Annotated in this window: 76 protein-coding genes, 2 tRNA genes and 2 pseudogenes (2 of these 80 only partly in view); 51 read left to right on the forward strand and 29 right to left on the reverse strand. The window is 38.4% G+C overall.

What is annotated here, in order from left to right:
* The 3 genes from ACFSR8_RS02920 to ACFSR8_RS02930 form a co-directional block, all read right to left on the reverse strand.
* Window positions 1–278: the 5' portion of an AsmA-like C-terminal region-containing protein gene (locus tag ACFSR8_RS02920; protein WP_380288853.1), read on the reverse strand. It extends 2,401 nt beyond the left edge of the window; 278 of the gene's 2,679 nt are visible here — the first part of the coding sequence; its start codon is at window positions 276–278; the stop codon falls past the left edge of the window.
* Between the two features lie 88 nt (window positions 279–366).
* Window positions 367–1,071 (reverse strand): queuosine precursor transporter, encoded by a 705-nt coding sequence (locus ACFSR8_RS02925; RefSeq protein ID WP_380288855.1) that lies wholly within the window; start codon window positions 1,069–1,071, stop codon window positions 367–369.
* A 58-nt stretch (window positions 1,072–1,129) separates the two neighbouring features.
* Window positions 1,130–1,423, reverse strand: coding sequence for a GIY-YIG nuclease family protein (locus tag ACFSR8_RS02930; RefSeq protein WP_380288857.1), 294 nt, complete (start codon window positions 1,421–1,423; stop codon window positions 1,130–1,132).
* Window positions 1,424–1,622: 199 nt separating this feature from the next.
* On the opposite strand from ACFSR8_RS02930, the gene folK reads away from it, so the two are divergent.
* Complete coding sequence (folK, locus tag ACFSR8_RS02935) at window positions 1,623–2,762, forward strand: 2-amino-4-hydroxy-6-hydroxymethyldihydropteridine diphosphokinase (RefSeq protein ID WP_380288859.1); 1,140 nt, start codon at window positions 1,623–1,625, stop codon at window positions 2,760–2,762.
* 192 nt (window positions 2,763–2,954) lie between these two features.
* The gene (locus tag ACFSR8_RS02940; RefSeq protein ID WP_380288861.1) at window positions 2,955–3,881 is read left to right on the forward strand and encodes a hypothetical protein; all 927 of its coding nucleotides are present in this window, start codon (window positions 2,955–2,957) and stop codon (window positions 3,879–3,881) included.
* A 108-nt stretch (window positions 3,882–3,989) separates the two neighbouring features.
* Here ACFSR8_RS02940 and ACFSR8_RS02945 read toward each other — a convergent pair.
* The 3 genes and pseudogenes from ACFSR8_RS02945 to ACFSR8_RS02955 form a co-directional block, all read right to left on the reverse strand.
* A pseudogene (locus ACFSR8_RS02945) lies at window positions 3,990–4,457 on the reverse strand (class I SAM-dependent methyltransferase); the annotation flags it as partial.
* A gap of 18 nt (window positions 4,458–4,475) precedes the next feature.
* Complete coding sequence (locus ACFSR8_RS02950; protein WP_380288863.1) at window positions 4,476–4,652, reverse strand: hypothetical protein; 177 nt, start codon at window positions 4,650–4,652, stop codon at window positions 4,476–4,478.
* On the reverse strand, window positions 4,653–5,189 hold the full coding sequence (locus ACFSR8_RS02955; RefSeq protein WP_380288865.1) for an RNA methyltransferase: 537 nt from the start codon (window positions 5,187–5,189) through the stop codon (window positions 4,653–4,655).
* A 221-nt stretch (window positions 5,190–5,410) separates the two neighbouring features.
* Between ACFSR8_RS02955 and mutS the strand changes: the two genes are divergently transcribed.
* The 3 genes from mutS to ACFSR8_RS02970 all read left to right on the forward strand — a co-directional run bounded on the left by mutS (window position 5,411) and on the right by ACFSR8_RS02970 (window position 8,332).
* A complete protein-coding gene (gene mutS, locus ACFSR8_RS02960; RefSeq protein WP_380288867.1) occupies window positions 5,411–8,044 on the forward strand; it encodes a DNA mismatch repair protein MutS in 2,634 nt (877 codons plus the stop codon).
* Between the two features lie 94 nt (window positions 8,045–8,138).
* Window positions 8,139–8,210, forward strand: a tRNA-Gly gene (locus tag ACFSR8_RS02965).
* 37 nt (window positions 8,211–8,247) lie between these two features.
* Window positions 8,248–8,332, forward strand: a tRNA-Leu gene (locus ACFSR8_RS02970).
* 138 nt (window positions 8,333–8,470) lie between these two features.
* Here the strand turns inward: ACFSR8_RS02970 and ACFSR8_RS02975 are convergent.
* Window positions 8,471–9,136, reverse strand: a complete 666-nt coding sequence (locus ACFSR8_RS02975; protein ID WP_380288869.1) for an AraC family transcriptional regulator — start codon at window positions 9,134–9,136, stop codon at window positions 8,471–8,473.
* A gap of 679 nt (window positions 9,137–9,815) precedes the next feature.
* Window positions 9,816–10,703 (reverse strand): AraC family transcriptional regulator, encoded by an 888-nt coding sequence (locus tag ACFSR8_RS02980; RefSeq protein WP_380288871.1) that lies wholly within the window; start codon window positions 10,701–10,703, stop codon window positions 9,816–9,818.
* Window positions 10,704–11,143: 440 nt separating this feature from the next.
* On the opposite strand from ACFSR8_RS02980, the gene ACFSR8_RS02985 reads away from it, so the two are divergent.
* The 16 genes from ACFSR8_RS02985 (at window position 11,144) to ACFSR8_RS03060 (ending at window position 43,178) form a co-directional block, all read left to right on the forward strand.
* Window positions 11,144–12,559 (forward strand): hypothetical protein, encoded by a 1,416-nt coding sequence (locus tag ACFSR8_RS02985; protein WP_380288873.1) that lies wholly within the window; start codon window positions 11,144–11,146, stop codon window positions 12,557–12,559.
* A 163-nt stretch (window positions 12,560–12,722) separates the two neighbouring features.
* Window positions 12,723–15,779, forward strand: coding sequence for a SusC/RagA family TonB-linked outer membrane protein (locus ACFSR8_RS02990; protein ID WP_380288875.1), 3,057 nt, complete (start codon window positions 12,723–12,725; stop codon window positions 15,777–15,779).
* A gap of 4 nt (window positions 15,780–15,783) precedes the next feature.
* Window positions 15,784–17,364, forward strand: coding sequence for a RagB/SusD family nutrient uptake outer membrane protein (locus ACFSR8_RS02995; RefSeq protein WP_380288877.1), 1,581 nt, complete (start codon window positions 15,784–15,786; stop codon window positions 17,362–17,364).
* Window positions 17,365–17,404: 40 nt separating this feature from the next.
* Complete coding sequence (locus ACFSR8_RS03000) at window positions 17,405–19,018, forward strand: glycoside hydrolase (RefSeq protein ID WP_380289382.1); 1,614 nt, start codon at window positions 17,405–17,407, stop codon at window positions 19,016–19,018.
* 109 nt (window positions 19,019–19,127) lie between these two features.
* Entirely contained in the window at window positions 19,128–20,552 is a 1,425-nt protein-coding gene (locus ACFSR8_RS03005; RefSeq protein ID WP_380288879.1) for a hypothetical protein, read from the forward strand.
* A 116-nt stretch (window positions 20,553–20,668) separates the two neighbouring features.
* Window positions 20,669–22,255 (forward strand): glycoside hydrolase, encoded by a 1,587-nt coding sequence (locus ACFSR8_RS03010; protein WP_380288881.1) that lies wholly within the window; start codon window positions 20,669–20,671, stop codon window positions 22,253–22,255.
* A 20-nt stretch (window positions 22,256–22,275) separates the two neighbouring features.
* Window positions 22,276–23,904, forward strand: coding sequence for a sulfatase (locus ACFSR8_RS03015; RefSeq protein ID WP_380288883.1), 1,629 nt, complete (start codon window positions 22,276–22,278; stop codon window positions 23,902–23,904).
* A gap of 45 nt (window positions 23,905–23,949) precedes the next feature.
* On the forward strand, window positions 23,950–25,353 hold the full coding sequence (locus ACFSR8_RS03020; protein ID WP_380288885.1) for a sugar porter family MFS transporter: 1,404 nt from the start codon (window positions 23,950–23,952) through the stop codon (window positions 25,351–25,353).
* A gap of 5 nt (window positions 25,354–25,358) precedes the next feature.
* Window positions 25,359–26,123: an SGNH/GDSL hydrolase family protein gene (locus ACFSR8_RS03025; RefSeq protein ID WP_380288887.1), complete on the forward strand. Its 765-nt coding sequence runs from the start codon at window positions 25,359–25,361 to the stop codon at window positions 26,121–26,123.
* An 8-nt stretch (window positions 26,124–26,131) separates the two neighbouring features.
* The gene (locus tag ACFSR8_RS03030) at window positions 26,132–28,972 is read left to right on the forward strand and encodes a sugar-binding domain-containing protein (protein WP_380288889.1); all 2,841 of its coding nucleotides are present in this window, start codon (window positions 26,132–26,134) and stop codon (window positions 28,970–28,972) included.
* 33 nt (window positions 28,973–29,005) lie between these two features.
* The gene (locus ACFSR8_RS03035; RefSeq protein ID WP_380288891.1) at window positions 29,006–32,308 is read left to right on the forward strand and encodes a DUF5107 domain-containing protein; all 3,303 of its coding nucleotides are present in this window, start codon (window positions 29,006–29,008) and stop codon (window positions 32,306–32,308) included.
* 11 nt (window positions 32,309–32,319) lie between these two features.
* Entirely contained in the window at window positions 32,320–33,828 is a 1,509-nt protein-coding gene (locus ACFSR8_RS03040; RefSeq protein WP_380288893.1) for a sulfatase family protein, read from the forward strand.
* A gap of 9 nt (window positions 33,829–33,837) precedes the next feature.
* On the forward strand, window positions 33,838–35,718 hold the full coding sequence (locus tag ACFSR8_RS03045; RefSeq protein ID WP_380288895.1) for a sulfatase family protein: 1,881 nt from the start codon (window positions 33,838–33,840) through the stop codon (window positions 35,716–35,718).
* A 24-nt stretch (window positions 35,719–35,742) separates the two neighbouring features.
* Entirely contained in the window at window positions 35,743–38,535 is a 2,793-nt protein-coding gene (locus tag ACFSR8_RS03050) for a sugar-binding domain-containing protein (protein WP_380288897.1), read from the forward strand.
* 3 nt (window positions 38,536–38,538) lie between these two features.
* Window positions 38,539–41,763 (forward strand): glycoside hydrolase family 2 TIM barrel-domain containing protein, encoded by a 3,225-nt coding sequence (locus ACFSR8_RS03055; RefSeq protein WP_380288899.1) that lies wholly within the window; start codon window positions 38,539–38,541, stop codon window positions 41,761–41,763.
* A gap of 44 nt (window positions 41,764–41,807) precedes the next feature.
* Complete coding sequence (locus tag ACFSR8_RS03060) at window positions 41,808–43,178, forward strand: sulfatase-like hydrolase/transferase (RefSeq protein WP_380288901.1); 1,371 nt, start codon at window positions 41,808–41,810, stop codon at window positions 43,176–43,178.
* Here the strand turns inward: ACFSR8_RS03060 and ACFSR8_RS03065 are convergent.
* On the reverse strand, window positions 43,175–44,017 hold the full coding sequence (locus ACFSR8_RS03065; protein WP_380288903.1) for an AraC family transcriptional regulator: 843 nt from the start codon (window positions 44,015–44,017) through the stop codon (window positions 43,175–43,177). The two genes, ACFSR8_RS03060 and ACFSR8_RS03065, sit on opposite strands and share 4 nt — an antisense overlap.
* A 160-nt stretch (window positions 44,018–44,177) precedes the next feature.
* Between ACFSR8_RS03065 and ACFSR8_RS03070 the strand changes: the two genes are divergently transcribed.
* From ACFSR8_RS03070 to ACFSR8_RS03115, 10 genes are all read left to right on the forward strand, one after another.
* A complete protein-coding gene (locus tag ACFSR8_RS03070; RefSeq protein ID WP_380288905.1) occupies window positions 44,178–45,134 on the forward strand; it encodes a dihydrodipicolinate synthase family protein in 957 nt (318 codons plus the stop codon).
* A gap of 72 nt (window positions 45,135–45,206) precedes the next feature.
* Window positions 45,207–46,739, forward strand: coding sequence for an aldehyde dehydrogenase (NADP(+)) (locus ACFSR8_RS03075; RefSeq protein WP_380288907.1), 1,533 nt, complete (start codon window positions 45,207–45,209; stop codon window positions 46,737–46,739).
* 14 nt (window positions 46,740–46,753) lie between these two features.
* The gene (locus tag ACFSR8_RS03080) at window positions 46,754–48,514 is read left to right on the forward strand and encodes a DUF885 domain-containing protein (protein WP_380288909.1); all 1,761 of its coding nucleotides are present in this window, start codon (window positions 46,754–46,756) and stop codon (window positions 48,512–48,514) included.
* The gene (locus tag ACFSR8_RS03085; RefSeq protein WP_380288911.1) at window positions 48,507–49,517 is read left to right on the forward strand and encodes a 4-hydroxyproline epimerase; all 1,011 of its coding nucleotides are present in this window, start codon (window positions 48,507–48,509) and stop codon (window positions 49,515–49,517) included. Before ACFSR8_RS03080 ends, ACFSR8_RS03085 begins: the two co-directional genes overlap by 8 nt.
* Window positions 49,518–49,527: 10 nt before the next feature.
* The gene (locus tag ACFSR8_RS03090) at window positions 49,528–51,792 is read left to right on the forward strand and encodes a S9 family peptidase (RefSeq protein ID WP_380288913.1); all 2,265 of its coding nucleotides are present in this window, start codon (window positions 49,528–49,530) and stop codon (window positions 51,790–51,792) included.
* Complete coding sequence (locus ACFSR8_RS03095; protein WP_380288915.1) at window positions 51,793–53,040, forward strand: NAD(P)/FAD-dependent oxidoreductase; 1,248 nt, start codon at window positions 51,793–51,795, stop codon at window positions 53,038–53,040.
* Window positions 53,041–53,396: 356 nt separating this feature from the next.
* Window positions 53,397–56,489 (forward strand): T9SS type A sorting domain-containing protein, encoded by a 3,093-nt coding sequence (locus ACFSR8_RS03100; RefSeq protein ID WP_380288917.1) that lies wholly within the window; start codon window positions 53,397–53,399, stop codon window positions 56,487–56,489.
* Window positions 56,490–56,501: 12 nt separating this feature from the next.
* Entirely contained in the window at window positions 56,502–57,209 is a 708-nt protein-coding gene (locus ACFSR8_RS03105; RefSeq protein WP_380288919.1) for a hypothetical protein, read from the forward strand.
* Window positions 57,210–57,242: 33 nt separating this feature from the next.
* Entirely contained in the window at window positions 57,243–58,118 is an 876-nt protein-coding gene (locus ACFSR8_RS03110) for a glycoside hydrolase family 16 protein (RefSeq protein WP_380288921.1), read from the forward strand.
* Between the two features lie 223 nt (window positions 58,119–58,341).
* Entirely contained in the window at window positions 58,342–59,184 is an 843-nt protein-coding gene (locus ACFSR8_RS03115) for a T9SS type A sorting domain-containing protein (protein ID WP_380288923.1), read from the forward strand.
* Between the two features lie 694 nt (window positions 59,185–59,878).
* On the opposite strand, the gene ACFSR8_RS03120 is transcribed toward ACFSR8_RS03115, so the two are convergent.
* Together ACFSR8_RS03120 and ACFSR8_RS03125 are read right to left on the reverse strand one after the other, a co-directional pair.
* On the reverse strand, window positions 59,879–60,250 hold the full coding sequence (locus ACFSR8_RS03120) for a hypothetical protein (protein ID WP_380288925.1): 372 nt from the start codon (window positions 60,248–60,250) through the stop codon (window positions 59,879–59,881).
* A 91-nt stretch (window positions 60,251–60,341) separates the two neighbouring features.
* The gene (locus ACFSR8_RS03125; RefSeq protein ID WP_380288927.1) at window positions 60,342–61,577 is read right to left on the reverse strand and encodes a 3-deoxy-D-manno-octulosonic acid transferase; all 1,236 of its coding nucleotides are present in this window, start codon (window positions 61,575–61,577) and stop codon (window positions 60,342–60,344) included.
* 150 nt (window positions 61,578–61,727) lie between these two features.
* On the opposite strand from ACFSR8_RS03125, the gene ACFSR8_RS03130 reads away from it, so the two are divergent.
* From ACFSR8_RS03130 to ACFSR8_RS03155, 6 genes are all read left to right on the forward strand, one after another.
* Complete coding sequence (locus tag ACFSR8_RS03130) at window positions 61,728–62,885, forward strand: DegT/DnrJ/EryC1/StrS family aminotransferase (protein ID WP_380288929.1); 1,158 nt, start codon at window positions 61,728–61,730, stop codon at window positions 62,883–62,885.
* Window positions 62,878–63,903: a UDP-glucose 4-epimerase GalE gene (galE, locus tag ACFSR8_RS03135; RefSeq protein ID WP_380288931.1), complete on the forward strand. Its 1,026-nt coding sequence runs from the start codon at window positions 62,878–62,880 to the stop codon at window positions 63,901–63,903. The genes ACFSR8_RS03130 and galE overlap by 8 nt, the downstream gene beginning before the upstream one ends.
* Before the next feature lie 217 nt (window positions 63,904–64,120).
* Window positions 64,121–65,647: a helix-turn-helix domain-containing protein gene (locus tag ACFSR8_RS03140; RefSeq protein ID WP_380288933.1), complete on the forward strand. Its 1,527-nt coding sequence runs from the start codon at window positions 64,121–64,123 to the stop codon at window positions 65,645–65,647.
* 240 nt (window positions 65,648–65,887) lie between these two features.
* Window positions 65,888–69,013 (forward strand): SusC/RagA family TonB-linked outer membrane protein, encoded by a 3,126-nt coding sequence (locus ACFSR8_RS03145; protein WP_380288935.1) that lies wholly within the window; start codon window positions 65,888–65,890, stop codon window positions 69,011–69,013.
* Window positions 69,014–69,024: 11 nt separating this feature from the next.
* Window positions 69,025–70,506, forward strand: a complete 1,482-nt coding sequence (locus tag ACFSR8_RS03150; RefSeq protein WP_380288937.1) for a RagB/SusD family nutrient uptake outer membrane protein — start codon at window positions 69,025–69,027, stop codon at window positions 70,504–70,506.
* A gap of 18 nt (window positions 70,507–70,524) precedes the next feature.
* Entirely contained in the window at window positions 70,525–71,265 is a 741-nt protein-coding gene (locus ACFSR8_RS03155; protein ID WP_380288939.1) for a hypothetical protein, read from the forward strand.
* 217 nt (window positions 71,266–71,482) lie between these two features.
* Here ACFSR8_RS03155 and lspA read toward each other — a convergent pair whose 3' ends face one another.
* Genes lspA through ACFSR8_RS03170 form a run of 3 tightly spaced genes read right to left on the reverse strand, consistent with a single transcriptional unit; the run spans window position 71,483 to window position 73,864 of the window.
* Window positions 71,483–71,992, reverse strand: a complete 510-nt coding sequence (gene lspA / locus ACFSR8_RS03160) for a signal peptidase II (RefSeq protein WP_380288941.1) — start codon at window positions 71,990–71,992, stop codon at window positions 71,483–71,485.
* Window positions 71,993–72,886: an ACP S-malonyltransferase gene (gene fabD, locus ACFSR8_RS03165; protein ID WP_380288943.1), complete on the reverse strand. Its 894-nt coding sequence runs from the start codon at window positions 72,884–72,886 to the stop codon at window positions 71,993–71,995.
* 45 nt (window positions 72,887–72,931) lie between these two features.
* A complete protein-coding gene (locus tag ACFSR8_RS03170) occupies window positions 72,932–73,864 on the reverse strand; it encodes a dihydrofolate reductase (protein ID WP_380288945.1) in 933 nt (310 codons plus the stop codon).
* 281 nt (window positions 73,865–74,145) lie between these two features.
* Between ACFSR8_RS03170 and ACFSR8_RS03175 the strand changes: the two genes are divergently transcribed.
* Window positions 74,146–74,442: an isoamylase early set domain-containing protein gene (locus ACFSR8_RS03175; RefSeq protein WP_380288947.1), complete on the forward strand. Its 297-nt coding sequence runs from the start codon at window positions 74,146–74,148 to the stop codon at window positions 74,440–74,442.
* A gap of 236 nt (window positions 74,443–74,678) precedes the next feature.
* Here ACFSR8_RS03175 and ACFSR8_RS03180 read toward each other — a convergent pair whose 3' ends face one another.
* The 7 genes from ACFSR8_RS03180 to ACFSR8_RS03210 all read right to left on the reverse strand — a co-directional run bounded on the left by ACFSR8_RS03180 (window position 74,679) and on the right by ACFSR8_RS03210 (window position 81,762).
* Window positions 74,679–75,887 (reverse strand): acyltransferase family protein, encoded by a 1,209-nt coding sequence (locus ACFSR8_RS03180; RefSeq protein WP_380288949.1) that lies wholly within the window; start codon window positions 75,885–75,887, stop codon window positions 74,679–74,681.
* Window positions 75,888–75,993: 106 nt separating this feature from the next.
* On the reverse strand, window positions 75,994–76,818 hold the full coding sequence (locus ACFSR8_RS03185) for a thymidylate synthase (protein ID WP_380288951.1): 825 nt from the start codon (window positions 76,816–76,818) through the stop codon (window positions 75,994–75,996).
* Between the two features lie 214 nt (window positions 76,819–77,032).
* Complete coding sequence (locus tag ACFSR8_RS03190) at window positions 77,033–77,368, reverse strand: hypothetical protein (RefSeq protein ID WP_380288953.1); 336 nt, start codon at window positions 77,366–77,368, stop codon at window positions 77,033–77,035.
* 311 nt (window positions 77,369–77,679) lie between these two features.
* A complete protein-coding gene (locus ACFSR8_RS03195; RefSeq protein WP_380288955.1) occupies window positions 77,680–79,209 on the reverse strand; it encodes a NupC/NupG family nucleoside CNT transporter in 1,530 nt (509 codons plus the stop codon).
* 15 nt (window positions 79,210–79,224) lie between these two features.
* Window positions 79,225–79,842 (reverse strand): bifunctional nuclease family protein, encoded by a 618-nt coding sequence (locus ACFSR8_RS03200; protein WP_380288957.1) that lies wholly within the window; start codon window positions 79,840–79,842, stop codon window positions 79,225–79,227.
* 124 nt (window positions 79,843–79,966) lie between these two features.
* Window positions 79,967–80,926: an electron transfer flavoprotein subunit alpha/FixB family protein gene (locus ACFSR8_RS03205; protein WP_380288959.1), complete on the reverse strand. Its 960-nt coding sequence runs from the start codon at window positions 80,924–80,926 to the stop codon at window positions 79,967–79,969.
* An 89-nt stretch (window positions 80,927–81,015) separates the two neighbouring features.
* A complete protein-coding gene (locus tag ACFSR8_RS03210) occupies window positions 81,016–81,762 on the reverse strand; it encodes an electron transfer flavoprotein subunit beta/FixA family protein (RefSeq protein WP_380288961.1) in 747 nt (248 codons plus the stop codon).
* Between the two features lie 156 nt (window positions 81,763–81,918).
* Between ACFSR8_RS03210 and ACFSR8_RS03215 the strand changes: the two genes are divergently transcribed.
* The gene (locus ACFSR8_RS03215) at window positions 81,919–82,896 is read left to right on the forward strand and encodes a pyruvate dehydrogenase complex E1 component subunit beta (protein WP_380288963.1); all 978 of its coding nucleotides are present in this window, start codon (window positions 81,919–81,921) and stop codon (window positions 82,894–82,896) included.
* 160 nt (window positions 82,897–83,056) lie between these two features.
* Window positions 83,057–85,564, forward strand: a complete 2,508-nt coding sequence (locus ACFSR8_RS03220; protein ID WP_380288965.1) for a DUF5686 and carboxypeptidase-like regulatory domain-containing protein — start codon at window positions 83,057–83,059, stop codon at window positions 85,562–85,564.
* 227 nt (window positions 85,565–85,791) lie between these two features.
* Here ACFSR8_RS03220 and ACFSR8_RS03230 read toward each other — a convergent pair.
* Window positions 85,792–88,518: pseudogene (locus tag ACFSR8_RS03230) on the reverse strand (class I SAM-dependent DNA methyltransferase).
* A gap of 221 nt (window positions 88,519–88,739) precedes the next feature.
* Here ACFSR8_RS03230 and ACFSR8_RS03235 point away from each other — a divergent pair.
* Window positions 88,740–90,275, forward strand: coding sequence for an NADP-dependent isocitrate dehydrogenase (locus ACFSR8_RS03235; RefSeq protein WP_380288967.1), 1,536 nt, complete (start codon window positions 88,740–88,742; stop codon window positions 90,273–90,275).
* A gap of 264 nt (window positions 90,276–90,539) precedes the next feature.
* Here ACFSR8_RS03235 and ACFSR8_RS03240 read toward each other — a convergent pair whose 3' ends face one another.
* Window positions 90,540–91,433, reverse strand: coding sequence for a LysR family transcriptional regulator (locus tag ACFSR8_RS03240; RefSeq protein ID WP_380288969.1), 894 nt, complete (start codon window positions 91,431–91,433; stop codon window positions 90,540–90,542).
* 83 nt (window positions 91,434–91,516) lie between these two features.
* Here ACFSR8_RS03240 and hutH point away from each other — a divergent pair, with 83 nt between their 5' ends.
* The 6 genes from hutH to ACFSR8_RS03270 all read left to right on the forward strand — a co-directional run bounded on the left by hutH (window position 91,517) and on the right by ACFSR8_RS03270 (window position 100,431).
* Window positions 91,517–93,007, forward strand: coding sequence for a histidine ammonia-lyase (gene hutH, locus ACFSR8_RS03245; protein WP_380288971.1), 1,491 nt, complete (start codon window positions 91,517–91,519; stop codon window positions 93,005–93,007).
* 7 nt (window positions 93,008–93,014) lie between these two features.
* Window positions 93,015–95,012, forward strand: coding sequence for a urocanate hydratase (locus ACFSR8_RS03250; protein WP_380288973.1), 1,998 nt, complete (start codon window positions 93,015–93,017; stop codon window positions 95,010–95,012).
* A complete protein-coding gene (hutI, locus tag ACFSR8_RS03255; protein ID WP_380288975.1) occupies window positions 95,012–96,250 on the forward strand; it encodes an imidazolonepropionase in 1,239 nt (412 codons plus the stop codon). Before ACFSR8_RS03250 ends, hutI begins: the two co-directional genes overlap by 1 nt.
* Window positions 96,251–96,252: 2 nt before the next feature.
* Window positions 96,253–97,218 carry a formimidoylglutamase gene (hutG, locus tag ACFSR8_RS03260; protein ID WP_380288977.1) on the forward strand — a complete coding sequence of 322 codons (966 nt, stop codon included), beginning with the start codon at window positions 96,253–96,255 and terminating at the stop codon, window positions 97,216–97,218.
* A gap of 178 nt (window positions 97,219–97,396) precedes the next feature.
* Window positions 97,397–97,927, forward strand: a complete 531-nt coding sequence (locus tag ACFSR8_RS03265) for an inorganic diphosphatase (RefSeq protein ID WP_380288979.1) — start codon at window positions 97,397–97,399, stop codon at window positions 97,925–97,927.
* A 134-nt stretch (window positions 97,928–98,061) separates the two neighbouring features.
* Window positions 98,062–100,431, forward strand: a complete 2,370-nt coding sequence (locus tag ACFSR8_RS03270; RefSeq protein WP_380288981.1) for a sodium-translocating pyrophosphatase — start codon at window positions 98,062–98,064, stop codon at window positions 100,429–100,431.
* A gap of 120 nt (window positions 100,432–100,551) precedes the next feature.
* On the opposite strand, the gene ACFSR8_RS03275 is transcribed toward ACFSR8_RS03270, so the two are convergent.
* The 3 genes from ACFSR8_RS03275 to ACFSR8_RS03285 form a co-directional block, all read right to left on the reverse strand.
* Window positions 100,552–102,603: a protein-disulfide reductase DsbD family protein gene (locus ACFSR8_RS03275; protein ID WP_380288984.1), complete on the reverse strand. Its 2,052-nt coding sequence runs from the start codon at window positions 102,601–102,603 to the stop codon at window positions 100,552–100,554.
* Between the two features lie 136 nt (window positions 102,604–102,739).
* Window positions 102,740–103,354 (reverse strand): deoxynucleoside kinase, encoded by a 615-nt coding sequence (locus tag ACFSR8_RS03280; RefSeq protein ID WP_186560456.1) that lies wholly within the window; start codon window positions 103,352–103,354, stop codon window positions 102,740–102,742.
* Between the two features lie 3 nt (window positions 103,355–103,357).
* Window positions 103,358–104,050, reverse strand: coding sequence for a hypothetical protein (locus ACFSR8_RS03285; RefSeq protein ID WP_380288986.1), 693 nt, complete (start codon window positions 104,048–104,050; stop codon window positions 103,358–103,360).
* 244 nt (window positions 104,051–104,294) lie between these two features.
* Between ACFSR8_RS03285 and ACFSR8_RS03290 the strand changes: the two genes are divergently transcribed.
* From ACFSR8_RS03290 to ACFSR8_RS03300, 3 genes are all read left to right on the forward strand, one after another.
* Window positions 104,295–105,155, forward strand: coding sequence for a GLPGLI family protein (locus tag ACFSR8_RS03290; protein ID WP_380288988.1), 861 nt, complete (start codon window positions 104,295–104,297; stop codon window positions 105,153–105,155).
* Between the two features lie 305 nt (window positions 105,156–105,460).
* Window positions 105,461–106,321, forward strand: a complete 861-nt coding sequence (locus ACFSR8_RS03295) for a GLPGLI family protein (protein WP_380288990.1) — start codon at window positions 105,461–105,463, stop codon at window positions 106,319–106,321.
* Between the two features lie 24 nt (window positions 106,322–106,345).
* Entirely contained in the window at window positions 106,346–109,051 is a 2,706-nt protein-coding gene (locus tag ACFSR8_RS03300) for a carboxypeptidase regulatory-like domain-containing protein (RefSeq protein WP_380288992.1), read from the forward strand.
* A 104-nt stretch (window positions 109,052–109,155) separates the two neighbouring features.
* Here the strand turns inward: ACFSR8_RS03300 and ACFSR8_RS03305 are convergent, their stop codons facing one another.
* The 3 genes from ACFSR8_RS03305 to metK all read right to left on the reverse strand — a co-directional run bounded on the left by ACFSR8_RS03305 (window position 109,156) and on the right by metK (window position 113,517).
* Window positions 109,156–110,130, reverse strand: a complete 975-nt coding sequence (locus ACFSR8_RS03305; protein WP_380288994.1) for a toxin-antitoxin system YwqK family antitoxin — start codon at window positions 110,128–110,130, stop codon at window positions 109,156–109,158.
* Window positions 110,131–110,300: 170 nt separating this feature from the next.
* On the reverse strand, window positions 110,301–112,094 hold the full coding sequence (locus tag ACFSR8_RS03310; protein WP_380288996.1) for a carboxypeptidase-like regulatory domain-containing protein: 1,794 nt from the start codon (window positions 112,092–112,094) through the stop codon (window positions 110,301–110,303).
* A 169-nt stretch (window positions 112,095–112,263) separates the two neighbouring features.
* The gene (gene metK / locus ACFSR8_RS03315; protein ID WP_380288998.1) at window positions 112,264–113,517 is read right to left on the reverse strand and encodes a methionine adenosyltransferase; all 1,254 of its coding nucleotides are present in this window, start codon (window positions 113,515–113,517) and stop codon (window positions 112,264–112,266) included.
* 601 nt (window positions 113,518–114,118) lie between these two features.
* On the opposite strand from metK, the gene ilvD reads away from it, so the two are divergent.
* Window positions 114,119–115,343, forward strand: partial view of a dihydroxy-acid dehydratase gene (gene ilvD, locus ACFSR8_RS03320; protein ID WP_380289000.1) — the 5' portion only. The gene runs 461 nt beyond the window's last position; 1,225 of the gene's 1,686 nt are visible here — the first part of the coding sequence; its start codon is at window positions 114,119–114,121; its stop codon lies beyond the right edge, outside the window.

Here is a 115,343-nt window from a genome sequence, read left to right on the forward strand (position 1 = left end):
GACATTGTAAACGAAATATCCTTGGCCGTGGCAAAGGTTTCATCTTTAAAGGGCTCAAAATTGGTTATCACCAAATCACTTACCCCAACATGGGCTTGGGGGAAACTTTTGATTAAACTTAAACTCACATCACTAAATTCTACTTTGGCATTAACGTTTTCATTAATAAAACGTTTTACTATATCCTTGATTTGACCTTGAAACGCAAAAGGAATGGCGATTAAAAGCGCTACGATTATCAAAAGGGTAATCCCGATGATCTTAAAAGCTTTCTTCAAAATGGAGCATTTAGAAATTTAACGTACACAAATATATACGCAAAAACGGAGCTAAAAGATTGAAAACAGTGAATATATTGTTAAATAACTAGAGCAAATTGATTTCCTCGTTCACTTTTAAATTGAAGCGTTTTCTAAAAAAATACACGCCCAGATACAGCAGTGGTGTATCTAAAATGGCGACAAAAACCTTGAATAGAAATCCGCTAACCAACAAACCTTTAAAATTTGCCCAGTCGATAATACCAAAGGAGCATAGCAAAAACACAATGGTAAAGGTGTCTACAAATTGTGAAAACCAAGTAGAAAAGTTGTTGCGTAACCAAAGGTGTTTGCCTTTAGTGAGGCGTTTCCAAAAGTGGTAAATTTGGATATCCACAAACTGTGCAAACAAATAGGTGAGCATACTGGCGAAAACCGCTATGGTTGAGTTCCCGAAAACAGTTCTAAACATCTCGTTATCCACCGGCGCCCATGGTGTTGCAGGAACACTATCGGCAACGTAAATGATTAGAAGTGAAAATAACGATGCAAAAATCCCAACTACTACCACATCATTCGCGCGCTTTTTACCATAAATTTCACTGATTAAATCCGTGATCAAAAAAGTGATGGGGTAAGGTAAAATACCCACTGAAATCTCAAATAATTTACTTCCAAAAGCCTCAATATCAAACGGATACCAATAAAAAAACTTTTGAAATATTAAGTTGGAAACTACTAATGAGGTGATGAACAATCCGCCCAATAAAAGGTAAATGCGTTGGGCTAGGAGTTTGTCTTTTAGGGTCATATTATAACGTTATGTCAGTTCGAGTGCCACGCCCATGCGTGGCGTATCGAGAACCTTGTTATTTTCTAAACTTCTTTTTAGCTAAGTTAGGAAGCTTTTCAAATTCTCCATTAATTAGAGCCTCCTTTTTTGCTCTTGACCATTTTTTGATTTGTTTTTCACTTGAAATGGCGACTTCAGGATTTGTGAATTCGGCATAAAAAACTAAATGGACAGGTCTTCTATTGTAAGTGTAACTTTCAATGTGTCTTCCTGTTTGATGCTCAATTATTCTTTTTTCTAATGTTGAAGTAATGCCTGTATAGTATGTGTTGTCCGAGCATTTTAAAATATATACGCAATAGATTTTCATGTAGTTAAAATAAAGTTTCTCGATACAATTCCGACGAAAAAGTCGGAATCACTCGAAGTGACAGTTGTCGTTAAAAAACCGTAAGTCAGTTCGAGTGATTTTGAGGTACGAGAAATTGTATCGAGAACTATTTTTAAAGACAAATCAGTGCCAATAATATAACCAAATTCCATTTACTTTTTATTATTTTGCTTTCCGCATGATAAAGCCAATAACATACCATATTGCACTAGGAAGCAACAAGGGCGACAAATTTAAAAACCTGCAACGGGCTGTTGATGCCATCTTTGAGCGTATCGGGACTATCAAGTTGATTTCTAAAGTTTATAAGTCACCAGCTTTTGGATTTGAAGGCGATGATTTTTTAAACTGCTGTTTGGTGCTGGAAAGTGATTTGAAGTCCAAAAAAGTACTGAACCATCTTCTTAAAATTGAAACAGAATTAGGCAGAACTAGAAGCAAAACCAAAGGCTACGAAGCCCGAACCATCGATTTGGATATTGTATTCGCTGGTGAAGCTATTATTGACACCAAAACCCTTCAGCTACCGCACCCTGAAATGCAAAAGCGGAAATTTGTGCTAATGCCCTTAAATGATATTGCATCTAAAGTTGTACACCCAAAATTGTATAAAGAAGTGTCTGTTTTATTGGAAGAATGTGAAGACAATTCGGTATTGGAACCCATCAATATTTGGTTAAAAAACCCAAGTAAGCAGTTCAATTTTTCAAACTATAATTATGTTGCTATCGAAGGTAATATTGGTGCTGGGAAAACAAGTTTGGCCACAAAAATTGCCCAAGATTTTAATGCGAAATTGGTTTTGGAGCGGTTTGCCGACAATCCGTTTTTGCCCAAGTTTTATGAGGATGCCAACCGATATGCTTTTCCTTTAGAAATGTCTTTTTTGGCGGATCGCTATCAACAAATATCGGATGATTTGTCACAACTCGATTTGTTCAAAAATTTTAAAGTGAGCGATTATTACGTGGTGAAATCCCTGATTTTCTCAAAAATCACTCTTAATGATGACGAATTTCAGTTGTACCGAAGACTGTTCAATTTGATGTATAGGGACGTGCCAAAACCCGATTTATACATTTATTTGTATCAAAACACTGCCCGTTTACAGGAAAACATCAAAAAACGTGGACGCGACTATGAGCAAAACATTGCCGATGATTATTTAGAAAATATCAACGCAGGCTATCTAAAATTCTTAAAAACACAAACTGATTTTGAAGTCAAAATTATTGATGTTTCAGAAAGGGATTTTGTTGGTAATCGCGCTGATTATTTGTTGGTGCTGAATGAAATATTTTTAAACTCTTTACGGTAACAAAAAAATCTACTTCGAGCGTAATTTGTAAACAATAAATCGACTAATAATTCAGTTATTTATTTAAAGGAATTTACCGAACTTTCGTGATTTCAATTAAAACTTAGTCTTAAACCGCTAAAAACAGGCAGGATAGTTCAGGATGGATTATGTTCTTTTCAGTCTTAATTTTACCAAAAATTCTAAAAAATTATGAAAAACTCAAAGACTATTTACAAGATATTAACAATTACGTCATTAATTGTTTTTGTAGCCTTCTTTTCTTGTTCAACTGATGAGATAGATCTCACCAAACCGATAAAAGCGATTGAGAACGATCCAGATCCAGATCCAGATCCAGATTCTGGTCTATTGGTAGCAGAGGATGAAGATATAGGTGCTTACACCACTTGTAACCCAGATGGGGAAAATGCAACTCGAACATCAAATGATTTGCCAAACCCAGTAAATGTAGGAACCATTGATGACCGAAGTTGTTATGCTAATTACAAAGAGAGTATTGTTGATGGTATTACATGGGGAGTTTACAATATAACTGACGGTTCTAATAAATTTGAAACTACATTACAGCCTAGAATAGAGCGCTCATTGCCAATTGCTAACTCTAATGTTGGGTCATTTGTAAAATTTACAGGTGATTTTAGAATTCTTGAAGTGGGTGATGCAGGTTCACAAAGTCAAAATGGAACTTACATAGCACAGGCCAAAGGGCAACATACCGGTGGAGGTGGTTCTCCAGACCCTGCTATTTGTTTGTATTTAGCTAAGCCCAAATATGGTACAGGTGTTAACGCAAACATACAAGTGGCGTTTGATATTTATGCAGAGCGTATCCTTGAGCGTGGAGGATCAGGAAGCGGAAGAGAGGTTGTTTATCTAACAACAGTAGATAAAAATGCAATAACTTCTTTTGTGCTGGAGGTCGGTTTTAAAGAAGATCCAAGCGATAGTACTAAGAAAATACATTATTGCAATGCCATAATAGGTGGTCAATCATTTAATTGGGATATTCCTGATCCAGAAAGAGGGACTCAATCGAAAATTAGATACGGTGCATACCGAGTTAAAGGCGGAAGAGCGCAAATTAGATGGGCGAATACGACACATCAAAAAGTTTAAAACTAATTTTGAACTTAAGAATAGAAAAGTATTCAGTATATTGAAGAAAAGGCTACCTGAGAAAGGTAGCCTTGTTTGTTTAGGGACAATATACGAGTATGTAAAGCTTTAGAATAATTGATATACTGTGGTGGTAATTTGACTTTTAGCGGGGCCTTCTAAATAACATGTGGTTAGGTGTTTCGCATCCTTAATTTTTAAATTAAATGGAGGGCTTAATAAATCTACTCCACTATTATGTTTTACACGGTTGACCTGTCCAGAAATAATATCTTTATTTGGAATAAAAATACCTGTAGGGATATGTTCAGTCAGGATAATATATTTGTAATCTTTGGTTTTTTTTAGGATACTTTTAATTTCAGTATTCGATAAATGCTGTAATACTTGTCTCAAAATAATACAGTCAGCATTCGGGAGCTCATCCTTTGCTATATCTAAGCAATGAAATTCTAAATAATCATTTTTAAAAAGCGTCTTATTTCTTTCAATCAGGGTGTCAACAATATCAATAGCAATATACTTTTTGGTGTATTTTACAAGTTGTTTTCCAATATTAAAATCGCCACAGCCTAAATCGCAAACCGTTAAAGGTTATGGAAATGATTTTAAAAAAGAGGTAACGTTATCTAAATAAGGTTTTGTGATTTTTGTGTCGTGAGAACCCCAACCGGAATAAAAATCATGGCCTTTGCCGCCCCAAAAGTGCTTCTCGTAAATTTGGGTCATTACGTCTTTGGTAGGCCAAGGTGTTTTTGCTTTTTTAGACATTTATTTAAGCCGTTGCAGTTTGCTAAATACTTCCCAAACAACCACGCCACAGCTTACCGAAATGTTTAACGAATGTTTGGTGCCGTATTGCGGAATCTCAATCACCACATCGCTAGCCGAAACCACATCCTGCGCTACACCTTTTACTTCATTGCCAAAAATAAGTGCGTACTTGGTGTTGTTTTCAACTTTGAACTCGTTTAACATGACGGCATTTTTGGCCTGCTCTATGGCGCAGATTTTAACGTTATCCGTTTTTAATCTTTCAATCAAATCTAAAGTGCTTTCAACATATTCCCAATCCACAGTTTCGGTACTTCCCAAAGCAGTTTTGTGGATGTCCTTGTGGGGTGGCTTTGCCGTGATACCACAGAGATAAATCTTTTCAATTAAAAATGCGTCGCTCGTCCTAAAAACCGACCCGATGTTATTCAGGCTTCTAACATTGTCCAGAACAATACTGATAGGTGTTTTTTTTGCCGATTTAAAATCGTCAATACTTAATCTGTCCAGTTCGTTATTTTTTAGTTTTCGCATTTTTTAAATTCTTTGTCACGCTTAGCGCTCCCGATAGTTATCGGGACGAAGCGCCTTGCAAATTTCAAATCTTTTATTTTGTTCTTAAAGACAAAAGCATTGTTGAAATCTCCCTTCAATTGTAGATAACTTGTGGTTTTTCAACTTCAAAAAACATGAAATTAATAGTACATTGCATGCTACAATTTTCACAAAAGTAAGACTAAAAAACCATTTATCCATTGGCTAAAAAAGCGAAAAAGGAAACTCCGTTAATGAAACAGTACAATGCCATCAAGGCTAAGTATCCGGATGCTTTGCTGTTGTTTCGTGTGGGCGATTTTTATGAAACCTTTGGGGAAGATGCTGTGAAGGCGGCAGGTATTTTGGGTATCATTTTGACAAAACGAGGTGCTGGCAGTACCAGTGAAACCGAGTTGGCCGGGTTTCCGCATCATTCCTTAAATACGTATTTGCCCAAGTTGGTAAAAGCCGGCGAGCGTGTTGCCATTTGCGATCAATTGGAGGATCCCAAGCAAACCAAAACTATCGTAAAAAGAGGTGTTACGGAATTGGTAACTCCAGGGGTTGCTTTGAACGATGAGGTTCTGGTCAGCAAGTCTAACAATTTCTTATGCTCGGTATATTTCGATACTTCGACAAGCTCAGTAACCAAACAGCGTATAGGAGTGTCGTTTTTGGATATTTCAACGGGCGAGTTTTTGACCTCCCAAGGGAATGCTGAATATATCGACAAATTACTTCAAAATTTTAGTCCAAGTGAGGTATTGGTGTCCAAACAAAAACGAACACTTTTCAACGAGAGTTTTGGCGATGATTTCCATACCTTTTATTTGGAAGATTGGGTGTATCAAACCGATTATGCCTACGAAACCTTAACCAAGCATTTTGATACCAAAACTTTAAAGGGGTTTGGCGTTGAAGATTTGTACGAAGGCATTATAGCGTCGGGTTCTATTTTACATTATTTAGGCGAAACCCAGCATCATAAATTACAGCATATCACATCGATTGCGCGAATAGCAGAAGATGATTATGTGTGGATGGATAAATTCACCATTCGAAATTTAGAACTATACAACTCTACCAATAATAATGCGGTAACCCTTTTAAATGTCATTGATAAAACCATCTCGCCAATGGGTGGTCGGTTATTAAAACGTTGGTTAGCATTGCCGCTTAAAACTATTGAAAAAATCAAGCAACGCCACGAGGTGGTGGATTTTCTCACTAAAAATGATGAGGTACTTCAAAAGATTCAAAACCGCATCAAACATATTGGGGATTTAGAGCGTCTTATTTCTAAAACTGCAACAGGGAAGGTAAACCCACGCGAGGTGATTCAGCTTAAAAATTCCCTGGAAGCCATTGTACCCATTAAAAGTATTGCTTCAAATGCTAAGAATGAGTCTTTGTGTATTATTGGCGATAATTTGCAGAGCTGTGAAGTGTTACGTGAAAAAATTAAAGCGACTTTAAATGAAGAAGCGCCCGTAAATGTTTTAAAGGGTAATACCATAGCTTCAGGGTTTTCAACAGAATTGGATGAACTTAGAAACTTGTCCAAATCAGGGAAAGATTATCTGGATAATATGTTGGAGCGCGAAAGTGAGCGTACCGGAATTACTTCTCTGAAAATTGCTTCTAACAACGTATTTGGGTATTATATTGAAGTACGAAATACGCATAAGGACAAAGTGCCCGAGGAGTGGATAAGAAAACAGACTTTAGTAAGTGCCGAACGCTATATAACGGAAGAACTCAAAGAATATGAGGCTAAAATATTGGGTGCGGAAGAGCGTATTTTGGCTATTGAACAGCAATTGTTTGCCGAATTGGTGAACTGGATGAATCAGTACATCAAAGCAGTGCAACAAAATGCGTATTTGATAGGTCAGTTAGATTGTTTATGCGGGTTTGCCCAATTGGCAAAGGACAATCATTATGTATATCCGAAAATAGATGATTCTTTTGATTTGGATATTAAAAATGGTCGCCATCCTGTAATTGAAAAGCAATTGCCTATTGGCGAAACTTATATAGCTAATGATGTTTATTTGGATAGAACATCTCAGCAAATTATAATGATTACTGGACCTAATATGTCCGGTAAATCGGCCATTTTAAGGCAAACCGCTTTAATCGTTTTATTGGCGCAAATCGGAAGTTTTGTACCTGCTAAAGAAGCAAAAATCGGACTTGTAGATAAAATATTTACGAGAGTTGGTGCAAGTGACAATATTTCGATGGGCGAATCCACGTTCATGGTAGAAATGAATGAAACAGCTTCTATTTTGAATAATATTTCTGATAGAAGTTTAGTGTTGTTGGATGAAATTGGAAGGGGTACGAGCACTTATGATGGTATTTCCATTGCATGGGCCATTAGCGAATATTTGCATGAACATCCTTCAAAGCCAAAAACATTGTTTGCTACGCATTACCACGAGCTCAATGAAATGTGTGAAACTTTTGGGCGGATTAAAAATTTCAATGTTTCTGTAAAAGAGTTAAAGGACAATGTTTTGTTCTTAAGAAAACTGGTTGAAGGCGGTAGCGCCCATAGTTTTGGAATTCATGTGGCTAAAATGGCGGGAATGCCACAACAAGTTTTGCGAAGAGCCAATAAAATTCTTGAAAAACTTGAAAAATCTCATTCCAGTGAGGAGCTCACCGATAAGGTAAAAACCCTGCATGACGATATGCAATTGAGCTTTTTTAATTTGGATGATCCCTTATTGGAAAATATTAAAGATGAAATTCTACACACGGATATTGACACATTAACTCCTGTGGAAGCGCTTATGAAACTGAACGAGATTAAGCGCATGTTGGTGAAGAAAAAACACGCCTAAAAAAGTTGGATTTATTTTCTAAAAGACTTTGGATTTACTAGAAATAGTTTAAATTTGCATCCGCAATCTCAAGATTGTACGTTCATTAAATAATGCGAAAGTAGCTCAGGGGTAGAGCATCACCTTGCCAAGGTGAGGGTCGCGGGTTCAAATCCCGTCTTTCGCTCAATAACTTCTTGTATTAAGTTCAAAAATATGAAGTTGCTGAAGTGGTGGAATTGGTAGACACGTTGGACTTAAAATCCAATGGCCATTATGGCCGTGCGGGTTCAAGTCCCGCCTTCAGTACTATTGCCCTTGATAATCATTTGATTTTCAAGGGTTTTTTTTGTCCAATATCATTTTTGAATGATTGCTGTATTGTTATGTTCATATTCAATGTACTGCTGTTAAACCAAAATGGATGACCTTTTGGAAAATGAGGTTTTACTTTCGCTTGCTCTGTCTATAATTTCTCGGTGATTTGCCCATGAAGTTTTTAAAGATTCTTGAAAAATAAAAGGGATCTTCAAACCCAACCTTGAAACTTATTTCCTTGATGCTTAAATCCGTATAGTTCAAATACTCGCAGGCCTTTTGTATCTTTTTTAAGTTGAAGAAAACCAATACGGAGTACCCTGTCTTGTTTTTGAATTTGCTTTGTAATGAGGCTTTGGAGTAATTAAACTTAAAAGCAATTTCATCAATTGAGTGCTTTTTGTTCAAGTTGTTGTCTAAAAATTCGATAGCGGAATTAACGATGGTATTTTCGGAGGCTTTGTTTAAGCTAGACTCAAAGTCATGGTAAACAAAATGGCTGATAAAATTTAGGCTCAATAAGTTGGCATACTCCAAATGATTTTCTAGAGAATTGCTATTAAAAAGAGAGAATATTTTATCGAATACGTTAATTCTTTCTCTAGAAAAGGGGATGTTTTTGTAATTGTCAAGATGTGTCTGGGTGTATCTTTGATAAAGTTCATCGGCTAATGGCCCATTGAAGCTAAACCAATAAATACTCCAGGGATCATGTTTATCGGCTTTATATTCGTGCCTTGTGCCCTTCGGAATTATGAAGAACTGATTGGGGTTTATTTTCCGCTCTTGTCTCATTAATACAGATTTCTCCTTTTCCCTTGGTGCAATAAATAAAAATGTAATGTTCGCAACTTTTTTCCCGGAGAAGATAATGGAGATGTGCTCTTGGGTAGAATCCTAAATCACTGAACTAAAAGTTTCGAGTAATTTGGTTTTCCTCAGAAATATTAATGATGGATTTCGGTAAGGCAACCATTTTTTGACCTAAAAATTTTCTTTTAAAGCTGCGTGTCCTTGCTTATTTTTTTAAGAACAGTGTTTTAAAATCTACATTAAATTTTTACTAGATTTAGTGATGTCCCGTCAATTTAGGGTATTAAGGATAAAACAAATCAGATTGTTTAACGGCTCCAGCTTCAACTTTACATATTCGATAAGTTAACGTGAGTTCGATGTATGACTATTTGATAATCAATTATTTAGAGGTATTTGTTGTTGTAAGTATGTCATTCCGAACGAGGAACGAGGAGGAATCTCATCATTATGAGATATCTCGTCGCTCATCCTTCGCTCTGTCGATATGCCAAAGCGCGGTTTTCAATATTTTAATAATAATTTATTTGTAGATATTTAAATCGAACTCACGTTAAGTTATAATTAATTACAACGATGGACAGCCATATTCTATTTGTAATTAACTTATTTCGGAAATAGTATTTGCCAGCTACCCTTTTGTGGTCCGCAAATCACCCATTTATTTCTGTAAACTTTTTTTATACTGTCGAGGCGATTTGCCCATAAAGTTTTTAAATATTCTTGAAAAATACAACGGGTCGTCTATACCCACATTAAAGCTGATTTCCTTTATGCTCATATCGGTATAGTTTAAAAGTTCGCATGCCTTCTGTACTTTTTTTAGGTTAAAAAAAACCAACAAGGGATACCCGGTTTTGGTTTTAAATTTGGTGTGCAAGTAGGATTTTGAATAGTTAAACCGGGACGCGATTTCGTCCAATGTAAATTTTTTGTCCAAGTTATCCGTTAAATACTCAATAATTGAGTTTACCGTTGTAATATCAGCGTTTCTTTTAACCGTAGTTTCAAAGTCGTGGTAAACAAAATAACTTATAAAGTTAAGGCTGAGAATGTTGGCGTACTCGATGTAATCTTCCAAATAATTACTGCGAAAAAGCGCAAAGATCTTTTCAAAAGAGTTGATTCTTTCTTTGGAAAAAGGGATGTTTTTATAATTTGAAGTATGCGTTTGTGCAAACCTATTGTAAAGCTTGTCCGCTAATTGCCCGTTGAAGTGAAACCAATAAATGCTCCACGGGTCTTCTTCGTCAGCACGGTATTCATGTTTTTTGTTTTTTGGTATAATAAAAAATTGATTTGGGTTTATTTCTGTTCTTTCATTGCCAAGATAAATTTCACCTTTGCCTTTGGTACAATAAATAAAGATATGCTGGTTGGCCCCTTTTTTTCTGAAACGGTAATGATGGTGGGCTCGAGGATAGTAGCCCAGATCGCTGACGTAGAAATTTTGGGTGATGTCGTTATTTTTAGAAAAACTTATGATCGATTTGGGTAAGGCTATCATTTTCTGCCCTAAAAATCCTTCTTTTAAACTTATATTGTCCATTTTATTTTCGAAACAATTGTTTTGTCTCGTGCTAGCTGTTTCTGATAACCACTTTCAAATGTTTGGCAACAGTGGAAATTCAAAACAGGCTGTATTAATATTCACTAGAGCGGACTTTGTTTTCTTGTTCAAAATCTATACTTAAGTTGTAATAAGGTTGTCCATTATAGATAATGTTTAAATGTACAGAATAAATATTTAAAAAGCAATATTGTCCATATATACGGCTTTTGTGTCTATTATTTTTTTTAAGCTAAATGATAATTTTGTAAATAAACGCAGGTGTATTTAAATTTGTGCTATAAAAATTGGTTTGAAATAGCGAATAGTTTGCGTCCAGGCGAAAATCTCTAAATTTTTTATAATACGATATTGTCCTTGTTTATCACATTAAAAAAGAATTAACCTAATTTTCAACTAAACATAATAAACATTAAAAAATGAAAACAATTAAAAAGAAGTTGCTGGTCATCACAGGTATGCTGGTCATCCTATCGGGATGTAGTGACGATGACTCGTCTGTAAACGTGGATTCTACTCCAGAATTCCAAACGTTGATTCAGGAAATCTCATCCTTACCTGGAGAAATTTTCCTCTTCGAAGGTATCGTAACCGACCCCGCAGGTATCAAAACTGTTAACTTTAAATATGATAAGTGGTTTTTGGATAAGACCATAAGAAAGGATTCCTTGCCAGAAACATATACTATATCCTATATGTTCAAGGTTCCCGATGACGAAGTGGATTTCAGTACACACACCATACCTGTCACCATCACCAATGCTGGTGATGTCGCCACAACTAGAGATGTAGTTGTAACCTTAGACAAGGATATTGCAGCTCCTACAATTACTGTTAATAGTCCTGTGGACGGCGCTACCGTATTAATTGGCGCGGGTAATGAAATTAATTTTGATATCGACTTGGCCGATAGGGAATTGGCCGAATTCAAGATTGAAAGTGATTTATTAAATGAAACGCTTGCAATTTCAGGAGCATCTTACAACTATACCAACGTTTTGGATGTTGCTAATCCAGGAAACTATACATTTAATATTACAGCAACGGATGTAACGGGTAACGAGGCAACGACTACCGTTTCGGTAAGTGTTGTTACAGATTTGCAGTTTAATGCTATGTTTTTAACCGACGAAACTAGTGATGCGGCTTTAAACCAAGATATTTTCGGAATTCCATTTAGTACGGAGGGGAGTCAGGCCACGGGTGAAGACGGTTATGTGTTCACTGGTCGTTACTATTCAACTGCTGCGAACTCAGAGGTTAGGTTTGTTCCACAACAAGGATCTTTTGAGCCTTTTACCTTTGGTGCTGATCCTAATACGCCAGGAAAGTTGTTGTTGGGCCAAAATGCAAGTGTATCCCCAATAGTTCTTCCGGGAACAGGGTATTACGAAATTACAATGGATGTGCGAGACCTTAGTTATACTGTTACATCATACACACCTAGTGATCCGGCTTTTGATCAGGTTTATATTTTAGGTAGGGGCATTTTTATTGACGCTGTAACTTCTACTTGTACTAACAACAATGACGGTAGCACACAATGTTGGCACTTCAACTCTGGTAAACCATTTACAAAAGATTCAAATAATAACTATTTGTGGACTATCGATGTTACCTTACAGGATCAACCAAATGATAACGGGGCTAATGGTTTCATTTTGAATGCGAATACTTCTGGGTGGGCACCGTTTTGGAGAACAAATCCCGACGATCGATCTCAAACAGTGCCTGGCGGTGGCTCAAATTATGTCTTTGATGACAGTGCATTGAATAAAGACTACACGTTTATATTCGACACACATTTAAATAGAATTATAGCCAAGGAAAGATAATGTACAGTTTAAAGAATGCCTAGGTGCCTAGGCATTCTTTAATATCCTATTTGAAACTGGAAAAGGTTAAATGAAGCCGTCATGGCGGATTTTAACAACATTACCTACTGAATTTTCACTAAAGTAAATTTTATAACAAACCAACATTAAAAAAGCAAATTAAATGAAACAAATAGCTTTAATTGCAATAAGTATCTTGTGCTTCGGTTTTACCATAACGGCCCAAAATACTGTTGAAGGAACTATTAAGGATGATCAAGGGCAGCCTTTGCCTGGGGTTAACATCTTAGAAAAAAATACAACCAATGGATTTGTTTCCGATTTTGACGGAAATTATACCATGTCCGTTGGTGATAATGCCATCTTGGTTTTTAGCTACGTCGGCTTTAAAACTCAAGAGGTGGCGGTAAATAACAGAAGTAGAATTAATGTTACACTTGAAACAGACAATGCGCAGCTTGATGAAGTTGTAGTGATTGGATACGGTGCCGTAAAAAGAGATAACATTGCAACGTCTATGGCCTCAGTGAAAGGCGAGGATATAGCCACCCAAGTAGCAAGTAACCCCGCCGAAGCGCTACAGGGTAGGGCTGCTGGTGTTCAGGTGTTATCATCGGGTGGAAATCCGGGAGCTTCTCCGCAAATTCTTATTCGTGGTATAACAACATTTAATGGAACAACCAACCCCCTAATTGTTATAGATGGAGTATTGCAGCCTGACGGTACTTCATTAAACGCTATCAATGCTCAGGATATCCAAAGCATGGATATTTTAAAGGATGCTGCGGCTTCTGCAATTTATGGGTCTAGAGCTTCAAATGGTGTTATTTTGATTACGACTAAACGAGGTAAAGCAGGGAAAACTGTTGTTAATTTTGATTTTAACTATGGTGTCCAAAATTGGGACAAAATTGATTTAGCAAATGCAGATGAATATATTCAAGTTCTGAACTCACGCTATCAAAATGATGGTTTAGCAGGAGATAACCCTTTACTTTCTGCCTATGATGGGGTTACGGATACCGATTGGTGGGAAGAGGTTGTAGAGGACTATGCACCTGTCATAAATGCTAATGTCCGAGCTTCAGGTGGTAGCGAAGGTCTTAAGTATGCGGCAAGTGTTAGTTTTTTTGATCAGCAATCCAACTTTTCTAAAGGATGGTACCAAAGAGTTACCGGTCGATTTAATGTGGATTTTAAAATATCCGACAGGGTTACATTAAAGCAGGATTTAAGTCCAAGGGTTGAGCGTTGGGAAAACACTCCAGGGCTTTTAAATTCAGTTCTGAGAATAGATCCATTAACCCCAGTTTTTATTCCTCAAAGTGAGCGCGTGGGGCTTAGGAATAATGAATTTAGCATACATAGTTTGCCCATTAATTTGGTTGGTCACCCCATAAATGCTGCTGTTAGGCATTTTGACGAATCCAAGTTTTTTGCGATGTTCTCTAACACGCAGTTGAATGTTAAAATCACACCAAGTTTAACCTTTAACTCCCAGGCCAGTGTTAATTGGACGTCTAATACTAGGGAGCAGTTTGAGCCTGAATACTTTTTAGGACCCAACCGTCAGTTGGAAATAAATAATTACACAGAAAGAAAGACCACTTCTTTCGATTATGTTATTAATAACACCATCACTTTTGATAAGACTATTTTGGATAAGCACTATTTTAATGTTATGGGCGGTATTTTATGGGATTCCACAAATAGAGATTGGATTGAAGGTTTTGCAGATGGTTTACCGAGCAACACCAAGCCTGAGCTTAGAGAGTTGAGGGCGGCCCAAGGTGAAACGGTAAGAGTAGATAGTGACAAAATAGTGCAAAATCTTTGGTCTGGGATATTTAGGGTCATTTATAGTTTTGATAACAGATTCACGCTAAACTCCTCGGTAAGGGTAGATCAATCCTCAAGATTTCCAAAGAATAATAGAACAGCAATATTCCCAAGTGCTTCTTTAGCATGGGATGTGGACTCTGAAAATTGGTTCAAGAGCGAAACTATAAACAACCTGCGCTTTAAAGTTGGAGTTGGGGAAGTAGGTAATCAAGTTATTCCCGCCACTGGTCGCTTTTTTTCAATAGGCTCGGATAGTTATGTGTTGGGTGGTCAACGCGTACTTTCAAATTTCTTAAGCCAATTTGGTAACGAAGATTTAAAGTGGGAAACGGTAAGGGATAAGAACATTGGCGTTGAGTTAGGGCTGTTTAATAATACCATAACATTTTCTGCGGAATACTATGAAAAAACTTCAGTAGATTTATTGTTTCCCGTAGAATTGCCTAATTATACTGGTGTACCAGGTAATGTTTGGCAGAACGTAGGTAGTTTCGAGTCTAAAGGTATCGATATTGCCCTGGGATATAATAAAACTTGGAATGATTTTACCTTAGGTCTTAATTTAACCTTATCCACAAATGAAACCAAAGCTGTTGAGTTGGCCCCAGGAAACGAAGTCCTTTTAGGATTGAGAAGGGAAGCTTTAGGAAATCAATATGGAAAGCAAACAGTGTTAGGAGATCCTGTAGGTTTGTTTAAAGGCTACCAGACCGACGGTATTTTTCAAAACCAGACAGAGTTGAATGCGCATACCTCTGAGGATGGAACCATTATCCAGCCTAATGCCCAAGTTGGGGATTTGCGCTTTGTAGATCAAGATGGAGACGGAAGATTAACCGTTGATGGCGACTATGTGACCACCGGAAACCCATTTCCGGATTTTTTTGGCGGTTTTAATATTAATATGGGCTATAAAAGATTCGACTTGTCCATGCAGTGGTATGGTACTTATGGTAATGATGTTTATAACGCTGGTCTGGAATATAATCGTGCGGGTACCCAAAATCTTAATGTCCTTGCAGGAACCATCAACGAGGTGTGGATGCCATCCAATACCGGGGCTAGATTTCCAAGGTTAACCGATCAGGATCCAAATGGCAACTATAAGAGCCCTTCTGATTTATTTATTGAAGATGGATCCTATTTAAGATTGCGTAATATCCAGTTAGGATATAACTTTAATCTTAAAGGGTTTCAAAAATGCAGATTATATGTGTCAGGACAGAACTTAATAACCATTACAGATTACAGTGGGTTTGATCCTGAAGTCTCTGGGCAGGCTACGGGTGACAATAATATTATTAACCAATTTGGGGTAGATTTTGGCAGAAGCCCGGTAGCCAAAATGTATTTATTAGGACTAAATTTAACTTTATAAGATTATGAAAAAGATTGTTTTATTTTTATTAGTTATTGCAACTGTGTTTGTTACGAGTTGTGATAAAGAAGAGTTTTTAGATCAGCCTTTATATGGCAGACAGACATTGGAAGATTTCTTTGCTAATGCAGACAACTCAGAGTTTGTTGTCAATGGTATTTACAGAAAAGTAAATGGTGAAAGTTGGTGGCAGGTAAATTTCCAGCGCCAAATTAATGAAATGGCCTCGGACGATAACTGGGCAGGTAACACACTGCAACCTAGGCCAGATATTACCGGGATTGCGCAGTATAATGTGTTTCCGGGTTCAACCTATTTTAACTCTTTTTGGGAAAGCCATTATATAGGAATTACAAGGGCTAATTTAGCATTAGATCAGATACCAAACTCTGATATTGATGAAGATATAAAAACGCAATACATAGGCGAAGCAAGGTTTTTACGTGCGTTTTTCTATTTTGATTTGGTTAGAAACTTTGGTGGGGTGCCAATTGTGGCTTCTTATCAAGAAATATTAGACCCTTCTATAAATGATAAGACCCGTGCGTCCGTGGCGGAGGTGTATGCTTTTATAGAAGAAGACCTGATGGTTGCCGTCAATAATTTGCCAAGAAAAAGCGAATATGCCTCAGTTGATTTAGGTAGGGCAACTAAAGGGGCGGCGCAATCATTGCTAGCTAAAGTGTATTTGTATCAAGAAAAATGGGGGCAAGCACAATCTATGGCTAAAACGGTGATGGATTCGGGAGAATACAGTTTAGAGGCGGATTTTGCAGATATTTATAGAGTGGGTAATGCACATGGTGTTGAATCCATTTTCGCAATAGAGTTTATTAATAACCCAACGTTTAGGGAAGTTGGAGCCCAATACGCCATTACAAATGGTAGTCGTGGCGACCGGGGCTGGGGCTGGGGCTCGCCAACAAGTGATTTGGAAAACGCCTTTTTAAGTGAAGGTGATAACATCAGGTTAAGATCTACAATCATTAAACATGGAGACCCTGTTTTTGGTGATCCCGCGGTTACTGAATTTGATGGCAAGCCCACTGAAAATAAATCTGGACGCACCAATAGAAAATACTATGTTCCCGTGGGAGAAAGACCTGAGCCTTATCAACGTGGGCAGATTCCTGGGCAGTATATACATATAAGATTGGCCGATGTTATTCTGTTCCATGCAGAGGCAGCGTACTTTAACGGGGATGAAACTTCAGCTAAAAATTCCTTGAAACTGATTAGGGATAGAGTAGGTCTAAGCACCAATATGTCATTGTCTGGTTCGGCCCTGAGAGATGCAATCTGGAAGGAAAGACGTTTGGAAATGGCGTTGGAGCAGCACAGGCTGTACGATATTAGAAGGCAAAAAATTAATGGTGTCCCAAGGATAGCGTTAATACTAGGGCCAAACGGATCCTTTGTAAAATACAATACTGAAGTAAGTACGGATCCATTTGAAACAACAAACCTATTGGAGCCACAGGATAGTGGTAGGTTATTCGATCCAAACATTCACATGGTATGGCCTGTTCCGCCTGAAGAGATTCAATTGTCTAGAGGTAATATTACTCAAAATCCTGGGTACTAAATTTTGTTAAGGTTTTTTAAAATTAAAGATCATTTTGAAAGTGTATAGGTTTATTTTAGTTTTTGCAAGTATTGCGATTCTTATGGGCTGTAGCTCTGATAGTGCTACAGATCCTAACGACCCAAAGTTTGATACGCCAGAAGAAGGCGTTACACTTGACTTCAATAGCACCTTTCAAGTGATTGATCATTTTGGGGCTTCGGGTGGTTTTCAAGGCCAATGGGTCGGGAAATGGCCCGATGCTACCAGAAACAGGGCGGCCGAATGGCTTTTTAGTACAGAAGCAGACCCTCAAGGGAACCCAAAAGGAATAGGGCTTTCGTTATGGAGAACCATGATAGGAGAAGGATCGGCAGATCAAGCTAATAGTGGTTTTAAAGCTTCGAATTGGTTTCGTGAAATGGAATGTTATATGGCACCTGATGGTAGTTTCGACTGGACGAAGCAGGCAGGAGAACAGTGGTTTATGTCTAAAGCTAAGGAGTACGGTATAAACAAGTTTACAATGTGGACAGGTTCTCCACCATATTTTATGACTAAAAATGGTTATGTGTTTAGTACTTCGGATGTTCCAACTTTTAATTGCCAACCAGATAAATATGATGATTTTGCTAATTTCTTAGCGGATGTTGTAAAAAATTATGAGGATAAAGGTTACAATATTTCAACAGTTTGCCCCTTTAATGAGACCCAATATGAATGGAATGCCGAAGTTGGCAATGCCCAACAATCTGGAACCAGGGCAACAAATGCAGAAATAGCTGCGGTAACTAAGATAATTGATAACGCATTTACCCAAAAAGGAGTGAATGCAAAAATAATGATTCCCGAGGCGGCTCAACTAAAGTACTTGTTTGAAGGCTCTGGTAACACGGTAAATCAGGTCAACGATTTTTTCAACTCCTCTAGTGCTAATTACATTGGGGATTTGGCTAACCTTTCTAAGTATATTGCCGGACATAGTTATTTCAGTAATGGAACAACTACCGAGTCCCTCAGGCAGCGTAAGTCATTGAGAACCACTTTGGCTGGTTATGGCTTGGATTTCTGGCAAACCGAATATAGTTTGTTAGGAACGGCCTATCAACAAAATAAGGATATTTCAACCTTTCAGGAGATTGATTATGCCTTATGGCTGAGCCGTATCATCCATACGGACTTAGTGTTTGGTAATGCCACTGGATGGAGCTTTTGGACGGCATTTAACCAATCTACATTTGGAGATCATCCTTTTAGGTTTAATTTAATTCTGTACCAGCCCAATTCTAATGAGCCCGCGCATACTGATGGTGCTATTGACGACAATAAGCTCCTTTGGGCGCTTGGTAATTTTAGTAGATTTGTAAGGCCGGGCATGGTGAGGTTTGAAGTGAAAGACCCCGATTACGGCGAATCCGCCTCGGTTGAAAACTTTATGATTTCCGGGTATAAAAGCACGACCAGCAAAGAAATCGTCTTGGTCTGTATTAATAATACGGACAGTAGCAGAACTATCGCATTAGATAACTACGGTGAAGATTTTGAAGTCGTCAATGGTGATTTTGAGGTCTTTACAACCTCTGCTGGAAGTAATTTGAGGAAATCTATAATGGATTTCGATGGCTTAAGTATCCCTAGTAAGTCAATCGTTACGCTTAAGGCGACACTTAAATAACAAAAACTGAACAGGGGTATATTGGGGTAGCCATGTTGGGCTAAATATCTTCAATGGCTTCTTGTGTCCGTTTAAAAAGTTGTTACGAACTTAATTAAAAAAGATAAAGATGTTAAAGATTAAAAACATTCTGTCATTGCTTATTTTAGGGCTAATACTAGCATGCAGTGCCAGTGACACCACTGACCCTAATGACCCTAAATTTGATGACAATGATGACGACCCTAAGGGTGGGCCGGCTAATGCAGATATTACCTTGAAGGTAGATGCTACGGACGCTGTAGATATTTACCCTGATATTTTTGGGATCAACAATGATTGGCGCCAAATACCGGATAATACCTTTTCAAATTTTGCTTCCACTCTCGGAAATATAGGAACCACAGTGGTAAGGTACCCTGGGGGCTGGGAGTCTGAGTTTTATGCTTGGACAAGCAATACAACTCCAGGCTGGGATAAAACTCCAACAAACCCTGGAGCTTCGATTGCAACATTAAAGAGTAACGTTGCAAATTACAGTGTAGTTCTTCCAACGGCGGAAGCAATGGACAAGGCTTTGGGCTCCTCACAGTACAATACGGCTATGGCAAGTTTAAAAGCTAGAACAAAGCAGGCCATCGATTTGTCTGGTATTAATTCTGTTAATGGCGGTCTTGTAGAAATTGGTAATGAATGGTGGTTGCAATGGGCAGGAGGCGTATCTAGGGCGCAAAAATTGGATAAGTATGTTAATGTTGCGATGGAGCTGACAGAGTATATAGTTAGTGAATACCCGAATCGTAAGTTCAAGCTATTGATTAATGGCGATTATACCCAGCCTCAGGAGTTTACAACCATGAAAAATAAGTTTACTAGAGCTTATGATGCTATTGATGGGGTTGCTTTACATACCTATACTGGGTATGTTACAGATACGCATAACATCGCTGATTTGGAACAAAGAATAAAAGATTGTGCAAATAACTTTAATCCCAACAAAAATTTCAAATATCTGTCCGAATGGATGCCCTCAAGGGATTATAATGATAGAGCATTATATATGGAAGCGGCCAACATCATACCTGATATCGTGCATATATATGCAAGGGCTGGTTCCCAAGCGGCGGCCTTTTGGCCTCCAATAAACACCTCCATTCCTGGATTGGGCCTGACCAATTGGAATTACACTAAGGTGTTCCCAACGGGACAGATTTTAGGTGAACTTGCGGGTTCTTACAAAGGAAAATCTTTAAAAACGACATCAAATAAATTCCATTTGGCAGCAGCACTGCAAGATGCCAATACTATGGTGTTATTTATTACCGGAGGTAGGGAAAGCGGTAAAAAAGTAGCCGTAAAAGTTAATGGATTTACTATAAGTTCGATACAGAGTGTGGAGCGCTACGTGCCCGCTGATTATAGCGATACTGCCAAGGCAGAACCCTACCTCACTCAAACAGCATCTGCTGAAATCAGCTCTGATAACGAGGTAGTGGTAGATGTTAATAAACAAGGCTTATACCAGATTTACAAAATTGTGGTTAAAGGGAATTAGTGAGTAGTATAATCCATGTATTGAGTTAAGATATCTATTTATTATAGAAATTATAGGTTTAAATTTGTTAAATATTTATAGCTATTTCAGTAGTTTAAGCAATAATGTATTTTATTTTGACACATATAGCATTCAAAACAAAAATAAGCAATATAATATATGTATGTGTGTTGCTTTCTGGTGTTTTTGTGTCATGCCACGATTCTGATGCTCAAATCTTAAAGGCGCATATCAACGTAAACGATGAATACCAAACCATAGATGGTTTTGGTGCTTCTGATGCATGGCGATGTCAATATGTTGGCGCAAATTGGCCTGATAGGAAAAAAGAGAAAATAGCAGAACTTTTATTTAGTAGAGGTGTTGATGGTGAAGGTAACCCAAAAGGCATAGGACTTTCAATATGGCGTTTTTATATTGGAGCTGGTACTGCAGAGCAAGGGGCAGACTCAGATATAAAAAACGAATGGAGAAGAGCTGAATCCTTTATTGATGTAAATGGAAACTATAATTGGAACAAACAAAAAGGTCAGCAGTGGTTTCTAAATAAAGCCAAATCCTATGATGTCAACAAGTTTCTTGCATTTTCTATTTCGCCTCCAGTGCACTGGACCAAAAATGGCAAAGGATATAACGGAGATAATAAAGATGGGGAGATTAATCTAAAACCTGAATATTTTGATGAGTATTCCCAATTTATGGTTGAGGTTTTAAAACATTTTGACTCCAAAGGTTTAAAGTTTGCCTACTTAAGTCCAATTAATGAACCGCAATGGGATTGGGAAAAGAAAACTCAAGAGGGTACACCTGCAACCAATTTAAATATTTTAGAGTTAACAAAACTTTTAAATGACGACATTAAAGAAAGTAGTTTGGATACCGAAATCGTTTTGGCCGAAGCAGCAGATTTACGGTGGTTGTATTCTGATTACGGTAAACCTGAAAGGGGAAATCAAATAGACTACTTTTTTGACGCCGAAAATAATGCTAGTGCATTGAATAATGTGAAAGGCACCATTTCTGGACATAGTTATTTTACCACTTGGCCAGTGGATAGCTTGATTTCAATTCGTCAAAATTTAAAGGCGAAATTACGGTCACATGATATTGATTATTGGCAAAGTGAATTTTGCATTTTAGAAAACACCGATGATATAGGTAGTGGTAGCAAACGTGATTTGGGTATGGATACTGCTTTGTACGTTGCTCGTGTTATACATACAGACCTTACCTTGGCAGACGCTTCTTCTTGGCAGTGGTGGACAGCACTGACTAATGCAGATTATAAAGATGGTCTGATCTATTTGGATACAGGAGATACTTCAGATTTGTTCAATTTGGATAGAATGAAATTTGATGGCGATTTTCATGATTCAAAATTATTATGGGCTTTTGGCAACTATTCACGTTTTGTTAGGCCTGGAATGGTAAGGGTAGATCTTGATGCTCTTAATGGTAATAAAATGCTTGATGAAAATTACAATGACATTATGCTCTCTGCGTACGTTGACAAGAACACTTCAAAACTAGTTGTGGTTGGAATAAACTATGGTAATGAGCCAAAAGAGGTCGATTTTACCGATTATAACATCTCATCAAAATATGTTACTTCAGCGAACAAAAATTTAGAGTTTGAGAAAGTGATACATAAAAAAATAACATTAGATGCACGTTCAGTTAATACGTTAGTTGGCAGTATCTAAAATAATATAAGAGTAAAAATATGAACCTATTAAGAATCAAATTAGTCAAGTTTGAGTTAGTTTTAGTTTTGATCCTTTGTTTGGCAACCATTCTTTTGAGTGGTTGCAAAAACAAGGGGCAAGCAAAAACTGAAAGTCCTGAAGTTAAAAAACCGAATATCGTTTTTATTCTGGCAGATGATTTAGGTGCACACGATTTAAGTTTTGCTGGAAGTAGTTATTATGAAACACCAAATATTGATGCTGTTGCTAATGAAGGGGTACAATTTACTCAGGGATATGCTTCTTGTCAAGTGTGTAGTCCTTCCAGGGCTAGTTTAATGACAGGGCAAGACCCTGCCCGCCATGGTATAACAGATTGGATAGGTGCGGCTACGGGACAAAAATGGGGCGATTATTACAATACGAAGGTTATGCCGCCGGAATATGTGCATGCGCTTCCCGAAGAAAGTATCACAATAGCTGAAGCATTAAAACAAAACGGATATAAAACATTTTTTGCAGGAAAATGGCATTTAGGAGACGTGCCGTATGGTCCTGAAAACAATGGTTTCGATATAAACAAAGGAGGATGGGAAGTAGGTGGACCTAAAGGTGGGTATTATGCGCCTTGGAGAAACCCTAAGCTGGATTATAAGCACGAAGGAGAAAACCTTACCAAGCGTTTGGCTTTAGAAACGGCCGAGTTTATAACGGCTAATAAAGATGAACCGTTTTTTGCATACCTTTCTTTTTACGCGGTTCATGGTCCTATAGAAACTACAGAAGCGAAATGGAAAAAATATAGAGATAAAGCCGAAGCTCAAGGTATCCCCGATTCTGGTTTTAAAATGGAAGCTAGATTGCCTATTAGAACGGTACAGGATAATCCGGTTTATGCTGGTTTAGTAGAATCTATGGATGATGCCGTAGGTATTGTTCTCAATAAATTAAAAGAGCTGGGCTTAGAAGAAAATACTATTGTAATGTTTACATCGGATAATGGAGGTGTGGCTAGTGGTGATGCATTTTCTACTACAAATCATCCTTTGCGAGGCGGTAAGGGTTACCAATGGGAAGGTGGCATTAGAGAGCCATACTTAATTAAAGCACCAATGATAAAAAATGCGCCTAAACAAATTGATTACCCTGCCTCGGGAATAGATTTTTACCCAACATTATTGGACTTGGTGGGTGCGGAAAAAGATCCAAACCATATTGTCGATGGTGTAAGTTTAGTACCGCTGTTAAAGGGGGAAACATTAAAAGAAAGACCGCTGTTCTGGCATTATCCGCATTATGGAAATCAAGGTGGAGACCCCGTTAGTATTATAAGAAAGGGAGATTACAAGCTTATCCATTTTTGGGAAGACAGACATGATGAACTGTATAATCTATCAACAGATCCTGGAGAAACAAATGATATTTCGAAAGACGAACAAGAAGTAACACAACGTTTACGGGCTGAATTAGATGCGTACTTGGAAAGTGTCAATGCTAGAGTTCCCGAAGTTTACGCTAAGTATGATGATACGAAGGCGAAGGCTAAATATAATGAAAGAAGAACCAAAATGAAGCAACGTCTTGAAAAACAGCGTAAAGACTTTTTAAGTAAAGATTTTAATCCGAATAATAATTGGTACGACAGCAGTTTGAATACGAAAGACTAATCACCTAAAAAAAGAAAAACAACTAACTAACCAAACTAGACTATAATGGGAAACACTAAATTTAATTTTGGCTATTTACTTTTTCTGGCACTTGTATCCGCAATGGGCGGTTTTCTTTTTGGCTACGACTGGGTAGTTATAGGTGGAGCTAAACCGTTTTATGAACTGTTTTTTGATATAACCTCAGAACCCACTTTACAAGGTTGGGCCATGAGCAGTGCACTGATTGGCTGTATTTTTGGAGCCGTAATATCCGGGTTTGTAGCTGATAAATTTGGTAGAAAAATCCCTTTAATTTTGGCCGCCTCATTATTTATTATTTCGGCATTCGGAACGGGATATGTAGATAATTTTACACCTTTCATCATATACAGACTTATAGGTGGATTAGGAATTGGATTGGCCTCTACGTTGTCGCCTATGTATATAGCAGAAATTGCCCCGGCAAAATATCGCGGTCAGTTTGTGGCTATAAATCAATTAACGCTCGTTATTGGAATTTTGGCGGCCCAAGTAGCCAATTATTTTATCGCAGAAGCTATTCCAGAAAATAGTACTCCTGAAATGATATTAAACTCTTGGAACGGACAAACCGGATGGCGATGGATGTTTTGGGCTGAATTGGTATCGGCAACCCTATTTTTCCTATTGATGTTTGTTGTACCAAAAAGTCCTAGATTTTTGGTGAAGATTAATCAGAATGAAACAGCCAAAAAAGTATTAGCAAAAATAGGAGGCGAGGCTTATGCGCAGGAAGAACTCAACAGTATAAAAATGACATTGCAGGAAGGCGGAGAAGCTAAAGTTAATATTACTGATTTGAAATCTTCTAAAATCAAACCTATTTTAATTATTGGTATTGTGTTGGCAGTATTCCAACAGTGGTGTGGTATTAACATCATTTTTAACTATGCTGAGGAAATATTTACTGCGGCTGGCTATAGCGTCGGCGATATGTTGTTCAATATTGTGATTACGGGAAGTGTCAATTTAATTTTCACCTTAATTGCGATGAGAACTGTTGATAGTTGGGGTCGCAGAAAACTCATGCTTTTTGGTTCAATAGGCTTAGGGGTTGTGTATTTAATTTTGGGTGGTGCCTACTTTTTCCAATTTACAGGATGGCCAGTATTATTATTGGTAATCACTGCTATTGCTATTTACGCGATGTCCTTGGCTCCAATTACTTGGGTGGTTCTATCCGAGATATTCCCCAACAAGATTAGAGGTGTGGCCATGTCCATTGCAACCTTTTCCCTGTGGTTAGCTTCCTTTGTGTTAACATTTACATTCCCAATTTTGAATGACGCATTAGGTGCTTCGGGAACGTTTTGGGTATACAGTATAATTTGTATTGCTGGTTTCTTATTTATAAAATCGAAGTTACCGGAAACAAAAGGTAAAAGCCTTGAGGAAATAGAACTAGAATTGACTAAAGATAAAGAATAAGAAGGATGAAAAAGGTACTCGATATATACTTGTTTTTAGGGATGTTCTTAATCTGCAATGCGTGTAAGTCTTACGCTCAGGATATATCAAATGATACGAAAGATAGTTGTCCTCATTCCGCACATTATTTGGAGAGCTTAAAAACAGAGCTTAAAGTAAAATGGCCAAATAACCGCACCATCAACTTAGTCTTTCATGGGCATTCAGTACCTACAGGATATACCACGAGAGGAGTGTTAGATAGGATAAATGCTTACCCCTATCGCACGTTAAAAAAAGTGAATGATTTTTACCCATACTCTGTAGTGAATACTATAACCACATCCATTGGAGGCGAACAAGCAGAACAGGGTGCGAAGCGGTTTAAAGAAGAGGTTTTAATTTACAAACCTGATGTACTGTTTATTGATTATGCACTTAACGATAGAAAAATGGGGGTAGAACGTGCAAAAGTGGCTTGGGAACAAATGATTGTAGAGGCATTGGAATATGGAACCAAAGTAATTTTATTAACGCCTACACCGGATTTAAACGAAGACATTTCTTCGGATGATACACCATTAGCAAAGCATAGCGAGATGATTCGTGCTTTGGCTAAAAAGCATAAAGTAGGCCTTGTGGATAGCTATGCACTATTTAAAAAACTATCGGAAACAGAACCTTTAATTGGCTATATGGCTCAGAATAACCATATCAACCAAAAAGGGCATCAATTTGTTGCGGACGCTATTTTCGAATATTTCATAACGTCAAACTGTAATAAGAATTAATATTATTAATGAAGCTTTTCAAAACACATACAATCCTTTTTTTAATCATTATAAGCTTCACTTTACAGAATTGTAAAAGTGATGAAACGGCTTATATGGATTTGTCTGGAAACTGGAGTTTTAGTATTGATTCTTTAGACCAAGGTATTCAGGAAAAGTGGTTCAATATAAGTTTGAAAGACAGCATAAAATTACCTGGGTCTATGCCAGAAAACGGCAAGGGTAATGATATTTCTGTAAAAACCAATTGGACGGGTAATATGTGGAACGATAGCCTTTGGTACACATCAGAAGAAATGAAAAAGTACCGTCAAGAAGGTAACGTTAAAGTTTCCTTTTGGCTAACTCCGGTTAAAGATTACAAAGGGCCTGCTTGGTATCAAAAAAAGATAACTATTCCTGAATCATGGGCTGGTAAAAACATTAATCTAAACTTAGAGCGTGTACACTGGGAATCTATCTTGTGGGTAGATGACAAGAAGATAGGTATGGAAAACAGTTTAGCAACGGCGCACAATTATAATTTAGGTGAATTGTCAGCTGGTGAGCATACTATTTCAATACGAGTGGACAACCGTATTAAGGACATCAATGTTGGGTTGGACGCCCATAGTATTTCGGATAATACGCAAACCAATTGGAATGGTATTGTGGGGAATATTTCACTTTCAGCAGTTCCAAAATTGTCAATCGGAAATGTGAAATTGTATCCTAACGTCGCAGATAAAACGGTTAGGGTTGTGGTTCAAATTGAAAACGGAACAGGGAAAAACCAAACCGCAGAATTAACACTTCAAGCTAAAGAGAAATCAGAAAACGGACAAGCTATTGAAGTTTTAAAAGAGTCAATTCAAATAGACGATTCCAAAATAGTTGAGTTGGAGTACCCCATGGGTGATGCACCCAAACTTTGGGATGAATTCAATCCTAACTTATACGAAATGCAGTTGTCGTTGAATACTGAAAATGGGTCAGATACCAAAACTGAAACGTTTGGTATGCGAGACTTTAAAGCTGATGGCACTGTTTTTACAATTAATGAGCGCCCCATTTATTTAAGAGGAACTCTCGAATGTGCCATTTTTCCATTAACCGGTTACCCTCCAACTGATGTTGATGCTTGGAAAAGAATTATGAATACTATTAAAGCTCATGGTTTAAATCATATCCGTTTTCATTCGTGGTGTCCGCCAGAGGCCGCATTTCAGGCCGCTGACGAAATGGGTGTTTATATTCAGGCAGAAGCATCTGCGTGGAAAGCTGGTTTAGGGGATGGTGAACCTGTGGATACTTGGTTGTACCAAGAAGGCGAGGATATTATCAACGCTTATGGCAATCACCCGTCATTTGTATTAATGACGTATGGGAATGAACCAAGTGGTAAAAACCATAAAGAGTATTTAACAAAGTACGTAGATCATTTTAAGGCATTGGATAACCGCAGGCTATACACTAGTGGTGCGGGCTATCCATATCTTGAAAATATGGATTATTATAATCATAGAGGTCCGAGAATACAAGGTTGGAATGAAAACCTGAAGAGTGTAATTAATGCAAAACCCCCACAAACAGAATTTGATTGGAGTAAGTTTATTGACAAAACCCCGATGCCTTATGTTTCGCATGAAATGGGGCAGTGGTGTGTATATCCCAACTTCAGAGAAATGTCTAAATACACAGGCGTTTTAAAACCTAAAAACTTTGAAATTTTCAAAGAATCTTTAGAGGAGAACGGTATGTTAAAATTGGCAGATAGCTTTTTACTGGCTTCTGGAAAATTGCAAACGCTTTGTTATAAAGCCGATATAGAAGCTGGATTACGAACCAAAGGAATGGCAGGCTATCAGCTTTTGGATTTGCATGATTTCCCTGGTCAAGGCACCGCGCTTGTTGGTGTTTTAGATGCGTTTTGGGATGAAAAAGGCTATGTAACTCCAGAGGAGTTTAAGTCATTTAGTGGAAATACGGTGCCTTTGGCGCGACTAGCAAAACGTACTTTCGAGAATTCTGAAACGCTAACGGCAAAAATTGAAATAGCACATTTTAGTGAAAACCCCATGCAACAGGTGGTTCCAAAATGGCAATTGACTCATGCAGACGGTAGTGTGTTTTCTAAAGGCGAATTGGCTAAAACAGATATTCCAATAGGAAATGGCATTCAATTGGGCAGTATCAATCAATCTTTAAGTGCTATAAAAACAGCTCAAAAGTTAACGTTGACGGTTTCAGTAGAAAATTTTAAGAATAGTTGGGACGTTTGGGTGTATCCAAATCAAAAAAAGGCCATTGAAAATGAAGCGTCCGTCAAAGTAGTTAGTAAACTGGATGCCAAAACCATCGGCTATTTGCAAAACGGAGGTAATGTGCTTTTAAATATTAATAAAGGTGATATCGCTCCAGAAAAAGGAGGCGACATAGGTATTGGTTTTTCAAGTATTTTTTGGAATACCTCATGGACAAACGGACAGAAGCCTCATACATTAGGTATTCTGTGTAATCCAAAACATCCTGCATTAGCTCATTTTCCAACGGAGTACCATTCTAATTGGCAATGGTGGGATGCTATGAGCCATTCGAATGTTATCATTTTTGATGACATGCCAGAACTGAATCCTATTGTAAGGGTTATTGATGATTGGTTTAAAAACAGAAAAACAGCACTCATTTTTGAGGCTAAAGTAGGTAAAGGAAAGTTGTTGTTTTCTGGAATAGACCTTCATACCAATTTAGAAAACAGACTAGAGGCACAACAGTTGCTTTACAGTTTAAAAACATATATGACCAGTAAGGATTTTAATCCTAAAAACGAATTAAAAATTAGTCAGCTAAAAGCGCTATTGACCTATTAGCAACAAACAAACTAAGCATAAAATTATTAGATTATGAAGACAGTAAAGGCTTGGCACGAGAGAGTAACCATCCCTACTTACGAAGTAGGAACACCAGAGAAATATCCTGTTTTTTTAGAAAAACGTGTATATCAAGCAAGTAGTGGTTCTGTTTATCCACATCCCGTTATTGAAAAGATTAGCGATGAGAAAGTAGATAAAGAATGGGATGCTATTTTTATTGAAAACAACTACATCAAACTCATGATTTTACCAGCTTTAGGGGGTAGAATTCAACGAGCTTATGATAAGATTCGTAAGCGTGATTTTGTTTATTATAATCATGTGATTAAACCGGCTTTGGTTGGCTTAACAGGACCATGGATTTCTGGTGGGATTGAGTTTAACTGGCCTCAACACCATAGACCAAGTACTTACGACCCAACAGATTTTTATATTGAAGACAATGAAGATGGGAGCAAAACGGTTTGGGTTAGTGAATTAGAGCGTATGTTCCGTACAAAAGGTATGGCTGGTTTTACCTTGCACCCTGATAAGGCTTACATTGAAATTAAAGCCCATTTATACAACAGAACACCGCATCCACAAACCTTTTTATGGTGGGCTAATCCGGCTGTGGCGGTTAACGACCATTACCAATCGGTGTTCCCACCAGATGTAAATGCTGTATTTGACCACGGTAAGCGCGATGTGTCTGAATTTCCAATTGCCAAAGGTGAATACTATAAAGTAGATTATTCTCCTGGTACTGACATTTCTCGATATAAGAACATTCCGGTTCCAACAAGTTATATGGCCATCACTTCTAAATACGATTTTGTTGGTGGTTATGAAAATGATTCAAAAGGTGGATTGCTACACGTTGCAGACCATAATGTGTCTCCTGGAAAAAAACAATGGACTTGGGGTAATGGTGAATTTGGTAAAGCTTGGGATAGAAACCTAACAGATGAAGATGGGCCATATATTGAATTGATGTGCGGGGTTTACACAGATAATCAGCCAGATTTTTCATGGATGCATCCTTATGAGGAGAAGAGTTTTAAGCAATATTTTATGCCATATTACAACGTTGGTGTGGTAAAAAATGCGACGAAGGAGGCTTTGGTTAACCTTGAAATGGTAGATGGAAAGGCTCAAGTAAAAGTGTATGTTACTTCTACTTATGATAATTGTGTTATCACTCTCAGCGCTAAGGGTAAAGTATTGCATGAAGAAGTACTAAACCTTTCACCTGAAGTTGGTTTTGAAAAATTAATCGATATTGGAGCAAACACTTTTGATGATTTACAAATTTCAGTGAATGATAGTGCCGGTAAAGTTTTAGTGGATTGGGAACCCGATAAGGATTTATCAGATGAAATTCCTGAACCAGCCAAGGCGGCCAAAGACCCAAAGGATATTGAAACTATTGAAGGCTTGTATTTAAGAGGGCTTCATTTAGAGCAATACAGACATGCAACCTTTGTGGCTACCGATTATTATGAAGAGGCCTTAAGACGTTCACCAAAAGATGTGCGCATCAACAATGCTATGGGACTTTGGTTTATGCGTAAGGGGCAATTGGAAAAATCAATTTCTTATTTTGATACAGCTATTGAGACCTTGACAAGTCATAATCCTAACCCTTATGACGGTGAGCCTTATTTCAACAAAGGTATGGCATTGAGCTATTTGGGTAAAAAAGAAGAGGCTTACGCTAGTTTCTTTAAAGCCTGTTGGAATGCACAATGGCAAGATGCTGGGTATTTCAACTTAGCGCAAATTGATTGTTCTCGCGGTGATTTAGAAAAAGCCATGGATTTGGTGGATAGAGCTTTAATTAAAAACTGGCACAATCATAAGGCAAGACACCTTAAGGTGATTTTACTGAGAAAAACTGGTAAAATTGAACAAGCTAAACAGTTAATCAAAGATTCCTTGGCAATTGATAAATTCAATTTTGGAGTGCTTTACGAAAAGTATATTTTGTCTAATACTCAAGAAGATTTAGAGGCATTCAAAACGATTCTTCGAAATTATGCACACAATTACATTGAGTTTTCTTTGGACTATGCGATGGCGGGTCAATTTGATGAAGCTGTGGCTCTTTTAAAAGTACATACTGAAGCCAATAAAGAAGTGTATCCGATGGTGTACTATTTTATGGGATGGTATTTAGACCAAAAAGGCGATAGCAGTGGTGCTTTAGAGGCTTATAAAAAAGCATCTAAAATGCCGGACACCTATTGTTTTCCAAATAAGATTGAAGAAGTTAAGGCGTTGGAATCTGCTTGTAAAGCGAATCCAACCGATGCTAAGGCATTCTACTATCTTGGGAATTTCTGGTACGCCAACCGACAGTATAAAGAAGCACAAACGTGCTGGGAAACTTCCGTGAAATTAGATGATAGTTTTGCTATAACCCATCGCAACTTGGCATTGCTTTACTATAATAAAACCAATCAAAAAGAATTGGCAGTAGCACATTTAGAAAAAGCATTTGAGCTGGATAGTACCGATGCACGATTGCTGATGGAGCTCGACCAATTATACAAAAAGATTAATGTGCCAGTTGAAAAGCGATTAGCATTATTGGAGGAGCATATTGACTTGACTAATTCTAGAGACGATTTGTACCTAGAGCGTATTGCGCTTTATAATTTGAAAGGTGATTTCGAAAAAGCAAAAGGATTAATAGATAAACGTCAATTCCACCCGTGGGAAGGTGGCGAAGGCAAAGTGCCATTCCAGTATTTAACAAGTAACATTGAGCTTGCAAAGCAGTATATTTCTGTTAAGAATTATGAAGGCGCTATTGAGCTTTTAAAACAGTCAAAAGATTACCCTCACAATTTAGGAGAAGGTAAACTACATGGTACTGTTGAAAATGACATCGATTATTGGTTAGGCTGTGCCTACGAAGGTTTAGGTAATGAAGAGAAAGCCAAAGCTTATTTTGAATTAGCTTCCGAAGGATTGAGCGACCCGAGTCCAGCAATTTTTTACAACGACCAACAGCCTGATAAAATTTTCTATCAAGGATTGGCATTGCAAAAATTAGGACGTAACGATGAAGCTAACAAAAGGTTTGATAATTTGTTGAACTACGGACAAGAACATATTAGTGATAATGTGAAGTTAGATTATTTCGCCATATCGTTACCAGATTTATTGATTTGGGAAGAAGATTTGAATGTGATCAATCAAATTCACTGTAATTATATGATTGGTTTGGGGCAATTGGGTAAAGGTAGCGATACAGGGGCAACTGAGGCTTTTTCAAAAGTTCTTGATACTAATTTATCACATATTCCGGCGCATATTCATCAAGCACTTGTTAGTGTTAAATCTTAAAATTACAAGTGATGGATGTCTCAGCTCTTGTTAAAAGTGTGGTATGTGGGGCTTTGTGTTGCATAGTCTTTCAAGCATGCGCTCAAAGTACCAACCCCAATATCGTTATCATTTATGTTGACGATTTAGGCTATGGCGACATTGGTGCAAACGGCGCCATTGGCGTGGAAACACCTAATATTGACACGTTGGCCAAAAATGGGCTAAATTTTACAGATGCCCATTGTTCTGCATCAACCTGTACACCGTCACGCTATTCATTACTAACAGGGAGCTACGCTTTTAGACGAGAAGCACAAATACTTGAAGGCGATGCGCCACTCATTATAGACCCTAATAAGGGAACTTTGCCCAAAATGCTTCAAAAAGCTGGGTATAAAACAGGTGTGGTTGGTAAATGGCATTTAGGACTTGGTAAAGGAAAAATCAATTGGAATGAAAAGATACCATTAGGCCCAGAAGAAGTGGGATTTGACTATAGTTTTTTAATTCCAGCCACGGGTGATAGAGTACCTTGTGTGTTTTTAGAAAATCAAAAGGTGGTTGGCTTGGACCCTAACGACCCCATTACAGTAAGTTATGGCACCAGAATTGAAGGTTACCCATGGGGTTTTCAACATCCTGAATTGTTAAAACAACATACAGACCCTTACCATCAAGGGGCTATCATTAATGGCATAAGTAGAATTGGTTACATGAAAGGTGGTAAAGATGCGCTCTGGGTAGATGAAAACATTCCTTTTGTATTGAGTGATAAAGCCACAACATATATCAATGAAAATAAAGACAATCCGTTCTTTTTATATTTTTCATTGCATGATATCCATCAGCCTAGAATAGCCAATATCAAATTTGTAGAAAGCAGTACTATGGGACCACGCGGAGACGTGATTGCACAAATGGACTGGTGTGTTGGTCAAATTTCAGAAGCATTGGATAAGCAAGGCTTGTTAGAAAACACCTTGATTATATTCACAAGTGACAATGGCCCCATTTTAGATGATGGTTACTTAGATTATGCCCGAGAATTGGTGGGAGACCACAAACCTGGAGGTCCTTATAGAGGTAGTAAATATTCTGCTTATGAAGCTGGTACCCGAATGCCTACAATTGTCCACTGGCCAAAAGAAGTAAAACCGGGCACAAGCAATGCCTTGTTATCTCAATTGGATTTATATGCCTCTTTGGCTTCTTTGTTAAATCAAAAGATTGAAAAAGGAGAGGCTGTGGATAGTCAAAACTTTGTGGAGTCTTGGTTGGGAAAATCTGATAAGGGACGCAAATATTTATTGGAAGAATCTTATACTTTCGGTTTTAGAATGGATAACTGGAAATACATCAAACCTAAGGACAAACCCGTACCTAATTGGATTGTACAAAAGTTTGTTGACCCAGGCTTCAGACCAGAGCCACAATTATTCAATTTAGACGAAGACCCTTCCGAAGCAAAAAATATAGCCAGCGAGCATCCAGAAATCGTGGCTAAAATGGAGGCTAAACTGAAAGAAATTTTAGAGTAATAAAATAGATTGAAATACCTGCCTTACATATTAGGTTTAATTATGCTCCTGTCATGCAAAACTCAGGACAAGCCCAATATTCTTTGGATAACGATTGAGGACACTTCACCTCAATTCATTGGTTGTTATGGCAATGAAAACGCGAGTACTCCAGTAATTGATAAATTGGCAGATGAGGGTATTCGTTTTACCAATGCTTTTTCAACTGGTACTGTCTGTGCGGCCAGCAGATCTACCATTATAACAGGAGTGCGAACCTTTAAAATGGGTACTGGGCATCAAAGAAGTCAGTATCCAATTCCAGATTACATCAAAGGTTTTCCATATTACTTAAAACAATTGGGGTATTACACCACCAACAATTACAAAACAGACTATAATATTGCCAACGAAAAAGATTTCATCAAAGAGTCGTGGGACGAGTGCTCTGGTAAAGCAACGTGGAAAGGGAGAAAAGAAGGTCAGCCTTTCTTTTCGGTATTTAATTTCCCAGAGTCGCACCAATCACGAACAATGTCTTGGACGTTTGAGCAATATGTAAAGCACGTTTGGAATCATTTACCAGAAGAAGACAGGATAGCCGATGATGCTTTTGAAATGCCTTCATTTTATAATGACACGCCCGAAATGCGCAAACAGTTCGCAAGAGTCTATAATTCTATTAAGTTAACGGATAATAGAATAGGGGAGTTATTGCAAAAGCTTGAAGACGATGGTTTAACAGATGACACCATTATTTTCTTTTATGCAGACCATGGTGAGGGGATTCCAAGAGGAAAAACTAACGGTATTAACCTTGGATATCGCGTGCCGTTTGTAGTTTGGTTTCCTGAAAAATACAAGTATTTATCGCCGTGGGAAACAGGCAAAACAACAGATAAGCTAATTAATTTTGAAGATTTAGGTCCCACCATGATTGATTTATTGGGAGGTGAAGTTCCCGAATATATGAAGGGGCAACGTCTTTTTAATGCTAATTCAGAATATGAGAAAGACCTATTATTACTTTCTACAGATAGGGTTGATAATGGTTTAGATTTGGTTAGAACCGTAACCGATGGGAAGTATGTGTATTCCAGAAACTACATGCCTTTTATACCCGAAGTGCGGTATATCAATTATTTAGAAATAGCCGACATTACTAAACACATGCGCAATGATTTAAAGCATGGTAAATTAAATGCATTTCAATCTGGCATTTTTGATGAGCGTCCCTACGAGATGCTTTATGATATTGAAAATGATATATGGGAGGAGCATAACTTAGCAGAGGATCCAAATTACAAATCCGTTTTAGAAAAGATGCGACAATTTATGGATAGTGAGCTTTTAAAAGCAAAAGATGTTATGTTTATGCCAGAATACGAAATGGTAAAACTTTCAGAAAAGCAAAATGCTTATGAGTATCGTTTAGATGAAACCAAGTATAATTTTGATGAAATTTATAAAGTAGCATCCTTATCAGGAAAGAAAGGTGAAGACATTATAAAATCTCAAATAGAGTATCTAAAGCATGACGATAAATTAGTGCGTTATTGGGCTAGTGTTGGATTAATGTCTCAAAATCCATCACAATTACAACCCTATGAATCAGAATTAAAGGAAGCGGTTCAAGATGATTATCCTCCTGTTGCCATAACAGCTTCAGCAATTTTATATAAGAAATTCAACAATAAAAATGCTGTAAAAGTTTTAAATAGCTTTAGTAAAAGTGACAACTGGCCTTTGGCTTTAATGAGTGTATATCACATGTTGTATTTTGAAGACAGAACGCCATTTGAATCTGCTATAGAAGAATTGCTTCAAGACAAAGATATTAATTGGCATGTAAAAAGTGCTTGCTTTGATTTTGAACGAAGCCAGAGCTTGAAAAAGGATATTAAAAGTTAGGAATACTAAACGATAAAGGTATAAATGATGAGATTATTTCACACCACTATTATAATGATTGTACTGTTTTTAAGTGCATGTACATCACCGAAAGTAGAACAAATCGATTTGTCTGGCGACTGGCAAGTTAAGCTAGACTCCACTAATGTTGCAGAAAGCGAAAATTGGGCGTCGTCTAAAATTGAAGGCACTTCAATTAGTTTACCAGGTACTTTGGATGATGCAGGTATCGGAACTCCCAATACTTTAGAGCCCGCCATTAACAATTATGTGATGTCTAATTTGGCAAGAAAACATCAATATATTGGCAAAGCGTGGTACCAAAAAGAGATAGAGATTCCTAGTGATTGGAAGGAAGACGCTATTATCTTAAGTTTAGAGCGCGTACTTTGGGAATCTAAGGTTTACATCGATGGGAAAAAAGTGGGTTCAGCTAACAGTTTAAGCGGTACACACGATTTTGAATTAAGTAGTTTAACTCCCGGAAAACACGCGCTTACCATAGTTATTGATAATTCCAATAAGTTTCCGGACATCAATGTGGCGGGCACAAAATATCCTGATAAAGTGAATCAGGATATGGCACATGCTTACACCAATCATACACAAATTAAGTGGAATGGTATTTTGGGAGATATTGTTTTAAAAGCTTCAAAAAAGAATAACCCGACAAACCTTCAAGTGTATCCGAGCAAGGATTTGGATAAATTGAAAATAACATTCAATCAGCCTATTTCAGAAGAACAACCAGTTGCTTTAGAAATTAAATCAATTGATGGTAATACTGTTTACAGTGAAAAAATAAAAGCTTCAAACGTTAAAGAAAATCAGTATACATTAGAAATTGATAGACCCGATGGCGTTGCGTTTTGGGATGAGTTTAATCCAAATTTATATGATGTTTTAGTAACTACTTCAACAGGAACTGTAAATACGCGTTTCGGTTACAAATTTGTGGCAAATGATAATGGAAACCTTACGTTGAATGGTACTCGTATCTTTTTACGCGGAAATTTAGAGTGTGTCATTTTTCCATTAACGGGTCACCCTCCAACCACAAAAGAAGAGTGGGCTAAGTTAATTGGTCAAGCCAAGGCTTATGGACTTAATCACTTGAGGTTTCATTCTTGGTGTCCGCCAAAATCGGCGTTCCAGGTTGCTGATGAAGCTGGATTTTATTTACAGGTAGAGTTACCGCATTGGAGTTTGAAATTTGGGGAAGATGCACAAACGGTTGAGTTTTTAAAATCTGAAGCCCATAAAATAATCAAGGATTATGGAAATCACCCCTCCTTTATTTTTATGGCTATGGGTAATGAACTTGAAGGCGATTTTGAACAACTTAACAGGTTAGTGGCAGAATTAAAACCTTTGGATAGTCGACATTTATATGCGACAACGGCATTCTCATTTCAACGTCCTGCAGGAACTCGCCCTGAGCTGGAAGATGAGTTTTTTATTGCGCAATGGACCAAAAATGGATGGATTCGTGGCCAAGGTGTCTTTAATAATAAACCACCACATTTTGATGCTGATTTTACTGCAGGTGCAGAGTTTGTTGAAATTCCGTTAGTGTCTCATGAAATCGGTCAGTATTCGGTGTACCCCGACATGAGCGAAATTGAAAAATACACGGGAGTTTTAGAACCGCTTAATTTTATCGCAGTAAGAAACGATTTGGAGAAAAAAGGTTTGCTGGACCTAGCTTCTGATTTCACCTATAACTCAGGAAAGTTGGCATCTATTTTATATAAAGAAGAAATTGAACGTGCCATGAAAACCCCAAGTTTTGATGGGTTTCAATTATTGCAATTGCAAGATTTTCCGGGTCAAGGTACGGCATTGGTCGGGTTGCTTAATGCCTTTTGGGAATCTAAAGGGGTGATTTCAGCAGAGGAATTTAGTCAGTTTAATAGCGAGTTGGTGCCTCTTTTAAGGTTTGAAAAAGCGGTTTACGAAAACGGTGAAACGTTTAAGGCCTCAGTTGAGATTGCTAATTTCTTTAAACCATTAAACAATCAAAATATAAATTGGAGTATCAGTGATGAAGCAGGTAAGGTACTAGTGAATTCTCAAATTCAAAACGTTAATTTAAGTATTGGGAACAATACCAATTTAGGCGAAATAGCCTATGGAGTAAAAACAGATTCAGCTAAAAAACTAAAGATAGAAGTCAGTTTGGAAGGCACCAAATACAAGAACTCATGGAATATTTGGGTGTATCCAAAAGACGTAACTTTATCTAACAAAAATGTAGTAGTAACCTCGTCTTTTGCTGTTGCGGAACAAGCGCTTAAAAAAGGCAGTAAAGTGTTGTTGAATCCAGATTTTAAAACCCTTCAGGGTATCGAAGGGCGCTTTGTACCTGTATTTTGGAGTCCTGTACATTTCCCAAACCAACCTGCAACAATGGGGGTAATGGTTGATGATAAGCATCCTGCTTTAAATAATTTCCCAACAGACACGCATAGCGATTGGCAATGGTGGGATTTATGTATCAATTCTAAATCAGTCATTACAGATTCTTTAAGTGTAACGCCAATAGTAAGGGTCATTGATAACTTCGTAACCAATCATCATTTGGCCAGTGTTTTTGAAGCCAAGGTGGGCGAAGGTACTTTGGTATTTTCATCCATTGATTTAATGTCAAATTTAGATGAAAGGCCCGTGGCAAGACAATTACGTCACAGTTTATTAAAGTATATGGATAGCGAAGCCTTTTCACCATCAGAAAGTGTGACTATTGAGGATTTAAAAGGTATCAAGCTCGATAAAAAGCAGGGTAAATTTTCTACCGAGGATATTTACGTCGATTAAAATATGAAACGGATTTCACGACTATTTCTAAAAATAGGTATTCTATGTTATGGTTTAATATGTCTTTTTTGTTGTGAGAGCTCACCTGCTGAGCACCCAATTTACAAGGCTTCGGTATGGAATAATCCAGAATGGGAAAATCCTGAAATATTTCAAATTAATAGAGAGCATCCCAGAGCAACATTTTATAATTTTCCGAGTATTCCGGAGGCTTTAGAAGGTAAAGACTGGCAAGCATCGCCGTTTTATCAATCTTTAAACGGCACCTGGGATTTTTACTATGCCGATTCTGTACAGGCAAGACCGGAAGAGTTTTATAAAACCGATTTCAGTGTAAAAGGTTGGGGTAAAATAGATGTGCCATCAAATTGGGAGCTACAAGGTTTTGGATTGCCAATCTACAGTAACATTAAATATTTGTTTCCCAAAAACCCACCGTTTATTAAGCATAGTTTAAACAACGTTGGGTCTTATAAAAGAAGTTTTACCCTTCCTAAAAACTTTGAGAATAAAGAAGTGTATCTGCATTTTGCAGGGATAAGTGGCGCGATGTACGTGTATCTTAATGGGCAATTTGTTGGCTATAATGAGGGCAGTAAAACTCCAGCCGAATTTAATATCACAAAGTTTGTTACTTCAGACGAAAATCAAATTGCTGTACAAGTGTTAAGGTGGTCTGATGCGAGCTATATTGAAGACCAAGATTTTTGGAGGCTTAGCGGTATAGAGCGTGATGTGTATCTGCGAGTAGAAAATTCAGTATCCATAAAAGACCTTCGGTTTAATGGCGATTTAAGTAATAACTATGCGCAAGGCGAATTTTCTTTGAATATTGATATTGAAAACAGGTCTAATTCCGACGAAGACAGATTTGTTCATGTTGAGTTATTAGATGACCAAACTGCTATATTTTCAGAAGAAAAGAAACTTAGTATAGCTTCAAATAGTCAACAATCTTTAAGTTTTACTACCAGTATTCCTAATGTAAAGGCTTGGACTGCTGAAACCCCAAACCTTTACACGCTACTGATAGCGATAAAAGATGAACATGGCAAAGTACAACAGGCCACAACGTTAAAAACAGGCTTCAGAAATATAAAAATAGAGAACAATCAATTTTTGGTAAACGGTAAACCAGTCTTAATAAAAGGGGTGAACTTGCACGATCACGACGAGGCAACGGGCCATGTAGTTAGTAAAGCTTTAACCTTGAGGGATTTGACGATAATGAAGCAGAATAACATCAATGCTATTCGCTGTAGTCATTATCCAAAGAATACGTTTTTCTACGATTTATGCGACCAATATGGTTTTTATGTGATTGACGAAGCCAATATAGAAACGCATGGTATGGGGACGACCAATCAAGGATTGGATAAAAAACCAGAGCTGAAGAAAGTGCATCCTGCATATCGCGAGGATTGGAAGCAGGCACACTTAGACCGTACTATTAGAATGTTTGAACGCGATAAGAACCACCCCTCAATTGTAACTTGGTCTTTAGGAAATGAAGCAGGAAATGGGGAGAATTTTTTCGCAACCTACCAGTGGTTAAAAAGCCACGATACTACACGCCCTGTTCAGTATGAAGGGGCGACTAAATATGAGAATACGGATATTCAAGCACCAATGTACGACCGTATTCCACAGTTAATTGAATACGTTAAAAACAATCCAAAGCGACCGCTTATCTTATGTGAATACTCCCATGCCATGGGAAATAGCCTCGGTAATTTTAAAGATTATTGGGATGTAATTCGAAAATATGATGTCTTACAAGGTGGCTTTATTTGGGATTGGGTAGACCAAGGTTTGGTGGCAGAAACAGAAGACGGTACTAAATATTGGGGGTATGGTGGCGATTTTGGAGCTTCACACTTGCATAACGATGCTAACTTTTGCTTAAATGGAATAGTAAACCCCGATAGAACTCCGCATCCAGGATTGGAAGAGCTAAAAAAAGTGTATCAAAATATTCAATTTTCAGATATTGATTTTAAATCAGGGGAAGTTAAAATTACCAATGAATACTTTTTTACCAATCTAAACCACTTTAAAATAGATTGGGAACTCTTTAGAGAAGGAGAAAAGGTAACTTCAGGAAGTTTAGGGGTTTTAGATATTGCTCCCCAAGCATCCAAAGCAGTACAAATAGAATTACCTGAGCTTGACTACAGCAAAAATGAGTATACACTTAATTTTTCAGCAAAAACCGACAAGGAATTACCTTTGTTATCAAAAGGGTTTCCTCTAGCTAAGGCACAATTTATAGTAGGTAAGTACACGCCTGAATTTAAGACGAACACAAAAAGCACCTTTTCGGTTTCTACAACTGAAAAGGACATTCTTTTCAAATCAAATGACTTTACAGCAAGTTTTGATAAGACCTCTGGCGAGCTATCCAGTCTAGATTATGGCACTGGAAATATCATCTTAAAAGTTATAACTTCTAACTTTTGGAGAGCGACAACGGATAACGATTTTGGGTTTAACATGCCAAAGCATTTTGGTATTTGGAAAAAAGCTACCGAGAATAAAGAATTGACATCTTTTATTTTAAAAAGTGAAACATCAACTCATGATATGTCATCAACAAAAGAAATAAATCTTGAATCGCATTCTATTCATCTGGAAGTAAACTATAAGTTATCTGATGATATCGCAACACTACAAATGTCATATAAAATTAATGCATCAGGGCAAATTATGGTAAAATGCACATTACTTAATGTTAAAAACGGATTGCCAAATATGCCTCGATTTGGCACAAATTTTATAGTTGATAAATCGTTAAATCAGGTCAATTGGTACGGTCGAGGACCTTTAGAAAACTATCAAGATCGGAAGACATCCCAATTTGTTGGCAATTATAAGGCGTCGGTTTCAGAATTATATTATCCATACATCAGACCTCAAGAAAATGGCTATAGAACCGATATACGCTGGGTAACGTTTACCAATGCCGAAGGAAAAGGTGTCAAAATAATGGGGCCTGAATTTCTAAGTTTTAGTGCGCATCATCAATACAATTCAGACTTTGATGCTGGTGAAACCAAACAACAACGACATACTATTGATATTATCGAAAGAGATTTGGTCAACATTAATATAGACCATGCACAAATGGGTGTTGGAGGTGATACCAGTTGGTGGACAAGACCTTTGGAGCAATACCAAATTAAGGCAATAGACCAATCGTTTTCTTATTTTATCATCCCAATTAAATAGTCCTATTTTCATAAATGAATCGTTTTTTCTCAATATGTGTTTTGATGTTTCTACTGCTATTTGCGTGTAAATCAAAAACAGAGATTTCAAAAAGCGAACCACCAAATATCATAATTATTTTGGTTGACGATGCAGGCTACGTGGATTTTGGATTCATGGGCAGTAAAGATTTAGAAACACCAAATATTGATGCTTTGGCTAAAAGTGGAGTGGTGTTTACCGATGCCCATGTAAGTGCCACGGTTTGTGCGCCATCCAGAGCTGGATTAATCACAGGGAAATATCAACAGCGTTTTGGATTTGAAGCCAATGGAACGGGCGGTATCGGGCTTAGTGATGATGTTGTAACTATGGCAGATGTATTTAAAACCAATGGTTATAATACTTATGCTCTAGGGAAGTGGCACTTAGGCGAAGATGCCTCAGACCATCCAAACAACAGGGGTTTTGATGAGTTTTATGGGTTTTTAGCTGGCAGTCGTTCTTACTTTCCTTTAGAAAATCCTTCTAAAGCGCAGATGCTTCAACATAATGGGAAGCGTGTGGTGTTTGAAGGTTATATGACTGATGTATTGGGCGACCAATCAGTTAATTATATCCAGGAAAGTGCTGATAAACCATTTTTTATGTATTTGTCCTACAATGCTGTGCATACACCAATGCATGCAAAAGTGGAGCATCTAAAGAAATTTAAATACCATCCGAGAAAGGAATTGGCTTCTATGACGTGGAGCTTGGATGAAAATATTGGAAAACTTATCAAGGAATTAGAAGATTCTTGTAAAAGAAATAATACCTTAATCTATTTTTTAAGTGATAATGGTGGCGCACACAATAATCAGTCATTTGTAGGGACACTAAAAGGGTGGAAAGGTAATAAGTTTGAGGGCGGACATCGTGTGCCTTTTGTAATGAGTTGGCCAAATCATTTACAACCAAAAACTTTTGATGGACTCACGTCTTCACTTGATATTTTTACAACATCCTTGAGTGCCTCCGGAATTGAAAAACCAAAAGATTTAACCTTGGATGGAGTTAATTTATTACCATTCTTAAAAAATGAAAAACAAGTAAATCCTCATGAAGTTTTATTTTGGAGAAAATTGGATGAATCAGCCGTAAGAAGGGATGATTCAAAACTAATTCAGCTTGAGGGATATGGTTCTGTGCTTTACGATTTGAATTTGGATTTAGGAGAAACCAAAGATATTTCCTTAATAAATACTAACAAACTTCAAGAATTACAAACGCAATACAAAAAGTGGGAAGCAACACTTGTGGCGCCATTGTGGGATGAGAGTAAGCCTTGGATGGAGGTAACCTATCATATCCACAAACAACTCATGCAAAATAAGGAGCCAGATTATAAAGATATTTGGAGTCCAGCCTTTAAGAATCGAAATGAATTTGATTAAACTCTCTCCCTTACTTGAGAGGGTGCATACCCCTTTACCCGCTTATACTGCCTGTTAAAATTTGATAAATTTTGAAACCCCGAAAGTTCAGCAATTTCAACAATAGGCAAATCGGTTTGTTGCTCCAATAATCGAGTGGCATGCTCCACACGTATTTCATTTAAAAACGTAATATAGGTTTTGTTAGTGCGTTTTTTAAAATATTTACAAAAAGCGTTTTTGGTCATGTTGGCAACATTGGCAATGGTTTCCAAAGTAATAGTGGTTTTGTAATGGGCCATAGTATATTCAAAAACATCACGCATTCTGTTACCCTCGTTATCGGAATAGGCTTTGGCATAAATAAAAGTAGATAATGAAGTATAACGTGCTTCACTTCCAATTTTTAAGAGTTGCATCAAAATAATAAGTCGCTCTAATTGACTAGCAGTTTCGGTTTTTAGAATTAAATCGGTAGCCCATCTTTTTTTTGAATTAATTTTGAATCCATATTCTGAACGCTTAAAAAAATTAGAAACTTCTCTAAGTTCATTCAACTTAAAAAAGGCATCACCCAATAACTGTTTTGAGAAAAATATCGTGAACATTCTAGATTGTTTTTTCTTTTGAGTATCACTATTAAATACATGCGGAATATTGCTCCCTATCACCAAAATATCACCTACCTTATACCGATTTATGGTGTCTCCAACTATCAAATTACCTTCGCCAGAAAGGATTAAACTAATTTGGATTTCTTCATGCTGATGTAATTTTCCAAAAAAAGTCGCTCCCCTGTCTTCTTGAAAAACAACAGCATTTAACTCGGGTTTAGGTATTTTAAAGGGTAAAACCTTCATGGTTATTCTCAATTCTCATATTAAAATACATGAATAATATTCCAAAAATATAAAATAATATAAATAAATGGATAATATAATATTAAAAATGAATAATTTAGTAGTACTGTTGGTAGTAATATTTATATAGTTTTATAACTCATTAAAAAGATGGAATAATATGAAATCCAATTGGGATGGTGTAATGCCTGCGGTGTTTACATGGTTGAGAGAGTCAAAATCTGGCACTCTTGAAATTGACTTTGATACAACGCAAAAGCAGGCCTCAGGTATTTTAAAAGCTCAAGGAAAGGGCGGAAGCAGAATGAGCGGACTTGTCGGTTCTGGTACTCTGGGAGAGAACAGCTACCTAAGTACCAAACAGCGTCTTTCTTTACTTAAATCCCTTTCTGAGGTTGCTAAGGAATACAATGTTCCTTTAATCAGCGGCGCTTCAGCAGAAACTAAGGAAGAGCTTGCCAAAATTATTGAAGGACTTGCAACCGTCGGAGTTGATACAGTTATGGTCATGCCGCCAAAAACTAAGGAGGTGCCTTCTGAAAAAAAAATGTATGAGTATTATGAACTTTCTGAAGCAACTGCAAACAATGTGGGTGTAACAATGATGCCTTATAACAACCCTGATGCAGCTGGTTACCATTCGCTTTCAACAGATCTTCTTTTAAGACTTTCTGTGCTTCCTAAAGTAACTGCTCTTAAAATATCGACTATAGATGTTTCAATTATTGAAACGCTGATGCTAGAGAACAAAGATTTAAAAGTTTTAGCAGGAGTAGATACAGTCACTGTACATGCAGGACTTGCTGGAGCATGTGGTGGGATTACAGGTGTAGGGAATATCTTCCCAAAAGCAAGTGTTACCATGCAGGAATATGTTTTAAATGGAGAATGGGCTGAGGCAAATAAAATTTCTCAGGCTTTAAATTCCATATCGTATTTGGATGCTCAGCCTCTGCTTTTGGAATATCTTAAACTTGCAATGGGAATTCACCATAATGATGTTGCTGGAGGGTTGCGTACCTTTGGTAAGAAATTAACTAAACAGCAAATTGATGATGTAAGAGCAAGATATATTCTGGCAAAAGAAAGACTTGAAGCACTGGACTTAATAAGTTGATTCTTTTAAATTGTCAAAAAAGGAAGTTTGCAAACGAATAAATTTGGATAAAGAATAAAAAAATAAGTAAATATGATTACAGGAAAAAACTATATCGGACGAGCCTTAAAAGCCTCTAGTACTAATACATACAAAACCGTCAATCCGAAACTAAACATCGAGAATCCAACCGAATTTTACGATGCAACGAATAGCGAGATTGACGAAGCCGTAAACCTAGCTTGGGACGCTTTTAAAGTTTACCGAAAAGTATCGGGAGCAAAACGTTCAGCCTTTTTAAATGCCATAGCAGATGAAATTTTAGCATTGGACCAAATGCTTATCGACATGTATATGTCCGAATCTGGACTGCCCGAAGGACGTGCTATTGGCGAGCGTGGAAGAACCATTTTTCAATTGCGTTCTTTTGCTGAATTAATTCATAGTGAAGATTGGCGTGATAATGTTTTTGACGAAGCCCAACCCAACAGAGAGCCACTGCCAAAAGCAGATTTGAGAAAAACCTCCATTCCATTAGGGCCAGTAGTGGTATTGGGAGCGAGTAATTTTCCATTGGCATTTTCAACCGCAGGGGGTGATACGGCGAGTGCTTTGGCCTCAGGTTGTCCAGTTATTGTAAAATCGCACCCCATGCATTCAGGTACGGGAGAGTTGGTAGCAAAGGCAGTCATAAAAGCAATGAAAACTGCAGGTATGCCCAATGGTGTATTTTCAAATTTAAACGGAAAAAGCACTGAGGTGGGTACCGCTTTAGTACAACATCCAAAAGTAAAAGCTGTAGGTTTTACAGGGAGCGCTATGGGTGGAAGAGCTTTATTTGATTTAGCCTCAAAACGCGAAGAACCCATACCAGTTTTTGCCGAAATGGGAAGTATAAATCCTGTAGTTATCTCGCCAAAAGCTCTCGAAAATCGTTCTGAAGCTTTGGCAACCCAATACGCCAATTCCATTACTTTGGGTACAGGGCAATTTTGTACTAATCCAGGGTTGCTTTTGACAATTGATGGTGAGAAAACTCAGAATTTTATTGAGGATTTGGCTAAAAAAACGGTAGATATAGAGGCGCAATGTATGTTGCATCCAAATATTAAAAAGGGCTTTGTGCAAAATGGCGCCAAGGTATCATCTCAAAAAGGCGCTGAAACTATTGCTAAAATTGAAGCTGAAGTTGCACCAAATTATGCACCATCGCAAATTGTAAGTGTTTCAGGAAAAGACTTTTTAGACAATCCAAACTTACAACAAGAGGTGTTCGGCCCTTTTTCGTTAGTCGTAAAAACTAAGGACGAGGCAGAACTTATCAAAATAATAGAAAATTTAGAAGGTCAATTAACAGGAACTATCATTGCTGAAGAAGACGAATATGCACAACTTCATAACATTGTTGATGCTCTTGAGGACAGAGTAGGACGATTAATTTTTAATGGTGTACCGACAGGTGTAGAAGTATGTCCGTCCATGCAACATGGTGGGCCTTATCCGGCGTCAACCGATTCTAGATTCACAGCAGTAGGTACAAACTCCATAAAACGCTGGGTGCGTCCTGTGAGTTATCAATCCTTTCCAAAGGAATTATTACCAGAGGCTTTGAAAATCCAGTACTAAACAACAAAATCGACATGAATAGAATAGATTTTATTTTTACCGAAAGCAAAAATTATAGAATAGTTCTGCTCATATCGTTTTTGCTTTTTGTTTCGCATACTACCTCCCAAAACGTCAATAATTCTGAGTTTTTAAAAAATATTATAGACAGCTATCAGGACCATAAAGGTTTTGACGAAAAAGAATTTCCTTTAGGAGTCTTTACGAAAGAATATTACAAAACTGAAGCCGAATTTGCGCAATCGAAGTTGGAAGAACTATCAAACATTAATGTTGATAAATTAACCGAAACTGAGCAGATTTCTTATGAACTTCTCAAATTTGTGCTTCAGGATAAAATTGACTTTTACAGATTTGAATGTTACTTAAATCCATTACTTTCTGACTCTGGATTTCATAATAATTTGACCTATAACGTAAGACCTTTAACAAATTATATCCAAGTGAAAACCTATTTGAATACCCTTAATGCGATTCCTGATTTTGTAGATCAGCATTTCGCGAATTTGCGTGAAGGTTTAGAAAAAGGTGTTTCCCAATCTAGGGTTATTTTCAACGGTTATGAGTCAACATACAAAGACCATATTGTTGATGATTATAAAGATAGTTTTTATTATTCCCCATTTAAAAATCTTCCACGAAGTTTAACTCAATCTCAAAAGGATTCGATCCTTAAAGTTGCTAAATATGTTATTGAAGGTATAGTAACTCCTCAATTTAAGAGAATAAAATCTTTTTTTGAGACAGAGTACCTTCCAAAAACGAGAACCAGTTTAGGGGCCTTAAACCTGCCCAATGGAAAGGATTTTTATCAAAACAGAATTAATTACTACACCACAAGCACAAAATACACCGCTGATGATATCCACCATATAGGACTAAAGGAAGTGGCTCGCATTAAGCTTGAAATGCAGGCCATAATAAACGACCTTAATTTTAATGGGGATTTTCTGGATTTCTTAGAATTTTTAAGATCAGATGAACAATTTTATGCCAAAAGTGCAAAAGAATTGTTGATGATAGCCAGAGACATGTCTAAGCGAGCCGACGCACAACTGCCCAAGTTCTTTAAAACTTTACCAAGAAAACCCTACGGGGTTAATCCTGTGCCTGACGCCATAGCTCCAAAATATACTGGAGGGCGCTATGTGGAAACGACTACGAAGAGCACAGACCCCGGTTATTATTGGGTAAATACTTATAATTTGCCTAGTCGCCCATTATACACTTTACCTTCATTAACGGTACACGAAGCCGTGCCAGGCCATCACCTTCAGATTAGTTTGAATAACGAATTGGGAGATAGTATCCCTAAATTTAGAAGAGATTTATACCTGTCTGCTTATGGTGAGGGGTGGGGCTTATATTCTGAATTTTTGGCGGATGAAATGGGGATGTACACAACACCCTATGAGCAATTTGGAAGACTTACCTATGAAATGTGGCGTGCGTGCAGATTGGTTGTAGATACTGGTATTCATGCCAAAGGATGGACGCGGGAAGAAGTGATAGATTACATGGCTTCGAACACAGCGCTATCCATGCACGAAATAAATACAGAAACAGATCGCTATATTTCATGGCCAGGACAAGCCCTATCCTATAAAATGGGAGAACTTAAAATTAGGGCACTTCGGAAGAAAGCTGAAGAAGCCTTGGGGCAAAAGTTCGATATTCGAGAGTTTCATGAGATTATTTTAGAACAAGGGACGGTTACTTTGCCCATTTTAGAAAATCGTGTCATCAACTATATAGATCGTGTAAAAAATGAGTAGAAGCACTTTTGTTTGTATTGATGGGCACACCTGCGGAAATCCAGTTCGAGTGATTAAACATGGGGGTCCTGAATTGATTGGTGCCAATATGAGCGAAAAGCGACAGCATTTTTTAAAGGAATTCGATTGGATTCGTAAAGGCCTAATGTTCGAACCGCGTGGGCACGATATGATGAGTGGCAGTATTTTGTATCCGCCTCACAATCCCGAAAATGATGTCGCCGTATTGTTTATTGAAACCTCTGGCTGTTTGCCCATGTGTGGTCATGGGACCATTGGAACAATTACCATTGCTATTGAAGAAGGCTTGATAGCCCCAAAAACACCTGGTAAAATTAAAATGGAAGCCCCTGCGGGATTAGTTGAAATTGAATACCACCAAACCGGCAAAAAGGTGGATTGGGTGCGATTAACCAATGTAAAAAGTTATTTGGCCGAGGAAGGTTTAACCATAGATTGTCCCGAATTGGGAGAACTAATCTTTGACGTGGCTTATGGGGGCAATTTTTATGCTATTATTGATCCTCAGCCTAATTTTTTTGGTATTCAGAATTATTCTGCAAGTAAATTGATTCAGTACTCGCAGGTATTACGGCAAGCCATAAATCAAAAATATCCCCTTACATTTATTCATCCAGAAAATGACACCATCAGAGACGTGTCGCACTTACTTTGGACTGGAAGCCCATTGGACCCTAATTCTTCAGGAAGAAACGCTGTATTTTATGGCGATAAGGCCATCGATAGGAGTCCCTGCGGTACAGGAACATCGGCAAGAATGGCGCAACTTTTTGCTAAAGGTAAGTTAGAGGTGGGCGAGGAATTTATTCATGAGAGTTTTATAGGGAGTAAATTTATTGGTCGTGTGGAGGCTGAAGCCTTTATTTTGGAGAAACCAGCAATCATACCAAGCATTAAAGGTTGGGCTAAAATTTATGGGTATAATACCATTATTATCGATGAGGAAGATGACCCCTATGCACATGGTTTTCAAGTAATTTAATATTGTTAGTATGAAACATCTCATAAATTTAGCGCTTTTTATTTTTCTAAGTTTTTTCTATGGTAATGGGCAGAATTTAACCTTGGAAGATTATGAAAGAGCAGTAAGCTATAGTTATAGTAATGCCTATAATAAATCAATCTTCAATTTGCATACTCAAGTCAACTGGTTTGAAAATAAATCTGGACTGTGGTTTGTTGAGTATTCAGATGAAGGGAAGCGATACAAAAAGTACAGTTTTAGAAGAAACAAAACCAAGCTGTTTTTTGATCATAACAAGCTTGCAAAATCACTTAGTAATATTGTGAAGGACACTGTAAGTGCCAATCAATTAAATCTGTCAAAAATTGAATTAATTGACGATGTAATAATTTCTTTTAGCGCATTTGATAAAACATTCAATTTAAATTTAGAGACTTACGAGCTCGAGCAGAAAGAGAAAGACAAGAAAAAAGAGCCAAAGAATAAATTCGAAAAAAAATCACCCGATGGAAAATGGGTAGCATATACAAAGGATTATAACCTCTTTATAAAATCTGTCACAACCGGTGAGGAGTTTAAATTGAGTAACGACGGCAAAAAAAATTATGAGTACGCTAGTTATTATGGTTGGTTCGATATAATGCAAGGTGAAAATGGTGAGCGACCAAAACGGTTTGCGGTCAATTGGTCACCAGACTCCAAATGGCTGGCTACAAGTATTATTGATTTGCAACAGGCAGAAAAAATGTATCTTTTGGACTGGAGTTTAGATTCTTTGTACAAACCAAAATTATTATCCTACTATCGTGGTTCTCCAGGAGATACAACAATGGTATATGTGCAACCTGTATTTTATAATATTGAAACGAAACAGGAGGTAAAAACAAAGCTTCCAAAAAATACTCATATTAACCAAGTTTCAGTTCGCTGGTCAGATAGTTCGGGTATTTTTTATGCTGATTATATGGAGCGAGGTTTCAAAACTACGTTTGTTAAAGAAATTGATTTGAACACAAATTCCGAACGTATCTTAATCAAGGAAACTAGTGAAACTAATATTGATAATTTTGATTATGAAATTCTGGGAAAGAAAGGTAGATTAATATTTCTTTCTCAACAAAGCGGATGGCGACAACTTTATAGTTTGGACTTAATAACTAGTAAAATCACACCGCTTACAAACGGTAATTATTTTATAAATGATATAGGTTACATCGATGAAGATAATGGCGTGGTTTATTTCTTGGCTTCAGGTAAAGAAGATGGTGAAATTCCATATCATCAAAAGTTATACAAAGTATCCTTAAAAGGAAAAGTAACCTTATTGACCCCCGAAAAAGGACACCATGATATTTCCTTTTCTGAGGATGGACTCTATTTTGCAGATAATTATTCAACCGTTCAAATTCCAACAAAAACGGTTCTCAGGAGATCTAAAAATGGTAAAGTTTTAGTAAAATTGACACAAGCGGATGTATCAAAGGTCATTTCCAAAGGATGGAAGGTGCCGGAGGTTTTTCAGCTTACAGCTAAAGATGGTAAAACCACTATTTACGGTGCTATTTGGAAGCCCACAAATTTTGATAGCTTAAAATCGTACCCCATAATAGATGCTACATATACAGGGCCGCATACTCAACGATTCCCTAAATCTTTCCGTTCTGCATTTTACAATCAAGATCTTTCGGAATTAGGTTTTATAATAATGCAAGTTGATGGCTTGGGCACTTCGGGGCGCTCTAAAGCATTTTTAAATTACTCTTATAAAGACATGGGCAACAATTTGGAAGATCATGTTTTAGCGATTAAATATTTAGGAGAAAAATACAAATGGATAGATACTGAAAAAGTTGGAGTATTTGGACACTCCGCTGGTGGTTATGACACTGGAAGGGCCATGACTGCATATCCTGATGTTTATAAAGTCGGTGTGGCTAGCTCTGGAGACCATGACTTTAGAATGGAAAAAGCGTGGTGGCCAGAAATGTACCAAGGGTGGCCGGTTGATGAAACTTACGAAGCAGTGTCAAATATTACCAATGCCAAAAATTTAAAAGGAAAATTGTTGTTAGTTCACGGTGGTTTAGATGATAATGTAAACCCCTCGGCTACATTTAAGTTTGCTGAAGCTTTAATTAAGGCTGATAAGGATTTTGATATGTTAATAATTCCAAGTCAGCGACATGGTTACGTTGGCAAGTACCGAGATTATTTCATTAAAAGGCGTTGGAATTATTTTGTTGAACACCTCTTAGGTGAAAAGCCCATTTGGAATTTTAGTCTAAAGCTATAAATGAGCAAAACTGTTATTGTTATAGGTGGTGGAATTATAGGTTTGTGTTCGGCCTATTATCTTCATAAAGAAGGACATCAAGTTACGGTTATTGATAAATCTAACATGGATTCCGGAGCATCCCATGTCAATGCGGGTTACATTACGCCTAGTCATTTTATTTCCTTAGCATCACCTGGTACTTTATCAAAAGGTATTAAATGGATGTTTAATTCTAAAAGTCCGCTTTATATTAAACCAAGATTAGATTTAGAGTTTTTGAAATGGTCTTGGGCGTTTAAGAAATCTGCAACACCTTCAAAAGTAGAAAAAGCCATTAAACCACTATTGGATATCAATCTGCTAAGTAGAGAATTATATGAAGATTTGCATCAATCGGGAGACTTTAATTTTCACTATGAGAAAAAAGGCCTTTTGATGTGCTACAAGACAGATAAGGTAGGCGAAGAAGAATGGGAGGTAGGTAAACGTGGCATACAAGAAGGGCTTAAGGTGGAGCATTTGTCTCAAAATGAGGTTTCGAAATTAGAACCTAAAGCTAATCTAAATATAAAAGGAGCGGTATATTATCATTCTGATGCTCACATGACACCAAATAACTTTATGGAAGAAATGATAGCTTATTTGAAAAAATGTGGGGTCTCAATTATAAAAAATGAAGAAGTTGTTGATTTCGAAATGGACAATCAAAACATTTCAGAAGTAATCACCAGTACCCAACAGTTATCATGCGATGAAGTGGTTTTGGCAACTGGAAGTTGGAGCCCAATAATTAGTAAAAAATTAGGTTTAAAACTGCTCGTTCAGGCTGGAAAAGGCTACTCCATTAATATAAGAAAAGACACTAATATTAGGGTTCCAGCTATATTGTGCGAAGCAAAAGTGGCAGTAACGCCAATGAATGGTTTTACGCGTTTTGCTGGTACTATGGAATTATCAGGGATTAATCACCGAGTTAATCCTGCACGTGTAAAAGCCATTGCGGAAGCAAGTGCTAAGTATTATAGCCAACTCAATATTACTTCAGAAGAGAAAGTAAAAGCGAAATGTGGTTTACGACCCTGTAGTCCTGATGGATTGCCTTATATCGGTAAAACTTCAAAATACAAAAACCTAACTATTGCAACAGGGCATGCGATGATGGGTTGGAGCCTAGGGCCGGCAACTGGTAAATTGATTTCAGATGTAATTTCTGATAATAAACCTGTTGTGAGCCTTTCTGATTTTCACCCCGAAAGAACGTTTTAGGGATTTCCGTAACATTTTGGGTTATTGAAGTTGTTTTAAAGCTTTCGATTTAAGCTCAATTTTCCCTGTTCATATAATACTAGGAAACTAAGTGATTTTGTGAATGAATGTTTTGACTTTGCATTATACGCTACCTTTTGCTATTCAATAATTTTAGACCGGTTTAACATTGTTTGCCCTATTTTATATTAGCACACGTGTAATTTATGATGTTATGGTATTAACGATTCTTTTAGATAAACCTAAACCCGATTTTATATCAATAAAGTAGTATTGTCTATGTTTAGGGTAGTATTTTTTATGTTTTTGTACTGCCTTTGGATTAACTTTATGCTTCCATACTAACTAAGGACATTATGATAAAGAAAACTACACAACGACTGTTATTCGTCGGTATATTTCTGGTTACGGGTATATTTATTTTCAGAAATTTTTCCAATCCTAATGCCGACTTATCAGAATATGATTATGGTGCTGACAATGAGTACTATGCAGAGGAAACCCCTGAAGAAATAGCTTATGAAATGGCTATGGACGAACTTGCACTTCCAAAGCCGTTTAACTTTCAAAATTTAAAAGGAGAGGCCCTAGATACATACAACTCAAAATATCGGGCTTTCGAAAAATCGAATTTTAAGTTTGGCAGTACGCAAGACTTTCAGGCTTATTTAAAAACTGCAAAGCAAAATATGTCCATGCCACCACCAGATAAATATTTTTATGCTAACAATACGCTTTCGGGTAGATGGGACCAAAAGTATTTAAACATGTCGTCTACAACAAACCCGGGCTATAGCGAAGGTGGTTTTAGAACCGATGGGTCTTTGTACGATCCTGTAAATGAAGAAATGTACATTGTGTCTTTTGCAGGTCATATCTATAAAATTGATGAAAGTGCGCCTGTAAAATGGTCACTTAGAAACCATTCTAAAAGTTTTGAAGGCGATAAATTTAATGGTGTGAATCTTGCCGATGGTTCATTTAGATTGCTAAATCAAAAGAGTAATGGGGCTATGGAGTTTTCAGATGATGAGGGCCGAACATGGATGGATGCCAATGGTGCTTTTTTTGAAAGTGGCGCCAACTATACGACCCTAGTCACCAAAAAAGATAGCGGAAAGCGAATCGTTGCCCACGGCGCCAGAAGGGATGCATCGCGAGGAAATGCTTGGTACGATTTCGTATATATATCGACGGACTATGGTTTAAATTATACTACTTCGGCACTAAGTTTTCAGAGCAATGCTTTTGATGTTGAAATTTTAAAACCGCATGGCAGTAGGGATGTTTACCTTTTTGCGAGAAGAGTTAGCGATTCAAAATTATACATTTATAAAATGGCAGAGGGTGATGATGACTTTTCTTTAATCCTTGAGCCAACAACTACGGTTGAAAAATTAGATTCTGTTCAAGGTACAACGGTTGGAGGCGTAACTCATTTTTATATTAGTTATAATAATACCACCATTTTCTATTCTGGAGATGAGGGTGCCACATGGACACAAAGCGTTACTTCAAGTGACACAGGTAGAAACATAATAGAAGTGCATCCTACTCAACCAAATATTGTGTTTAAAGGCTTTGTAGAACTTTGGATATCTACAGATTATGGTGTGAATTGGACCCGAAACCAACATGTTTTGAGTAATAATGACATTTATGTTTGGGATTTACAGCATTTTAAAACCTTCGATAAAGAAGATGGTGGTTTTTTTACGATATCCGGCTACGATTTTGGTACCTATTATTCAACCACACCCGAGGACTGGAATTCTTGGACCAGCGTAAGTAGAGGCAACCCAACAACCATGTGTTATGACGCAGAGACCAGCGAAAAATATAATTTGGTTTTTACCGCCAACCAAGACAGGGGTTCACAAAGTTTTTCAGGTGATAATGACTATGACAAAAGCGTCCCAATACCAGCTTCAAGAGAAGCAAATACTGATGTACTTAGGGTTACAGTGGCAAACGGTGGAGAGTCCGCATGGTATTGGTATTATTTTGGTACCATTGGCAGAAGTTCAGTCGCTGATGGAGGGGACTATACAAAAGTGACAAGAACAGATTTTTATGGAAACTGGGCGGCTACCAGTTTGATACCCTCTCCAAATGATAGTGAAGATGCGGTTTATATTCCTTGGGGGAATGGTCTGCAGAAAATTATTTATAATGGAAGCGCCGTAGTAAGGGAATTACACCCTTATGAATTTAATGGCCCAATTTCGAGTTTTGGTTATTCAAAGGTTAACAAAAACCGTTGGTATGTGGGATTAAAATCTGGACAGTTAATGTACTCCACCGATGGAGGAAACTCCTTTTCGGCATCAAGTCTTTCCGGTGGCACTTGGCCACAGCAGGATGATTCGCATAGAAAGCGACGGCAAGTTATTGCTACCAGCCCTATAGATGAGGCCACGATGTATTATGCAGGCAAGGGCAGTAACTTTTTAATTACTGTGGATGGCGGAAAAACGTTTACCAATCACAATTCAGGGTTAAACGTTGCGCGCATTTCAGAACTGGATGCCTCGCCTAATGGTCAGTATATCTTTGCCGCCTGCGAATTTGATGGGGCTTGGGTGTATTCCGTTCAGCAAGATAGATGGTTTAAGATGGATGGCCTAGATGTTCCGGACGCTTTGGGGTATACGGATGTGCAATTTATAGAGTCTGAAAATGCAATAAGATTTGCTACCTACGGCAGCGGTGTGTTGGATTTTATTTTGGATCAGGACTTTTCCGAGATTTTTGTGGCCGCCGACAATTTTACTATTGAGACTATTGACGAAACCTGCCAAGGTAAAAATGGGCAAATCAAAATCGATACAAAATTTAGGCACAACTATAATGTTACTATCGCAGGGATAAATTACGATTTTAATGAGGTTTTAAATATTCCAAACATGAAGCCCGGTGCATATAATGTTTGCATAGGAATAAATAATACGTCTTATCAATATTGTATTGACCTTGAGGTGAAAGCCTCTGATCTTCTTACGGGTAAATTTACATCTACAAAAGTTGGAAAGATAGCAGTAGATATTAAGTCTGGAACTGCCCCTTACAAAGTTTTTGTTAATGACAAACAGGTGCTTGAGACCAGCCAAACCTCTTTTGAAATTCCAGCAAATGATGGTGATATCATCAATATTGAGGCAAAGGCCTCTTGCGAGGGTAAATTGACAAAAGTTATGGATTCTTCAGGGGCTTTAAAGGCGTTTCCAAATCCCGTGATAGATCGTTTTGAGTTGAGCATTCCTGAAACCAAAAAGGCAAAGGTCAATTTAGAATTGTATTCCATCACTTCGGGTCTTGTGTCTAAAAAGGAATATCCCGTGGTGGGAGGTAAGGTAAATGTGGATATGCAGGAGTTTCCCTCCGGTATTTACTTCGTTAGATTATCGGATTCAAAAACTCCTAAAACATTAAAAATTGTCAAGAAATAAAAGAAAAAGGTCATGAAAAAAATCCTATATATATTAGTTTTGTTTGCGCTTGTTAGCACGTCTTGTTCATCCGGAGGTGGAGATGATTCAGGAAACGGAGGGGAGGTTTCGGATAGTAAACCGTCCGCTCCTGCTTTGGTGTTTCCTTCGCAAAACCAATTGTGCACTACCAATGTTTTAAATTTTGAATGGCAGGCGTCTTCTAATGAAGATGGAAGCTCGGTCATTTATATTTTGGAAATCGCAAAGGACAATCAATTTGCGAACAAGGTTGTTGATGAAGTGCTGACCTCATTATCAAAAACCATTACTTTAGAAAAAGGCTTTGCTTATTATTGGAGGGTGAAGGCCAGAAGCACAAAAAGCATAGAGAGCGACTATTCCCCTACGGCACAGTTTTATACGGAAGAAGTACCGGGAAGTAATCATTTGCCCTTTGCGCCAGAAATAATTTCACCCTTTTTAGGGCAGGTTTTGGACGGTGGAACAGCATCAATTACTCTAGAATGGTCCGCCTCTGATGTGGACAAGGACCCACTGACTTTTGATGTGTATTTTGGAAAAGATAAAGATGCGCTAAACTTGGTAGCTGAAAATACCAATGCCAAAATGTTCGAGGCCAGTTTGGACACAACGGATACAACATACTATTGGAAAATTGTGGTTAAAGACGACAAAGGAGCTTCGGTTACCGGTCCACTTTGGTATTTTAAACTTTAATGTCAGCAATTGATACATTTAAATTGAACTACTATGAAGAAAAGTAAAGTTATTATCTGTATGTTCTTTAGCCTTTTGTGTTTTACATTCGCTTTGGTTACATCGTGTTCAACGGATAGCAAAACCGATCCTAACGATGAACAATTTGATGATGGCGATGATGATGTAACACCTGTGGCAAAACCACTACTAAATTCAGTAAATACAAGCAATTGGGTTTTAATGTTTGAGGATAACTTTGATGGTTTTCAGCCCACAAAATGGACAAAAAATAATTCTGCTAAAAGTAGGGCCGCTAGGCCCGGTATAGGCATCAACCAATGGTTTTGGAAACCAGAGAATGTTAGTTATAGGGATGGCAACTTGATCCTTAAAAGTGAAAAAGTTGGCAATGATGTTTTGCACTGCGGTGGAGTTTTTTCTAATGATTTATTTGAATTTAAATATGGCTACATTGAAGCCAAAATAAATATAGCCGAAACCATGTTTGGAACGCACACCGCACTTTGGTTGCAAGGAGATAATATGGGTAATGTGGACGGTACAGGAAACGATGGTGCCGAAATCGATGTGTTTGAATCTGCTTGGGTTGATAATTTCACCAAAAGCGTGGTGCATATTGATGGCTATGGCGCCTCGCATAGGGCCAATACTAGGCGTTGGGATGCCCCGGGCATTCACGAAGGTTATCATGTTTATGGTTTATTGTGGGATGAAAATAAATTGGAAATTTACTATGATGGACAGTTTATGACACGCTACCAAGGGATATGGGTGCCTCAGGTTGAGGAGTTTTTATGGCTATCTACAGGTGCTAGTTTTGGGGGGACGGCCAATTTTACTTTAAGGAATATTGGAGACTTTACGGAAGCTAAGGTGGACTATATTCGGGTTTGGAAAATGAACTAGGTATTTGCTAAAACCATTTTTCAGTTCATAAACATAGCTTTTATTTTGAATGCTTGTAATATGTTATCAGTCGTAACATATTGTAAATAAGTTTATTTTAATACTTCAATGCAGTTTTTTAAAAGTAATATCGTCTATATGTAAATAAGTATAGTCCATTAAAATATCTCTTAAACTATCTAATTTTAACAACAACAATTTACTAACTAAATTTTTAGACATTATGAAAAAAATTACATTATTAAGTTTATTATTTTCTTTTTGTGCTTTCTATGGTTTTGGACAAACTATGGTGGATGACTTTGAATCTGGCGCAACGAATGTTTTGAACGCTGGGGGCGGTATTGCTACTGCCGTTGTTACTAATCCAAACCAAACAGGCTTGAATACAACTGCAAATTGTATGGAAATCAGGAGGACAGGTGCACAATGGTGGATATTTCAAGGTATTGATGTCAACGATTTGGCCATATCTTCTTCTGAAACTAAATACTTGAGTATGATGGTACACTTTCCTGCACAGTCTGATTTGGGATTGCGTTTTGATGCGCCGGATGACGCATCAAATGGTACGGAAGTAGTAAGGCCTCTGAATACCTACACTGATTTTAATCAATGGCAAGAAATAGTTTTTGAAATAAAAGATGACGATGATACAGCAACATCTTTCACTTTAGGGACTCTATTTAGAATTTCATTTCATCCGGATATGGGCTTTGAAAATGACCCTGCTGGACAAGTACTTGACAACATTAGCGCTTTTGGCTATATAGATCAAATTCAAATCCTAGATTCTAATCCATTAAGCAATGACGAGTTCAGTTTAGATACCAATATTTCATTATATCCAAACCCAGCACAATCGGAGTTTACAATTAAAACGATTAATAGCACCCGTATTTCTGAAGTTTCTGTGTTTAATACACTTGGTGCTGAGGTACTAAGTGATATCACCAAAATCTCAAAAGACAGATATGATATTAGCAACCTGTCTTCTGGATTGTATTTAGTTAAAATTCAAGATGAGAATGGTGCAATAGCAATTAAAAAACTTTTGAAAAAATAGGTTCTAATTTTCCTTTAAATCAAGGAAATTAAGTATTAATAGCATATTACACGTATTTAAACAAGGCTATAATTCCTTATGGCCTTGTTTTTATTTGTTGGCATAAATTTGGTTGTCTCATTAAAGGATTTAGAGACGCCTGTTTTAATAGGTGAAAGAATTTGCCATGAAGAATTAAAAACACCTTTTAAATAGAAGATGTCGGAAATTGTATTTTTTTTATGAGATATCTCTATTGTAGACTATTCTCTTATTTAGCATTTTCTTTTGAATATAATGGAAATAGTATTTTATATATTCAAAAACTTCAGACTTTAAATTTTAAAACCAAATTTGATTATTCTTGCTATTCAAGAGATATTTAAAAAATATTAAAATCAAAGTATAAGACAACTAGATATTACCCCCATCTTTTATAAGAGACTAAGAGATTGTCCGTTGCTATCCCCAAGGTTATTCAAAAAAACGAAATGTTTTAATAACTGAGGTAGATCAGTGATGTTTACATCAGTTAACAGGTATAAGAGTTTTGGTTTTAATATTTTTTGAATAAATCCATGAAGTGGTTCGAGAATAGGTCAATATAGCGCAAAAAGCCTTTTCAATTTTAATTGAAAAGGCTTTTTTGTTTTGGGGCAAAAAGAAAACCACCTTGAAAGGTGGTTTAAAATGTATAAACTTGTAAAACCAAGAATTAGTGCTCGGTTTTCAGTTTATTTGCTTCGTCTTTAACTGCATTCGCAGCATCATCAGCGGCTTTTCCAGCAGCGTCTACAGCTTTATCAACTGCTTCTCCAGCCTTGTCAGCAGCATTGTTTACCGCATCACCTGCTGCGTCCACTGCATTATCCACGGCATCCCCAGCTTTTTCCGCTGCGTTTTCAACTGCATCACCTGTTGCTTTTGCAGCATCCTTTACGGCGTCACCAGCAGATTTAGCAGCATCTTCGGTGGCTTCGATAGCGTTGTCTAAATGTTCGCCAGCAGATTTCTTTTCATCTCTACAAGATGTAAAAAACATACCTAAGGCTAGTACTAAAGTTGTTCCTAAAACTAATTTTCTCATTGTTCTTGTTTTTAGTGTTAATTATTTAGTTGTGCAAAACTGGCTTATTTTACCGGTGAGCACAATTCTTTTCGGTTTCATCAAAACTCCTTTATATACGTAAGTAATTAAGTATTTGGATGACAGCACCCGTATTTTTTTTGATGAACTCTGTATTTTTAGACCCTGATAATCGACGAAAGTCACTATCAGCAATAAGTTTTCTTAGAATAGCAATAAACTCCATTTGATTTGATACTGAAAAAACACCTCCATTATTAATCATGGCCTGGGCTTCAGGAAATTTAATATAATTTTTTCCGATAACAATTGGTGGGCCAAATACAGCTGGTTCCAGAATATTGTGCAACCCGGTTGTGCCCATTGCACCGCCCACATAAGCAATATCCGAAGAACTATAAATTTTCGATAGTAGGCCGATGGTATCAATAATGAGTACATCAAAATCCTCTAACTCTTCATTGTCTTTTTCAGAATATAGAACCGTTTTTACCCTTAATTTGGAAACAAAGTTTTGGATTTGGCCGGATTTAATGTTGTGAGGTGCTACAATGTATTTTGCCCCCAAATTCCTTTCAGAGTTTATGAACTCAATAAAAAGAGCTTCATCCTCAGGCCATGAACTGCCCACAACCACACATAATTTGTCTTGCTTGAAGGTTTCTACAAATTCCAGGGTATTATCACTTTCCAGCTGACTTGTCACACGGTCAAAGCGCGTATCGCCTGAAACCGTTACGTTTTGATACCCAATGGATTCCAAAAGGGATTTCGAGTTTTCATTTTGAGTAAAAATATGTTCAAATGAGAACAGTGCCTTTTTAAATAGCCCTCCGTAAGGCTTAAAATAGACTTGACTCTTTCTAAAAGAAGCTGAAATCAGGATCACCCTTAAATTTCTCTGCTTCAGTTCTTTTAAAAAATTTGGCCAAATATCATATTTCACAAATACAGTTAGCTCGGGATGTACCATGTCCAAAAACCGTTTTGCATTTCTTTTGGTGTCCAAAGGCAGGTATACCACCACATCAGCAATAGGCGAGTTTTTGCGAATATCGTAGCCCGAAGGGGAGAAAAAACTCAAAAGGATTTTATAATCACGATAATGCGTCCTCAGTTTTTGGAAAACGGGAAGTCCTTGTTCATATTCGCCCAAGGAAGCACAATGAAACCAAAGCGTTTTATCTGATGCACTTAAATTGGATTTTAAAATCTCAAAAGTTGCGTTGCGCCCAGTTACCCCTTTTTTAATTTTCTCATGGAACAGCCCAATACATTTTAGGATCAAACCAGTTATGCCAATGCCTATGTTATAAATGAAACGCAATCTCTTCGTGTTTCGTGCTAAAATACATTTCTTTATAATAAATCTATGGCTTGCGTTGGTGAATTTTGTAATTTTATGGGCTGTGAAAATAATCTAAGCTAAACTAACCGACCATTGCTTTTCAGGCAAAAAGGTCTTCAAATTTTTAAGATGAAGAAAATCCAAATGGTTGACCTTGAAGGGCAATATAACGGTATAAAAGAAACTGTTAATATCTCTATTCAGGAGGTTCTCGAAAACACTGCATTTATAAACGGACCGAAGGTCCACGAATTTCAAAAGAATCTTGAGGAATATTTAGGGGTGAAAAATGTGATTCCCTGTGCTAATGGAACTGACGCCCTACAAATAGCCATGATGGGATTGGGTTTAAAGCCAGGAGATGAGGTAATTACGGCCGATTTTACCTTTGCTGCCACCGTTGAAGTGATTGCGCTTTTACAATTGACTCCCGTTTTAGTGGATGTCAATGAAGACGATTTTAACATCAATATTGAAGCCATTAAAAAAGCAATTACTCCAAAAACCAAAGCTATTGTGCCAGTGCATTTATTTGGTCAATGTGCCGATATGGAGGCTGTTTTGGAAATTGCGAAGGAGCATAATTTGTATGTAATTGAAGATAATGCTCAGGCTATTGGGGCAAATTACACTTATAAAGATGGATCAAAAGTAAAGGCTGGAACGATTGGCGATGTGGGTGCCACCTCGTTTTTTCCGTCAAAAAATTTAGGATGTTATGGTGACGGTGGTGCAATTTTTACCAATGATGACGATTTGGCGCATACCATTCGCGGGATTGTCAATCATGGAATGTATGTACGCTATCACCATGATGTGGTTGGTGTAAATTCGAGGTTGGACAGTATACAGGCGGCGGTTTTGGATACCAAACTACCAAATTTGGACAGCTACAATAAAGCCCGGCAAATGGCCGCTAAGAAATACAACAAGGCGTTCGAAAATGAACATAAAATAATTACCCCAAAAATCACCGGGGGCTGCGGTGAAGGTAGTATTTGTGGGACCTGCGATTGTCATGTGTTTCATCAATATACATTAAAAGTGATTGGAGACCGGGATGCTTTGGCAGAACATTTGAACGAGAAGGGCATTCCATGTGGGGTATACTACCCAATCGCCCTGCACAAGCAAAAGGCATACACAGATGAACGCTATAACGAGGCAGATTTTCCTGTTACGAACCAATTAGTGAAAGAGGTAATTTCTTTGCCCATGCACACAGAATTGGATGACGAACAAATTGAATTTATTACATCAACAATCATAAAATTTATTAATGGATAAAATATTAGTAACTGGAGGGCTGGGGTTTATTGGCTCGCATACGGTTGTAGAACTCCAGAACGAAGGCTATGAGGTGGTCATTATTGATGACCTGTCAAATTCATCTGAAAAGGTGCTGGATGGGATCCTTGCCATTACCGGAAAAACCCCCATCTTTGAAAAACTGGATTTAAAGGATAAGGCTGGTGTCGAGGCTTTTTTTACCAAGCATAACGATGTAAAAGGCGTTATTCATTTTGCAGCCAGTAAGGCGGTGGGTGAAAGTGTACAAGAACCTTTGTTGTATTACGAAAATAACATAGCCACTTTGGTTTATGTCCTGAAGGAGTTAAAGAAATTATCTTCGGCATCCTTTATTTTCAGTTCGTCTTGCACGGTTTATGGACAGGCAGATGAATTGCCGATTACGGAAAGTGCACCTGTAAAAAAAGCAGAGTCGCCTTATGGAAATACTAAGCAGATTGGTGAAGAAATTATTCAGGATACTTGCAATGTGGTGCCAGATTTAAAGGCGATAGCTTTGCGCTACTTTAATCCGATTGGCGCGCATGAATCAGCGGAAATTGGTGAATTGCCAATTGGGGTGCCACAGAATCTGGTGCCTTTTATTACCCAGACAGCTATCGGTTTAAGAGACCAGTTATCGGTATTCGGAGGTGATTATCCAACACCGGATGGCACCTGTATTCGTGATTATATCCATGTGGTAGATTTGGCAAAAGCGCACGTAGTAGCGTTAGGAAGATTGCTTCAAAACAAAAATCAATCGAATTACGAAACCTTCAACTTAGGTACTGGAAAAGGAAGTTCAGTTTTGGAAGTTGTACAATCTTTTGAACGGGTATCTGGAGAAAAGTTGAACTACAAGATTGTTGGAAGAAGAGAGGGCGATATTATTTCGGCCTATGCTGATACCAACAAGGCAAATAATGAATTGGGATGGAAGACCAAATTATCCTTGGATGATGCCATTCGCTCCGCATGGAAATGGGAGCAAAAAGTGAGAGGGAAGTCCTAGAAAATTAAAATATTTTTATTCAAATATATTGAACCCCATTCCTGAATTTAGGAATGGGGTTTCTAATTTTATTTTTTGAATCAGAAGGTAAAAGATTATCGGGGGTTACCATTTTAAGATATTTTTAAGAGTTGACGACGACATAATTTATAAATTCATAAAAAGTGGCTACAATATCCCGGTATTGTTCTTAAATTCTTACTTTCAAACTAAGTTAATGGTCAACCAAGCAAAAATACTGCAATTCTTTTGTTGCCTTGTGGTTTACGGAAGTGTGAGTGGACTATTTGCGTTTTCAGAGACTTCACAATCGCCAATAGATAGTTTGATCCAAAAAAAGGATGCCGATAAAGTTTTGGGCAGTAAGGATTTATTGGTGCTGTACCAGGAAGCTATTAAAGAACAACGCCATGATTCGGTAGCGATTTTCAAAAACCTCGCACTCCTCAATGCAAAACTCAATCAACCTCAAAACTCTATTCTTTACACCAAAAAATATATTAACAATACACTGGATTTTGATATTCTAAATGATAGCGCGTATGATACCATTAAGGCTTCCAAAGCCTATAAAACTATTGCCGACAAGTTCGTTAAAAAGGTCAATTTCGTAACCTTTCTATTTTTTTATGCATCGCTGATAGGCTTCTTCTTTATGGTGATTATCAATTTATCGGGTAAGGCCAATACGCGTGCCAAGTTGTTTATTAGCGGTTTTGTTGGGGTGCATTCCCTATTTATTTTGGAGTTTGTCATGTATTTGTCTAACTATCGCTATGAGTATCCACATGTGTACTTAATGGCGGCAAGTACGGCATTATTATATGGTCCGTTGCTTTATTTTTACTTTAAAAGCGCCACCCATAATTACAGGTTCAAGCCTTTGGATGTGTTGCATTTTGTGCCCAATATAATTTTGGTACTTTATCTCTTTCCAATGTATGCGCTGTCGGGTTCAGAGAAGATTGAAATCATGTTAGAACTCAACACGTCCTATGATATCAATAGGTATGTCATTTTTATCTCGAAGGTAATTTCCCTTTCCGTGTATGCCGTTTTGATAAGAAAGTTGCAGTATGCCACTAAGAATAGTGAAATTCTGCCAAATACAACTCAACAGCCTATTTACAAATGGAAACGAACTATTTATCGTTTACATGTGGCGTACGTCATTAGTTATGTGATTTATGGTTTGCCCGTAAGTGGTATTTTGGTGTTTACTTCTGATTTTCTAAGTTACTTTCAAGTTGGTGCCATGTCGATTATGGTGATTTATATTGCCTACAAAGCGAGTGTGCAACCGAGCATTTTCACCAATGAGTTTAACCCTGTGGACGGACTGTTCACTAAAAAATACCAAAAGTCAGGGCTAACCAAAGGGCTTTCTAAAGAACTTAAAGAAAGCTTAGTTAAATTACTTGTGGAAGACAGGATTTACAAGCAAAGCAATATCAATTTAGAGAGGCTTTCTGAAAAATTGAATACTACGCGTCATAACACCTCCCAAATCATTAATGAGCATTTCGATATGAATTTTTTCGAACTAATTAATACTTTCAGAATTAAGGAAGCCCTAAACATTATGGACAATGACGTCCATGGTAGCCTCAATATCATTGATATAGCTTACGAGGTGGGCTTCAACAATAAGGTCACATTTAATAAAGCCTTTAAAAAAGAAACTTCCCAAACACCTTCTGAATATATACAATCCAAATTAAGACTTCGTAAAAAACTGGGGTAAATCATAAGTAAGTTTTCTTCGGTAGGGTAAACTATTATAAGATTTATCCCCGTCATCTTTCATAATCCTTTCTTTTATCAATGCAATTGTCAAAGGTGGGGCGACTAAGAGCTTTACATAATATATTGGAATTACACTAAGCTTTGTTCCTGTAAAGTATAATTTTTTGAATTAGTCACTTAAAAAATCTTGATCGCCTCCCTTTCTTCAATCAGCGTGGACTAATTCAAATACTTACTTATGAGATTAAAAAATTACTATTTAGCACTAATGCTGGTAATATTTGGTTTGCTATCTGCATTGGCACAGGAAAAGGCAGTTTCGGGCAAAGTTGTAGATCAAAACAATCTTCCCCTGCCTGGAGCTACGATCCTGATCAAAGGAACAACTGCGGGAACAACAACGGATTTTGAAGGTAATTACACTATAACGGTGAGTCAAGGTGCAACTTTGGTTTTTAGTTTTGTTGGTTATGTTTCCAAAGAGATTACTGTTAGTTCAGAAAATATGATCAGTGTAACACTTCAGGAAGATACCACCGCACTTGAAGAAGTGGTTGTCGTCGCCTATGGTTCCCAAACCCGAGAATCGATCGTGGGTGCGATAAACGTAGTGTCCAGTGGTGTAATCGAGACCCAGCAGGTAACATCTCCCTTGAGGGCCCTCCAAGGTGCTGTTCCGGGATTAAGTTTGTTAACGGACGGAGGGCAGCCTGGCACGAATCCAATCATTAGAATACGTGGAATTTCCAGTGAGAGTTTGGAGCAAGGACCTCTAATTGTTGTGGACGGCGCTCCATTTTCGGGTAATTTAAATACCATTAGCCAAGATCAAATCGAAAGTATATCTGTTCTTAAAGATGCTTCATCATCAGCATTGTATGGATCAAGAGCATCGGGTGGCGTCATTTTAGTTACAACAAAAAGAGGGAGCGTCGGTGCTACGCCAAAGGTTACTGTTCGCTCTCAGGTCGGAATTTCAAATCCTACTATTGGAATCCACGATTTAGCCGGGCCAGAGGATTATTTGAAGTTAACTTGGCAAGCCCTTAAAAACACCAATCAATACGAAAACGGACAGACCGCTTCCGAGGCGGCCCAAAGCGCTACCAACGGGCTCATTGATTATTTGGGTTATAATCCCTATAGTGTTACAAATCCAATCGATACCAATGGAAACTTGGCAACCGGCGCCAATTTGCTGTGGGATTCCAACTGGGAAGAAGAAGTTATTAGAAATGATTATTTAAGGATAAACCATAATTTGAGTATTTCTGGTGGTAGTCAGAAATCCAGATATTTTTTGGCTTTTGATTATTTAGACGAAGATGGTCCAGTGGTGCCTTCCAATTTTGAAAGGGTAGCTACAAGATTAAATCTAGAAACCCAAGTAAATGATTGGCTTAAAGTAGGTTTAAATTCCAGTTTTTCACGTTCCAATTCCAATAATCCCGACCAAACCAGTGGCAATACCACACAGGCCATTTCATGGATTTATGGCATAGCGAGTATATACCCAATTTACCTTCGTGATGCCAACGGCAACTTTGTTAGGGATAGTGCCGGGGATTTGATCTACGATCTAGGCAACGGCCAAGTGCCTGGACAGTCTGTAAATAACGTCCGGCCTGTTTTTGGGATAGAAAACATATTAGCCACCTTGTTTTTAGGAAAAGAAAAGCGGGTACGTACCAATTATCTTGCCAATGCTTTTGCTGAGGTTAAAATTACACCACAATTTACTTTCAGGTCTCGGTTAAGTTACGAAAATTACCTTTTCGATTCCTTTAGTTTTGATGATGACATAGTGGGAATCGCTTCAGATGTTGGTGGAAGAGTATCTCAACAGCGTGATTTGACTACAACACTCAATGCAATTCAATCCTTAAACTACACTAATAATTTTGGCAAGCACAATATTTCCGTGGATGTGATTACCGAAGCGTATACCAATACCCAAGATGATTTATCTTCACAAGGTACAGGATTTTTGCCCGGTGTTGAAAACCTTGACAGTGCCACAGTACCAGAAGGTGTTGGTGGTAACGTAATCACCTCAAGGATAAATAGCTATTTGGGCAGGGCAAGTTATAATTTTGACGAAAAGTACTATGGTGAGTTTTCATTCCGAAGGGACGGTTCCACTAGATTTAATGAAGATACACGTTGGGGCAACTTTTTAGCCGGCGGGGTGAGTTGGGTTGTTACCAAAGAAAACTTTTTAAGCGAAAGTAATACACTTACCTATTTAAAGTTACGAGCTTCTTACGGAGAATTGGGTAATAACAGGACTACAAGCCGTTTTCCGTATCAGTCGGTGTTCCAAACGGGATTTGTAAATGAGGGTAATTCAGGTATCTTGTTAGAAGGTGTATCAGATGCCAACCTACGATGGGAAAAGGTAGAATCCCTAAATATTGGTGCCGATTTTGAATTGTTCAATGGGGCGATTTCAGGAACTGTGGAATATTATGAAAAAGAGTCGGTAGATTTAATTTTGGACAAACCACTTCCCAGATCTTTGGGAGTGAACAAAATTGTGACCAACATCGGTTCCATCAAAAATTTTGGATGGGAGGTGTCTTTACGTTCTATGAATTTCAATACTGAGGATTTCACTTGGAGTACTGGGCTAAACTTCGCCTTAAATAAAAATGAATGGACCAAATTGCCTCAGGACGAAATCATAGCAGGTTCAAAACGCTATGTAGTTGGGGGGTCCATTTTCGATTTCTTTATCCGCGAGTGGGCAGGGGTTGACCCTGCTGATGGACGCGGCATGTGGTTTATGGACGTTTTGGACGCCAATGGCGTGGTAACCGATAAGGTAACAACAAAAAGTTATGACGATGCCACCCGATATGATCAAAACAAAAGTTCTCTGCCAGATATTGAAGGCGGCTTCACATCCTATTTACGATACAAACGATTCGACTTAAATCTAATGTTCAACTTTAGTGCTGGAGCCTATCTATTGGATAATGACTATTCAGGACTCATAAATACTTTTGAAAACCCAGGTATCAGTGCACATCCCGACAACTTCAACGCTTGGCAAAACCCTGGGGATATCACCAATTTTCCGTTATTGCTAGCCAGCAATAATGACCATGCTTCGCGCTCAACACGCTTCTTATTTAGAAACGATTATTTAAGACTGAAGAGCTTAACCTTTGGCTACAATTTGCCCCAATCTACTGTTGAACGGATAGGTCTCTCGAAACTTCGTCTTTTTCTACAAGCAGATAATTTGCTGACATGGCAATCCCATAAAGGCATTGATCCTGAGCAGGCATTTAATGGTGTTGCCAATAGCCGGTCGCCATTATCAAAAACTATTACTTCAGGACTTATCATAGAATTTTAAAAAACATGAAAATGAAAACTACCATAAATAACTCATATACGCGCATACTGTTGACGGTTCTAATGGCCTCTATTCTTAGTTGCTCAAAGGAATTTTTAGATGAACCCCAAAATACGGCCGGACTTCCGGAATCTGTTGTATTTTCAAATAGAGAGATTGTTCAATCTTTTGTTACAGGTATTTATGCCAGATACAAGGGACAATGGGATGATGATTTGACCGATGATGGATTAGAAGGTGGCAATAATTCAAATCCAGATACTGGCGGATTGTACGCCATGTACTTTGCCAGAACGGTTAAAGGGAATGATTTAATTCAAGCGCCTTCATTTTTCCTGTTCGATTACGCTCATGAAAACCGATCACCAACCTTCAGGCGTACCAGTTTCACATGGACATTTAACTATGAATTCGTAAACTATGCTAATGCGATTATCAACGGTGTTGAAAATAGCCCAGATTTGGATGAAGGCACCAAAAAGGAGTTTATCGCTGTCGGCAAAGCCTTAAGGGCATTTCATTATTTTCAATTAGCGCTGGAATTTGCCCCAAACTACAACAATGACAGATCCGTTGCAAGACTGCCCATATATACAAAACCCGCAACAGGTTCTTCTACGGGAAACCCTCCCAGCCCATTAAGTGAGGTTTATGACATGATTCTTTCTGATCTAAAATCCGCCATAGAAGATTTACCAGAAGAACGCTTGGGCAAAAGCTACATCAACAAAACTGTGGCCAACGGTATTTTAGCAAGAGTACTACAAGTTACGCAAGACGATTGGGATTTGGCCTCAGCCTCGGCAAAAGCAGCTTACGGAGGGGATGCTGAAAATGCCGTAACGTCCACAAACTGGGGTGAAGGTTTTGACGATTTATCTGATCCAGATTGGTTATGGGGTATGTTTCAGGACGGCTCCAACGAAAGTAATTTTTTCTGGCTCTCACCACATGCTATGATAGATCATGACAGTGACGGCTATTTTGCAACGTATGCCAATACAAATTTTAGGGATACTTTTTCTGACACCGATGTTAGAAAGTTGTTTGAAGATATTTATGGATCCTCTACGCCATATAGGGAATTCGTAACGAGTAAGTTCACCTTCACCTTTGCTTCGGATGTGCCTTTTATGCGAAAATCTGAAATGGTATTGGTGGATGCTGAAGCACAATACAGATTGGGCAATGAAGATGATGCCAGAAGCTTGTTATTTACCCTTCAAAAGGAAAGAGATCCTAATGCTACAATGTCTTCAAACTCTGGCAATGCTCTTTTTCAAGAAATACTTTTGGAACGCAGAAAGGAACTGTACGGTGAAATAGGCGTGGAATGGTTTGATGCCAAACGCCTCAGGATGCCCATAAATAGAGATGCAGTCCATAGAGTACCTGTAAACGTTCCAGCAGATAGCGAATTGTTTTATTTGACCATTCCGCAATCGGAAATTGATGCCAATCCAAATATGGACAACAGCATCAATCAGCAGTAAACATTTAAGCGAAAAATTATGAGAAAAAATATAATCCTAATATTCACTGTGTTTAGCCTTGTGCTTTTTACAAATTGTAAAGAAAATGATGACACTCCCGCCATTTTAAATATCGACTATGTTGGTTTTGAGTCTGGGTTTACTATAGGAGTAGCTCCAGATGGCAATATTTCTCAAGAGGTTAGAATTGCCGTGTCCATCATCTCAAGCTCAGACAGAACCTTTGAACTTACAGTTAATGAGGACTTTACTACTGCAGATGCTTCGGCATATTCAATTCCATCATCGGTAACTGTTCCAGCTAATAATAATGTTGGAGGCTTTTTGGTAGATGTTGTTGGCCCAAATGTTAACCCTTCTGGGGAAGACGTAGTAGTAATCGATATTATCAATACAGCAGAAGGCTTACTAAAAAGTGAAGGTATTGCGCTAAATCTTAAACAGGAATGTCCCAATCCTGAACTAATTTTAGATATCACTTTTGATAGTTGGCCAGAGGAAATCTATTGGAAAGTTGTAGATGATGCGGACAATACCGTATTTGAAAGCGCAACACCAGCAGACTTTGGAGCTTATGCCGGACTAGCAGATGGGATAATAAAAGCAATGTGCTTATCGTCAGGATCTTACACTTTCAGCATATCTGACCTTTTTGATGATGGGGCTGGGCCTTTCACACTAAGTCTAGGTAATGAAGTTATTTTTTCTTCTGATGGGGTTTACGGTGCTGGCGTTGATGTTCCCGTTACCATCCCTTAAGTTTTCCTAATTATGGCTTTGGAGAAGAACAAACCTTTCAAATAAATTAGCTACTGAAAAATCAACCAAACTAAGCTATACCTAAGTTTTGACTGAAGAGGCTGTCCATAAATTATGAAAACCTGTCATTCTGAACTTGTTTCAGAATCTTAAATGCTTGATTTTTAAAAAAACATGAGAATCTGAAACAAGTTCAGATTGACATAAATGGGACCTTTTAGACAGCCTCTTTTATTTCTTTTTTCTTTTTATTTCGAAACATCATCACCACCAAAATAATCATGCCGGTAGTTACGGATAAATCGGCCAGATTAAAGATGCCTGTTCTTAACGTATCGTTTAATCTCAAATATAAAAAGTCTGTAACGCTTCCATAAGCAAATCGGTCATAAACATTAGCAATACCACCACCGATGATACTGGCAAATGCAAACAAAGACCAATTATCCAAACTTTTGTCTTTCAGTATATGGCGCATGACAAGAGCCAAGACTATAACAGGTAAAATCAAAAGAAGAATTACTTTCAAAGTGCCACTCAGCTCACTACCCATTCCCAAAAAGGCACCAGTATTTTCAACATTCATCAGTTGAAGATAGTCGCCAACAATTGGAGATGAAGAACCCGGCTCAACATTTGCTCGAACCAAAACTTTAGAAATCTGGTCTATAGCAATAGTGACAATGGTAGTAATAAAAATAAACGCGGAGCGACGTGTGATTTTCATTTAGGCATTGGTTTCAAAAGTTGCAGATGCAGTTTGTGCTTCCCTGTTGATTTTCTTTACCAAGCCTTGCAATACATTCCCTGGGCCCACTTCGGTAAATAAAGTAGCACCATCAGCTATCATTTGCTGCACGGATTGTGTCCATCGCACCGGAGCAGTCAATTGGGAAATCAGATTGGCTTTTATCTCATTTTCGTCACTTACGGCACTGGCCGTAACATTCTGATAAATATGACATTTAGGTGTGCTAAATGTGGTGTTTTCAATTGCTGCAGCCAACTCTTCGCGCGCAGGCTCCATTAATGGTGAATGGAACGCACCTCCAACGGGCAACACCAAGGCGCGACGTGCACCTTCTTCTTTTAAGGTTTCGCAGGCCCTATTTATAGCATCGATTTCACCAGAAATGACCAATTGGCCAGGGCAATTATAGTTGGCAGCTACAACAACACCTTCTGTCACAGCACATACTTTTTCAACAATATCATCCTCTAAACCTAAAACGGCCGCCATAGTACTGGGCTGTAATTCACAAGCTTTTTGCATGGTCATAGCACGTGTTGAAACCAGTTTTAAGCCGTCTTCAAATGTCAGCGCGCCATTGGCTACCAGAGCTGATAATTCGCCCAAGGAGTGTCCAGCAACCATGTCCGGTTGAAACGAATCGCCCAAAGTTTTAGCAAGTATTACGGAGTGTAAAAATATAGCGGGCTGGGTTACCTTAGTTTGTTTCAAATCCTCAGCGGAACCTTCAAACATAATATCTGTGATATTAAAGCCCAGAATGTCATTGGCATTTTCAAAAAGTTCTTGGGCTTCTGGCGAGTTCTCGTAAAGGTCCAGTCCCATTCCAGTGAATTGGGCACCTTGTCCCGGGAATACGTATGCTTTCATTGTTAGTTCGTTTTTATGGTGCAAAAATAGCAATAATATTACCACTTAAATTCTCTCGTAAGTAATAAACGAAAAATCATGGTCGTGCTCTGCATCCTTTTGATGGAAAATATTTTCGGTTTCCTTCCAAACTGAAGTATCAATCTTTGGGAAGAAGGCATCTGCCTCAAAGGTTTCATGTACTCTGGTGAGTTCAATTTTATCTGCAATCCCCATCGATTGCTCATAAATCTGTCCACCACCGATAATAAACGGTTGGCTGTCATTTCTTGAAGCATCAATCGCGTCCTCCAAGGAATGCACTATAATAACCCCCACAGGCGCTTTATAATCCTTCTGCCGAGTGATGACAACATGGGTGCGATTGGGCAGGGGTTTAGGGAAGCTTTCAAAGGTTTTGCGCCCCATAATGATATGATGCCCGCTCGTTAAAGATTTAAAACGCTTTAGGTCGGTGCTCAAATCCCAAATCAACTGATTGCCCCTGCCAATGGCATCGTTCTCCGAGGCTGCGGCAATTATCGTGAGTTCAGAGGTCTTTTTTTTTGGAGTAGTTTTTTTAGGTGTGGCTAAGGTTTCGTTATACACCTCGCTCTTCGCTTTGATTTCTTCCTCTTTTCTAAACCCTTCTTTCATTTTATCAATGCGCTCCCGCTGTTTGGCTACCAATTTTTCCATTTGTTGTTGCTCCCAGGCCTTCCCCATAAATTTGTGGGTCACAAACACGTTGAAGAGATGGTACAAAAACAGGAACAGCCAAAATAAAATGGTATAAACAAACCAATTGATGCCAGCAATGGTAAAATCCTTGCCAATACCAAGAACCGTGTTGGCCACAATTAGAAAAACACAACCAATCAAAAATAGCACAAAATGCACATACAGCCTTTTTTTCTGTTTTACCCGTCTTTGGGCGTTTTCAATAAGTTCCAGTTGTTCCTTATCTATTTGAGGTGTTTGTTTTTTCTTCCCGAACATGTGCAACGTTTAAAAAGTAAAGTTAAAGTTTTTTAATTACTGGAGCGCAAAAATAGGAATTTAACTGCGGTATCACGCCAAAAAAACAAATGGCCTGATAATCAATTATAAATGCATTTAAAAATTGCATAAAACATAAATTTCAATAGGATTATTTGCATACTTTAAAGTAATGCGAAACGCAGATTATCAAATTGATAATTATTTAAAAATAAGCGGTTTATCATATTCCGGTTCTCATAGATTTTATACATTTGCACCAATAAAAAACACCTAGAATTATGGCTATTAAAAAACAGTATTTAAAGAGTAAACCTATATGTAAAGTAACTTTCTCAATTGAAGCTCCTGATGCAAAAAAAGTTGCTTTAGTTGGAAGTTTTAACGACTGGAACGCTAAAAAGGCTCCGCTTAAAAAATTGAAGAACGGTACGTTTAAAGGTACTGTAGATTTAGACAAAGACAGTTCTTACGAATTTAAGTATATCGTAGACGGTGCTTATGTTAACGATTCTGAAGCAGATTCTTATGCTTGGAACGATTTTGCAGGTGCTGAAAACGGCGTTGTAACCGTATAAGTTTTACTAAAACATTTACACAAGGCACCTTCTTTTGGAGGTGCTTTTTTGTTTTACACCCGTTTTAACTTACGGCCTAAATTTACTTTGGGGCGCAGGGATGTTATGGGCGTTACCCACAAGGGGTCGGGCTTTCCGCTCATAGTTTTGGCTCGATGCGCGCCTCGCCAAAAGCTGCCGCTTCAATCCCTAACGCGGAAGCATTAGTAGAAACACCCTTTTTTAGGTACTACTCTTTAATTATCCAATAACGGTTTCAAGTTGGTTAATGCCTCAGCGTTCTTAATATCCGATAGCTTTTTGGAATAGCGTCTACCATTCAAAAATTTTCCAATAAACGTGGAGCGGACTAAATAATGATAGCTTACAAAACTGATAACACCGGCAGTAATGACCACAAACAGCACTTTAATGATGGAAGGTACGGGCCAATCGACTATAAAACTTGGAAGTACTACCACTAAAGTAACGTGCACTAAATATACCCAATAGGAGGAATCAGAAATGTATCGCATTCTTGAGGAATGGTTACTGGTATAGCGAATAAATAAACCCGTGATGCCGAAAATAAAGAACCAAACCATTATCGATTTTAAGATGATTATACCTTCGTAATTCATTAAACTTCGTGTAAAAAAATAAACAGAAAACAGAATGACACCCAATAGGGTATTTATCCAATCGTGTTTCATAAAAACATGCAAAAGATGTTTGGATTGATATAACACCCAGCCAATGCTATAGAAGGTGAAATAATAAATAAAGGTGTTAAATTCCGGAACAAAAGAGACCGAAGTGGATACATAAGAAACGCCCATTATAAAATAGACTATGGCCGAAATACTTGCCAAAACCAAAATACGAATTATCGGTTTTTTTATAACCCAACTAAATCCGTTTGAAATTCTAAGCGAAACAGAGGGGAACTTTTTAAATATAAAACCGAATATCACAGAGAAAGCGGTTATCAAAACTAAATAGTACAAAAACCATAGGTGAAATGTGCTTTGGGGAATATATATGCCCAAGTTGGTAAACAGGGACAAAGTGTCTTCCAAAGCATTGGCGTTACCTTGAAAAATACGTCCCGTATAGGCAAAACCAAATACAATGGTTGGCCACAACAAAATCACAAAAACCAAAAAGGGGTACAATATCCTTTCAAGGCGATTTTTTATCATTTTTATGGGCGTGCGCTCATAGAATAACATGGCGCCAAAAAATCCAGCCACCATAAAAAATATTTGCATTCTAAAGGCATGAATCAAGGCAACCATAAAGTCGTTTGAGAGGTGAGTCGTATTTGGGTCTTGAACCTGCCAAACCTTATAATCGAAGGTGCCATAGGTGATAACTGAATGCAGAACCAACCCTAAAAGCATCATAATTGCGCGCAGGGAATCCATGGAGTGTATTCTCCTGGTTTTTGTAAGAGTGGTTTTCATTTGGTTGGTTTACCAATGGCGACTAAAGAGCAACCATCATTTATTGAATCCCTACAATATAAGAAGATTTTCTGACAAGGAAATTAAAACACTATATCATAGCGTGTTATACAGCAACAACCCCCTTAATATGGGGATGCGGATTGTAATCCACCAAAGTAAAATCCTCAAAGGTAAAATCAAAAATATCTTTTACTTCGGGATTTAAAATCATTTTTGGCATAGGACGGATATCACGGGATAATTGCAATTCCAATTGCTCGTAGTGGTTACTATAAATATGGGCGTCACCAAAGGTGTGGATAAACTCACCAGCTTCGTAACCGCAAACCTGCGCCATCATCATGGTAAATAGGGAGTACGAGGCAATATTAAATGGTACGCCTAAAAAGATATCTGCACTGCGTTGGTACAGTTGGCAGGACAGTTTCCCATTGGCTACATAAAACTGAAAAAAGGCATGGCATGGAGGCAGTGCCGCTTTACCATTCGCTACATTTTCGCTAAAGCTTTTTGAAGTATCCGGCAAAACCGATGGATTCCAAGCAGACACCAGCAAGCGTCTGCTATCTGGGTTGTGCTTTAAGCTGTGGATAACGTCTTTGATTTGGTCGATCTCGTCACTGTTCCAGTTCCGCCATTGATGACCATACACCGGTCCCAGATCACCGTTTTCATCCGCCCATTCATTCCAAATCCGCACGCCGTTTTCCGTTAGGTATTCAATATTGGTATCACCCTTCAAAAACCACAACAGTTCGTAAATAATCGATTTTAAATGCAGTTTTTTGGTGGTTACCATCGGAAACCCTTCACTTAAATCAAATCGCATTTGATACCCGAACACACTTTTGGTGCCAGTGCCCGTGCGGTCTGATTTTTCATTGCCATGCTCTAAAACGTGTTTTACTAAGTCGTGGTATTGCTTCATCCCAATTTCCCGCGAACGCGGGAATCTTTTAAAAGTTAGACATAAGCTGTCTAATAAAAAACAGCGGTTACGAATTTAAAGAAAAAGAGGGCTTAGATTCTCATACTAATGGAAGAATATCAAAAAGTTATTAACGGTAATTTATGCTCAATGACAACAAAAAAATAGCCCAATTCTAAAATTGAGCTGCTTTGAGGGTTTCTTTAAGGATTTACTAACCTGTTTGTTGCTGTGTGGCCCCTTGTAATTTGTTTTTCATTAATTCTAGGGCCACATTATCTTTTAGTTTTTGTGTTATTAAAACCCTATCACGTTCTACTTCTTTTATGCGCTTCTGAATTTCTTGACTTCGGTTATAAATTTTTTGATATTTTTCTTCACGCTGCCGTTGCTTGCGCATTTTTAGTCTGAGCATAGCTTCTTTGTGTTCGTGTAGTTTTCTTTTGTCTCGTTTTTCTTTGAGTGTTTCCATGTAAACAGTGCCGTATGAGTAAACATACATTGCCACGAACAGCAATGCTATAATTCCAAGAGTAATGTAGCCATTCATAATTCTTAGTTTTAAGGGATTTTACGAACTTCAAATCGAATTTTGGTTCATCATAATTTAGGTATAAATCTGATTAAGTGTAAAAATAATGGATGAAATGCGCAAAAAACAGGGTGAAGTCAGCAAAATCCGATGAAATGCATGCTCGTTTTTGTTAAAAAAGTTAATATTTTGAATTTTGGACAGTTATGCGGATTGGCAGTAGAATTATGAATAATTCGGACGAAAAATAGAATAATTTCAAATTTGAATAAAACAAATATGGGCCACGAATATTGTTAAATAACAATTGAAAAATAGGGGCTCCACTTTTATCCAATAATCATCCCTGCAATAGTCGCCGAAATCAGGGAAGCAATTGTGCCACCCAGTAAAGCGCGCATTCCAAATTTTGATAAAGTTTTACGTTGTCCAGGCGCTAAGGAACCGATGCCTCCAATTTGAATACCAATGGATGCAAAATTGGCAAAACCACAAAGCATGTAGGTGGCCATTATCACAGATTTTTCATAATTCAGATGAACGGCTTTTGATGCGTTTTTCAGGTCAGCCAACTGTATATAGCCTACAAATTCGCTAGCGACCAATTTAATGCCCAGCAGTTGTCCCATTAAGGCCATATCTTCCTTGGCCACCCCTATTAACCACATTAAAGGTGCAAATAGATAACCCAAAATAAGCTCTAAAGAAAATTCATCATAAATGGTATTATTGGCAATCCACCCATTAAAAGAAGTGATATCGCCAATCCAAAAAAGAATACCGTTGAACATGGCGATGAACGCCAAAAATACCAATAACATGGCACCAACATTAACCGCAAGCCTAAGACCTTCAGTAGTGCCATTAGCGATAGCATCTAAAAAGTTAGAGCCGATTTTTTCTTGGGATACGGACACGTCCGTATTTACGGTTTCTGTTTGGGGATAGAGTATTTTGGAAATCACAATCGCGCCAGGAGCTGCCATCACTGAAGCGGCCAATAAATGTTTGGCGTAAAACAACTTTAACACCTCGCTATCTCCACCTAAAAAGTCGATATAAGCGCCTAAAACAGCGCCCGCAACTGTGGCCATCCCACCAATCATCACCAACAGTATTTCGGATTTGTTCATGCGATCCAAATAGGCTTTTATCAATAACGGGGCTTCGGTTTGTCCCAAAAAGATATTCCCTGCCACGCTAAGACTTTCCGCACCCGAAATTTTTAAGGCTTTGGTTAACAGCCATGCCATGGCTTTTACCACTTTTTGAATAATGCCCAAATATAATAATACAGAAGTGAGTGCCGAGAAAAATATAATCGTCGGTAAGACTTGAAATGCAAATATATAGCCGAAGGTTTGCGTATCCGATATTAGGCCACTGAAAAGGAAATCGCTTCCAGCTTTTGTGAATTCCAAAATTTGAACAAAAATGCTTCCGAGAAACTCGAAGATGCTTTCAATAATTGGCACTTTTAGCACACCAATTGCAATCAGCAATTGCAATGCCAATCCAATACCCACAATTTTCCAGTTGATCGCTTTGCGATTACTGCTGAATAAAAAGGCGATAAACACCAAGGATAGCATACCTAAAATACCGCGCCAAAGGCTGTTGAATGAAAAGCCCTGACTAGGAATAATTTCGTCCGTTGAGTCTGCGGAGGTGTCTTTAAGTTTGGTTTTGACGGCTGCAGTGGCCGTGGTGTCGCCAACAAGAGTCGTATTAATTTCCGTTTCAACCTGAGAAACTAATTCAGTAGAATTGCGTTCAGTAAGCGCAGTGTCGTTTTGTGAAAATGAAGGTGTGGCAATCAAGCAAAGGATAAACACGATGCTGAAAACCAGTTGCTTCATAAAAGAAATGTTTAATTACCGTTTGGAGATTTCGTCCCGGATATGTGCCGCTTTTTCATAGTCCTCATTAGCTACTGCTTCGTCCAATAGCTTGTGAAGTTCATCCAAAGATTTTGAAGAATAGTCCGTTTGGGAGGTGGCGGGTTCCAACTCGCCAGCTAAAACATCATCCACTAAAATGCTATCCTCTATTTCGTCTTCGTCTTCTTTTTTGGTATCGACTTTAAGATAAATACCAGCCTTATCCAAGATGTTTTTATAAGTGAAAATAGGAGCGTCAAAACGTAAGGCCAGAGCAATGGCGTCACTGGTTCTGGCATCGATGATTTCCTCAATCTTATCGCGTTCGCAAATCAAACTGGAATAGAACACACCATCCACCAATTTATGGATGATGACTTGTTTTACTACGATATCAAATCTATCGGCAAAATTCTTAAAAAGGTCGTGAGTTAAAGGTCGTGGTGGGCGGATTTCCTTTTCTAAAGCAATGGCTATGGACTGGGCTTCAAAAGCACCAATAACGATGGGAAGTTTTCGGTCGCCCTCAATTTCATTCAATATCAGGGCATACGCACCATTTTGGGTCTGGCTATAGGAAATGCCCTTTATGTTCAATCTTACTAAACTCATACTAATTTAAAACGCAAAGAACTGTTTAAATTTGGAATTTACCAACTGCCATAGGCAGATTTACGATTAATTCGCCAAATTTAAACAGTTCCTCGTCTTTCGAACTTACAAGTTATAAAATATTTTATTGCGGAGCTTTAAAATCCTTCAATTTTTCTATGAGTTGTGGTACCACTTCAAAAGCATCGCCAACTACGCCATAATCGGCAGCCTTGAAGAAAGGTGCCTCTGGGTCTGTATTGATCACTACCTTAACTTTTGAGGCGTTGATGCCCGCCAAATGCTGAATTGCGCCTGAAATACCGATGGCTATATAAAGGTTTGAAGCTACTGGTTTTCCTGTTTGCCCAACGTGTTCACTGTGGGGACGCCATCCTAAATCGGATACAGGTTTGGAGCAGGCTGTTGCCGCCCCAAGTACGTCGGCCAATTCTTCCACCATACCCCAATTTTCTGGGCCTTTTAGGCCTCGGCCACCAGATACCACAATTTCAGCATCGGCAATAGTTACTTTATCCGTGGCTTTGTCTATGGATTCTACCTTTACGTCTGAGGCTGGTAAGGAAGGTGCAAAACTTTCAGAAGACGCGATCCCACTGTTTTCAACCAGTCCAAAAGCATTATTGGAAACTCCAATGATTTTTACATCAGATGTAATTTCGGTATTTTCGAAAGCCTTATTGGTAAAGGCAGTTCTCTTAACTGTAAAAGGACTGGTGCTTAACGGAGCACCCACCACATTGGAGGCATAACCAGCGTCCAATCCAACGGCTAAAAGAGGTGTCAGATATTTACTGTCCGCACTGGAACTTAGTACCACAACTTTAGCACTTTCTTTTTCTGCACCCTGTTGAAGGACCGAGGCATAAGTTTTCGCATTAAAGCTATTTAATTCTGAATTGGATACGGTTAAAACCTTATCTACGCCATAATTGCCAAGGGCAGAAGTGTCGTCAATATTAATGGCCACCGCAGTTACGGTAGTGCCCAACTGGTCGGCTACTGCCTTGGCATAAGACGCCACCTCAAAAGCCGATTTTTTAAACTTATTCTGTTCTGATTCTGTATATACTAAAACTGACATAGTTCTTTTGTTTATTAGGGCACTGAGGTTCTCGAAGTGCCATGTTGCATTATTTTTAAAAGCCCATTTCGAGAGCCCCAATGAGCTGATTAAATCACCTTCGCTTCATTATGAAGTAAGTCCACCAATTCATCCAAATTATCCGGAGACACTAATTTTACGGCACCCTTCGGAGCAGGCTTTTCAAAAGATACCGATTGAGTTTTTGCCACGGAATCCACTGGTTCCAAAACATTCAAAGGCTTTTTACGCGCCATCATGATGCCTCTCATGTTGGGGATTTTCAGATCGCTTTCCTCTACTAAACCTTTTTGACCGCCAACTACTATTGGTAAACTGGCTGAAACGGTTTCCTTGCCGCCATCAATTTCTCGAGTTGCTGTTGCTGTTGAACCATTTACCTCCAGTCCGATGCAGTTGTTTACAAAATTAGCACCGGTCAATCCAGCTAGTAATCCGGGTACCATACCGCCATTATAATCAATGGATTCGCGCCCGGCAATCACCAAATCATAACTACCATCTGCAACAACTTTAGCCAATTGTTTTGCGACAGAAAACCCATCAGTAGCCGAGGTGTTTACCCTAATTGCTTCATCTGCACCAATGGCTAGGGCCTTGCGCAACGTAGGCTCGGTTTCGGCACCACCAACGTTGACAACAGTAACGTTGGCACCTTGTTTTTCCTTAAACCACATGGCTCGGGTCAATCCAAATTCATCATTCGGATTAATCACAAACTGTACGCCATTGGTATCAAATTTTGTATCGCCATCCGTAAAATTAATTTTGGAGGTTGTGTCGGGCACATGACTTATACAAACCAATATTTTCATAACATTATTACTATTAAAATGCGTTTATTTTTAACTGCACGAAGGTAGGTATTTTATTTGAAAAATACTATGCATGCATAGTAAATTTTTAAAGTATTCTTTTTATGCCATTAGGCATTTATTGTTATTTTTGCAGTCTGACTTAAAAGCAAGTTTATGAAGACAATTCAGTTTAGAGAGGCGATCTGCGAAGCCATGAGCGAGGAAATGCGCAGAGACGAAAGTGTATATTTAATGGGTGAGGAAGTAGCGGAGTACAATGGGGCTTACAAAGCTTCAAAAGGCATGCTAGATGAGTTTGGTGCAAAGCGCGTTATAGATACCCCTATTGCAGAGCTTGGTTTTGCGGGTGTAGCCATCGGTTCCACCATGACTGGAAACAGGCCTATTGTGGAATACATGACCTTTAACTTCTCTTTGGTTGGGATTGATCAAATTATAAATAATGCCGCCAAAATAAGGCAGATGTCCGGTGGGCAGTTTAAATGCCCCATCGTATTTCGTGGGCCAACGGCTTCAGCAGGTCAGTTAGGTGCAACGCACTCTCAGGCTTTTGAAAACTGGTTTGCCAATACCCCGGGCTTAAAAGTGGTAGTGCCATCCAATCCTTATGATGCAAAAGGTTTATTGAAAGCCGCTATTCGTGATGATGATCCGGTTATCTTTATGGAAAGTGAGCAAATGTATGGTGATAAAGGTGAAGTGCCAGAAGGCGAGTATATTTTACCAATTGGTGTTGCCGAGATCAAAAGAAAAGGTGATGACGTAACCATCGTATCTTTTGGAAAAATTATCAAAGAGGCTTACAAAGCGGCCGATGAGCTCGAAAAAGAAGGCATCTCCTGTGAAATAATAGACTTGCGCACCGTGCGTCCGATGGACAGAAAAGCCATCTTGGAATCCGTTAAGAAAACTAACCGTCTCGTAGTTTTAGAAGAAGCATGGCCTTTTGGAAATGTGGCAACTGAAATTACCTATTTGGTACAAAGCGAAGCCTTCGATTATTTGGATGCTCCCGTTGTAAAAATAAATACCGCCGACACCCCTGCCCCATATTCGCCAGTATTATTGGCAGAATGGTTGCCAAACCACGAGGATGTGATCAAAGCGGTAAAGAAAGTGCTTTACAAATAAATTCTGACGTTTTACGTTATATAAACTTCATCCACTATCGGCATAGAATTTGCTCGGTTGTTGGTGAAGTTTTTGTTTTAAGATGAACCAAGCCCTATTTGCAATCCATGCAACCCATGTCAGTTTTGTTTGTCTTATAAAAGGAAATAAAGTTTTTTGAATGAAGATAAACCTACTTGTTGCACTTTTTCTTTTCAGCATTGGTGTTGCCGTGGCCCAAACCAAGGTGAGCGGTTACGTATTTGATGAAGCTGACGAGCCGGTTTCCTTTGCTACCGTTATTTTTACAGGCACTTCCGAAGGAACTATTACGGATGAAAACGGTAAGTTTTATTTGGAATCCGATGAAACTTGGGATGGGCTTACCGTCTCATTTTTAGGGTATCATACGCTAAAAGTACCACTGACCAAAAAAGTCAATTATAATTTAAAATTCACTTTAAAGGAAGAAGCGTCCCAGTTAAACGAGGTCGTTATCGTTTCTGGAAAACAATCCAAAAAGAATAATCCGGCCATCGATATTCTGAGAAAGATTTGGGAGCATAAACGCCAAAATGGGCTGAAACAGTTCAAGCAATACGAGTACGATAAATATGAAAAAGTAGAGTTTGATATCAATAGTATTGATAGTGCACTTATAAAAAGTCGCCTTTTTAGGGGGATGGAGTTTGTTTTTGATGAAGTGGACACTTCAAGCGTTACGGGGAAAACCTATTTGCCCATGTTTATCAACGAGGCAGTGTCCAAGGTATATGGAGACAACACCACCAATAAGGAAAAAGAGGTGTTAAAGGGCAATAAAAATTCAGGGTTTAGCGACAATCAAGTCATTATTGATTTTGTGGGCGATTTGTACTCCGATTTCAATATTTATGACAATTATTTGAAGTTTTTTGATAAGAGTTTTGTCAGCCCATTGTCAAGAACAGGAATCAATACCTATAATTACGTGTTGTCTGACAGTACATTCATTGACGATAAATGGTGCTTCAATATTATATATTACCCGAGACGAACGAACGAACTAACCTTTAAGGGCGATTTTTGGGTAGCCGACACTACTTATGCCATCAAGGAAATTAATCTTCAGGCTTCAAAAAGTGCCAATATCAACTGGGTAAAGGATATATATATTGAACAGGAGTACGACGTGTTGAATGATTCCCTGATTTTAATTAAGCGGGACTACATGATGAGTGATTTCTCCTTTAGTAAAAAGGAAAAGGCCAGAGGTATTTATGGGAAGCGTACCACGCTTTACGATAATTATGCGTTTGATATTCCTAAGGATGAAAAATTCTATGAAACCGAGGTGTACAATTATAACGTGGACGCCTACGACAGGGACGATGCCTTTTGGAAGGCCAATCGTATGGAAGAATTGAGCAAGGATGAAAAGGCCGTTTATAAAATGCTGGATACCCTAAAAACGGTGAAAAAATTCCAGCGCCTTTATAATTTGGGAAGTATTTTGGCTTCTGGCTATATTGAATTTAACTCCTTGCCTTTGGATTATGGGCCTATTTTTTCCTCATTTGGTTTTAATGATGTAGAGGGTTGGCGCTTAAGGGCCGGAGGGCGCACCTACTTTGGGCAGAATGACTTATGGAGACTGGAAGGCTTTATGGCGTATGGGTTTAGGGACGATAAGTTTAAATACGGCATTTCAGGTAAATGGATGGTCGATAAAAAGAATCGAGTGATTCTATCGGGGGGTAATCGCCGTGATATCGAACAGATCGGGGCAAGTTTAACCACCAGTTCAGATGTGCTAGGAAGAAGTTTGGCATCTTCTTCGGTAGCCAATACGGGTTCCAATGATAAATTAACGGCTATTAACCTCACTAGTTTTGCTGTAGAAACTGAGCCCTTCCGGAATTTAATCTTTCGGCTTGGTGGTAACTACCGTACTTTGGAATCGGCATCCCCTACCTTTAGTTTGGATTATAATACCCCTGATGGTGTCCGTTCCAGAATCAAGCAGTTTGAGACTACCTTGTCCCTGGAGTATTACCCCGGAAGAAAGATGACAGGTTTTGGAGTGGAACGCCGAACCGCAAATTATGATTTTGCCCGCTTTTTTGCTCAGGTCAGCCGGGCGGACCGAAGTATTTTAGAAAGCGATTTTGATTATACTAAAGTGCAGTTGTCCTACTTACAGCCATGGCAAATTGGCGGTTTTGGGAGATTGACCACTTCTGTTGAGGTGGGGAAAACCTTCGGGGAAGTACCTTTGGGGCTGCTTAGTGTCATTCCTGGTAACCAAACGTATTTTTCTATTTACAATACCTTTTCCCAACTGGATTTTTATGAATTCGTTTCGGATACTTATGCCTCATTTCATATTGAGCATAATTTTAACGGCCGTATATTTTCCAGAATACCATTTTTAAAGAAGTTAAATTTACGGGAGATTGTTGGTGTTCGAGGTGTTCTGGCCAGTATTTCAGACGAAAACATTGCGCTAAGCAACGTACCCAGCAATCCTGCCAACCTCGTTTTGGTAGCACCGTCAAAAGAGCCCTACTACGAATACAGCCTTAGTGTTGGTAATATTTTTAAGGTGTTTAGGCTCGATTTTAACTTCAGAGGCAACTACAAAGGCGCTGAGCAATATCCCAATGCACGAAAGTTTGGGATCACGGGGCGCTTTGGGTTTAATTTTTAGAGATTTACTTTTATTTCTGTTCAGGTAGAGTGCAATATACGCGTGATTAATTTATGCTCGATTAGCTCAAAAAACACCCCTAAAGTCCCCTCAAGGGGACAACTTTCTGCGTAATATTCCCCCTTGAGGGAGGATTAAGGAGGGTGTTTCAAAAGCAAAAAAGTAATATTCAGCTGTTTGCCTGTAATTGGATTGAACTAATTTGGGCGGATTGAATATTACATACGTTATTTAGTATGCTTTCCTTTTTTTAATAAAGGCATGGTATATTCATTATAGAGGTCGAACAGAAATTCGATACGGGCGGTTTCATTGGTGAAGGCTTGCGGTCTGTAGCATAAATCTACGGCCTTGTCCAAGGCTTGGTGCGCTTTTGCCAATTGGGGCGGCATGGTTAAGGGGTCGTACAAATCGGCAAGGCTGCTTTCGGGAAACGCGGCTCGTGCGTCCAAAACCTGTTGTGCTTTGGTTTCCACAGCTTGTTTGTTTTTGTCGCTTGGGGCTTTGGGCCAGGGGTAGTTGTTATAGACCACATCTTTTGAATATCTGTACCTGCTTTCTAATCTTCCACAAACATATTTTACCCAAGCCATGTGCATTTCAGACATCAACACACCGAAATTAAATAATGTGCCATTTGGTACTGACATGCAGGTATCGCTAACGATACTTTCGTAGCCGAAGAATCCCATCGGGATATATTTCCTGTTTTCTGAAGAAACTCGGGGCACTACGATAAATGTTTTCGGTCTATTTCGATCTCTGAATAGGGTGGGCGTATCTGCATGTTTTTGTGTGGACGGTGCTTTGCTTGCCAAGCGAAATTCTTTGACTGCTTGTACTCTTTCCAAAACAAGAGGCATAGCCTTTAAATCTTGTGGCTCAATTCCTTCTAGCCAGAGGCACCATCTGTTTTTCCTGTTCAGGAATTCTTTTGCGCTAATCAACGGTAAAATATACTTCTTAGCTCTTGGCTCTTTACCAATAAATTCTGCTAATTCATTTTCATTAATTATCAGATTACCGCCATCAAGAGGCATATTGCCAAAGGACATTTTTGGTACATCACTAATAGGTGTGCGACGTCTAACAACAATAGTGTCATTTGCATCAACTAGGTATGGATTAATGTTTTTACAGGATATTTCAGTTGGTTCAGCATTTACGTCGGAGTAACTGAAAAGTCTTTTTGTTTTTTTGTCAAAATTGGCAAACCCAACAATAACGCAATAAACGGCCGCTTTACCTTTTGCTTCATTGCTCCATCGGAATGTATTGTGAGCAAAGTGAATCTTGATTTTTAATTCACTAAGCATTGCTCCCCATAAAACTCCCACTTGTTCACCTTGCGTAATAGAGTTTGTTGACACAAAAGCTACTTTGATAGCTGTGCTATTAATGAACTTTGCAGACAAATAGTACCAAGCTGCTACATAATCCAAAATTTTACCATTGTCAACACTGGCAAAAATTACTGCCATCTCTTCCCTTTGTTCTTTGTTCAAAAGTTTTGACCCGACAAACGGCGGATTCCCAAGAATATAGGACAGTTCATTTTTAGGCACTACATCCGTCCATTCAATTCTAAGGGCGTTGCCGTGTACTATGGTTGCCGATTTCTTTAAGGGCAAACGCGCATAGTACATCCCAAAGGCTTCCGAAATACGCAGGTTCATTTGGTGGTCCATCAGCCAAAGCGCTACTTCGGCAATTCTGGCAGGAAATTCGTCGTATTCAATACCGTAAAACTGGTCTACATCCACCAACATAATCTAGTCAATGCCAATAACTTGCTGACTGCCATACAGGGCTTTCAAAACTTGCAATTCCAATAGACGCAACTCCCGATAGGTGATGATGAGGAAGTTGCCACAGCCACAGGCCGGATCCAAAAATTTTAAGTTGCCAAGTTTTTGATGGAATGCGGCAAGCTTGTTTTTATTGCTTTTTACCTTTTTAAATTCGGCTTGCAGTTCATCAAGAAACAACGGTTTAATCAGTTTTAAAATATTTTTCTCGGAGGTATAATGCGCCCCAAGGTTACGGCGTTCCTCAGGATTCATCACGCTTTGAAACATACTCCCGAAAATGGCGGGCGAAATTTTGCCCCAATCCAATCCGCTGCATTCCAAAAGGATGTCCCGCATTCTTGAATTGAAGGACGCAATAGGTAAATGTTCCTCAAACAGTTTTCCATTCACGTAGGGGAAAGCCGCCAAATGCTCATCAAGGTTTTTAAGCCGTTTTTCCCCTGGCGTATTCAGTACCTGAAAATATTGGGCCAGCCAAGCGCCGAGGTCGCTGCCGTCCTCGTTGGTTTTTAGTTCGATAAACTCTTTAAAGGTGTCTTTTTCAAAAATTCCCGTATCGTCCGCAAAAAGGCAAAATAACAACCGCACCAAAAACACTTCCAAAGGATGGCCTTCGTAACCGCTATCTTCCAGTTGGTCGTGCAGTTTGCCCATTAATTCGGCGGCCTTGATGTTTACGGGGTCTTCATCCTTAAATGTGCGTTTTTGATACCCAGCAATAAATCCAAAAAGCTTGATGTTTTTGTGGAAGTCTGCTATATCAAATTCATAGGTCTTCTTGTCGTCAAGGTCATAGAGTTTGAAGTTTTCAAAGTCTGAAACCAAAACGTATTTAGGCAATTCATGCTCCTTAATGCCATGAAAATAGTCGGTAGCTTGTTCAAAAGCCGCATCAAGATTTCCTCCTTTTGATTTGTGCTCGACCAGTAGCGTGCCCTTCCAAAAGAGGTCTATAAAACCTTGTTTGTTGTTCAGCTTTTTTACGGGTTCTTCAAAAGTGGCAAGCCGTCGTCGCGAAATGCCGAATACATTAAAAAAGTCGTTCCAAAACGAGTCTTTTTCGGCACGTTCCCTGCTTTCGCCTTCCCATTCCTTGGTGAATTTTAAGGCTCGGTCTTTTATTTCATTCCAACTTAATGCCATTGTTTAGTTTGTTTTATGTCCATACCAATTTCAGGGAATACATTATGTAATAATTCTATGGTAGGGTAACACGAATTTAGTTTAAATATTTCTTAAAGTCAGCTTTTCCTACTTTGGAGTTTTTGATTAATTATTAAAATAATTTATGATTTAAATAAAAATTATAAATAAAAATATATGATTTTCTTTTTATAATTTTGAACTGTTCTAAATAAAAAGATATGGAAGCAGAATTATTAAACGGCAGTTTTCACAAAAAGAGGTCTGAAAACGGCATTAGGAAAAGCAATGAAAAGGTAAAAATAGCCGTTGCCCATGGCGACGGTATTGGCCCCGAAATTATGGGGGCTACCCTAAAAATCCTTAAGGCAGCGGGTGCCAAAATTGAGCCTCATTTTATTGAATTGGGCGAGCAAGTGTATTTATCCGGGAATACCTCGGGCATCAAACCTGAAGCATGGGAAACTATCGGGGATGCAAAGATTATCCTGAAAGCACCTGTAACTACGCCACAAGGGAAGGGTTATAAAAGCTTGAACGTTACCTTAAGAAAATCACTTGGGCTGTTTGCCAATGTGCGTCCCGTAACGGCCTTGCATCCTTATGTAAAGACCAACTTCCCAGATATGGATGTGGTGATTGTGCGTGAAAATGAGGAGGACCTCTATGCCGGTATAGAGCATCAGCAAACAGACGACGTGGTACAATGTTTAAAGCTGATTACCCGGCCGGGTTGCGAGCGTATCGTACGTTACGCTTTTGAGTATGCTAGAGCTTTTGGCAGGAAAAAAGTGACCTGTATGATTAAGGACAATATTATGAAATTGACCGATGGACTCTTCCATAAAGTATTTTTAGAAATAGCGGCGGAATACCCGGACATCATTAACGAATCCCAGATTATTGATATAGGCGCGGCACATCTGGCGGCCCACCCTGAGCGATATGATGTGATCGTTACTTCAAATTTATATGGGGATATTATCTCTGATATCGCGGCCGAGGTTGGAGGTTCCGTGGGCATGGCTGGTTCGGCCAACATTGGGAAAAACATTGCTATGTTTGAAGCCATCCACGGCTCTGCACCTGATATTGCAGGGCAGAATATTGCCAATCCGTCTGGGTTATTAAATGCCGCTATCAACATGTTGGCTTATATAGGTCAAACTGAAATAGCGGATAACATAAAAAATGCGTGGTTAACTACATTGGAAGAGGGCTACCATACTGCGGACATATTTAATAACCAATACAGTATAAAAAGAGTGTCCACTAGTGAATTTGCCGATGCCATTATTGCTAGACTGGGGGAGTCCCCAGTTAAATTGCCGAAAAGTAGCATGGCCAGTGGTACTGGAAAAATCACAATTCCAGAATATAAGCGCAAAGAGGCTGAAAAGCAATTACTGGGAGTTGATGTTTTTATTGATTGGAAAGGCTCAAACCCTGAGGAAATTGGTGAAATACTTTCAAACATAAGTGTTTATAAGCTCAAGCTTAAAATGATTACCAATAGGGGGGTTAAAGTGTACCCAAGGGGGCTAAAGGAAACCTATTGTACAGACCACTGGAGATGCCGATTTGTGGCGATGGATGCGAATATTGATAACCCCGAACCTGTTTACGAACCCGTGGAATATGAGCAGGTCATCGCTTTATTATCAAAATTGCATAATGAAGGCATGGACGTCATAAAAACAGAAAACCTTTATGAATTCAATGGAAAGCGTGCTTTTTCATTGGGGCAAGGGGAATAAAATATTTGGTTGGTTTAGTTTAGTTAATAGTTAAATGTTGTTGTTGAAGACCCATGAATTTTCATGGGTTTTCCTTTGAGTATAATTATAATTTATTTAAATGAATATTATAAAAAATATAAATAAAAATTAATCTAAAATTAATCGTAACTTTACGATGTAAGATGGTAAAAATCTTTAAAAGTTTATCTTCATAATAGATGATTTGAGTTGCTCAATAGCATGATTTCCCCTTTTGAAATCAGAACAAAATCCATGATATTATCATGGATATTGTTGTTTTGCAACGTCCAGAAATCCCATTAAAATGGGGTTGCGATTTTCACTATGCCAAACCATGGATAGCTCCGTTCGCTGTGGCATCATATCCAGCTCAATAAACTTTACCCCTTTAATATGGCTTGAGGTTAAAGATTTTGGAACTATGGAAATCCCAAAATTATTTTCTACCAGTTTGTAAACAGAGCTGGCATGAATAGTAAGATGGCTTACTAAGGGCGCAAAACCACTGTCACGAAAAACCTGCATGACATTATTGTAATACGATTGGCTGTATTGGGGATCAAAAAGAATAAAGGATTCTTCTTTAAGTTGGCACAAATCCTCAAAATTTGAGGTATCTAGCGGATGGTTTTTTGGTAATACCAAACAAAAGGTATCGTTCAATACACGTTTTATCTTAATGGAAGGTGGGATATGTTCCAAACGCACGAAACCGATATCAATTTTAAAATTCAACAGATCCTCAATCTGTTTTTGGTTGTCGATTTCCTTTAAGCTAAACACCACATCAGGATTTGTATCTCGGTAGTGCAATAGCAATTCTGGAATGATACGTTGCATTGCTGAGCCCACATATCCAAACTTCAGTTGACCTTTTTTGCCGTGCCCCAAAAGTTTAGTGTGGTTTAAAATATCATCAAGTTGCTTTAAGTTGATGACGAGTTCGCGCTTAAGGTATTCGCCAGCTTTGGTCAATATAACTTTCCGATTGTGTCTCTCAAAAAGTTGCACCCCCAAATCCTCCTCCATTTGTTTGATTTGTCTGCTTAAACCAGGTTGCGAAATATAGAGACGTTCGGCCGCTTTTCTAAAGTGTAGTTCATCGGCAACAGCCAAAAAATAATTCAAATGTCGATATTCCAATTGATTACCCATAGTTATCAAAAAGCAACATAAATAGTCTTTTTAAACATCAAAAATAGGGATAACTTTGTAATAATCCATTAAAAATTTTACCGATGTTCCGATATGGCATAGATGAATTAACAGTAAAAAAGGTATTCCGAATTGCCAATGGTGATTTGGAAGCAACGTTGACTTCAGAGGCAAAAGAAAAAGTCATTGCTTGTAGAAAAAAAGTTGAGGTAATTGCAAATGCCAACAAGCCCGTTTATGGTATTAACACTGGTTTTGGCCCGTTATGTGATGTTCGAATTTCAACGAACGAAACCAATATTTTGCAAAAAAATCTGTTGCTGACGCATGCCGTTGGTGTGGGCAAGCCCATTGATAAAACACTATCCAAACTCATGATGATTTGCAAGGTGCATTCGCTGTGCAAAGGCTATTCGGGCATTCGTTTGGAAGTCATCAAACGCATTTTATACTTTATTGAAAATGATCTTCTGCCAGTGGTGCCTGAGCAAGGTTCGGTGGGGGCCTCGGGCGATTTGGCACCATTGTCGCATCTGTTTTTGCCGTTACTTGGCGAAGGGGAATTTTGGGTAAATGATACTGTTGCTCCGGCAAAAGAAGTTTTAATTCAGCATCATTTAAAACCTATTGAGCTAAAAGCCAAAGAAGGCTTGTCCTTAATAAACGGCACCCAGTTTATTTTGGCGCACGCAGTCACTGGCCTAAAAAAAATGGAATACCTGCTGGATTTGGCCGATGTAGCAGGAGCTATGAGTATTGAGGGCTATCAAGGTAGTTCAGCCCCGTTTAAGGATGAATTGCACAAAATCAGACCCTTTCAAGGAACTATCGAGGTGGCCGAACGCATGTTCGCGTTGCTTTACAGGTCGCAAAATGTGGATTCTCATGAAAATTGCGAGCGTGTGCAGGATCCATATTCTATGCGCTGCATTCCGCAGGTGCATGGGGCATCCCGAAATGCCTTTTATCATTTGCTGGAACTCACTGAAATCGAGTTGAATTCCGTAACCGATAACCCTATTGTGTTAAGCGATACCGAAGCCGTTTCAGGAGGGAATTTTCATGGGCAACCTTTGGCCATGGCATTGGATTATGGTTCAATTGCCACCTCGGAACTGGGGAATATTTCAGATAGACGATGCTTTCTATTGTTAGAAGGCAAATTCGGATTGCCACGATTGTTAACTACTGGAGGAGGGCTGAATTCCGGTTTTATGATTCCGCAATATACCACTGCGGCTTTGGTTACGGAGAATAAATCCTTGTGCTTTCCTGCTTCAACCGATAGCGTGCCAACGGCATTGGGACAAGAGGATCACGTTTCCATGGGCAGTATTTCTGGTAGAAGATTCAATCAGGTTTTGGGGAATTTAGAGAAGATTTTAGCTATTGAGTTGATGTATGCGGCACAGGCATTGGAGTTTAGGAGGCCCAATACCTTTTCTGATATTATCGAAGCGAATTTTAAAATTATCCGTGAAAAAGTAGCAAGACTAGAAGACGACCGCTTGTTGAAGGATGATATTGATGCCATGATTGAATTGGTGGCACATCAAGCTTTCATTTTAAAATAAATTGAAGATGACCTTTAGAGAACAAATTTTACAAGGTTTGCCAGCTACGTTGCCAAAACCAAAGCCATATCCAAAGGGCACCAACAGAGCACCAAAACGAAAGGATGTACTGACCAAAGCCGAAAAGCAATTGGCAATTAAAAATGCATTACGCTATTTTCCAAAGGATTGGCATGAGGAATTAGCTCTAGAATTTGTGAAGGAACTTGATGAACTCGGTCGTATTTATATGTATCGCTTCAAGCCGGATTATAAAATATATGCAAGGTCAATAGATGCCTATCCAGCCAAAACACAGCAAGCGGCGGCCATTATGCTAATGATTCAAAATAATCTCGACCCTAAAGTGGCGCAACATCCGGAGGAATTGATTACTTATGGTGGCAACGGTGCGGTATTTCAAAATTGGGCCCAATATGTGTTGACGATGCAATATTTAGCAACCATGACCGATGAGCAAACCCTGCACATGTATTCTGGTCATCCCATGGGTTTGTTTCCGTCCTCCAAAGAAGCACCGAGGGTTGTGGTGACCAACGGTATGATGATTCCCAACTACTCAAAACCAGATGATTGGGAAAAATATAATGCTTTGGGCGTAACACAATACGGACAAATGACGGCAGGGTCGTATATGTATATCGGCCCGCAGGGCATTGTGCACGGCACCACGATAACCGTCATGAATGCCTTTCGAAAAATTCTTCCAAAAGGAGAAACGCCTGAGGGAAAAATATTTTTAACTTCTGGCTTGGGCGGCATGAGCGGTGCGCAACCCAAAGCGGGAAATATTGCACGGTGTATCACGGTTTGTGCCGAGGTGAATGCCAAAGCTGCCAAAAAACGACATGAGCAGGGCTGGGTGGATATTTTGATACAGGATATCAATGAATTAATAGATTTTGTAAAAACTGCCCAGACAGAAAAAGAGGTAGTATCTATTGCCTACATCGGTAATGTAGTTGAGGTTTGGGAGGAATTTGATAAGGAAAATATTTTTGTGCATGTGGGTTCGGACCAAACCTCGTTGCATATTCCTTGGACGGGAGGGTATTATCCAGTGAATTGCACCTTTGAGGAGGCAAACATTATGATAAAGGATAATCCGGTTTTGTTCAAGGAAAAAGTACGGGCATCATTAAAACGACATGCTGAAGCCATAAACAAACACGCAAAAAAAGGCACTTATTTTTTTGATTATGGGAATGCATTTTTATTGGAAGCCTCAAGGGCTGGAGCAGATGTGATGGCTAAAAACGGCATTGACTTTAAATATCCATCCTACGTACAGGATATTTTAGGCCCGATGTGTTTTGATTACGGTTTTGGGCCATTTCGTTGGGTGTGTACTTCAGGAAACCCCCAAGATTTGGATAAAACGGACCAGATAGCCTTGGAAGTTTTGCAAAGCATTAAAGGGAATGCTCCAAAAGACATACAGTTACAAATGCAGGACAATATCACATGGATAACAAATGCGAAACTAAATAAATTGGTAGTTGGCTCGCAGGCACGTATATTGTATGCTGATGCCGAGGGGCGTTCAAAAATTGCTTTGGCATTTAATAAAGCTATTGCTAACGGAGAAATTGGCCCAGTGGTTTTGGGTAGGGATCATCACGATGTAAGCGGTACGGATTCCCCTTACAGGGAAACCTCAAATATTTATGATGGTAGTAAATTTACAGCAGATATGGCCATCCATAATGTGATTGGGGATAGTTTTAGAGGTGCTACTTGGGTGTCCATCCACAATGGTGGCGGAGTGGGTTGGGGCGAAGTCATTAATGGTGGATTTGGTATGCTGTTGGACGGCACTAAAGAAGCAGAAAACCGACTTAAGAATATGTTATTTTACGATGTAAATAATGGAATTTCCAGACGAAGCTGGGCCAGAAATGAAGGCGCCCATTTTGCCATAAAACGAGAAATGGAGCGTACCCCAAATCTGAAGGTAACCCTGCCGAATTTAGTAGAAGACTCAATATTAGAACAGCTTTTTTAATGACAATTCTATTCAAAAACATAAAAGAATTATTGCAGGTTAGGGAAGAACGAATTGATTTTGTTTCGGGTGCGGATATGGCCGTTTTGCCAACTATCAAAAACGCATATTTGCTGGTAAAAAATGGCAACATTGAAGATTTTGGTGCAATGGAAAATTGCCCTAAAATTGAAGCCGATAAAACCATAGATGCTACTGGAAAAATGGTATTGCCAAGCTGGTGCGATTCACATACCCATATAGTGTACGCTGGCCATCGAGAAACTGAATTTGTGGATAGGATAAAAGGGTTATCGTATCAAGAAATCGCCAAACGCGGTGGCGGGATATTAAATTCAGCAATACAACTCCAAAAAACCTCAGCAGAAGATTTGTACCAACAAAGCAAAGTTCGATTGGATGAAGTGGTCAAATTAGGTACGGGTGCTATTGAAATCAAATCGGGATACGGGTTAACCCTGGATGCCGAATTGAAAATGTTGCGGGTCATTAAACGCCTTAAAGAGGATTATTCCATTCCAATTAAAGCAACGTTTTTAGGGGCACACGCGCTTCCAAAGGCATTCAAAACCAATAAAAAAGGCTATCTGAAATTGTTAATTGAAGATATGATTCCAAGGGTTGCCAAGGAGGGTTTGGCCGAGTTTATCGATGTGTTTTGCGAAACGGGTTATTTTTCGGTAGAAGATACAGATACAATTTTAAAAGCTGGAAGACAATTTGGATTGAAACCTAAAATTCATGTGAATCAATTTACCGCAATTGGGGGCGTGCAGATTGGCGTAAAATACGATGTCCTTTCGGTTGACCATCTTGAGGAAATGCGGGATGAGGATATTCAATCATTAAAAAATACACGTACGATGCCCGTTGCGCTTCCGGGGTGTTCCTATTTTTTGGGGATCCCATATACCCCTGCCCGAAAAATGATGGATGCCGGATTGCCCTTGGCATTGGCTACAGATTACAATCCGGGTTCGGCCCCATCGGGTAATATGAATTTTGCAGTGTCTTCGGCTTGCGTCAAAATGAAAATGACACCTGAAGAGGCCATTAACGCTAGTACCATAAATGGGGCTTATGCCATGGGGCTTCAAGATGAAGTAGGATCTATTACCAAAGGAAAATGGGCTAATCTAATTTTAACAAGGCCAATACCGTCTTATAGTTATATCCCCTATGCCTTCGGCTCAAATCATATTGAAAAGGTGTATTTGAAAGGAAAAGAAATAGTATGACCATGTTTGCTGATCTCAATATTACATATCGACCCGGAGATAAATCAGATTGGAAAGGAAGACCGACCAGTCAGGATTTAGGGGCACAATATTGGTATCAAGCAATTCAATGTGAAGATATAAGACGAATTGGCAAGGATACCTCGGGTTTCGGAATTATTGGCTATGCCTGTGATGAAGGCGTAAAGCGGAATTTGGGGAGGCCGGGAGCTAAGGATGGTTCAGGGCGCTTAAGGACGAAATTAGGAGGTGTGCCTGTTCACTTTGAAAACAAAAAAGTCATTGACTTTGGAGATGTTATCTGTAATGACAATGATTTGGAATCCTGTCGGGAAGCATTTTCAAAAAGTATTGCGACACTGATTTCAAATAATGTATTTCCCATCGGAATTGGAGGAGGACACGATATGGCCTTTGCACATTATAAGGGGTTGAAAGATGCCTTCCCAGATAAGCGCATCGGTATTATTAATTTTGATGCTCACTTCGATTTACGCCCTGTGGAACATCAGCCCAACTCTGGAACGCCTTTCTATCAAATTCTTCAGCAGTATGATAATGTGGATTATCTCCCTATTGGTATTCAAAAGCAATCCAATACAAAAGAGTTGTTTGAAATAGCGAAAAAGTTCAATGTCGAATTCATGTTGCACGATGAGCTCTATTCAAAAAAGGGTATCAAACAACTTTATAAAAAATTACGCAGAATCATGGACAATAATGATTATTTGTATGTCACCATTGATATGGATGGTTTTGCCTCGGCTTATGCACCTGGAGTTAGCGCGCCTTCGCCATTAGGTTTTACGCCGCAATTCGTTTTCGAAACATTAAAGGTTCTTTTAAAAAGCAAAAAGGTAATGTCCTTTGATATTGCAGAGCTTAATCCGCAGTTTGATAGGGATGCACAAACGCCGCTATTGGCTTCAAGATTGGTGGATTTTATGGTTGCAAATCATTTTTCTTAAGATTCCAAGACCAATTGTCTAATTTCTCTATGTAATACTTGTCGATTTTGTCAAAAAGCTAATACGGTCATCGCTTTTTTTCGATTTAGATAAAAGCACTCTGAAAAAGCTTGAAAGGTATCACATTTATTGTTAAATGGGCTGTCAATCCATACCTTTGCGGCCTAAATCTATGACTATGGCTAAAAATAAAAATGAATTGACCTTTGACGTATTGATCGAAATACCGAAAGGCAGCAGAAATAAATACGAATACGATTTTACATTAAATAAAATTAGGTTTGACCGTACATTGTTTTCGTCGATGATGTATCCCGGAGATTATGGATTCATTCCAGAGACGTTAGCATTAGATCAAGATCCTCTGGACGTTTTGGTGCTTTCTACTGAACCGTCCTATCCGATGGTGGTTATGGAAGTGAGGCCAATTGGCGTGTTCCACATGACCGATGAGAAAGGGCCAGATGAGAAAATCATCTGTGTTCCGGTGACCGATCCTGTATGGAGCCACCGAAGTGACATACACGATTTGAACCCACATAGGCTAAAGGAAATAGAGCATTTTTTCCAAGTATATAAGGACCTTGAGAAGAAAAAGGTAGATACAGGTGGATGGAGCAATGCTGAGGAAGCTCGTAAAATTTATCATGAGTGCGTAAAGCGTTATGAAGAAAGTGAGCATAAGAAAAAGCGTACTTTTGTAATCTAATTGTCAAATTGATAATTTATCGCAAAAAAAATTGAACCATCTTTAATCAAAGGTGGTTTTTTTTATCACATAGATTTTCCTATTTTTGGCGACATTGAAAAAAATCTATTAACCAAAAACTAACTAATAATCAGATGGATTTATTAATAAAAGGATTACCTGCTTTTGGTGTGTTGGCCTTACTGTTTGTATTTGTAAAAAGTGCATGGGTAAGTAAACAAGACCAAGGTACGGACAAGATGAAAAGGATAGCGAAGAACATCGCTGATGGTGCCATGTCCTTCCTAAAGGCGGAGTACAAAATCTTAGCCATTTTTGTAGTTGCCGTGGCTGTGCTGTTATTCTTTAAGGGAAGTAATGAAGAAGGCTCAAATGGTATGGTAGCCGTGTCATTTATTATCGGAGCGATATGTTCGGCTTTAGCTGGTTTTATCGGTATGAAAGTAGCGACTAAAGCTAACGTGAGAACCACGAGTGCGGCGAGGAATTCATTAGGTAAAGCACTAGAAGTTGCATTTGCCGGAGGTGCCGTAATGGGTCTTGGTGTTGTTGGACTTGGAGTTTTAGGTCTTAGTACATTATTTATGATTTATAGTGGACAAGGCTGGAGCATAGGAGAAGTACTTAATGTGCTTTCAGGATTTTCCCTTGGTGCATCCTCAATTGCATTGTTTGCTCGCGTAGGTGGCGGTATTTATACAAAGGCTGCTGATGTTGGAGCAGATTTGGTTGGAAAAGTAGAAGCTGGAATTCCTGAAGATCATCCACTTAACCCTGCAACTATTGCTGATAATGTAGGAGATAATGTAGGTGACGTAGCTGGTATGGGCGCAGATTTATTTGAATCATATGTAGGGTCTATAATTGGTACTATGGTTTTAGGTGCTGCGTTTACGCAAATACCTGCTTTTGCAAGTGCTTTTGATGGTTTAGGAGCAGTATATTTACCGCTTGTGTTAGCTGCAGTAGGTATTATAATGTCCATTATCGGAACGTTTTTCGTAAAAGTTAAAGATGGTGGTAACCCTCAAACCGCTTTAAATATTGGTGAATTTGGTTCTGCCGGTTTAATGCTAGTTGCATCTTACTTTATAATTAACCAAATGTTGCCAGAAACATGGGTGTTTGGAGGTAACGAGTTTTCTTCATTAGGTGTATTTTGGGCAGTTGTAGCTGGTCTAGTTGCCGGTTTAGCAGTTGGTAAAGTAACAGAATATTATACAGGAACAGGTACAAAACCTGTAAACTCTATTGTAGAGCAATCTGAAACTGGTGCAGCTACTACAATTATTGCTGGTTTAGGAGTTGGAATGATGTCTACAATGATTCCAATTCTTTTAATTGCCGCTGCAATTTTGGTATCGCACCATTTTGCTGGTTTGTATGGTATTGCGATTGCTGCAGTAGGTATGTTGGCAAATACAGGTATTCAACTTGCTGTTGATGCTTACGGACCTATTTCAGATAATGCTGGAGGTATTGCTGAAATGGCAGAGTTGGACCCTGAAGTACGTGAGCGTACGGATAAATTGGATGCTGTTGGTAATACAACTGCAGCCATTGGAAAAGGGTTTGCAATTGCTTCTGCAGCGTTAACGGCATTAGCTTTATTTGCTGCTTTTATGCAAACTGCAAATATAATTGCTATTGATGTGTCTAAACCAACAGTAATGGCAGGTTTACTTGTTGGCGGTATGTTGCCATTTGTGTTCTCTGCATTGTCAATGAATGCGGTAGGACGAGCAGCAATGGCTATGATTGAAGAGGTTCGTCGTCAATTTAGGGATATTCCAAAATTGAAAGCCGCTTTGGAAGTGATGCGTGCCGTAGATTCTGATATGAGTAAAGCTACGGAAGCGCAAAGAAAAACTTTTGATGAAGCCGATGGTGTTGCTGAATACGATAAATGTGTGGCAATTTCAACCAAGGCTTCCATTAAGGAAATGGTATTACCAGGTTTATTGGCCATTGCTGTACCGGTAGCCGTTGGTTTTATTGGCGGTGCGGAAATGTTGGGAGGTTTGTTAGCTGGTGTGACCACATGTGGTGTGCTTATGGCAATTTTCCAATCTAATGCCGGAGGTGCGTGGGATAACGCTAAAAAAATGATTGAGGAGCAAGGTAGGAAAGGTACTGACGCGCACAAAGCAGCCGTTGTTGGGGATACCGTTGGCGATCCATTTAAAGATACTTCAGGACCTTCTTTAAATATTCTCTTGAAATTGATGTCTGTTGTGGCATTGGTAATTGCACCAAGTATTGCGCTATCCGCTGATGCAGTGACGGCTTATGTTTCTGAAGACAATCAAATTGAGCAATTAGAAATCCAAAAGGAAATGAAAGTAGAATTGACCGAAACTAATGAAGAAGGTATCGTAAAAGCTGTAGTGACTACCACAACTGTTGAAAATGGTGAAACGTCCACCACTTATGAAACGATTACCGGAAAGAAAGCTGAGGTTGAAGCCAAAGTTAAAGCACTAAAAATCAAAGATGCTTCCTAAATAGGAAACTAACTAAACTAAACAACTATTTTTTGATTTTTGAAGCCACGTTTTGCGTGGCTTTTTTATTTCTGGAAGTGCAAGTCAAGTGTATTTCGAATTAACATTTAGCGATTAAGCTTAGTTCGATGTAAAGAATTTTGGAGTTGTCTCGCTCAATTTATGATGTACTTCTAAACCACATTCCAAAAATGAGGCGTATTCCTGTTCATTAGGCGTATAGGCCACTGGAACATTCAAAATGGTTTTAGCGTCCGGGCTAAGCAATACATAGTAGGGTTGGGAGTTCTTTTGAAAGAACTGAGTTTGATAATGTGCCCATTTGTGCCCATAGTTTTTAAGTTGCCGGGTCCCGCCGTCCAGACGCTCCACAAAAATTTGCTCGCTTTCCGGAAGTTCTTTTTTGTCATCCACATACAGAGAAATTAATACAAAATCATTCCGCAGAAAACCGTCAATTGTTTTGTCGGGCCAAACATGCTCTTCCATTTTTCTGCAATTCACGCAGGCCAAACCTGTAAAGTCAATCATAACAGGTTTGTTCTCCTTTTTGGCATAAGCCAGGCCTTCCTTTAAATCCTTAAAGCAGTCTAAATTGTTGGGGCAGTCGTTTGGATACAAGAAACTATAGCCAACCGGGGGTGCCAATCCGCTTAATAAGGTCAACGGAGTAAACGTATTGGTGTATTTGTTTACCCTAAAACCAGAAGCCAGATAAATGACAAAAGAAGCCACCATCACGCCTGTAGCTATTCGAAAAAAAGATAATTTTTTAACCGGTGAATCGTGTGGGAATTTGATTTTTCCAAAGAGATATAAGGCCAATCCTCCAAATACAATAATCCAAATGATTAGGAAAGGTTCAATTTTAAGCAGGTTCCAATGCGCCACCAAATCGGCATTGGAAAGGAATTTGAAAGCCAAAGCCAGTTCTAAAAAACCCAAAACAACTTTTGTTGAATTTAACCACCCTCCGGATTTTGGCAAGGCATTAAGCATGTTAGGAAACATAGCAAATAACGCAAAAGGCAAACCTAGGGATACCCCAAAACCGGCCATTCCAGAGGTCAATTGCCATGCCCCTCCATCAGAGGTCAACGAGCCTGCCAGCAATGAGCCTAATATTGGCCCAGTACATGAAAAGGACACAATGGCCAAAGTCAATGCCATAAAAAACACACCTACCAAACCGCCTGTGCTTTCACCTTGTGTGGTTCTCGTGGTCCAACTTGATGGCAGTGTCAATTCGTAATAACCGAAGAACGAAAAGGCAAAGAACACAAAAATCAAAAAGAAAATAATATTGAGCCACACGTTGGTGGACACCTCATTTAAAATATCGGGATTGACGGAATCCAGTAAATGAAACGGTATACTTAAAAGCACATACACCAAAAAAATAAAAAAGCCGTAAAGCAAAGCTTTTGAAATACCAGCACCCTGATTAGAAGTGCCTTTTTTTGTGAAAAAACTAACGGTCAAAGGAATCATGGGGAATACACAGGGAGTCAGTAATGCCAGAAGCCCTCCCAAAAACCCCAATCCAAAAATCCGCCATAGTGAATTGGAACTGGAATCTACTTCCAATGCTGTTGCGCTAGTCTCATTTTCACATTTGAAATCCGCTTTTTGAACATCAGTAGGCGACATCCCGTACAGTAGTTCATTGGCTTTGTCATTATCTATTTTGGGGACAATGCCGGAGGTATTATTTGTTTGTGCGTTGCCACTTAAATTGAAAATTAGTTCAACATCTGTAGGGGGCGTGCACTTTTCATCATCACAGGCCATAAACAAAACGGAACCTTCAATGATTTCAACATCTTTTAGGAGTTTAACCTTTTGCTTAAAAATGGCCGTTTTTTCGAAGTATTTGATGGTCATTTCAAACACCGAGTCAAAGACGGTAACGCCTTCCTCCTCTATTGTTTTTCCAATTAAATCGAAATCTTCACCAGATTTTATATAGGTGAACTCCGTTGGAACAGGACCAAATTCTGGAATGTCCTGAGCGTACAAATGCGACTTTTCCTCAATCGTTGCAATCGAAATTAAGTTGTATTCCGAATCCGAAATTTTCTCGAACTCAGTGCTCCATTTTACGGGGTTGTACAACTGGGAAAACCCCAAACTGGAACATAAAAGTAAAAATACAAATAGGAATTGTTTCATCTTGAGCTTAAATCTGTATGGGTAGATTAGGCGATTTATCTAGTATATCATTACAAAATAACAGTAATAAATCTACTTAGACGAAAGATGGCGGAATATTTAATAGTTTTTTAACTGCAAAATCGAGAAGGTCGTCTTAAAACAACCCGTTAATCTCAGCATCAATGGTATTGATAACGTGCCCTAAATCTTCTGGATTGTCCACAAAATTGAGTTTGTCCACATCCATAATTAGTAATTTTCCTTTGTCATAACCATGAATCCACGCCTCGTAGCGTTCGTTCAATCTGCTGAGGTAGTCTATACTGATAGAATTTTCATAATCGCGCCCACGGTTATGGATTTGGGCTACCAGATTTGGTATGGAACTTCTCAAATAAATCAATACATCAGGCCCTTGCACCAGGGATTCCATCAAATCAAATAGCGTCCTGTAGTTTTCATAATCCCTGTTGGTCATTAATCCCATGGCATGCAGGTTGGGCGCAAAAATATGGGCGTCTTCGTAAATGGTTCTATCTTGGATAATATTCTTCCCGCTTTCACGAATTTGCAGTACCTGACGGAATCGGCTGTTCAAAAAGTACACCTGAAGATTGAAACTCCAACGTTCCATCTGGTTATAAAAATCATCCAGATACGGATTGTCCACTACGTCTTCCAATTGGGCTTCCCATCTGTAATGTTTTGCTAGGAGTTTTGTTAGGGTAGTTTTTCCAGCGCCAATGTTTCCGGCAACAGCAATATGCATAATTTAATTCATTTTTATTTGGAATTCTTGGAGAGATTCAAAGTTGTAAATATACAAGGTTTCATTGGTTACAAAAAACTGAGGTATCAAAATATTATCAGTTTCTAAGGGAATCGATTCCTTGGCATCTTTGGCCAAATAGGAAAGTGTATTTTCCTTTTTTAGATAGACAACTTCGTTATTCTCTGCAATTTCGGTGTAGCCGTCATTTTTGATTTTTTTTACCAAACTCCCAAAATAGTTATAGACCCAAAGCGCCTCCTCAGTCAATAAATAGGCATAATTATAATTGCTCTTCAAATCTAAAATCGGGCTGTCAATAGGTTTCAAAGTTTGGGCTTTGGTGATTCCGGTTTTATAATCGAAAACTTCTAATAATTGAGTGTCTTGATTGAAAATCCAAATCGTATTGTCGTAACCTGTGGAAACGTGGGAGATATTTCTGTAGCTTCTTAGGGTATTAAAATCCACCTTGAAAATTTCGGCTAAGCGATTATCCAAAATGATGACGGTATTGAAGTCCTGATAAAATAAATTGATTTTCAATGGGTTGAAGCTGTTAGCAGTGGTCAACTTCCCCAATTGTAAATTATTGTAACTAATCGTGGTGTCCCTATTTTTTTTGTAGATAGTGTTAATTTTGGTGTAAAAAATGGTACCAAAATTATCAATACCGACGATACGGTCCGCTTTCATTGCTGATGTTTTCGTCTGCAAGAGTTCAACAGGGTTTTGCGAAAAAACACTGCAATAAAAGAGTATAAAAACAAGAAAAATGGTCTGCTTCATTTCAGATTGAAAAGTACAAAAATTGAACCATTATTGAACGTATCTTGTTGTGATAAACGTTTCATAATGCTTTCAATTGTTAAGAATTTAGATTTAAGCAAAAAATTAATGTTCAACAATTTAGTATATTTGTTAAACAAAATTTTAAAATATGAAAACCACCGTCATAAAAACCACTATCCTCGCCCTTCTGTTTTGTCTATCTTCCCTAAATTTTGCCCAAGAATTTCAGGGCAGGGCAGAATATGTGTATAAGGCACAAATGAATTTGGGTCGATGGGGGGCAAAAATGAGCGAGGCTCAAAAAAAGCAGGTGGCCACTCGGTTGAAAAACCGGCTGGAGAAGACTTATATTTTGGATTTCAATAAAGAAGCTTCTGTGTACAACGAATATGAAAAGTTGGATGCCTTCTCTGGGGCGACAGACTCATGGGGCAAAAATTTTATGCCAGGGGAACAGTATAAAAATGTAAAGACTAACACCTTCGTGCAAGATCAGGAGTTTTATGGAAAACGTTTTTTGATACAGGATAAGCTACTCGAAATCAACTGGAAAATGGGTGCTGAAACCAAACAAATTGGTAACTACAATTGTTTTAGGGCAACGGCATCGATACCTTCTGCGGAATTAGCATTTTGGGAATTTTCATGGGGCAGGTTGCGTCAGGAAACACAGGGGAATACAGAGGAGACCGCTGAAGCAAGTTCGGACGAAAAGGAAGAACCGGAAGAAATTCCCATGACCGAGGTGGAGGCGTGGTACACTCCGCAAATCCCAATTAGCCAAGGGCCGTCTGAGTTTTGGGGGCTTCCTGGATTAATTTTGGAACTCAATATCGGCACCACTACCATTCTGTGCTCTAAAATCGTAATTAATCCCCAAGAGAAAATAAAAATTGAGGCACCAAAAAAGGGACAGGAAGCTACCAAAAAGGAATATAAAGACATCATTTTCCAAAAGATGAAGGAATTCAGGGATAACAGAGGGGGAAGACGTTACAATAGGTCCTAGTCGTTTTTTAATCCCATTTTTATCTTCTTTAAAATCAGATGAATATGTCAGTTCGAGTGATTTTGAGGTACGAAAAATTGTATCGAGAACTATTTGTAAAAGTAAAATCCTTATGCTCGATACAAATTTCACTCATTTCAATTGTGAAATTCACTCGAAATGACAGAGATTTTCAAAATGGACAACGATTTTTTTAACATTTATTTAATAGTTTTGGTTTAAACCAAGGGCTTTCATTGATGTCAAATGAATGTTCAAAACGGTTGTTTGGGCAAATACTAACCACATCCAATTAAAACTTCATTATGACTTTCATTTCCCTTAAACGTATCCCCCCACTACTCCTTTTTTTATTTGTTTCAGTATTGATTAGTGCCCAAGATTTTCAAGGTAAGGCTATTTATATGTCCAAAACTTCTGTGGACATGAGCAATTTTGGTCGACCTGAAATGAGCGAGGAACAGAGAAAACGGATGGAAGAACGCTTAAAGACCATGTTCGAAAAAACATTTGTACTCACTTTTAACCGAACAGAATCTATTTATAAAGAAGAAGAAAAGTTGGAAGCTCCTAACCAAGGTGGATTTAGATTTGGGGCTATGATGTCTGGTGCTTTGGAAGGTATTCAGTACAAAAACATACAAAAGAAAGCGTCGCTTACAGAAATGGAACTGTTCGGCAAACTCTTTTTGGTAAAAGAAGAACTGCCCCAATTGAATTGGAAAATTACAGGCGAAACAAAAAAAATAGGCAGTTATATGTGCTTTAAGGCGACAGCTATAAAAACATGGGAAGATTTTGATTTTAGTTCAATTAGAAGGCCTCCAAGAAACGAAGATGAAGCTGAAGGTGAAGAACCTGAAACGGAGGAAGCCCCAAAGGAAACTGAAATTACCGCTTGGTACACGATGCAAATCCCTGTGAACCAAGGCCCCGGAAATTATTGGGGATTACCAGGGCTTATACTGGAAGTAAGTTCGGATAAAACGACAATTTTATGTTCAAAAATAGTGCTGAACCCCGAGGATAAAGCCAATATCAAAGAACCTACAAAAGGTAAGGAGGTCACCAAGGACGAATATGTGGAAATTGCCACTCAAAAGTTTCAGGAAATGCGCGAAAACTTTAGGCGAGGCGGTGGCCGAAGAGGAGGACAACGAGGCTAATCCAATAATACAAACCAAAAGCAAATGCAAAAACAACTGACCATAATTTTGGCCTTTTTAGTGTCACTAGGATATTCTCAAATTAAACTACAGGGTGTTGTAAAAGACAGTATCGGTACCCCTTTGGAACTTGCTAATGTGGTAGCGATCAATCAAGAAACTAGTGCTTTGGAGTCTTACGGTATCACCAATGATAAGGGTAAATTTATCCTTAGCCTAAGCAAAAATTCCACCTATAAATTGCAAGTCAGCTACATTGGTATGAAAACCCATGAGGAGATTTTGGACACCACTACCGAAGATATTGATAAGGACATAAGCATGGTTTTGGATAACCAATTGGATGCCGTGGAACTCACCTATGAAATGCCCGTAACCATTAGTGGGGATACCCTAATTTATAATGCCGATTCCTTTAAAAATGGCACCGAGCGTAAGCTGGAGGATATCCTGGAAAAACTCCCCGGGGTGGAGGTGAATGATGAAGGCCAAATTGAAGTGGAAGGACAACGCGTTTCTAAGGTGATGGTAGAAGGGAAGGATTTTTTTGATGGCGATTCCAAGCTGGCCACTAAAAATATCCCGTCCAATGCAGTGGACAAGGTACAAGTGTTAAAGAATTATGCCGAAGTGGGACAATTAAGTGGCGTAACCAACAATCAGGATAATTACGCCATTAACATTAAACTAAAAGAGGGTAAAAAAAGTTTTTGGTTTGGGAATGTGACGGCTGGTGGCGGTGCTTCAACGGACAATGAATTTTATGTGTTTCAACCAAAACTGTTTTATTACAGCCCAAAATACAGTATCAACTTAATTGGCGACTTGAACAATACAGGAGAACCCGCATTGACGCGAAGTGATTTACGGGGATTTGGAGGGGGCTTTCGTCCTCCAAGTAGGGATAGCGGTACCAATTTAAGTCTGGGAAATAACAGTTTGGGCTTTTTAGCAACACAAAACAATCGTGCACAGGACATTGAAAACAAATTGGCCTCGGGTAATTTTAGTTATTCGCCTACAAAGGCTTTGGATATAAGTGGTTTTGGTATTTTTAATAGTAGTCGCATTGATATTCGACAAAAACGGTCGGTGCAGTATACCAATCCAAATTTTGGAATCCCCGACGAAGAAACCGATCAAATGACTACCCAACGTTCAGATATTGGTCTGTTGAAATTAAGTACTTCTTATAAACCGAATGTGAATAATCAATTGGATTATGATGTGCTGGGGCGTGTTACGAAGGAATCGCAAGAGCAAAACTTATTTTCTTCTGTTATTGGTAATACAAACGAATTTGAAGACAATACACCCTACAGTATCAATCAGAATTTGAATTACTACTACACGCTGAACAACAACAATATTTTTGCTTTGGAAGTTCAGCATTTGTTACAGGACGAAGATCCGTTTTACAATGCTATTTTAGAGGATAAGGACAACTATGAAAGTATTGCCGACAATTTAGGGCTCGACCCCGATCAAATCGGATATAATGTAAACCAAAATAGACGCGTAAAGTCCAATCAAATGGATGCGAAATTGGACTATTGGAATATCCTAAATGACCGAAGTAATATCAATTTTACGTTGGGGGCTATGGTAAGCCAACAGGATTTCAATTCCAATTTGTTTCAATTATTGGATGACGGCACCAATTTTGACCCTGTACCAATAGATAATGACGGATTGGATACCAACGATACCCAATACAATTTTAGCGATTATTATTTGGGTTTGAAATATACCTTAAAATCTGGTATATTTACTTTTATTCCCGGGGTTTCGGCGCATGCCTACCGTTACGGCAATGAGCAATTCGGGGTAGAAACCCAGGATAATTTCGGGCTGGTATTGCCGAGTTTTGAAACCCGAATTCAATTTAAAAAGAGTGAAAGTTTGACTTTGCGCTATAACATGCGCAACCAATTTACGGACGTGACCCGTTTGGCTAGTGGTATTGTGTTGAACAGCTTTAATAGTATTAATATTGGGAACCCGGAATTGCAAAATGCGGTAACCAATAATGTCAGCTTGTTCTATCGCAGTTTTAATCTATTTAATTACACCAATGTGTTTGCCTCCGTAACCTATAGCAATGCGGTAGACCAAATTCGGTCTATTGCAGACTTTGAAAGTGTAGTGCGTACCAACAACTTTTTTAATTCGGGGTTTGCCGACGAAAGTGTTACTTCCTTTGGAAGGGTTCAGCGCACATTTGGTAAGTTTCGATTGAGCTTAAACGCAAGGGTAAGTTATAGCAAGTTTAATCAGTTTGTACAGGGGGAACGCTCTATAAACGAAAGTTTTTCCCAAAGCTACACCCCCGAGATTCGCAGTAATTTTAAGGAAGCTCCTAATTTTAGAATTCGATACAGATACGCTGTAAATAATAATGAACAGGGAGGCAGGACTACAAAGTTTACAACTAACGCTCCTTCCATTGATTTTGATGCCTATATCTGGAAGAAATTTACCTTTTTAACCGACTATACCTATAACCGACAAAGTAACCCGAATGGCTCCCCACAGGAATTTGAAATTTGGAACGCCTCGCTATCTTATAGAAAGAATAGGGATGCCAAATGGGAATATACCATTAAAGCCACTAACTTGCTAAATACCACACGGCAAGTGCAAAACGGTAATAATAATGTATCGGTTTTTGCTTCGGAATATTTTATACAGCCTCGGTTTGTGACCTTTCGATTGCGGTATGAGATTTAGGAGGTTTGCTTATAGCCCTGTATAAAACATGTTGCGTTGTTTTAAAACTAAAAGTAAGTAATCTAAAAGCTAGCAATAAGATTTATACTTCGTTCCAAACAGTTTTATTTAACATTATTCAATACAAAAGGAACGTGAATTTCAAAACTATCATTTGTTGTTGAAGTCCAAGGTCCTAAAACCATCAATGTTTCCAAAATACGTTCCTTAATTTTATTAATAGTTAATTCAGAATGTTTAATTGTTTTTAACTTATTTGGAGAATTAGTTTGAGCTATATATGGGAATGATAAATTGCTAGAATTATAATTAATATTTTCAGCATATTTTATGTCTTCAATTATTAGAATTCCATTTATCACTTTTGCCGTAATTTTAAAATCGTAGTCTGTGATAGTATTCATTAAAACAAATGGAACATTTAGTAAATCTATAAATTCTTTATTTGAAACTATGTTACCATCAAAAGGTATGTTTCCAGATAAATGTTTTCTTGTAGGGTAGTACATGATTATATATTCTCCGCTTTCATCCTCTCGAGGCAAGTAACTTTTTTTTATCTTAGTTTGGCTAGAAACTAATGATTCGCCATTATCAAAATCGTAAGAAGCAATTATTTTTTTTCCTTTACTATCATAAGTATTCCAAATTCCTGTTGGTTTTCCATTTTGATAGGTTCCTTTTTTAATAATTTTTCCTTTTTTGCTGAAATATAGCCACTCTCCCTTAGGCAGGTTATTTTCAAATTCAGCTTTTAATTTAGGATTCCCATCAAAATCAAATAATTCATATTTGCCATTTAGTTTTCCATCAATAAATTCTATACTACTAATTAATTTTCCGTTTTCGTTTTTAACAGTCCAGATTCCATCTTTATTTCCGTTATTATAATTTCCTCTTTCAACCAGACCATTTGTACAACTTAATTTGTATTCTACGTCGCGAATAGTATTATCATTATTTGAATAGTTTATTACTTCGGTACAGTTACAATGCTCATAATTTGTTGTTTTTTGGGCATAGGAAAATTGAAGGCAATTAATGCTTAAGGAAAATAGGATAAGTAAGACTTTATTCATTTTGATTTTTTGGGATTAATTGTTTGTATCGGTTAAGATATAGTTCCGTTTGAATGAAATATATCGTCCGACAAGCGAAGTTAGCGGAAAAATTCTACAAAGTCAAGTTGAAAATAACTAAAAAAGACCACTAAAAAGTGGCCTTTTTCAAAACTATATTAATTCAAAAATTAATCTCTCAACACATGAATCACACCCGTAATGGTATGCGGATTGCCTTGGCGGTCTTCGTAGCTACCGCTAAAGTTGATATCGATATATTCACCAACATTGCCTAAGGCGGTTACGTTGTACATAATGTTATTGTTGTTTTCCGAGATAGAGATACATTCACCAATAAAGATACCAGTGTCGTTCATGTCTTGAAAATCCAGGGTGTCATATGTGCCTGTGTGTGGCGCATCGTTAAGCGTTCCAAATAAATAGAAACAACCTTTGCTAGTACCACTTTCCGTTTGTCCAGAAATGTTTAAGCTATTGTCACTATTGCCTCCTGTAGCCATAAAGCTGGCTTGGATGTTGGTGGTGACCAGTAGCTCGTCAGTATCATCAACGGTATATTGTATAAACTCCGATACGGCATCGCAGGCCAATAGGTTGCCTAAATTTGTGGCGTCGGTATCGAAGGTATAATTAATGGCGCCAGTGGTTTGTAAATTATTCGTGTCCACAGCTTCAATTGAAAAACTATCGGACGTTGCACAACGTAATAAATTGATTTCAAAAGCACCGTCGGTTACCGAATCATAGAAGGTTTGGTCTCCGTATGTTAAAACCACATAACCGTTTGTGATCGGGTTTTCGTTACAATCGGCAAACGTTCCAAATACAGTTTCGTTGATAATATTGGAGTCTTCCTGGACTACTACAGTGATGTTGTCATCGGCATTGTAAGGGCCAATCATTGAAGTATAAATCACGTTTGAACCACAAACAGCAAAATCATAAACATTAATCTCCAAGGTTTCACCGCTAGGTACCAATCCGCAAACTTCTCCAAGTTCGTTGGTGTAACCGCTACGGGTTCCAAAAGTAGTACTGGTAATGGTAACTCTGGTATTGGCAAAGGCCGTTTCATCACCATTCATAACTGTAACACAAAGGTTGATAGCTTCTGCAGGAATATCGCAATTCCAGAAGGAAAAATGCTTAACGGAACCAATATAATTACTACCCACCAAAGTGGCTTCACCTTCTTCAATCCAGTAGCCTTTATCTTCGTCAAAATACCAAAGGGGAATAGTGCTTGGAGCCATAGATAGCAAACTAGCATCTACAGGAATTTTAATTTCTGCTGAACTATTTTCGCCTAAATTCAAATCTTCGCCGCCAGCTCCTCGCAGTTCCACTGCTAGCATGCCTAAGGTTTGCAACATACGTTCTTCATTTGAGGCGTTTGCGGCATAAAGCATCCCGGGCATCTGCATTACTACGTTTTCATCAGTTGGGTCAAGGTGATGAATTATAACATCTAAATCACCAGTATACGGCGTGCCATCTTCCTTGATATAATCTCCTTTTAAGCTAACAGAAGCGCCATTAGGGATGGAGATGGTTTTTTCTGTGCCACTAGACGTTGAACCCGCAACGGTTTCTGCTAAAAGCATAATGCTCACTTTATTGACGCCATTGGTCGGAACTAAGGCTCGCGAACCATGGATGTAGCCTGCTTTTTCAGCCTTTACATATGCAAAGCGTTGGTTTACTTGAGCATCTTCGAAACTAAATACGCCGTTTTCATCGGTTTGTACTTGATCCGTACCGATGGTAATGGTTACATTTTCTAGGGGGTTGCCGTTGCTGTCTACAACATTTCCTAAAAAGGATCGTGTAATTTCATTGCCAAAATATTCACTGAAGTTTGACGGGGTGTCGTTTTGTTGGTCGTCACCAGAAACGTTGTCTTTATCGCAGGACAATAGTGCCCCAAAAAGACAAAGGGTAAACAATAGTTTAAGTTTCATAATCATGATTATTTGTAGGTTAAACAATTTGGGTAATGACAGCTTTAGCAGTCATCTGCTAATATAACAGTTTGCATCGATAAATTCCTACCCTCTAGGCCGATAAAAATAAAAAATCCTTTGAACGACTGGGCTCAAAGGATTTTTTTCAAAGTATTTTAACTGTGGATTATAGATTAAATGCGGCTTTAACTTTGTCCACATAATCTAGCTTTTCCCATGTAAATAGCTCCACGTCTAATGTTACATTTGCTCCATTAGCTTGACTAAACGTTTTGGTTACCGTTCTGTTGGTACGTCCCATATGTCCGTAAGCAGCCGTTTCACTGTACATTGGGGAACGCAGTTTTAAGCGGGTTTCAATAGCGTATGGACGCATATCGAAAATTTCGGATACTTTTTCGGCGATTTCCCCGTCCGATACATCTATTTTTGAAGTGCCATAGGTGTCGATAAAGATTCCCATGGGTTCCACCACGCCAATAGCGTAGCTTACCTGAACTAGTACTTCATCAGCAACCCCGGCCGCCACCAAGTTTTTTGCGATATGTCGTGTAGCGTAAGCCGCACTTCTGTCCACCTTACTTGGGTCTTTTCCCGAGAATGCACCACCGCCGTGAGCGCCTTTGCCACCATAAGTGTCCACAATAATCTTTCTACCTGTTAAGCCTGTATCTCCATGAGGGCCACCGATTACGAACTTGCCTGTTGGGTTGATGTGGTATTTAATATCGTCGTTAAATAGTTTTTGAAGATGCTCTGGCAATTTGGCCACAACACGTGGGATTAAAATTTCAACGATGTCTTTTCTGATTTTTGCTAGCATGACGTCATCATCCCCAAAATCATCGTGTTGGGTGGATACCACAATGGCATCGATACGTTGCGGTACATTGTCATCGCTATATTCAATGGTGACCTGGCTTTTGGAATCAGGTCGTAAATAGGTAATATCTTTATTTTCGCGTCGGAGTGCCGCCAATTCTATCAAAATACGATGTGACAGATCCAATGCCAAAGGCATGTAATTTTCCGTCTCATTTGTGGCATAACCGAACATCATTCCTTGGTCGCCAGCACCTTGCTCTTCTTTTGTAGCACGGTCTACACCTTGATTGATGTCTGGAGATTGTGGATGAATGGCGGAAAATACTCCACATGAATTGCCGTCGAACATATACTCGCCTTTGGTGTATCCAATTTTGTTGATGGTGTTTCTGGCTATTTTTTGAACATCCAAATAGGTTTTGGATTTTACTTCACCGGCAAGTACCACTTGACCAGTGGTTACTAGGGTTTCGCAAGCAACTTTAGAGTCTTCATCAAAGGCCAAAAAGTTATCGATTAAGGCGTCGCTAATTTGATCGGCTACTTTGTCCGGGTGGCCTTCCGACACACTTTCCGAAGTAAATAAATATGGCATATTACAATAATTAAAGAAGCAAGATTTGACGGAAAACGTCTCAGGAGTTTACACTGCCTTTAGCATTTTTACTACATCTTTTATGATAAGATGTAAGAGGTTGCAATCAGTCAAATCTTTCCTCTGTGATTTGTGAGGTGCAAAAGTAAAAAAAATAAGGAAAAAGAATGGGGATTTTAGTTTTTTTCATATTGAAATTAGGTCAATTCATTTTATTTCCAAATATTTGTTATTCTCAAATGAAAAAACAAGTTTTAAATATCATTTCTGTTATTGTCATTGTGATTATTTCACATTGATAGGAAGTGCTATTTAATACGAGAAAAAATATACAAGCCTTCCTAATTTATTAGGAAGGTTTTTTTTACGACTTTTTTTTCATTTGAACATCATAAAAAATTGAGTTTAATTAACTGTAAATCAATTGTTTGTTAAAATTTTTAATGCAGTGAATTTAACCTGTTAAAATGAGAAGGGATTCAAGGAACGGCATAAAGAAGTATTTTCGTTTCTTGAATTAAAGGATTATTGTTAAAATTCTTAATGAAATAGAAATATTCGCAGCTAAATCAACTATAACCTAAAACTATTTTCAATAAAAATGAAGGAACTAAACAAATATAGCAAAAGACTTACCCAGGATGAATCTCAGCCGGCTTCGCAGGCCATGTTGTATGCGGCAGGCTTGACCGATGAAGATATGAAAAAAGCGCAAGTGGGCATTGCCAGTACGGGTTATGATGGCAACCCTTGTAACATGCATTTGAACGGTCTTGCGGCAGAGGTGAAAACGGAATGCAATATTGCTGGTTTAGTTGGTTTGGGGTTTAATACTATTGGCGTAAGTGATGGTATTTCGATGGGAACCTCGGGAATGAATTATTCCTTGGCATCACGTGATTTAATTGCGGATTCCATTGAAACTGTAATGCAAGCGCAAAGCTATGATGCGCTAATTCCTGTAGTGGGTTGCGACAAAAATATGCCCGGTGCCGTAATAGCGATGTTGCGGTTAAACCGACCTTCTATTATGATGTACGGGGGTACCATTAAATCTGGAAACTACAAGGGTAAAAAATTGAACGTGGTTTCTGCTTTTGAAGCTTTGGGCCAGAAAGTTGCTGGTGAAATAGATGAAGAGGAATACAGGGAAATTATAAAACGGTCTATCCCAGGTGCTGGAGCCTGTGGTGGGATGTACACTGCAAACACTATGGCGTCCGCCATTGAGGCCATGGGATTTGCCTTGCCATATAACTCTTCGATTCCTGCTGAAAACCCCAATAAGCTATCGGAAGCGGAAAGATATACAAGGGCTATCAAAAACCTCTTGGAATTGGATTTAAAGCCTTTGGATATCATCACTAAAAAATCCTTGGAAAATGCGGTTACGGTGGTGAATGCCCTTGGGGGCTCTACTAATGCGGTGTTGCACTTTTTGGCCATCGCCTTTGCTGCGGATATCGATTTTACGCTGGAGGATTTTCAGCGCGTAAGTGATAGAACCCCTTTAATAGGGGATTTAAAACCAAGCGGTAAGTATTTAATGGAGGACGTTCATGGGATTGGAGGTATTCCTGCAGTAATGAAATATCTATTGGAAAAGGGCTATCTGCATGGAGATTGTTTAACCGTTACCGGGAAAACTTTAGCTGAGAATTTAGCTGATGTAGAACCATTGGAATTTGAAGACGATCAAGATGTCATTTATCCAGCGGACAAGGCTTTAAAACCTTCTGGAAATTTACAGATTTTATACGGGAATTTGGCAACTGAAGGTGCTGTGGCAAAAATCTCTGGAAATGAAGGCTTGGTTTTTGAAGGCA

It is taken from the genome of Hyunsoonleella rubra (genome assembly GCF_042684665.1).
Classification (GTDB): domain Bacteria; phylum Bacteroidota; class Bacteroidia; order Flavobacteriales; family Flavobacteriaceae; genus Jejuia; species Jejuia rubra.

What these genes read in the sequence shown, in the direction of transcription:
- ACFSR8_RS03015 (WP_380288883.1), top strand. Translation starts at nt 22,276, where the DNA reads ATGAACCTATTAAGAATCAAATTAGTCAAGTTTGAGTTAGTTTTAGTT.
- ACFSR8_RS03270 (WP_380288981.1), top strand. Translation starts at nt 98,062, where the DNA reads ATGGATTTATTAATAAAAGGATTACCTGCTTTTGGTGTGTTGGCCTTA.
- lspA (WP_380288941.1), bottom strand. Translation starts at nt 71,992, where the DNA reads ATGAAAATCACACGTCGCTCCGCGTTTATTTTTATTACTACCATTGTC.
- ACFSR8_RS03220 (WP_380288965.1), top strand. Translation starts at nt 83,057, where the DNA reads ATGAAGATAAACCTACTTGTTGCACTTTTTCTTTTCAGCATTGGTGTT.
- ACFSR8_RS03080 (WP_380288909.1), top strand. Translation starts at nt 46,754, where the DNA reads ATGAATAGAATAGATTTTATTTTTACCGAAAGCAAAAATTATAGAATA.
- hutH (WP_380288971.1), top strand. Translation starts at nt 91,517, where the DNA reads ATGTTCCGATATGGCATAGATGAATTAACAGTAAAAAAGGTATTCCGA.
- ACFSR8_RS03150 (WP_380288937.1), top strand. Translation starts at nt 69,025, where the DNA reads ATGAAAACTACCATAAATAACTCATATACGCGCATACTGTTGACGGTT.
- ACFSR8_RS03310 (WP_380288996.1), bottom strand. Translation starts at nt 112,094, where the DNA reads ATGAAACTTAAACTATTGTTTACCCTTTGTCTTTTTGGGGCACTATTG.
- ACFSR8_RS03215 (WP_380288963.1), top strand. Translation starts at nt 81,919, where the DNA reads ATGAAGACAATTCAGTTTAGAGAGGCGATCTGCGAAGCCATGAGCGAG.
- hutG (WP_380288977.1), top strand. Translation starts at nt 96,253, where the DNA reads ATGTTTGCTGATCTCAATATTACATATCGACCCGGAGATAAATCAGAT.
- ACFSR8_RS03290 (WP_380288988.1), top strand. Translation starts at nt 104,295, where the DNA reads ATGAAAACCACCGTCATAAAAACCACTATCCTCGCCCTTCTGTTTTGT.
- ACFSR8_RS03115 (WP_380288923.1), top strand. Translation starts at nt 58,342, where the DNA reads ATGAAAAAAATTACATTATTAAGTTTATTATTTTCTTTTTGTGCTTTC.
- ACFSR8_RS03035 (WP_380288891.1), top strand. Translation starts at nt 29,006, where the DNA reads ATGAAGACAGTAAAGGCTTGGCACGAGAGAGTAACCATCCCTACTTAC.
- ACFSR8_RS03205 (WP_380288959.1), bottom strand. Translation starts at nt 80,926, where the DNA reads ATGTCAGTTTTAGTATATACAGAATCAGAACAGAATAAGTTTAAAAAA.
- ACFSR8_RS03105 (WP_380288919.1), top strand. Translation starts at nt 56,502, where the DNA reads ATGAAAAAAATCCTATATATATTAGTTTTGTTTGCGCTTGTTAGCACG.
- ACFSR8_RS03145 (WP_380288935.1), top strand. Translation starts at nt 65,888, where the DNA reads ATGAGATTAAAAAATTACTATTTAGCACTAATGCTGGTAATATTTGGT.
- ACFSR8_RS03140 (WP_380288933.1), top strand. Translation starts at nt 64,121, where the DNA reads ATGGTCAACCAAGCAAAAATACTGCAATTCTTTTGTTGCCTTGTGGTT.
- ACFSR8_RS03060 (WP_380288901.1), top strand. Translation starts at nt 41,808, where the DNA reads ATGTTTCTACTGCTATTTGCGTGTAAATCAAAAACAGAGATTTCAAAA.
- ACFSR8_RS02930 (WP_380288857.1), bottom strand. Translation starts at nt 1,423, where the DNA reads ATGAAAATCTATTGCGTATATATTTTAAAATGCTCGGACAACACATAC.
- hutI (WP_380288975.1), top strand. Translation starts at nt 95,012, where the DNA reads ATGACAATTCTATTCAAAAACATAAAAGAATTATTGCAGGTTAGGGAA.
- ACFSR8_RS03100 (WP_380288917.1), top strand. Translation starts at nt 53,397, where the DNA reads ATGATAAAGAAAACTACACAACGACTGTTATTCGTCGGTATATTTCTG.
- ACFSR8_RS03180 (WP_380288949.1), bottom strand. Translation starts at nt 75,887, where the DNA reads ATGAAAACCACTCTTACAAAAACCAGGAGAATACACTCCATGGATTCC.
- ACFSR8_RS03250 (WP_380288973.1), top strand. Translation starts at nt 93,015, where the DNA reads ATGACCTTTAGAGAACAAATTTTACAAGGTTTGCCAGCTACGTTGCCA.
- ACFSR8_RS03020 (WP_380288885.1), top strand. Translation starts at nt 23,950, where the DNA reads ATGGGAAACACTAAATTTAATTTTGGCTATTTACTTTTTCTGGCACTT.
- ACFSR8_RS03040 (WP_380288893.1), top strand. Translation starts at nt 32,320, where the DNA reads ATGGATGTCTCAGCTCTTGTTAAAAGTGTGGTATGTGGGGCTTTGTGT.
- ACFSR8_RS03305 (WP_380288994.1), bottom strand. Translation starts at nt 110,130, where the DNA reads ATGAATAAAGTCTTACTTATCCTATTTTCCTTAAGCATTAATTGCCTT.
- ACFSR8_RS03070 (WP_380288905.1), top strand. Translation starts at nt 44,178, where the DNA reads ATGAAATCCAATTGGGATGGTGTAATGCCTGCGGTGTTTACATGGTTG.
- ACFSR8_RS02975 (WP_380288869.1), bottom strand. Translation starts at nt 9,136, where the DNA reads ATGAGACAAGAGCGGAAAATAAACCCCAATCAGTTCTTCATAATTCCG.
- ACFSR8_RS03185 (WP_380288951.1), bottom strand. Translation starts at nt 76,818, where the DNA reads ATGAAGCAATACCACGACTTAGTAAAACACGTTTTAGAGCATGGCAAT.
- ACFSR8_RS02985 (WP_380288873.1), top strand. Translation starts at nt 11,144, where the DNA reads ATGAAAACAATTAAAAAGAAGTTGCTGGTCATCACAGGTATGCTGGTC.
- ACFSR8_RS02995 (WP_380288877.1), top strand. Translation starts at nt 15,784, where the DNA reads ATGAAAAAGATTGTTTTATTTTTATTAGTTATTGCAACTGTGTTTGTT.
- ACFSR8_RS02950 (WP_380288863.1), bottom strand. Translation starts at nt 4,652, where the DNA reads ATGTCTAAAAAAGCAAAAACACCTTGGCCTACCAAAGACGTAATGACC.
- ACFSR8_RS02990 (WP_380288875.1), top strand. Translation starts at nt 12,723, where the DNA reads ATGAAACAAATAGCTTTAATTGCAATAAGTATCTTGTGCTTCGGTTTT.
- ACFSR8_RS02925 (WP_380288855.1), bottom strand. Translation starts at nt 1,071, where the DNA reads ATGACCCTAAAAGACAAACTCCTAGCCCAACGCATTTACCTTTTATTG.
- ACFSR8_RS03235 (WP_380288967.1), top strand. Translation starts at nt 88,740, where the DNA reads ATGGAAGCAGAATTATTAAACGGCAGTTTTCACAAAAAGAGGTCTGAA.
- ACFSR8_RS02955 (WP_380288865.1), bottom strand. Translation starts at nt 5,189, where the DNA reads ATGCGAAAACTAAAAAATAACGAACTGGACAGATTAAGTATTGACGAT.
- fabD (WP_380288943.1), bottom strand. Translation starts at nt 72,886, where the DNA reads ATGAAAGCATACGTATTCCCGGGACAAGGTGCCCAATTCACTGGAATG.
- ACFSR8_RS03195 (WP_380288955.1), bottom strand. Translation starts at nt 79,209, where the DNA reads ATGAAGCAACTGGTTTTCAGCATCGTGTTTATCCTTTGCTTGATTGCC.
- ACFSR8_RS02980 (WP_380288871.1), bottom strand. Translation starts at nt 10,703, where the DNA reads ATGGACAATATAAGTTTAAAAGAAGGATTTTTAGGGCAGAAAATGATA.
- ACFSR8_RS03265 (WP_380288979.1), top strand. Translation starts at nt 97,397, where the DNA reads ATGGCTAAAAATAAAAATGAATTGACCTTTGACGTATTGATCGAAATA.
- ACFSR8_RS03170 (WP_380288945.1), bottom strand. Translation starts at nt 73,864, where the DNA reads ATGTTCGGGAAGAAAAAACAAACACCTCAAATAGATAAGGAACAACTG.
- ACFSR8_RS03095 (WP_380288915.1), top strand. Translation starts at nt 51,793, where the DNA reads ATGAGCAAAACTGTTATTGTTATAGGTGGTGGAATTATAGGTTTGTGT.
- galE (WP_380288931.1), top strand. Translation starts at nt 62,878, where the DNA reads ATGGATAAAATATTAGTAACTGGAGGGCTGGGGTTTATTGGCTCGCAT.
- ACFSR8_RS03240 (WP_380288969.1), bottom strand. Translation starts at nt 91,433, where the DNA reads ATGGGTAATCAATTGGAATATCGACATTTGAATTATTTTTTGGCTGTT.
- ACFSR8_RS02940 (WP_380288861.1), top strand. Translation starts at nt 2,955, where the DNA reads ATGAAAAACTCAAAGACTATTTACAAGATATTAACAATTACGTCATTA.
- ACFSR8_RS03065 (WP_380288903.1), bottom strand. Translation starts at nt 44,017, where the DNA reads ATGAAGGTTTTACCCTTTAAAATACCTAAACCCGAGTTAAATGCTGTT.
- ACFSR8_RS03275 (WP_380288984.1), bottom strand. Translation starts at nt 102,603, where the DNA reads ATGAAACAATTCCTATTTGTATTTTTACTTTTATGTTCCAGTTTGGGG.
- ACFSR8_RS03280 (WP_186560456.1), bottom strand. Translation starts at nt 103,354, where the DNA reads ATGCATATTGCTGTTGCCGGAAACATTGGCGCTGGAAAAACTACCCTA.
- ACFSR8_RS03175 (WP_380288947.1), top strand. Translation starts at nt 74,146, where the DNA reads ATGGCTATTAAAAAACAGTATTTAAAGAGTAAACCTATATGTAAAGTA.
- ACFSR8_RS03075 (WP_380288907.1), top strand. Translation starts at nt 45,207, where the DNA reads ATGATTACAGGAAAAAACTATATCGGACGAGCCTTAAAAGCCTCTAGT.
- ACFSR8_RS03110 (WP_380288921.1), top strand. Translation starts at nt 57,243, where the DNA reads ATGAAGAAAAGTAAAGTTATTATCTGTATGTTCTTTAGCCTTTTGTGT.
- ACFSR8_RS03005 (WP_380288879.1), top strand. Translation starts at nt 19,128, where the DNA reads ATGTTAAAGATTAAAAACATTCTGTCATTGCTTATTTTAGGGCTAATA.
- ACFSR8_RS03120 (WP_380288925.1), bottom strand. Translation starts at nt 60,250, where the DNA reads ATGAGAAAATTAGTTTTAGGAACAACTTTAGTACTAGCCTTAGGTATG.
- ACFSR8_RS03050 (WP_380288897.1), top strand. Translation starts at nt 35,743, where the DNA reads ATGATGAGATTATTTCACACCACTATTATAATGATTGTACTGTTTTTA.
- ACFSR8_RS03285 (WP_380288986.1), bottom strand. Translation starts at nt 104,050, where the DNA reads ATGAAAGCGGACCGTATCGTCGGTATTGATAATTTTGGTACCATTTTT.
- ACFSR8_RS03030 (WP_380288889.1), top strand. Translation starts at nt 26,132, where the DNA reads ATGAAGCTTTTCAAAACACATACAATCCTTTTTTTAATCATTATAAGC.
- ACFSR8_RS03210 (WP_380288961.1), bottom strand. Translation starts at nt 81,762, where the DNA reads ATGAAAATATTGGTTTGTATAAGTCATGTGCCCGACACAACCTCCAAA.
- ACFSR8_RS03295 (WP_380288990.1), top strand. Translation starts at nt 105,461, where the DNA reads ATGACTTTCATTTCCCTTAAACGTATCCCCCCACTACTCCTTTTTTTA.
- ACFSR8_RS03025 (WP_380288887.1), top strand. Translation starts at nt 25,359, where the DNA reads ATGAAAAAGGTACTCGATATATACTTGTTTTTAGGGATGTTCTTAATC.
- folK (WP_380288859.1), top strand. Translation starts at nt 1,623, where the DNA reads ATGATAAAGCCAATAACATACCATATTGCACTAGGAAGCAACAAGGGC.
- ACFSR8_RS03090 (WP_380288913.1), top strand. Translation starts at nt 49,528, where the DNA reads ATGAAACATCTCATAAATTTAGCGCTTTTTATTTTTCTAAGTTTTTTC.
- ACFSR8_RS03200 (WP_380288957.1), bottom strand. Translation starts at nt 79,842, where the DNA reads ATGAGTTTAGTAAGATTGAACATAAAGGGCATTTCCTATAGCCAGACC.
- ACFSR8_RS03190 (WP_380288953.1), bottom strand. Translation starts at nt 77,368, where the DNA reads ATGAATGGCTACATTACTCTTGGAATTATAGCATTGCTGTTCGTGGCA.
- metK (WP_380288998.1), bottom strand. Translation starts at nt 113,517, where the DNA reads ATGCCATATTTATTTACTTCGGAAAGTGTGTCGGAAGGCCACCCGGAC.
- ACFSR8_RS03155 (WP_380288939.1), top strand. Translation starts at nt 70,525, where the DNA reads ATGAGAAAAAATATAATCCTAATATTCACTGTGTTTAGCCTTGTGCTT.
- ACFSR8_RS03085 (WP_380288911.1), top strand. Translation starts at nt 48,507, where the DNA reads ATGAGTAGAAGCACTTTTGTTTGTATTGATGGGCACACCTGCGGAAAT.
- ACFSR8_RS03130 (WP_380288929.1), top strand. Translation starts at nt 61,728, where the DNA reads ATGAAGAAAATCCAAATGGTTGACCTTGAAGGGCAATATAACGGTATA.
- ACFSR8_RS03300 (WP_380288992.1), top strand. Translation starts at nt 106,346, where the DNA reads ATGCAAAAACAACTGACCATAATTTTGGCCTTTTTAGTGTCACTAGGA.
- ACFSR8_RS03055 (WP_380288899.1), top strand. Translation starts at nt 38,539, where the DNA reads ATGAAACGGATTTCACGACTATTTCTAAAAATAGGTATTCTATGTTAT.